This is a genomic window from Pseudomonas sp. GW456-12-10-14-LB2, from assembly GCF_002884345.1.
Lineage (GTDB): Bacteria > Pseudomonadota > Gammaproteobacteria > Pseudomonadales > Pseudomonadaceae > Aquipseudomonas > Aquipseudomonas paraglycinae.
In genome coordinates this window covers 1-114,746 of the sequence record NZ_POHV01000007.1, presented here as the reverse complement: position 1 = coordinate 114,746, position 114,746 = coordinate 1, and the positions used below count along the sequence as shown (strand labels likewise).

Genomic DNA, 114,746 nt, shown 5'->3' with positions numbered 1-114,746 from the left:
TGCCTGAGCATTGCCCTGATGCTTGCGGATCAGGTCGACGCCGAGCTGGGCCATGGTCAGGTTGGCTTCACGATCGCTTTCATGAATCGCAATGGCTTCGGCTTCCAGCGCCGCCAGCGGATCGGCGTTTTCCTTCAAGCGGTCCAGCCGGTCGTGCATGCGGTTCAACGCCCAGAACAGGTTGACCGCTGTCGGACGGGAATCGGCCAGCAACATGAAATCCTCTTCCAGCGCCGCATACCAGTCGCCACCTTCGGCAATCCGGGCACGGGCCGCCAGCACGATGCCGTAGGCGGCACTGATGCCGATAGCCGGCGCACCGCGCACCACCATCGAACGAATTGCCTCGGCCACGCCGGCGGCGCTGGTGTAGGCGATCCAGTTTTCCTCGAACGGCAAAACGCGCTGATCCAGCAGGTGGAGCGCGCCATCACGCCAATCGATGGCCTTTACTTTCTCCGCAGCCAACAGTCGATCGCGCATCCCTCACCCCGCACTCATGAACAAAAGCCGCCGATTATAGCGATCCCCCCGCGAAGACGCTCGGGTATACTTCGCCATCCTTTACAAAAGCACTGGAACCGACCCTCGATGCCGAAACCTGCCATTGCGCTCGACTTATTATTGCTGCCGACCTGGCTGGTACCCGTCGAACCTGCAGGCGTTGTGCTCAAGGAGCATGGCCTGGGCATCCGCGACGGTCGCATCGTGTTTATCGGCCCGCGTGCCGAAGCGCTGAAGTGTAACGCCGCCGAAGTCCGCGAACTGCCGGACGTTTTGCTCAGCCCCGGCCTGATCAACGCCCACGGCCACGCCGCGATGACGCTGTTCCGTGGGCTGGCCGACGATCTGCCGCTGATGACCTGGCTGGAAAACCACATCTGGCCGGCCGAAGGCAAATGGGTCGATGAAGATTTTGTGCGTGACGGCACCGACCTGGCCATCGCCGAGCAGATAAAAGGTGGCATCACCTGTTTCTCGGACATGTACTTCTTCCCGAAGGTTGCCAGCGAGCGCGTGCACAACAGCGGAATCCGCGCGCAGATCGCGATTCCGATCCTCGACTTCCCGATTCCGGGTGCCGCCAGCGCCGATGAAGCCATTCGTCAGGGCGTCGAACTGTTCGGCGACCTGAAGCATCACGAGCGCATCAAGATCACCTTCGGCCCTCATGCACCCTACACCGTGGGCGACGAGAACCTGGAAAAAATCCGCGTGATCGCCGAAGAGCTGGACGCCTCGATACACATGCACGTCCACGAAACCGCGTTCGAAGTGCAGCAAGCGGTCGAACAGCGCGGCGAACGCCCGCTGGCCCGCCTTGGCCGACTGGGCTTGCTCGGCCCGCGCTTCCAGGCCGTGCACATGACCCAGATCAGCGATGACGACCTGGCGTTGCTGGTAGAAAGCAACACCAGCGTGATCCACTGCCCGGAGTCGAACCTGAAACTGGCCAGCGGCTTCTGCCCGGTGGAGCGCCTGTGGCAGGCCGGAGTCAACGTGGCGGTCGGCACCGATGGCGCCGCGAGCAACAATGACCTGGACCTGCTGGGTGAAACCCGCACTGCCGCTCTGTTGGCCAAAGCCGTCGCCGGCTCGGCCACCGCGCTGGACGCCCACCGGGCGCTGCGCATGGCCACGCTGAACGGCGCGCGAGCCTTGGGGATCGAAGCCGAGACCGGCTCGCTGGAGCTCGGCAAGGCGGCCGACATCGTCGCCTTCGACCTGTCCGGCCTGGCGCAACAACCGGTCTATGACCCGGTCTCGCAGCTTATATACGCCACCGGTCGCGACTGCGTGAAACACCTGTGGGTTGCCGGCAAGCAGTTGCTCGACGACCGGCGCCTGACCCGACTGGACGAACAACAGCTCGGCGAAACCGCCCGGGCCTGGGGCCGACGCATCAGCGGCCACACCGAATCGTAAACACCCCGGGGCAAACTCCGGGGCTACAGCCCTTTTCAAGTTTTAGAGGATTGAAATCATGAGCAACGTCGACCACGCCGAAATCGCCAAATTCGAAGCCCTGGCCCATCGTTGGTGGGACCGCGAGAGCGAGTTCAAACCGCTGCACGACATCAACCCGCTGCGGGTCAACTGGATTGACGAACGCGTCAATCTGGCCGGCAAGAAGGTCCTCGACGTCGGTTGCGGCGGCGGCATCCTCAGCGAAGCCATGGCCCAGCGCGGCGCGACCGTGACCGGCATCGACATGGGCGAAGCGCCACTGGCGGTCGCGCAACTGCATCAGCTGGAATCCGGCGTGAACGTCGAATACCGGCAGATCACCGCCGAAGCCCTGGCCGAAGAAATGCCCGAGCAGTTCGACGTCGTCACCTGCCTGGAAATGCTCGAGCACGTTCCGGACCCGTCCTCGGTGATCCGCGCCTGCTTCCGCATGGTCAAGCCCGGCGGCCAGGTGTTCTTCTCCACCATCAACCGCAACCCGAAGGCGTACCTGTTCGCCATCGTCGGCGCCGAATACATCATGAAGCTGCTGCCGCGCGGCACCCACGACTTCAAGAAATTCATCCGCCCGTCCGAGCTGGGCGCCTGGAGCCGCATGGCCGGCCTGACCGTCAAGGACATCATCGGCCTGACCTACAACCCGCTGACCAAGCACTACAAGCTGGCGGCGGACGTTGACGTCAACTACATGATCCAGACCCTGCGCGAGGAGTAAGCCGATGGCCATCAGAGCAGTCCTTTTCGACATGGACGGCACTCTGCTCGACACCGCGCCGGACTTCATCGCCATCTGCCAGGCGATGCGCGCGGATCGTGGCTTGCCGCCGATGAACGACAAACACATCCGCGATGAAATCTCCGGCGGCGCCAAGGCCATGGTCGCGGTGACGTTCTCGATGGATCCGGAGTCGCCGGGCTTCGAGGAGTTGCGTCTGGAGTTCCTCGAGCGTTACCTCGTCGGTTGCGCCGTACACAGCAAGCTGTTCGACGGCATGGGCGAATTGCTGGCCGACATCGAGAAAGCCCATCTGGTCTGGGGCGTGGTCACCAACAAGCCGCTGCGCTTCGCCGAGCCGATCATGCAGCAACTAGGGCTGGCCGAGCGCTCGGCCCTGCTGATCTGCCCGGATCACGTGAAGAACAGCAAGCCGGATCCCGAGATGCTGACCCTGGCCTGCAAGATGCTTGATCTGGATCCGTCGACCGTTCTGTTTATCGGCGATGATCTGCGCGATATCGAATCCGGCCGTGACGCCGGCACCAAAACCGCTGCCGTGACCTATGGCTACATCCACCCCGACGACAACCCTCGGCACTGGGGCGCGGACGTGGTGGTGGATCATCCGCTGGAGTTGCGCAAGGTGCTCGACAACGCGCTCTGCAGTTGCTGAGTGGTGCGGCAAAGCGACCATCGCTGAATTCCCGCGCATGACGCGGGAACGATCAGAAGTTAATGGATTAGAGGTTTCTTATGTTTGATTACTCCGCTCGCCCCGAATTGCTCAAGGATCGGGTCATTCTGGTCACCGGTGCCGGTCGTGGCATCGGCGCGGCTGCCGCCAAGGCCTACGCCGCCCACGGTGCAACCGTGCTGCTATTGGGCAAGACCGAAGCCAACCTGACCCAGGTCTACGACGAGATCGAAGCAGCCGGGCATCCGCAGCCGGCCGTGATCCCGTTCAACCTCGAAACCGCCCTGCCCCATCAATACGATGAGCTGGCGGCGATGATCGAGACCGAGTTCGGCCACCTCGACGGCCTGCTGCATAACGCCTCGATCATCGGCCCGCGCACGCCGATCGAGCAGTTGTCCGGTGAAAACTTCATGCGCGTCATGCAGGTCAACGTCAACGCGATGTTCATGCTGACCAGCACGCTGCTGCCGCTGCTCAAACTGTCGCAGGACGCCTCGGTGGTCTTCACCTCCAGCAGCGTCGGGCGCAAGGGCCGTGCTTACTGGGGCGCCTATGGCGTGTCGAAGTTCGCCACCGAAGGCCTGATGCAAACCCTGGCCGACGAAGTCGAAAACGTCGCCCCGGTACGCTCCAACAGCATCAACCCGGGCGCCACTCGCACCAGCATGCGCGCTCAGGCTTACCCGGGAGAAAACCCGCTGAACAACCCGACTCCAGAAGAGATCATGCCGGTCTATCTGTACCTGATGGGCCCGGACAGCACCGGTATCAATGGCCAGGCCTTCAACGCCCAGTAATGCCATACGTCGCATTTGTTGCCGTGGCGGAATACCGTCGCGGCATGCAATTGCCGCTTTGAACGCGGCAGCTTCAGTCAAATAACCACCACCCCTTCTTCCGCAAAAATCTCAAGCCATTGATCCACAACGGTTTTAATAAAATATGAACCGTATGGCACGACTTTCGCTCTACATTTCCTCAAAGCACGCCGAGTGAAGGCAGTCGGGCAAGGCCTGATTCGATAGCTGACTAATCGTCATCGGGCAGACTAAACTTACGCCAAATGTCCTACGGGACTGATGGATCAGTATGACGCGCAGCCCATAGCCGCTCTCACCCAGCCTGTAAGACAGACTTACTGCTTAGGGGCTCACGCCATATGAAATCACCCTCCCAGACCACTGCAATTGACTTCGACAATGCCAAATTGCAACGCCTGGGCTTTGGTCAGCAGCCACCTCTTCTGGCGCGACCTGCCAGCCTGGCACAATTGCGCCAGCAAATGAGCCTGCAACTGCAAACCAGCCTTGAGCCTCAACGCATCCTCGGTCTGTTTTTCCGCGAGGTTCAGCGCCTGGTGCCGCTGGACGCCTTGACCTACGTGCACAATGGCAGTGACCTGCGACTGGAGTTCGGTGCCCGCGGTCACCACTCGGCCAGCTACAGCCTCAGCCACGAAGGCGAGCACATGGGTGAGCTGGTGTTCCGCCGCAACCAGCGCTTCAGCGAACAGGAACTGGGCAATCTCGAATCGTTGCTGTCTGCGCTGCTGTATCCGATGCGCAATGCCCTGCTGTACCGCGCCGCCACGCAAAGCGCCCTGCGTGATCCGCTGACCGGTGCCGGCAACCGCATTGCCATGGAGCAGACGCTGCACCGCGAAATCGAGATGTCCCGCCGGCACCTGCAACCGCTGTCGTTGCTGATGCTGGACATCGACCACTTCAAGCAGGTCAACGACCTCCATGGTCACAGCGCCGGCGACGACGTGCTCAAAGCCGTGGCCGCATCGATCAAGGGCCAGTTGCGCAACGTCGACATGGTGTTCCGTTATGGCGGGGAAGAGTTTCTGATCCTGTTGTCCAACACCGGTCGCGACGCGGCCGCCATGGTCGGTGAGCGCCTGCGTCAGGCAGCCCAGGCCCAGGATTACTACGCCAATAACCAATTGATCGAACTGACCGTGAGCCTCGGCTGCTCGACTCTGTTGCCGGGCGAATCCGCCGACAGCCTGCTGCGCCGCGCCGACAGCGCGCTGTATGTCGCCAAGCGCGAGGGCCGCAATCGCCTGACCATGGCGGGCTGATTATTCGCCGCCAACAAAAAACGGGAGCCAAGGCTCCCGTTTTTTTATGGATGTCGCCGAAATCAGCTCTCGACCAGCGCCCGACGTTCACGCCCGACTAACACCCGCTCCGACAGTTCGAGCTGCATGCAGCGCTCGAGGAACAGGTACATGTAGTCGTAGCTCTTGCAGATGGCCTGTCGCAGCTCAGCCTGCAGGGCTTTGCTCGGATTCAACCCGGCCAGGGTGCAGATGATCTCCAGCGCTTCCCACGGGTGGGCATCATCGTACTGGGCGTGCATCTTCAGCCATTTCATGGCCCGCTTTCGATCTTCCTCAGGGAAGGCCGCGGCGTAGACACCCGTCGAACAGACCAGCGCCGACCACTCCCCGGTCGCGCCTTCGATGGCGTAGTTGGTGGCCGCGATGGCCACGATCAGTGAATCCGCCGAACTGGTGTGCCAGCACCAGTGGCTCAGGGCGTGCAATTCCGGTGGCACTTGCTGCGCCTGCAGGTCTTCCAGGCTCACCCCATGGGCCCGGCTCCAGTGCAGCCAGTAATCGGCGTGGTTGAGTTCGACGCGAATGTTGCGCATCAACCAGCGCCGCGCCATGTCTTCACCCGGATGACGGGCGAATTTGGTCTTGGTGAGGTTCTGCGCCATGTACAACGCGAATTGCTCAACGACGGGCCAGCCCCCGATCAGGTACTGGCGCATGGTTTTGGCGCTGAGCTTGTTATCACGCATGCGCAGATAAAGTTCATGTTCGACAACCCGGCGTTTGCTCTCGCTGCAATCCTGGATCAACTGTTGCGCCCAGGCGGGATAACTTGCAGCTTCCATGAGTGGTCCGGTTCGGTTGAATGTGTCGATCACTGTTCGGCTCCTTTTGATTTGTGATTGTACGGATCGGCAAGAGACTTCAACGGAACGTGCCAGGCGCCTTGAATAACAACGGCTGCGGTCTGGCGGGCCGACTTTGCAAACTGTCACAGGTAAACAACTGCGGGCGTTCGATGACATAACCCTGAGCGTAATCCACGCCGATTTCAAGCAATGCCTGCTCGATCTGCGCTGTTTCGACAAACTCGGCAATTGTCTGCTTACCCATGACATGCCCGATGTGATTGATCACTTCGACCATTGCACGGTTAATCGGGTCGTCCAGCATATCCTTTACGAAACTCCCGTCGATCTTCAGGAAGTCTACAGGCAAATGTTTCAGATAAGCGAATGAAGACATTCCGGCACAAAAGTCATCGAGTGAGAAATAACAACCCAAGCCTTTGAGTTCATTAATAAATCTGATTGCACTCCCGAGATTTGCAATGGCACTGGTTTCTGTAATTTCAAAACAAATCATTTCAGGCGGTACGCCGTAGTTATCAAACTGCTCGCGTAGAAAGTGCAAGAACGCGTCATCTCCGATAGTAATGCCTGAAAGATTAATCGCACACATTGCCAGAGGGCCTTCGCACTCTTCGTTAATACATTGAGCAATAACCTTAAATACATTCTGCACAACCCAGCGATCCAGCGACGTCATCAAACCGTAACGTTCCGCCGCGGGTATGAAACTGTCCGGCAGGATCATCCGGCCTGCCTCATCGTGCAGACGCAACAGGATTTCGATGTGCCCGCGGGTGCCACCGGCAACCGAACCCAGTGGTGCGATTTCCTGGGCGTAGAGACAGAAGCGGTTTTCCTCCAAAGCCATATGCAGGCGTTGCACCCAAGCCATCTCGCCAAAACGCAGGGACAGTTCCGAGTCGTCGGCGTGGTAGACCTGCACCCGGTTGCGGCCCTTTTCCTTGGCCATGTAGCAAGCCATGTCGGCGGCCCGCAACGAGGCCTCGAGGGTGGTCGGGTTCTGTGCGACGTGCACCAGACCAATGCTGACGGTGGTCAGGAACGGCCGCCCCTTCCAGACGAAATGCAGGTTTTGCACGGTCTGACGCAGGCTCTCGGCGATCTTCTCGGCCGCCTCCGGTGCGCAGTTCTCCAGCAGGATGCCGAACTCGTCGCCGCCCAGCCGCGCCAGCGTGTCGCCCTCACGCAAGCCCGATTGCAGCAACGCGCAGATATGGCGCAGCAACTCATCGCCTGCCGCGTGCCCGCAGGTGTCGTTGACCAGCTTGAACTGATCCAGATCGAGGAACATCAGCGCATGTCGCCCGGCCTGCCGCGTCAGGTTGTGCAGGGCCTGTTCGAGCCGGTATTCGAACTCGCGACGGTTGGCCAGGCCGGTCAGCGCATCGTGGGTGGCCTGCCACGACAGATTGGCGATGTATTGCCGCTCCTGAGTCATGTCATGCAGCACCAGCACCGTACCGCTGACCTTGCCGGCATTGCGGATCGGCGCACCGACCAGCGTCACCGACACGGTGCTGCCGTCCAGCCGCTGGATCAGCTTCGAATGCTCGCTGCCGCCGGTGAGCTGGCCACTGAGAATGTGCTCGATCAGGGTCAAGCCCTCGCTCTGGGCATTGTCATCCAGCAGGTTGAACAGCGCCGCCAAGGGCAGACCGGCAGCCTGCTCGGCCTTCCAGTGAGTCAACGCCTCGGCGGCCGGGTTCATGTAATCGATCGCCCCGCTGACGTCGGTGGTGATCACCCCGTCGCCGATCGAGTGCAGGGTCACATGGGCCCGGTCCTTTTCCAGTTGCAGCGCTTCGGCGAAGGCATGTCGCTGCTTGAGCAGTTTGCGGGTGCGCAGCAGCGCCAGCACGATCAGGCCCAGCGCAGTGGCGAGGTTGGTGAACAGCAGCAGGCGCAGGATCATCCGCGAACCTTCACCCAAGGCATCGCTGAACGCCTTGGCGGCCGGGGTCACGCCGTCATTGATCGCAAAGATCCGGTCTTTCCAGCGGCGGATATCGGCTTCGGTGGCGGCATTGGCGGTGATGCGCTGATGCATCTCCTGCGCCACGCCGTCGAGTTCCACCAGATAGGCGTCGCCCAGCGTCCAGCGGTCGATGGCGGTTTCCAGATAACTGAAGTGACGAAAGTTCAGGTACAGCCAGATCAGACTGGAAACGTCGTCCGGATGGTTACCGCCCTTGAGAATGCCCTCACGCGCCGCTTGAAGGTCGGGCGGTTGCTTGTCCAGCGCCAGGCGCAACTGGTGACCGCCCTGAGGCACGGCAATGGCGTTCTGGTACTTGAGATAAATCGCTTCGTCGCGACTGTCAGCGTACAGGTTGAGGTAATAGATCGCGTCTTTCTGGCCCTTGGACCAAAGGCTTTCACCAGCGACATAACCGCGAACGGCCGACAGGACGTAAAGACTCACGCCCCCCAACAAGGCTTGAAACAACACGACGGCGATAAATGGCCAGACGATGCCCAGCAACCGAGGCGTTCCGAGAGTCCGCTTTTGCTTCATGGAGTTCCTTGCGTGGTCACTGCCTGATTGTCCGTCTCTATCAGACCAACCCCCAAAGACTAGGAGGCGTTCGGGGTTCCGGCAAGCGGCGGATCCGCCTCAGTTCAGGACAAACGCCGGATAGACATATGTACAGCCACGGTCGCTGGCGGCATCGATCTACTGGGCACTTCAGGCATCCAACCCTCTGTAACGGGAATGCCTTCACAAGGAGTGTGATATGCCCTCGACGTTTTCAGCTTCAACCGACTTATCGACAACCGCAGAAACCAGCGCCATCGAGGCGCTTGGACTGGATACCGGCCCGGATATCGAATCCCTGATTCCCCAACCGACCGGCCGGGACCGCAAAAGGTTCAAGGCAGCCCAAGTCGCAACACCGGCTATTGCACCCGCCATGACCCTCGAACAGTACATGGCACAACGCATCAATGGACGAATGCTCGACACGGTCAAAACCTTTTTGATCGGCAAACCTTCGCTGATCCGTCATTTGAGTGGCGATATCCTGCGGCTCGCCGACACGGACGAACTGCGCGCGACCCCTTCGGTTTTCCTCCAGCGAGTACTGAATTCCCCCGAATCACTGGACCTGACAGAAAGGCTGCTGAAAAGGCTCAAATGGTTCGGTGCATCCCCCGGCGAACAGACGCCGCCGTCCGTGCGCTATCAGTTGTCATGCAAAGCCATCTGCCTGCATTTGCATGCGCCGTCTCCCGACGAGTCCCAGGAGCTCGCCGGATTCCACTGGCAAGACCCTGCTCACTGGGGCAAAAGCTACCAGACCCTGCGCCGCGATTTCGAACAGCATTTGCTGCGTACCCGACGAGTTGCCACTACCAAAGAGGCGATCCTGCTGGCCCAGATGTTTCAACATCGCCTGTCGAAAGACTTTGCCGTGCGCGATATCCCGCCCGAGCTTCGTTACAAGACGTCGATCGTGTGGGTGAACTTCATGCACGGCGTGCTGCTGGCCGAGGTGCTTGGCCTGGATCAGTCGCAACCCTTGTCTTTCCAGCAACTGGTCAGTTTGCCTCTGGAACGCAGTACTGGCGCCTCCCCCGCAGAGCTGGAAACAATTGCACGACTGCGAATAGGCCCCGCCCTTGAATGGGCGATGTGCACTGGCGTCATCCCGGCGCGAGCGGCATCCGGTCACGATCATGAAGACATCAAGCGAGCGCTGACTGCGCTGGAAGAACAAAGCGAAAACCTGAACAAGGCCGTGATGACGCTGGATTCAACCCCGCCTGACCGGATACAGATGGCTAGGGAGGTGCTGGCTGACCGGTTCAGTGGTTTTACATTCAACAAGGACGGACGCAAGTTGATGTCTGCCGATCCGAGCCATAGTCATTCAAGAGCACCACTGGACCAGAAGAATCAGCAGGGCCACGACTTTCTGGATGTCTATGCAGACGGCCAACTCGATGGCGAAAAGCGATGGATTGTCTCCATGCCCGACGGCAAAACGCGATCCACCACAGCACTCCGGCTGGATGAGCAGCGCGTCCTCTACGCCGAGCGTGAAAACTCGCGGGGTGGTTATGAACGGGTAAATGCAGATGACTACAGCTGGGCCGGCAAATCCTTGCCGGATATCAATGCGCAGTTTGAAAGCGCCTTCAACCAATATCTGGCGACGATCAGGCCGCCCTATCAGACCTTGATCGCCAGCTTGCTGACTTCACTGCCAGCGAGCGAACGTCAGGCATTGGCAATGGGTGAAATCGAGTTGTTGGGGATGCGTCGAAAATCAGTACCCAACGAACCGCCGGATCTGACCCGGGCCAGGAAGGGCTTCGTTATAAAAGTGACCCACCAGGGAAATATTGCCTACTACGAGCTGATCCCGAGTGCCGGCGTCATTCGCCTTCGACCCACCTTGAGGTTTTCAACCGTCAATGGCGTTCGGACCGAGTTTGCCTTGCACGCCACCATCCCCGGGCAAACCTATTCACCCGAGCGTGACATCAGTACTTCGTTGCTGCTCGACTGGTCGGCCCATCTCCACGGCAGGACACCTGCCGCCCGGGGGGCCTACATCGGCTACCTCGACACCGTGGGCACTATAGCCGCAGCCTCCATGGGTACCGGGACCGATGCTGCGACGCTGACATCACGACTGGACGCACTGGCCAACTACATCGCGACAAACTACCTCTACGTCGATGAAGAACACCTGCGCCAGCAAGCCCGAGGCATGACAATCTTCGACAGCCACAGGGCGAAGATCGAGAAACGGCTGGAAGTATTCGTGACGATCGTCAAAGGGTTCGTTCCTTTCTGGGGCAGCATCGAGGACCTGCTCTCCGACGATGTCAAAAGCAAAGCCCTGGGCGGGATCGGACTCCTGTTCGACCTGGCTTCGTTCCTTTGCCCGATCGGCAAATTCATCTCGGGTTCGGTGCGCCTGCTCCGCGCCGCTGCCGGCACCACTCGCATGGTCGTCAATGCAACGCTGCCGCCGTTTTCGACAGTGGCCCGCCAACTCCTCACCCGCTCACTGGCAAACCTCAACCCACTGGACGGTATTCCCTCGCTGCTCAAGGGTCTGGGAAGCGGTGCCGGAAAAGGGCTGCTCTTCATCGGCGGAGTGAGCGTTGTCGGCATCAGAAAACTGACGGGAAAGGCCGATGGCTTCCGCCTGGTCCAGAATCTGCCACAAGCCATCGATCCCGGGGACTGGAAGCCGCTGACGAACGGTGATCAGCTCGCGACGGTCAACGGTATTGATGATGTACTCCTGCGCCATACAGATTCTTCGGGACTGGAACGCTTTCATCTGGTCGACCCGATGACCTCCCTGCCCTACGGCCCGCGCCTGCGCAACAACGGCAAAAATCTCACGCAAGGTCGATCCGGCTTCAAGACATTGCCCCCGAGCGAAACCCACGTCGTTGCGCAAGTTCCAGAACACGCCCATGTTCGTGAAGTGCTTGAGGTCGATGGTCGAACCACGCTGCTGATTGATGACATCCCTTATCGACCGGACGGCAACCAACTGCGCCGCGCCGACCTGATCGATGATCAGTCGCTACTCAAAGCCCTGCCCTGCAGAGTGCGGCGCATGCCGGGGTCGGACGCCTGTAAAACGAGCTATGTCACCCGCAATCCGGCCCCCACGCCAGCCAACGGCACTTACGACACGGATAAAGGCTGGGCACCCTGGTTCGGAGACAGCATTTACACCCCGGCCACAGCGGGTCGAGCGATGCTGCTCGAGTTCCTGAAAAAGAAAAGCAGACACCCGGCGGTGATAGCGTTTCAAAAAGGGATTTACGGGAGGATCAAAGTGGATATCCCCTTCGGCACCCGGAATCAGTTCGACACCTTCGAGGCCGGCGCCATCATCGTCCCCGCTATCGACGACTCAAGGCACTATGTGTTCACCCGACTGGACGCCGGATCCTTCTACATCGCCGAACTGCCCAAAGGTCAGAGCCTCACCACTCCGTTGACGCTGCGCAAGACCAATACCCTGCCTGCCAATCTGAAGGGTGAGCTGATGACGGTGTACACCGGGTCTCTCAATGCCAACAACATGGCGAGAATCTACGGTATTCCAGCCGTAGAACGCGCCCTCGAAACCATGGAGAAAATTGCCATTCGCATTGGTGGTCATGCGAACCCGCCCGACACGCTCAAACTGCTTAAAGTCGACACCAGCCCCGGTGAAGCGGTTTTGTTCGATCATTCCACACGCATGATCGTCAACCGGCTGCCGGACGGTGCAGCATCCTGGTCACGTAGCAGGGATGCTTCAGACAGCTTTCGCCAACGAACCGCCGATATCTTCGATACGCTGTTTTGCGAGAAAACCATCAATATCCAACAAAGCGCCGACCTGAAAATCAATCGGACAATGGACAAGTTGCAGGCGCTGCTCCCGTCTCGTTTACAGGGACAGAATCCGAGAAACATCGCCTACGCCGACATCCTGACTTCGACAGACAAGCGCGAGGTGTATGTCAGCGTTTCCGGAGCGCAAGGACTGACCGGGGAACTGCCTTTGTTCAAGCCTCCATTCGCGCCGGACAAAGTGATCATCGGCGACACCACCTACTTCAATATCGACTTCGACCAGACCTTCAACAGAACCTCACTGGAAGTCTCGAGCAAAGGGCAATTGGTGGCGATTCCCCATACGATAAAGGACATCGACACCTACACGCCTGCGCTGACCCGTCGGCCGACCTCTCTGGACAGCGAGGCCAAACTGATCAGTGTGCTTCGCAAGAAATACCCCGAAAACCACATGATCGCTTCGGTCGACGTGGCTACAACCATGCCTCCATGCACCAGTTGTTCAGTGATCGTCAAAGAGTTTGGCTACGACGGCACGGCCAACGCACTGGAGGTGCTATGGAAATGATCTACAACCTCTGCAAATGCCCATAAAGCTTGGCGTACAACCCGCCATCGGCAATCAGTTGCTGGTGGTCGCCGTCTTCGGCCACTTGCCCGCCGTCGAACACCAGCACCCGATCCGCCTGCTTCACCGCTGACAGGCGGTGGGCGATGATCAGCGTGGTGCGGCCATGGAGAAAGCGCGCCATGGCCTGGTGCAGGTTGTATTCGGTGGCGGCGTCGAGGGCTGACGTCGCTTCGTCGAGGATCACCACTTTGGGTTCGGCGAGGATCATCCGCGCGATGGCCAGACGCTGGCGCTGACCGCCGGACAGACGCACGCCGGCGCGGCCGACGATGCTGTCCAGCCCGTCCGGCAAGGCGCGGATGGTGGGTTCGAGCTGGGCGATTTCCAGTGCCTGCCAGCAGGCTTCATCGCTGCGGGTGCGGCCCATGGTCAGGTTGGCGCGTACGGTGTCGTTGAACAGCGCCGGATGTTGCAACACCACAGCCACGTTTTCCCGAACCGTCTCCAGGCCGATTTCCTGCTGGGTCGATCCACCGAAACGGATCGTCCCGGCCAGCGGTGTGTACAGGCCCAGCAGCAATTGAACGAGGGTACTTTTGCCGCCGCCACTGGCGCCGACAATCGCCACTTTCTCGCCCGGCGCGATGGACAGGTTCAACTGATCCAGCACCAGTTCGTCGCCGTAACCGAAGCTCAGACCCTGCACCTGAATCCCGACCGTATCGCGGCCCTTGAACGGGTCGACGCCGCCGGGGTATTGCGGCTCGTCGGCGCGGGCCAGCAGTTCGTTGATCCGCGACAGCGCACCGCCCGCCGCGTAATAGGCGTACTGCAGGTTCAGCAGTTGTTCGACCGGGCCGATCATGAACCACAGGTAGCTGAACACCGCGAGCATCTGGCCGATCGACAGGTCGGAGAACAACACCGTCAACATGGCCGCCGCGCGGAAAATATCGATGCCGAACTGGAACAGCAGACCACTGGCGCGGTTCGACGCATCGGTCTTCCACTGCGAGTTAACCGCGTAGTTGCGCACTTCCTGCGCACGCAGACCCAACCGTCCGAGGAAGAAGCCCTGCCGGTTGCCGGCGCGCACTTCCTGGATCGCATCGAGGGTTTCGCTCAGCGCCTGGGTGAAGCGCGAGGTGCTGTCGTTCTCCAGTTTCTTCAGGTGCTTGACCCGTTTGCCCAACTGCACGGTGGCGTAGATCACCAGCGGGTTGAACAGCAGGATCAGCAGCGCCAGCTTCCAGTGCATCCACATCAGGATGCTGGCGGTACCGACCAGCGTCAGCATCGCCACCAGGAAACGGCTGAGGGTTTCGCCGACAAACTTGTCGAGGGTATCGAGATCGGTGACCAGGTGCGTGGTGACCGTGCCGCTACCGAGGCTTTCGTATTCGCCGAGGGAGATCCGTTTGAGTCGTTCAATCAAACGCACGCGAATGCGATAAACGATGTCCTTGGCCAGCCGCGCAAACAACCGCGCCTGCAACACGCCAAAACACAGGGCGCTGCAACGCAAGGTCAGCGTCACCACCAGCATCAGGCCGATGTAGCCCGCCGCCTGCTGCCACATCGAAGGCAGCACGTGGTTCATGACTTTCAGCGCGGCATCGCCGTGGCCGAGCAGGACTTCGTCCACCAGCAACGGCAACAGCAACGGAATCGGCACGCTGCACAGCGTCGCCAGTACGGCCACGCCGTTGGCGATCCACAGGGATTTTTTGTGATGAAGTGCCAGTCGCCGGACTTCAGCCCAGCTCAGCCGGTCGACACGCTTGACGGCTGGCGTGTCATCGGCCGGGTCAGACACAGGCCGCGCGCTCCAGCCATCGACCGAGCAACGGCGACAGTTCACTGAGCGGCTGGTAGCCGTTGGTCAGCAACGCCAGTTGGCCGTTGCGCTCGGCGAGCAGGGTCGGGAATCCGGCGATGCCCAGATCCTGCACCCAACTGAAATCGGCCTGGGTCGCCTTGTGCTGATCGGCATGATCGAACAGGGCAGCAAATTCGATGCGCGGGACGCCGGCCTGCTCTGCCAGCTCCACCAGAACGCTGGCCTGGGTGACATCGCGACCTTCGGCGTAGAAAGCGTGCTGGATCAACCCGACCAGTTTCCACGCGCAATCCGGTGCCAGGCTGCGCGCGGTGACGATGGCCCGGCAGGCAGGTTCGGTGTCGTAGACAAAGCCGTCCGGCAACGCGCCTTCCAGCTTGAACGGCTGGCCGGTGGCCTCGGTGACCGCCTGCCAGTGTTCGAGAATGTAGCGCCGGGTGGTGGGTTCAAGTGCTGCACCGCTGCCGGTGCGCAACCCGCCGACCACCAGGTGCAGTTCCACCCCGGCTGCCTGCGCCTGCTCCACCAATGCCTTGGCGACCGGGGCAAATCCCCAGCACCACGAACACATCGGATCCATCACATAGAGCAGGCGTGCAGACATGATTAAGCCTCGGTGGATGCTTGCTTATAGTTGTAGCCGATCGGGTGCGGCATGTTGCGCGCTTTTGCCAGTTCGATCTGTTTCTGGCGGTCGATCGCACTGCGGCGAGTCTTCTCGCTCAGGGTGTCCCAGCAGTGCGGGCAGCTGATGCCGGCCACGTAATGCTCGGAGGCGCGATCTTCAACGCTGACCGGGGTGCGGCAGGCATGGCACTGATCGTAGTCGCCTTCGCTCAGGTCATGGCGCACGGTCACGCGGTTGTCGAAGACGAAGCAGTCGCCCTGCCATTTGGTTTCTTCCTGCGGCACCTCTTCGAGGTACTTCAGGATACCGCCCTTAAGGTGGTAAACCTCTTCGAAGCCTTCGCCAAGCATGTAGCTCGAAGCTTTTTCGCAGCGAATGCCGCCGGTGCAGAACATCGCGACCTTCTTGTGCACGGCCGGATCGAAGTGTTCTTTGATGTAGTCGGGGAATTCGCGAAAACTGGTGGTTTTCGGATCGATGGCGCCTTCGAAAGTGCCGATCGAGACTTCGTAATCGTTGCGGGTGTCGATCAGCAGCACTTCCGGGTCGCTGATCAGCGCGTTCCAGTCCCGCGGTTCGACGTAGGTGCCGACCTTCTTGTTCGGGTCGACGCCTTCGACGCCCAGGGTCACGATCTCTTTCTTGAGCTTGACCTTGGTGCGATAGAACGGCTGCTCGTCGCAGTACGATTCCTTGTGATCGATATCGACCATGCGCGGATCGTTGCGCAGCCAGGCCAGCAGGCCGTCGATGCCTTCGCGGCTGCCGGAAACCGTGCCGTTGATGCCTTCTTCGGCGATCAGCAGGGTGCCTTTGATGCCGTTGTCGACCATCGCTTGCAGCAGAGGCTCGCGCAGGTTGACGTAATCTTCGAGGGTGACGAACTTGTACAGTGCCGCCACGACAATCGGTTGTGTCATGGGTATTTCTCCAGGTGGCTACCCTCGTAAAGGGTGAACCGGATGCGAAAAAAAACGCGCCGGGTGAGCGGCGCGTTGCGGATTCTAGCAAAAAACCTCAGTTCATTGCTGCAAGGCTCAATGCTTGCTGCCGCCGGCACAGGTCGGCGACGCCGGAGCGACGCCTGTCTCTGCCCATTCCTGCGGGGTGTAGGTGTGCAGCGCCAACGCATGGAACTCGCCCATCAGCTCGCCGAGCGTGCCGTAGACTTTCTGGTGGCGCTTGACCCGGTTCAGGCCTTCGAACTGCGCACTGACCACCACTGCCTTGAAGTGGGTCTGCAACCCGCGACTGTGCATGTGGCTTTCGTCCAGCACCTGCAGATGCTCAGGCTGAAGCAGCGCCAGCGTCGATTCGATGCGTTGTTGCATGGTCATCACGAACTCCGCTTACTTCTTCTTGGCCGGCGCTGCGCCTTTCGGTGCCAGCTCGTTGGTCATGTCGTCCAGCAACTTGTTGACCACCGGTACGGCGCTTTCCAGTTTGGCCTGGGTCATCTGGGCCGATTGCTGGGTCAGCTGCGGCATTTTTTCCAGGACTTTCTTGCCCAGTGGCGACTGGTAGAACGCGACCAGGTCTTTGAGCTCGGATTCGCTGAAGTTGCTGGTGTAGAGCTTGACCATGTCCGGTTTCAGCTTGTTCCAGCCAATGGCCTGATCCAGAGCGGCGTTGGCCTTGGCCTGGTAGGTATCCAGAACGGCTTTCTTGGATTCCGGCGCCTTGGTCTGTTCAAAACGCTGGGCGAACATTTGCTGAACCTGCATGTACACCGGAGTGCCCAGCTTGTCAGCGTGCGCCAGGGTCAGGAAAGCTTCGGCACTGGCGTTGTGGCTGGCGGTATCGGCAAGCACCTGGCCGCTGGCGCAAACCAGGGCAACCGCGGTGCAGATGGCACGAAGACGAGTCATCGAGTTTCCTTTTCAGCTAGGCGAGGTAAAACCCCAAGGGCGACCATTCTGCGCCTGAATAACGCTGCGGCTCAACCCCCGGGCCTTGCCGCGCTTGATTGGCGGGGATTTGCCGGTCAACAATCGGCCGCAGGGAACCACCCGGGCCGGCACCGGCCTAAACTGCGCAAACAGACCAACAGGAGTGTGCACGATGAGCCGTATCGAAACCGACAGCCTGGGCCAGATCGAGGTCCCGGACGACGCTTACTGGGGCGCTCAGACGCAACGCTCGCTGATCAACTTCGCCATCGGCCAGGAACGCATGCCCTTGCCGGTACTGCACGCCCTGGCCCTGATCAAGAAAGCCGCGGCCCGGGTCAACGACCGCAACGGCGATCTGCCTGCCGACATCGCCCGCCTGATCGAACAGGCCGCCGACGAAGTGCTCGACGGCCAGCATGACGACCAGTTCCCGCTGGTGGTCTGGCAGACCGGCAGCGGCACCCAAAGCAACATGAACGCCAACGAAGTGATTGCCGGCCGTGCCAACGAACTGGCCGGCAACCCGCGCGGCGGCAAGACGCCGGTGCACCCCAACGATCACGTCAACCGCTCGCAGAGCTCCAACGACTGCTTCCCCACCGCCATGAGCATCGCCACTGCGCAAGCGGTGCAGACCCAACTGTTGCCGGCGATCGCCGAGCTGTCGGGCGGCCTGGCCGAACTGTCGGCGCGACACATGAAACTGGTGAAAACCGGTCGCACCCACATGATGGACGCCACGCCGATCACCTTCGGCCAGGAGATTTCCGGTTTCATAGCGCAGCTGGATTACGCCGAACGGGCGATTCGCGCGGCGTTGCCGGCAGTCTGCGAGCTGGCGCAGGGCGGCACCGCGGTCGGCACCGGGCTCAACTCGCCGCACGGTTTCGGCGAAGCGATTGCCGCTGAACTGGCGGCGTTGTCCGGTCTGCCATTCGTCACCGCACCGAACAAGTTCGCCGCCCTCGCCGGCCATGAGCCACTGACTACGCTGTCCGGTGCCCTGAAAACCCTCGCCGTGGCGCTGATGAAAATCGCCAACGACCTGCGCCTGCTGGGTTCCGGTCCGCGTGCCGGTTTTGCCGAAGTGCGCCTGCCGGCCAACGAACCGGGCAGTTCGATCATGCCCGGCAAGGTCAACCCGACCCAGTGCGAGGCGTTGTCGATGCTCGCCTGTCAGGTGCTGGGCAACGATGTGGCGATCGGCATCGCCGCCAGTCAGGGTCACCTGCAACTGAACGTGTTCAAACCGGTGATCATCCACAACCTGCTGCAATCGATCCGCCTGCTGGCCGATGGCTGCAGCAATTTCCAGCAGCATTGCATCGCCGGGCTTGAGCCGGACGCCGAAGTCATGGCGAAACATCTGGAACGCGGCCTGATGCTGGTAACGGCGCTGAACCCGCACATCGGCTACGACAAGTCGGCGGAAATCGCCAAGAAGGCCTACAGCGAAGGCAAGACTCTGCGTGAAGCGGCGCTGGAGCTGGGTTATCTGACCGATGAAGAGTTCGATGCCTGGGTGCGGCCGGAGAACATGATCGAGGCCGGGGCCAAGGGCTGAGTCATCCCGATCCTTCCCGTGCCCGGCACGGGAAGGTCATCCGACCAACAGTTTCGCCCGCCGGGCCTTGAGCCCGGCAATCAGCGAAGGCCCGAGCGCCACCAGCGCCGAACCCAGCACCACCAGCACCGCCCCGCCATACCCCAGCAGATTGATCTGCTCGGCATGCACATACTCCGGCCACACCCCCGCCGCCACTGCCACCGCACCGAACGTCACCAACGGCGTGATCGCCAGCGTCGCGCTGACCCGCGAAGCTTCCCAATGCGCCAGCGCCTCGGCAAATGCGCCGTAGGCGATCAGGGTGTTCATGCAGCACGCCAGCAGCAGCCAACCCTGCAACGGGTTCAGCGACAGCGCTTCGAGCGGATGCACCCAAGGTGTCAGCAACAGGGCGCAGAACAGGTAGATCACCATCATCACCTGCAGCGAATTCCATACTGTCAGCAGTTGCTTCTGCCCCAGTGCGTAAAAGGTCCAGACCGTCGACGCCAGCAGCACCAACAACACACCGGCGGTGTAGTCAGACAAAGAGGTGAGCAATTCCGCCAGACGCTGATTGAAGAACAGCGTAAACCCGATCAACAGCACCGCCAGGCCAATGCCCTGACCGATACTGAAGCGTTCCTTGAACACGAACAGACTGGCGATCAGCAACATGATCGGCCCCATCTGCACCACGAGTTGCGCAGTGCCGGGGCTGAGCAGGTTCAAGCCCATCAGGTACAGCACGTAGTTACCCACCAGCCCGAGCACCGCCATCAGCACCAGCCAGCCGCCCTTCGGCCCGAGCACTTTGCGACTCGGCAACCTTTTGGTCGCCGCCAGATAAAGGAACAGACAGCCGCCGGACACCAGCAGGCGAAACCAGGTCACCGTGACCGGGTCCATCACCACCAGCACCTGCTTGAGCTTGATCGGCAGGATTCCCCACAGAAACGCCGTCAACAACGCCAGGAACATGCCGTACACCCAACGACCCGATGAAACGTGCATGAGAACCCCAAGCGCCAGAGACAGGAGCGCTCATTCTAGGCGCACAGTCCCTGCCCGACACAGGGACAGTTGCGCTCCAGCCGCAAATGAAACTGTGCAGGTCGCAGCAGAAAATTGACGATGGGCCGTTGATCGGCCGGCCGGGCAAGGTAAGTGGTTCAGGCATAAGCTTCTTGGATCCAGCCCGGGACATCACTCACCAAGGAGACCCCGTCATGTTAGGCATGCGCGCCCAGGACACCGCCCCCGCCACGCACTTTCGCAGCGACCGCGTGTGCCGGGTCAACGGCGAACTGTATTTCAGCACCCGGGAAAACACCCTCGAAGGGCCGTTCGACAGCCACGAGAAAGCCGAGCAGGAAATCCGCGCGTACATCGCGCGGATGCAGTTGATGGATTCTGGCAGGTCGAACTAGCGTACGGCCTCAAACAACCCGGTCGCGCCCATCCCGCCGCCCACGCACATGGTCACGATCCCGTAACGCAGATTGCGCCGCTGCAACTCGCGCACCAGATGCCCGACCTGCCGTGATCCGGTCATGCCGAACGGGTGGCCGATGGAAATCGAGCCGCCGTTGACGTTGTACTTCTCGTTGTCGATTTCCAGCCTGTCACGGGCGTACAGGCACTGCGAGGCGAACGCTTCGTTCAATTCCCACAGATCGATATCCGCCACCTGCAAGCCTTTGGCCTTGAGCAGCTTCGGCACCGAGAACACCGGGCCGATGCCCATTTCATCCGGCTCGCAACCGGCCACGGTGAACCCACGGAAAAACGCCTTAGGCTTGAGCCCCAGTTGCAGGGCCTTTTCCAGGCTCATCACCAGCGTCATCGAGGCGCCGTCGGACAACTGCGACGAGTTGCCGGCAGTCACCGAACCGTCCTCGGCGAACACCGGTTTCAACCCGGCGAGGCTTTCATAGGTGGTGTCCGGGCGATTGCAGTCGTCGCGATCGACGAGGCCGTCGAGGATCTGCACCACCCCACTGTTCTTGTCTTCAACACGGTACTTCACCGCCATCGGCACGATTTCATCGTTGAACAGGCCGGCAGCCTGCGCCTGGGCGGTACGGATCTGACTTTGCAGCGAGTAGCGATCCTGCGCCTCGCGACTGACGCCATAACGGCGCGCCACCACTTCGGCGGTCTGGCCCATGGTGTAGTAGATGCCCGGCGTCTGTTGCTTGAGCAGCGGGTTGATCAGGTGATCGGTGTTGACACTTTTCAGCGTCAGGCTGATCGACTCGACGCCGCCGGCGACGATGATGTCGCTGCAACCCGACGCGATCTGGTTGGCGGCAATCGCAATCGCCTGCAAGCCTGAGGAACAAAAACGGTTGAGGGTCATGCCCGCGGTGCCGGTGCCCAATTGCGAGAGCACCGCCACGTTGCGGCCAATGTTGTAGCCCTGGGCGCCTTCGTTGGAACCGGCGCCGACGATGCAATCCTCGACGCTGGCCGGGTCGATGTCGTTGCGCGAGAGCAACGCATTGACGCAATGGGCCGCCATGTCATCGGGACGGGTCTGGTTGAACTTGCCGCGAAAGGACTTGGCCAGGCCGGTCCGTACGCTGTCGACGATCACCACTTCACGCATGGCATACCTCATTGTTGCAGTCGGTTGAGAGTGGACCGAGCATAAGTCCACCCAATCGCCGACCGCGACAATCATTCACCTCGCGTATGCGGGCCCATCGGTTCAGTCCTTGTGCTTCTTGGCTCGCTTGTCGGACTTCTCGAACGCTTCTTCCAGCGCCCGGTTGATCGTGCGCAGCACCTTGACCCGGGCCCAGCGCTTGTCGTTGGCCTCGACCAGGGTCCACGGCGCAATTTCGGTGCTGGTGCGGTCGACCATGTCGCCCACGGCGGCGCGATAGGCGTCCCACTTGTCGCGGTTGCGCCAGTCGTCTTCGGTGATCTTGAAGCGCTTGAACGGGATTTCTTCGCGCTCCTGGAAGCGTTCCATCTGCGTGTCCTTGTCGATGGCCAGCCAGAACTTGACCACGATCACCCCGGCGTCGGCCAGTTGCTCTTCGAAATCATTGATTTCGCCATAGGCACGCATCCAGTCGGCGGTACTGCAAAAGCCTTCGACCCGCTCCACCAGCACCCGGCCGTACCACGAGCGATCAAATACGGTGAATTTGCCCCGCGCCGGAATGTGCCGCCAGAACCGCCACAGATACGGCTGCGCCCGCTCCTCTTCGGTGGGCGCGGCAATCGGCACGATGTTGTACTGACGCGGATCGAGCGCCGCCGCGACCCGGCGAATCGAACCGCCCTTGCCCGCCGCATCGTTGCCTTCGAACACCGCCACCAGCGCGTGACGACGCATGCGTTTGTCACGCATCAGCCCCGACAGTCGCGCCTGCTCGGTGATCAGTTGTTCTTCGTAGTCTTTTTTGTCCAGACGCTGGGTCAGGTCGAGGCTGTCGAGCAGGTTCAACTGATCGACGGAAGTCCCCAACGGTGCAGCGTTGACCTCATGGGGATGCACATCGGGACGCTTCAAGGCGTTTTGCAGCCCTTCGAGCAGAATCTTGCCGACCGTCAGGCTGCGGTAGTACGGGTCGACACCCTCGATGACATGCCATGGCGCGTAATCGCGACTGGTACGGCGCAACACGCGCTCGCCGTATTTGACGAACTTGTCGTAGGTCTGCGATTGCTGCCAGTCCAGCGGGCTGATGCGCCAACTGTGCAGCGGGTCATCGGCCAGGGCCTTGAGCCGCGCCTTCATCTGTTTCTTGGACAGGTGGAACCAGAACTTGAAGATCAGCGCGCCTTCATCGCAGAACATCTTTTCCATGCGCTCGGCGCCGGCAATCGCCTGATCCAGACGTGGATCCTTGAACAAGCCGTGGACCCGGCCCTGCAGCATCTGGCTGTACCAGTTGCCGAAGAAAATCCCCATCCGCCCCTTGGCCGGCAGCATCCGCCAGTAACGCCAGGCCGGTGGCCGCGCCAGCTCTTCGTCGGTCTGCTGGTCGAAGGTGCGCACTTCGATCAGGCGCGGATCCATCCATTCGTTGAGCAGCTTCACCGTCTCGCCCTTGCCGGCGCCTTCGATGCCGTTGATCAAAATGATCACCGGGAAACGCTTCTGCTGCTGCAACTCGAACTGGGCTTCGAGCAAGGCTTCACGCAGGGCGGGCACGGCGGCTTCGTAGGTGTCTTTGTCGATGGCGTGACCGATTTCAGCGGATTCGAACATAGGGACGGCTCCTTCCAGGATTCAGCAAGACTAGCGGATTGGGCTCTGGCGCGGCACAGAAATTCCCGCCGGCGGCGGATTGTCCTTGAGTGATCGTCAGCAAGGCTTGCCATGGATCAAGCGCCGCGTGCGTGATCGGCTAGAATGGCCGCCTTGTCGTTGCCGAGCCTGCCATGAAACCTGTAATGCCCCACGCCCAACTCGACTGGGATGACCAGGGACGCCCGCGTTCGCGAGTGTTCGACGATGTGTATTTTTCCGACCAGTCGGGGCTCGATGAAACCCGCTACGTGTTCCTTGAACAGAACCGTCTGGCCGAGCGTTTTGCCGCGCTGTCGGCGGGTGGGCGACTGGTGATCGGTGAAACCGGCTTCGGTACCGGGCTGAATTTTCTCTGCGCCTGGCAGTTGTTCGAACAGCAGGCGGTGGCCGGTGCGCGGCTGCATTTTGTCAGCGTCGAAAAGTTTCCGTTGAGCCCTGCCGACCTGCAACGGGCGCTGGCGTTGTGGCCTGACCTGAAGCCATTCTCCGATCAGTTGCTCAAGCATTACGTGGCAATTCATCAAGGTTTCCAGCGCATTGTTCTGGATAACGGTCGTGTGACCCTGACGCTGTTGATTGGCGATGCACTGGAGCAGTTGCCGCAACTGGATGGCCAGATCGACGCGTGGTTTCTCGACGGTTTCGCCCCGGCGAAAAACCCGGAAATGTGGACCGCCGAACTGTTCGCCGAACTGGCGCGATTGGCGGCGCCGGGCTCGACCATCAGCACGTTTACCAGCACCGGTTGGGTGCGGCGCTTGCTCAACGCCGCCGGCTTCAAGATGAAACGCACGCCGGGCATCGGCCACAAATGGGAAATCCTGCGCGGCGAATTTCTCGGCTGGCCCGAGGGTGTTGCGCCACCTGCGGCGGCAAAACCGTGGTTCGCCCGCCCAACAGCGTTGACAGGTGACCGTCGAGCCCTGGTGATCGGCGCCGGTCTGGCCGGTTGTGCCACGGCAGCCAGCCTTGCAGCACGGGGCTGGCAGGTCAATCTGCTGGAACGGCATGACGCGGTGGCCCAGGAAGCTTCGGGTAACCCGCAAGGCGTTCTGTATCTGAAACTGTCCGCCCACGGCACCGCACTGTCGCAGTTGATTGTCAGCGGTTTCGGCTACACCCGTCGCCTGCTGGAAACCCTGCAACGCGGTACCGACTGGGATGACTGCGGCGTGCTGCAACTGGCGTTCAATGAAAAGGAACGCGAGCGTCAGGCGCAACTGGCGGCGGCGTTTCCCGAAGACCTTCTGCAATGGCTCGATCAACCCGACGCTCAGGCCCGCGCCGGGATCGGTCTGGCCCATGGCGGTTTGTATTATCCCGAAGGCGGCTGGGTGCATCCGCCCGCATTGTGTCAGGCGCAAGCCGCACAACCGGGCGTCACGCTGCTCACCCATCAGGAAGCCATTGAGCTGCGCAAGCTTGACGGTCAGTGGCAGGCATTCGACGGTGAACGACTGATCGCAACAGCCCCCGTCGTGGTGCTGGCCGGTGCTGCCGAAATCAAGCGTTTTGCCCAGAGCGCCGACCTGCCCCTCAAGCGCATTCGCGGGCAGATCACTTGCTTGGCGCAGACCACACAAAGTCAGGCACTGAGCACGGTGGTCTGCGCCGAAGGTTACGTAGCACCGGCACGCTTGGGCGAACACACCCTCGGCGCCAGCTTCGATTTCAATAACGACGACCTGACCCCGACCACCGCCGAACACCTGGGCAATCTGGCGATGCTCGAAGAGATCTCCACGGATCTGGTGGCGCGCCTGCACATCGGCGAACCCGACGCCGACAGCCTTCAGGGTCGCGCAGCGTTCCGTTGCACCAGCCCCGACTACCTGCCGATTGTCGGCCCGCTCTCCGATCGCGAGGCCTTCACCGCGGCCTATCGCGCCTTGAGCAAGGATGCCCGGCAAGTGCCGGACACTCCGTGCCCGTGGCTGGACGGTCTGTACGTCAACAGTGGCCACGGCTCACGCGGGTTGATCACTGCACCACTGTCTGGCGAATTGCTGGCGGCGTGGCTGGACAAGGAACCGCTGCCGCTGCCAAGAGCGGTGGCCGAAGCGTGTCATCCCAACCGTTTTGCCTTGCGTGAACTGATTCGCGGGAAGGCCTGAGGGACGCCGGCCTGCACTCTGCAGGTTCGGCAAATCCCGTGATGACTGACCGCTGTTCGAGCAGCCCTACCCAAGCAGCACAACACCCTCCAACTCCTCCCTTCTGCGCCTCGCTCCCTTGCCTGCCATCGGTCGGCACATCGCGCCTTATAACTCATTGTTCTAAAACTCCGGCGTCCGCGCCGGGGTCAGTCTCTGAGTACCCACCCTTTTTGGCGGGTCCCGATTGCCCCTCCCCAACGGAAAAACCGGTAAGGACTTTATGTGCGGATTAGCTGGCGAGTTACGTTTTGATCAACAACCTGCAAACCTTGCAGCCATTGAGCGAATCACCCATCACCTGGCCCCTCGCGGCCCCGACGCGTGGGGCTTCCATGCCCAGGGGCCGATTGCCCTGGGCCATCGACGCCTGAAAATCATGGACCTGTCGGACGGCTCGGCGCAGCCGATGATCGACAGCCAACTGGGCCTGTCCCTGGCCTTCAACGGCGCGATCTACAACTTCCCGGAACTGCGTGCAGAACTCGAAGCGCTCGGTTATGCGTTCTACTCCGGCGGCGACACTGAGGTGCTGCTCAAGGGTTACCACGCTTGGGGCGAAGCGCTGCTGCCGAAACTCAACGGCATGTTCGCCTTCGCCATCTGGGAGCGCGATGCCCAGCGCCTGTTCATCGCCCGCGACCGTCTCGGTGTGAAGCCGCTGTACCTGTCGCGCACCGGCCAGCGCCTGCGTTTTGCCTCGGCTCTGCCGGCGCTGCTCAAGGGCGGTGACATCAACCCGATCCTCGACCCGGTGGCGCTCAATCATTACCTGAATTTCCACGCCGTGGTGCCTGCGCCGCGCACCTTGCTGGCCGGCATCGAAAAGCTGCCGCCAGCGAGCTGGATGCGCATTGAAGCGGACGGCAGCACCGAGCAGAAAACCTGGTGGACCCTGCCCTACGGCCCACACGACGACGAGAAAAACCTGACCCTGGAAGACTGGCGCGACCGCGTGCTCGACAGCACCCGCGAAGCCGTGGCAATCCGCCAACGGGCGGCAGTGGATGTCGGCGTGCTGCTTTCCGGCGGCGTCGATTCGAGCATGCTCGTCGGCCTGCTGCGCGAAGTCGGCGTAGAGAACCTTTCGACCTTTTCCATCGGTTTCCAGGATGCCGGTGGCGAACGCGGTGACGAGTTTCAGTATTCCGATCTGATCGCCAAGCACTACGGCACTCAGCACCATCAATTGCGCATCGACGAAAGGGAAATTATCGAACAACTGCCCGCTGCGTTCCGCGCCATGAGCGAGCCGATGGTGAGCCACGACTGCATCGCCTTCTATCTGCTGTCCCGCGAAGTGGCCAAGCACTGCAAGGTTGTACAGAGCGGCCAGGGCGCCGACGAGTTGTTCGCCGGTTATCACTGGTACCCGCAAGTCGACGGCGCGGCCGATCCGTATGCGGCCTATCGCGAAGCGTTTTTCGACCGCAGCTACGACGATTACGCCGCCACGGTGCAGCCGAAATGGCTGACCGCCAATGACGCTGCCGGTGACTTCGTGAAGGAACATTTCGCACAGCCGGGCGCCGATGCGGCGGTCGACAAGGCCCTGCGCCTGGACAGCACGGTGATGCTGGTGGACGACCCGGTCAAACGCGTCGACAACATGACCATGGCCTGGGGACTGGAAGCGCGTACGCCGTTTCTCGACTATCGACTGGTGGAATTGTCGGCCCGTGTTCCGGGCAAATTCAAACTGCCGGACGGCGGCAAGCAAGTGTTGAAAGAAGCCGCGCGACTGGTCATCCCGAGCGAAGTGATCGACCGCAAGAAAGGTTACTTCCCGGTGCCCGGCCTCAAACACTTGCAGGGCGATACCCTCAACTGGGTGCGCGAACTGCTGCTCGATCCGAGTCAGGATCGCGGCCTGTTCAACCCCGCCATGCTCGACAAACTGCTGACCGATCCACAAGGCCAGTTGACCCCGTTGCGCGGCTCCAAGCTGTGGCAACTGGCGGCTTTGAACCTGTGGCTCAGCGAACAAGGAATCTGATCGATGAAACCTCACGCCACGGCTTACAGCCAACGGCTACTACGCGGTCAGACACCGTCCTACGAACGCTTGCAGGCGCGTCTGGCCGAGGACGGCAGCGAGCCGGCCGCCGAGCCGATTGCGGTGCATTGCGGCTGGGGCCGGTTGCTGATCGGCCACACTTTTCCCGATCCGGCCAGCCTTGCCCGGGAACTGCTCAACGAACAACCGGGCGAACGCGACATTGCCTTGTACGTCGCGGCGCCGCAGCAGATTCTCGGCCTTGAGCCGACCCAACTGTTTCTCGACCCGTCCGACACCCTGCGCTTGTGGTTCAGCGATTATCGTCAGGCGACCAGGGTGTTTCGCGGCTTCCGTATTCGTCGCGCGCAAAGTGACGCGGACTGGCAGGCGATCAATCAGCTGTATCAGGCGCGCGGCATGTTGCCGATCGATGCCACCCTGCTCACCCCGCACCATCAGGGCGGCCCGGTGTACTGGCTGGCGGAAGACGACGACAGCGGCGCGGTGATCGGCAGCGTCATGGGCCTCAATCACCAGAAGGCCTACAACGACCCGGAAAACGGCAGCAGCCTGTGGTGCCTGGCGGTCGACCCGCAGTGCTCGCGTCCCGGTGTCGGTGAAGTATTGGTGCGCCATCTGATCGAGCATTTCATGAGTCGCGGTCTGAGCTACCTCGATCTGTCGGTGCTGCATGACAACCGGCAGGCGAAAAATCTCTACGCCAAACTCGGTTTTCGCAACCTGCCGACGTTCGCCATCAAGCGCAAGAACGGCATCAACCAGCCGCTGTTCCTCGGTCCGGGGCCGGAGGCGCAGTTCAACCCTTACGCGCGAATCATCGTCGAGGAAGCCCATCGACGCGGCATCGATGTGCAGGTGGATGACGCCGACTCCGGACTGTTCACCCTCAGTCATGGTGGGCGCCGGGTGCGTTGCCGTGAATCCCTGAGCGACCTGACCAGCGCCATCAGCATGAACCTGTGCCAGGACAAAAGCCTGACCCACAAAGTATTGAAAGCCGCCGGACTGAATGTGCCGTCGCAGCAGTTGGCGGGAAATGCGGACGACAATCTGGCGTTTCTCGATGAGCACCAGCGAGTGGTGGTCAAACCGCTGGATGGCGAACAGGGCCGAGGCGTGGCGGTGGATCTGCAGACCATCGAGGACGTGCAGAAGGCCATCGAAGCGGCCAGGCAGTTCGACACTCGCGTGCTGCTGGAAAGCTTTCACGAAGGCTTCGACCTGCGGATTCTGGTGATCGGTTTCGAGGTGGTTGCAGCGGCGATCCGCAGGCCGGCGGAAGTGGTCGGCGACGGTCATCATTCCATCGGCGCGTTGATTGAAGCGCAGAGCCGACGCAGACAAGCAGCCACCAGCGGCGAAAGCAAAATCCCGCTGGACCACGAAACCCAGCGAACCCTGCATGCGGCCGGTTACGACTACAGCAGCATCCTGCCGGCCGGTGAGCATCTGTTCGTGCGGCGCACGGCGAACCTGCATACCGGCGGCACGCTGGAAGACGTCACGGCGATTCTGCACCCGACCCTGGCCGAGGCTGCCGTGCGCGCGGCTCGGGCGCTGGAGATCCCGATGGTCGGCCTCGACCTGATGGTGCCGGCGGCGGATCAACCGACGTACGTGTTCATCGAAGCCAACGAACGGGCAGGGCTCGCCAACCATGAGCCGCAGCCGACGGCGGAGCGGTTTGTCGATCTGCTGTTTCCGCACAGTCAGCCGGCCGTTTGATCTCTCTTCAGCGTCATTCCCGCGTTCAACGCGCGAATGACGCCCCGCAACAGGAGTCTCCATGACCACCCAAATTCCCGAACCGGATCTGAACTACCTGCAGAAAGTCCTGCTGGAAATGCTCGCCATCCCGAGCCCGACCGGGTTCACCGACACCATCGTGCGCTACGTCGCCGAGCGTCTGGAAGAACTCGGCATTCCCTTCGAGATGACCCGTCGCGGCACGATCCGCGCCACCCTTAAAGGCAAGAAAAACAGCCCCGACCGTGCGGTCTCGGCGCACCTGGACACCATCGGCGCCGCCGTGCGCGCGGTGAAGGACAACGGGCGTCTGACCCTGGCGCCGGTGGGTTGCTGGTCGAGCCGGTTCGCCGAGGGCAGTCGCGTCAGCCTGTTCACCGACAACGGCGTGATTCGCGGCAGCGTGTTGCCGTTGATGGCGTCCGGGCATGCCTTCAATACGGCCGTGGATGAGATGCCGATCAGCTGGGATCACGTCGAGCTGCGTCTGGACGCCTACTGCGCGACCCGCGCCGATTGCGATTCGCTGGGCATCAGCGTCGGCGATGTGGTGGCCTTTGACCCACTGCCGGAGTTCACCGAAAGCGGTCACATCAGCGCCCGACATCTGGACGACAAAGCCGGTGTCGCCGCGCTGCTGGCAGCACTGAAAGCCATCGTCGACAGCGGTCAGGAACTGATGATCGACTGTCATCCGCTGTTCACCATCACCGAGGAAACCGGCAGCGGCGCAGCAGCAGCGTTGCCGTGGGACGTCAGCGAATTCGTCGGCATCGACATCGCCCCGGTCGCGCCGGGCCAACACTCCAGCGAACACGCGGTGAGCGTGGCGATGCAGGATTCCGGCGGGCCGTACGACTATCACCTGTCGCGGCACCTGTTGCGTCTGGCCGGCGAGCACGAACTGCCGGTGCGCCGCGACCTGTTCCGCTATTACTTCAGCGACGCCCATTCGGCGGTCACTGCCGGTCACGACATCCGCACCGCCCTGCTCGCCTTCGGCTGCGACGCAACCCACGGCTACGAACGCACACACATCGACAGCCTGGCGGCGCTCAGTCGCCTGCTGGGGGCGTACATTTTGAGTCCACCGGTGTTCGCCAGCGATGCGCAACCGGCCACCGGGTCACTGGATCGCTTCAGTCACCAAATCGAGCACGAAACGCAGATGGAGAGCGACACCCGTGTGCCGTCGGTGGACAGCCTGGTGGGGCAACGCTCGGACGGTTGAGTCTGGCCCTCGGCGATCATTCGCCGTAGCATCCCGACATTGATTTAGCCGAGGTGCCCATGCTGATTCCCCACGACGCGCTCGAAGTCGACACCCTCACCCGCCTGATCGAGGATTTCGTCACCCGCGACGGTACCGACAACGGTGACGACACGCCGCTGGAAACCCGCGTATTGCGGGTTCGCCAGGCGCTGACCAAAGGCCAGGCGTTGATTGTTTTCGATCCGGAAAGCGAGCAATGCCAGTTGATGCTCAAGCACGACGTGCCCAAGCACCTGTTCGACTGAAAACGGTCAGCGGCCCTTGCCGCTGGCCTGTTTGCGCTGGATCCGTTCGTAGACCTCGGCGCGATGCACGCCGATCTGCTCCGGCGCTTCGACGCCGAACCGCACGCTGGAGCCGTTGACCGCCAGAACGCGCAGAGTGATGTTGTCGCCGATGGAAATCAGTTCACCGACAACACGGCTGAGTACAAGCATGGGGGTTGTCCTTCAAGGTTTGCGAGCCTCGAAGATGCGCGGGTTTCGACCGCCCTACAATGCACGCCGGGCAATTCAGTCATTCCCTACGCATCAGGTCGCGCAAGCCTTCAGACGTTTCCTTCAGGGCTGAAAGATTCAGCTCGCGGAAAACCGTGGCCCGAACAGGATCACACTCGCCCCGATCACACACAAAGCCACACCGATCCAGTCCGAACCCAGCGGCCGGATACGTTCGACCACCGCCAGCCAGCCAATCGAAGCAATGATGTAGATGCCGCCATACGCGGCGTAGGCGCGACCGGCGTAAGTCGCTTCGACGCGCGTCAACAGCAGCGCGAACAGGGTCAGGCTGATCAGCGCCGGGATCACCCACAAGGCGCTCTTGCCCTGGCGCAGCCACATCCAGAACGCGAAACAGCCGGCGATTTCGAACAGCGCGGCGAGGAAGAACCACAGGTAGTTGAGCATGCAAGACATCTCGTCAGGGTGACTGTTGCGGCCACCCTAACGATGCGGCGAACCCCGGGCAAGTTCAGCCGTTGTTCTGTTTGGCCTTGGCGCGCATCTTTTCGGCCATCGCGGTCATTTCGTTGTACAGCAGCTGCGGATTCTTCTGTTTGAGCGCCCAGGCCATACGCCCTTGTTCGTGAGGCAGGATCATGAACTCGCCGGCCGCGACTTGCTTGTAGATGTAGTCGGCAATATCGCTGGCGGTGATGGGCGAACTTTCCAGCAACTTGCCGACCTGGGCTTTCATCGCCGGCGTCGGGCCACGGAAGGAATCCAGCAGATTGGTCTGGAAGAATGACGGGCAGACCACATGAACCCCGACTTCCTGTTGGGCCAGTTCGATCAACAGACTTTCCGACAGCGCCACTACCCCGGCCTTCGCCACGTTGTAGTTGCTCATCGCCGGCCCCTGCATCAGCGCGGCCATCGAGGCGATGTTGATGATCTTGCCCTTGCTCAGTTCCAGCAGCGGCAGGAACGCCTTGCAGCCCTTGACCACGCCCATCAGGTTGATCGCGATCTGCCAGTCCCAGTCCTCCAGCGACAGTTCGCTGAAGAAACCGCCCGAGGCCACACCGGCGTTGTTGACGATGATGTCGATGCCGCCAAGTTTCACTTCGCAGGCCTGGGCGAACGCCGTTAGCTGGCTGTAATCGCGCACGTCGCAGCGCTGGATGAAGCCGTCGCCGCCAGCCTCGCGAACCAGTTTCAGGGTCTCTTGCAAACCGGGTTCGCTGACGTCGGACAAGGCCAGTTGCCAGCCTTCACGCGCCCAGCGCAGCGCGATTTCGCGACCCAGGCCTGAGCCCGCGCCAGTGATCATCATGCGATTTTGCATAGCAGACAGCCTTGTTGTTCCGGGGAAGATGCGCGGAGTGTAGCGAAGGATCCGCAGCGACCCACGCTCCATCAGATTGCTGAATGGCGAGGGCAAACCGCAACAACAAACGAAATAAGCAGGCGAGCCAAATACCTTAAAAAAACATTGAATTTTCTTTCATGTGCACCAGTCGGAATTAACAAGCCGGCTGGATTTAATTCAACTTCCAGCCGCCCTTGAACACCAAGACTTAACAGACACTATCAACAAGGAAATAGACATGGGCACAATTTTAATCATTATCCTGATCCTGTTGCTGATCGGTGGTCTGCCGGTCTTCCCGCACTCCAGAAGTTGGGGTTATGGCCCATCGGGCATTATCGGCGTAGTGCTGGTAGTCCTGTTGGTGCTGTTGTTACTCGGTCGGATATGACTGTTTGACCGACAAAAAAAGAGGCCCTTCAAGGGCCTCTTTTTTATGGTGCCGACTGATCAGTCCGGCTTGCCGTTAATCACACCGGCGGTGTTGTCCATCAGGCTCTTGGTCGCCGTTTGCAGGAACGCTTCGAGCTTGAGTTTCAGCTCGGCTGTGCGCGGAGCATCCGGTACCACTTCAGCGTGCGGGTTGGCACCCAGCTCGTACTGATAGATCTTCGGTGCCATTTCCTTCTCTTTCGGCAGCACCAGGATCTGGTCGGCGGTGACGATGGCGGTGGTCTGCTCGCTGCCCGACGGCTTGATCACACCGAAACCGGTGTCACCCTGCGGCAGGTTCAGCAGATCGCGGCCCCAGCACTGATGGCGCACTTCGCCACCGAGGCGACCCATGATGGTCGGCACGATGTCGATCTGAGTGCCCACGGTGTGGTCACGGGTACCGAATTTTTCCTGGATGCCCGGTGCGATCATCAGCATCGGCACGTTGAAGCGGCCCAGGTCCATTTCGGTGATCTGACGCTCGTTGCCGAAGCCGTGGTCGCCGACGATGACGAACAGGGTTTCCTTGAAGTACGGCTCCTTGCGGGCTTTCTCGAAGAACTGGCCCAGCGCCCAGTCCGCGTAACGCATGGCGGTCAAGTGCTCGTTGAGCGTGCCACGATCCGTCACGCGCTCGACCGGCAGCGGCGTCGGCAAGGCGTACGGCGTGTGGTTGGACAGGGTCTGCAGCAGCGCGTAGAACGGCTTGCCGTTTTCCCGTGCCTTGAGCTCCACCAGACCGCGGTCGAACATGTCCTGGTCGGACACGCCCCAAGTCGGATCGGAGAACACCGGGTTCACGAAGTCGTTGCGGCCGACGAAGTTGGTCATGCCCTGGTTGCTGAAGAAACCGGACTGGTTATCCCAGGCAAAATCACCGTTGTAGACGTAGACATCGTCATAGTCACGAGCGCTGAGCAACTGCGGCAGGCCGGACAGCTTGTGGCTGCCTTCCGGGGTCTGCATCAGGTATTCGAAACCCGGCAGGTTCGGGAAACATGCCATGGTGGCGAACATGCCCTGGTGGGTGTGGGTGCCGTTGGAGAAGAAACGGTCGAACAGCAGGCCTTCCTTCGACAGCTTGTCGAGGTACGGCGTGATGTTGCCCGGCGCGCCCAGAGCACCGACCGAGTGACCGGCCATGCTTTCCATGAGGATCACGACGACGTTCTTGATCGGCAGGGTCTTGTCGGCAGGCGGCGTGTATTCACGACGCACGGCGGCGATATCGGCATCCACCAGTTTGTCGTCCGGCATCACCAGCATCTCGCGGACCACTTTCTGCGCCTGATCCTGCGGCAGCGTGGCTTTCCAGATGTTGTCGCGATCCTCGCCCATCCGGTCCTTGGCCGCCGCGATCAGCGACAGCGTGCCGTTGAGGCCGAGCTGGTTGGCGAAGTTCGATTCGGTGGTATACACGTCCCCCCAACGCAGCGGCGGGCCTTGACGCAGGGTGCCACGAGCGGCCACCACACAGACCAGCAGACATACTACGAAGACAACCAGACGCGCATACCATGGCGCCACTTGACGGGTGCCGACGTTGCCACCGCTGAACGGGCCACGCGGACGGGTCAGACGGTCGGCACCCTTGAACGCCAGGGTCAGGATCAGCGTGCCCACGGCCCAGGCCAGCAGATAACGCACCACCGGGAAACCGTACCAGAGCATGCTCATCACGGTTTTCGGGTCTTCCTTCACGTACTGGAACACCAGGCCGTTGAGGCGCTGGTGGAACTCGCGATAGAAGTCCATCTCCATCAGACCGAGGAACAGTGCAATGCTCGAAGCAACGGTCAGCCACAGACGGAAGAAACCGCGGGCCGCCATGGCCCGGGCACTGAACAGCGCCAGCACCAGCGGAATGCACAGGTACACCACCAGACGCACATCGAAGCGCAGGCCGTTGGCGAAGGCTTCGAGGAAGGTCGAGGCCGGGGTGTCGAGGATCATCTCGCGGTTGTAGACCAGCAGCGCGAGGCGCAGCACGGAAAACATCACCATCATGACCAGCGCGCACAGGAGCGTGTAGGCCAGATGCGATTTGACGGTCGGTTGCAGCAGGCGACTGGAAGATCGCTGCTGACTCAGGGCGTCCGGGTTTGCCATGTCGTTTTAGGACCCATTGGAAGTTGAAGTTGCAAAAATTCAGCTGCGCCCTGCCCTCTGTTGGCCATTCCAGGCCCCGGGGCTTGCGCGGAGCGCAAATGTTGCACGATCACCGGCGGCATTGCCATTGATTAGTGCCCGTTGCCGGACGCTTTCATTCAAGGCACGGCGCACCGGGACAGGTGCAGACAGCGCGGGCGAATTGTCTTGGAGACTTTGTGAAAATTTCGTCCAACGCATATCTGGAAACACAATAAACCCGGAAAACAAAACGCCCCGAGTTCTTCGGGGCGTTTACAGATGAACGCGACAGTTACTTCTCGGCGCGTTCTTTCAAGGCTTTGAGGGTGTTGAACGGTGCATCGACCACAAACTTGTTGGCGATCATCGACGGCACGCTGCCGCCCGGCTCGGTGTGAACCTGATAGGTCACTTCAACCTGGTCGCCTTTTGGTACGAACTTCCAGAAGCCTTTGACTTGAGCAACCCGCACAAAGCCCTTTTCTTCAGGCAGGTACTTCGGCACGCCTTCCAGATTACGGGTAAGGCTGCCATCGGCGCCTTCAACAGTGGTGACATGCAGAATCGAATCGCGCGGAGTCACCGGCCATGGCGTGTTGAACTGAGTGTAGGTCCAGCTCTGGTCGCCTTCGTGCTTGAGCAGTTTCTGGGTCTTGCATTCGTGAATCCAGGCGCAGGCACCGGAAACGTCTTCCTGCAAGGCGCGCAGTTTGGCGATGGTGGTCTTCATCACGGTCACGCCCTGATAAGACTTGTAGTCCGAACCCGGCACTTCGCTCAGGGAGACCTTGATGCCGTCCTCATTCTTGGCGACTTTCCAGTCTTCAGCCTGGGCGGCCGAGGTGGCCAGCACGGCCGTCAAACCACACAACACAGCGATACGATGCAGCGAACCCATAGTCTTATTCCTTATTGTTGAAGTTCCGTTCGTTTGACACATCACGCCGCCGTCATCTGCTCCCACCAGCCGAGCAGTCTGATCGCGTCGTCCTGGCTGCTGCCGCAGACTTCGGGATCGGCCTTGAATCCTGAACAGACCGCTGGACGTTCCGGTCGGCCGAAAATGTTGCACAGGTTATCGACCGACAACTGAACGCAGCGTTCACCGGCAGGTTTGCCATCGGGCATGCCTGGAATCGGCGAACTGATGGAAGGGGCAATGCAGCAGGCGCCACAGCCTTCACGGCATTTCATGACGACGCATTCCTCGCAGCGGGCAATGTGTTAAAGGGACGCGGAACAGGGTAACCGCTTAAACGGCTGTTTTAAATTGCCTGAACCGGCGTTTTTACGCAGAAACGAAAGTGACTGACCAGTCTCCGACAAAGCGTCTGGTCTGCGGGTCACCAATGGGGACGATTTATTGCTTGAACTCGAAATCCAGCGCCGCGCCTTCGACTTCCCGACGCTCCTCATTGCGCAGTTGCAGCTGCATTTCGTTGCTGAGCAGACGGCCGTTGAGCTGAAACCCGTTGTTCTTGTCACCGAACATTTGCGGCAGAATCGGTTCGCGTTTGGGCAGCGTCACGGAGCCAGGTGGTTTCAATTCCTGAACCATATCTTTGGGCAGGCTCAAATCGAGTTTCGCGGACGGCAACGGCGTCTTGGCCACTTCTTTTGCCGACTTCGACTTGGAAGCGACCGGTGCGCGCTTCTTGGCTGGAGCAGCCTTTTTCTGCGGTGTTTTTTTCGCTGGAACGGTTTTCTTGGCCGTGACCGGTTTTTTCGCGGTAGCGGTGGCCGGCGTCTTTTCCTGCGCCGCAGCCGCCAAAGCGCCGGGCACATGCCCCATCAACAGCAAGCAGAACACGACCCAGGCGGCAGAAAATTTCGCTTTCATGAACCCAACGAAGCTAACGGCAGATAGCCATATGCTCGCCTGTTGGACGTCACATGACAAGCGCCCTCAATGTTTCAAAACCCGCCGGCCATCTCCTGGCAGAGCTGGGTCGCCAGCATCCCGAGGGTCATCAGCGCCCGTTCCGCCTCGCGATTCCACGGGATGCCGCAGTTCAACCGGATGCAGTGGTTGAACTGTTCGGTGTTGCTGAAGATCAGGCCTGGCGCAATGCTGATGCCCTGTTGCAGCGCTCGCACGTGCAATTCCTGGGTGTTGACCCGCCCTGGCAGACTGACCCATAGAATGAATCCACCGGTCGGCCGGGTCATCTGAGTGCCTTCCGGAAAATACTGCTGAACCGCCAGCTGGAATGCGCTGAGATTTTTTCGGTATTCCTGGCGGATGTACCTTAAATGCCGGTCATAGCCGCCGTTTTCCAGGTACGCCGCGATGGCCATTTGCGTGACGCTGCACGCCGAATGGGTGCTGAAAGTCTGCAAGCGCTGGATTTCCTGCTGGTACTTGCCGGCGATCATCCAGCCGATGCGCACACCGGGCGATAATGTCTTGGAAAAACTCGAGCAGTAGATCACCCGATCGAGCCGGTCGTAGGCTTTGAGTGATTTTGTGCGACCCTGTTCGAACATCAACTCGCCATAGATGTCGTCTTCGACGATCTGGATATCGAAGTCCGAGGCCAGTCTCAGCAATTGCTTCTGCCGTTCTTCCGGCATGGTGCCGCCGAGTGGATTGCTCAGACGGGTGGTCAGCACCAGCGCCTTGATCGACCATTGGTTGGCCGCCAGTTGCAGGGCTTCGAGGCTCATGCCGGTGGCAGGATCGCTGGGAATCTCGATGACTTTCAGGCCCAGCAGGTCAGCCAGTTGCAGCAACCCGTAATACGTCGGTGATTCGGCGGCGATCAGGTCACCGGGGCGAGTCAGCACCCGCAACGACATCTGCAAGGCGTCGACGCAACCGTGGGTGATCACCACTTCCGAAGGGTCGACGACAACGCCTGCATCACGCATGCGAATCGCCACCTGGCGGCGCAGCGGCTCGAAACCCGGGCTGAACATGTAGCTGAACGCCCGAGGGCTGTGAAAGCGGGTGACCTTGGCCAGCTGCTGATGCAAGGCGCGCACCGGCAGGTAATCGACACTCGGCACCGCCGCACCCAGCGGGAACACGCCTTCACGACGGGATTCGACCAGCACTTGCTGAATGATGCTGCTGCGGGTGACCAGGCCTGGCCGTTCGACCCGGGCAATGTCCGGCGTGGGCGCCGTCAGTGCGGGAGTCTGGTGCACGTAGTAACCGGACTGCGGCCGCGCGCGGATCAGGCCCTGATCCTCGAGATTGGCGTAAGCCTGCAACACCGTGGCATGGCTGACGTTGAGCTGCGAACTCATCTTGCGCACCGAAGGCACGCGCTCGCCCGGTTGATAGACGCCACGGCGGATATCTTCGGCCAGCTGTTGAGCAATACGTTGGTAGAGCAAGAGATTGGTCATGACGCAGCACTCGATTTCACGGGCGTTTTATTCTTGTGTGAAACAATACCGGAACAGTTTGGAAGTGTACTGGGACAGTTGCCATATTAGTCAACCATACAGTGCTGTGTCGGTTAAATCTGTACTGCTTTGTGAGGTAATCGACAGACGTAAAAAAGCCCGGTGCTGCCTGACAGCCCGGGCTTTCCAGTAACGCCACCCTCAGCGGGTGGCGCCGAGCTGGCCTTTTTCGTCGGAGAACACGATTTCCACCCGACGGTTCTGCGCACGCCCACGCTCGGAAGCGTTTGCGTCCACCGGGTATTCGTCGCCGTAGCCTTCGACCTGAATGCGTTTTTCGTCGATGCCCAGATCCGTCAGCACGTCCGCTACCGACTGCGCGCGATCGCGGGACAGCTTGAGATTTTCCTGCTTGCCGCCGGTGCTATCGGTGTAGCCCTCGATGCGCACGACGCGTTTCGGGTTGAGTTGCAGAAATTGCACGATCTTCAGCACCACGCGGTTGGCCGAATTTTTCAGTTCGGCTTCGCCGGTATCGAACAGCACGTCACCCAGGGTCATTACCAGGCCACGGTCGGTCTGGGTGGTGGCCAGCGCAACGATCTGCTCTTCCAGCCATTTGCCCTGCTGTTGCACGCTCAGCAGTTTCGACTCGCGCAGGGCCAGTTGCAGGCGCTGGCGTTCAAGTTCCAGTTTCGCTGCGCGTTCTTCGTTGAGCACCTGATTGGTGTGCTCACGGGCGATTTCGCTGTAGCGCTGACTCAGGTAGGCGTAATGCACCACGTCCGAGCCGCTGCCCCAGTACGTCGACAGACGATCGGCACGGGCCAGGGACTCACCGGCGCGAATCACGTCTTTCGGCGCGATACGCAGCACGTTGGAATCTTCCTTGACCTTCTGGAAGTCGGTGCTGGCCTGCTGCAATGCGGATTCACTGTGCTGACCGGCGCAGCCGTACAGGCTGGCGCAACCGGTGAGGATCAGAGCGCCGAGGGTTTTGGACTTCAGGCTCATTGGGCATCCCCCAGTTGCTTGCGCAGTCGGACGATGCGGGTGTTGAGCACATTCACTTGCTCTTCGCTCTTCTGGGTCAACACTTTGGCTTCCGCCAGACGGGCGTCGAGTTCGGCCTGTTCGAGGCGCATCCGCGCATTCTTGTACGATTCGCCGGCCATGCTGCCCTTGGCCCGGTTGAACTTGTCTTCTGCCAGTTTCATTTCCGGCACGTCTTCAGCGGTGGCGCCCACGGCTTTGGCTTGCTCAAGGGCCTGCTCGGTCAGGCGCATTTGTTCGTTGGGTGCCGGATCGCTGGCGCAACCGGCCAGGGCCAGAACGGCCATGGCCGCGAAAAGAAGTCGATTACTCACTAAGAATCCCTACTGTTTTGGGGCGCTGACAGGTGGTTGCGGCGGCTGTTGCTGCTGCGCCTTCCAGCGCTCGATGTTGCGTTGCAGCGCGGCTTCCGTCAGGCCGGACGCGGGCAATTCTGTCATCTTTTTGGCCAGCTGTCCGCGCAACCACGGATCGTTGCAGGCCGAGTTGTGCGAAACCGCGAGGAACAGACCGGGGCGGTCGATGGGTTGTTCAAAAGCCAGCAGATCATTGGCCATGCCCAGTGCCTGCGCGGCTGCCATGCCCGAGTAGCGACCGGCGAGTACATATTCCACCTCGCCCAGCAGAAGTTTCTGAAACGCCTGGGTCAGGTTTGCCGTACGGGTCAGGGTCAATTGCTGCTCGGCGAAAGTGCCGAATGCCGGGGTCATTCGAGACTTTTCCGACAAGCCTCCTTGATGGTCCTGGAGATCCTTCGCTTCGCTGTAGACCAGAGTCGACCCCTTGCGGGTCCAAACTAGATAGTCGTTTTCCAGCAACGGCGGGTGAATGTAGTCGAGGTTTTCCAGCTCGTTGAAGGTCAGCGGCGCGTCAGCCAGCATGTCCATGCGCCCGCTGCGCACCTCGTCGAGGGCCTGGGAACGCTTGCCGGCGTACAGCAGATCGACTTTGATCCCCAGCTCTTTCGCCACCTGTTGCAACAGGTCAGCACTGGCACCGATCAGTTGTTTGGGGTTCTGCGGATCCTGCCAGAGATACGGCGGTGCATCCGGGCTGCCGGTGACGACCAGCCGCTCGCACTTGCCCGCCGCCAACGACAGGCCCGGCAACAATGCCAGCCCCAGTAACCACGAGCAGTCCAACCGACGATGCAGATCCATGGCGAAACGCTCCCACTCAAATCCGAGACAAAAAAAAGCCCGACCAAAAGGTCGGGCTCTTTATAAGTGAAGCGGCCGGATTAGACCAGCTTCTCCAACTCAGGTACGGCTTCGAACAGATCCGCCACCAGGCCGTAATCGGCCACCTGGAAGATCGGCGCTTCTTCGTCCTTGTTGATCGCAACGATCACTTTGGAGTCTTTCATACCGGCCAGGTGTTGGATCGCGCCAGAGATACCGACGGCGATGTACAGCTGTGGCGCAACGATCTTGCCGGTCTGACCGACCTGCATGTCGTTCGGTACGAAACCTGCGTCGACCGCGGCGCGGGAAGCACCAACGGCAGCGCCCAGCTTGTCGGCCAGAGCGTACAGGTGTTTGAAGTTGTCGCCGTTCTGCATGCCGCGCCCGCCGGAAACGACGATCTTGGCAGCGGTCAGTTCAGGACGATCGGACTTGGCCAGCTCTTCGCTGACGAAGCTGGAAGTGCCGGCGTTGTGAGCAGCAGCAACGGATTCAACCGAAGCGGAACCGCCTTCAGCGGCAACCGGATCGAAACCGGTGGCACGCACGGTGATCACTTTGATCGCTGCGGTCGATTGCACGGTAGCGATGGCGTTACCGGCGTAGATCGGACGCTTGAAGGTGTCAGCGCTTTCTACCGAGATGATCTCGGAGATCTGGTCAACGTCCAGCTGGGCGGCAACGCGCGGCAGGATGTTTTTGCCGTTGGAAGTAGCGGCAGCCAGGATGTGGCTGTAGCCAGCGCCCAGTTCGGCTACCAGCGGAGCAACGTTTTCCGGCAGCTGATGCGCGTAGGCAGCATTGTCAGCGTTCAGGACTTTGCTCACACCCGCGATTTTCGCGGCGGCTTCAGCCACGGCGCCAGCGCCCTGGCCTGCAACCAGAACGTGAATGTCGCCGCCGATTTTGGCAGCGGCAGCCACGGTGTTCAGGGTGGCCGGAGCCAGCACCTTGTTGTCGTGTTCGGCGATTACCAAGATAGTCATGATCAGATTACCTTCGCTTCGTTTTTCAGTTTCTCGACCAGTTCAGCCACCGACTTGACCTTGATGCCCGCGCTGCGTGCAGCCGGCGCTTCGACTTTCAGGGTCTTGTTGGTGGAGGCGGTGGAAACGCCCAAAGCGTCCGGAGTCAGCACTTCGAGAGGCTTCTTCTTGGCTTTCATGATGTTTGGAAGGGACGCGTAGCGCGGCTCGTTCAAACGCAGGTCGGTGGTGACGATCGCTGGCAGTTTCAGGGAAACGGTCTGCGCGCCGCCGTCGATTTCGCGGGTCACGGCAACGCTGTCGCCGGAAACTTCGACTTTCGAGGCAAAAGTGCCCTGACCGTAGCCGCTCAGTGCAGCGAGCATCTGGCCGGTCTGGTTGTTGTCGCTGTCGATGGCCTGTTTGCCCAGGATCACCAGCTGAGGCTGTTCCTTGTCGACCACGGCCTTGAGCAGCTTGGCCACGGCCAGGGAAGTCAGGTCTTCAGCGGATTCGACGAGGATGGCGCGGTCGGCACCCAGAGCCAGTGCGGTACGCAGCTGTTCCTGAGCGGTGGACGGGCCGATGGAGACGACGACGATTTCAGTCGCAACGCCTTTTTCTTTCAGGCGTACGGCTTCTTCCACTGCGATTTCGCAGAACGGGTTCATCGACATCTTGACGTTGGCGAGGTCTACGCCGGAATTGTCCGCCTTGACGCGAACCTTGACGTTGTAATCCACAACGCGTTTGACAGCTACAAGAACCTTCATGGATTCCTCGTTACTCTCCGGTGAAAAGAAAGTCGCCTAGGCGAACCTGGCGGTTGATGCTCATCGGGCACAAGGGCACCTCTAAAAACGCCGGCTGAGCGGGATGACCGTTCGTCAGTCGTGACCGACGAGTCATGCCGCTTCGCGGTGTGTAAACTGCGCGCCGAACCTGCGCTGCGCATCACCGGTTACCGCCTACGCCCTGTCTTTAGAGGTGCTCTTGAAACCACCATTCAGCCTACGGCGAGCGCAAAACCGCCCGTATCTTGACCGGAACGCCCATTCTGGTCAATACGCCAAAATGCCCTGTCATAAGCCGCGCTTCTTTGATTTCTCTGGGCTGGAGCCGATTCAAACAAACGTTTGTATTGGACGCTAAGAGTGGTGTAGATATAATGCGCCGCCTAGAGAGAAAGGTGGTTTGCCCATTATTACCCTTGACGTTAACGTAAAGGCAATAACGGATACGACACCGAACCTCCAAATTAGAAAAAAAACTGTTGAGCCTTGAGTAGGAGATAGCCTGTGGAACGCGAATACATGGAATTCGACGTGGTCATCGTCGGTGCCGGCCCCGCTGGCCTGTCCGCCGCCTGCCGTCTGAAGCAGAAGGCCGCCGAAGCCGGTAAGGAAATCAGCGTCTGCGTGGTCGAAAAAGGCTCCGAAGTCGGCGCGCACATCCTGTCCGGTGCCGTATTCGAACCACGGGCCCTGAACGAACTGTTCCCGGACTGGAAAGAACTCGGCGCTCCGCTGAACACGCAAGTCACCCGCGATGACATCTTCGTGCTGAAAAACGCCGAAAGCGCGCAAAAAATTCCTGACTTCTTTGTGCCCAAGACCATGCACAACGAAGGCAACTACATTATCTCCCTCGGCAACCTGTGCCGCTGGCTCGCTCAGCAGGCCGAGAACCTGGGCGTGGAAATCTACCCGGGCTTCGCCGCTCAGGAAGCGCTGATCGATGAAAACGGCGTGGTGCGCGGAATCATTACCGGCGACCTCGGCGTCGACCGCGAAGGCCATCCGAAAGAAGGCCTGTACACCCCGGGCATGGAACTGCGTGGCAAGTACACGCTGTTCGCCGAAGGCTGCCGTGGCCACATCGGCAAGCAACTGATCAAGCGTTACAACCTCGACAGCGATGCCGACGCCCAGCACTACGGCATCGGCCTGAAGGAAATCTGGGAAATCGACCCGGCCAAACACCAGCCAGGCCTGGTGGTGCACACCGCCGGTTGGCCGATGGACATCATGGGCACCGAGAACACCGGCGGCTCCTTCCTCTATCACCTGGAAAACAACCAGGTGGTGGTCGGTCTGATCGTCGATCTGTCCTACAGCAACACCTACCTGTCGCCGTTCGACGAATTCCAGCGCCTCAAGCATCACCCGGTGCTCAAGCAATATCTGGAAGGCGGCAAGCGCATCAGCTACGGCGCTCGCGCAATCTGCAAGGGTGGCCTGAACTCGCTGCCGAAAATGGTCTTCAAGGGCGGCGCGCTGATCGGTTGCGATCTCGGCACCCTGAACTTCGCCAAGATCAAGGGCAGCCACACCGCGATGAAGTCCGGCATGCTCGCCGCCGAGTCCGTGGCCGACGCGCTGTTCGCTGAAAAGGACGGCACCGAAGAGCTGACCACCTACGTCGACGCGTTCAAGAAGAGCTGGCTCTACGAAGAACTGTTCGCCAGCCGCAACTTCGGCCCGGCGATCCACAAGTTCGGCGCTATCGTCGGCGGCGGTTTCAACTGGCTGGATCAGAACATCTTCGGCGGCAAACTGCCGTTCACCCTGCACGACACCAAGCCGGACTACGCCTGCCTCAAGCTCGCGGCCGACTGCAAGAAGATCGACTACCCGAAACCCGACGGCAAGATCAGCTTCGACAAGCTGAGCTCGGTGTTCATCTCCGGTACCAACCATGAAGAAGAACAGCCGTGCCACCTGAAACTGACCGACCCGACCATCCCGCTGAGCAAGAACCTGCCGCTGTATGACGAGCCGGCACAGCGCTATTGCCCGGCCGGCGTGTATGAAGTGATCACCAAGGAAGACGGCGAGAAACGCTTCCAGATCAACGCCCAGAACTGCGTGCACTGCAAGACCTGTGACATCAAGGATCCTTCGCAGAACATCACCTGGGTGACGCCGGAAGGCGCCGGCGGCCCGACCTACCCGAACATGTAAGTCGAATTGCTGAACATCAAGGCTCCCGAAACGGGGGCCTTTTTGTTGCCCGCGATTCAGTGCATCACATCAATACTTGTGGCAGTTCAGGCAGCGCGCTCATCCCCCGGACTGCGCTCGAAATAGCGTTTGTACTCGCGACTGAACTGCGACGTGCTCTGATACCCCACCCGATGCGCCACCTGCGCCACTCCCAGTCCCTCGGCGATCAGCAACGTTTGCGCCTTCAACAAACGTAAACGCTTCAGATACTGCACCGGCGACAGCAACGTGCTGCGTTTGAAATGCTCATGAAAGGTCGACACGCTCATGTTCGCGCAGCTGGCCAGCGTCTCGACGTTCAACGGCTCGGTGTAGTGCGAATGCAAATGGCTGATAGAAGCCGCGACCCGCGCGAACTGCCCCTGCTGCTCGACCAGCGCCCGCAACACATCAGCCTGAGGTCCGCGCAACGCGACGAACAACAACTCCCGCACCCGCGCTGGTCCGAGAATCTGGCACTCCAGCGGATCGTGCAGACAGCGCAGCAAGCGTTCGACGCAACCGCGCATGTCATCGTCGAGCACCACCGAGGTCATCGACTCCGGGGTCTGCGCCGGAATATGCCGCCCCGGCGCCAACCCCATGGCCAGCACCAGTTCACCGAGCAGCACCCGGTCGATCGCCACCGACACACCCAGCAACGGCGCATCCGGCAACGCGTAGGTCTCGCACTCGAACGGCACCGGCAACGCCTGGATCAGATAATGCCCGGCGCCGTACTCCATGGTGCGCGGCCCCAGATACGCCAGTTTGCTGCCCTGGGCGATGATCATCAGGCTCGGCTCATAAATGTGCGGGCCACGGGCGACGTCGCAACTGGCGCGCAACACCTGCACGCCCGGCAGCCCGGTCTGGCTGTAACCATCGCGCAGTGCCAGCGGTTCGATCAGCGAAACCAGGGTGGCGTTGGCATCAAGGTGACGGGTTAATTGCATCGGGTGGCTCTTCAGAAAAAATCACGGAAAAAGGGATAAAAGCATCATCGCAGATCCTTTTGCCAATGCGACCGATCAACCCCGCATGCCGGAGGATTAGGCATGACACCCGGAGGAATCGCCATGGCCGGACGACCGGACGGCGCCCAGAATGCGCCGCCTCACCTGTCACTGCTTTTGCGAGGTTTCACATGTACACCGCCATCGGCTATGCCGCTCAAACGGCCACCACTCCCCTCGCCCCGATGAAGTTCGAACGCCGCAGCCCACGGGCCGACGACGTCGCCATCGAAATCCTGTACTGCGGCGTCTGCCACTCCGACATCCACCAGGCGCGCAACGAATGGGGCATCGCCGTTTACCCGTTGATGCCCGGCCACGAGATCGTCGGAAAAGTCACCGCCGTCGGTGCGAATGTCACTAAACACAAGGTAGGCGATCTGGTTGGCGTCGGTTGCATGGTCGACTCCTGCCGCACCTGCGAAGCCTGCCAGTCGAACCTCGAGCAATACTGCCTCGAAGGCCCGACCATGACCTATGCCACCCCGGACCGGGTCGATGGCAGCAACACCATGGGCGGTTATTCGGACAGCATTGTGGTCAGCGAACACTTCGTGGTGCGCATCCCCGAGAAGCTGGATCTGGCGGCTGCCGCACCGATTCTCTGCGCCGGCATCACCACCTACTCGCCGCTCAAACACTACGGTGTAAAGGCCGGCGACAAGGTCGGGATTCTCGGCATGGGCGGCCTCGGTCACATGGGCATCAAGTTCGCCAAGGCCATGGGCGCTGAAGTGACGCTGTTCACCCGTTCGGCAAGCAAGGCCGAGGAAGGTCGTCGTCAGGGCGCCGATCATGTGATCGTCTCCACCGACGAAGAGCAGATGAAAGCCGCGGCCGGTCGTTTCGATTTCCTGCTGGACACCATTCCGGTCCAGCACGATCTGAACCCGTACCTCGACACCCTGCGCTTCGACGGCGTGCACATTCTGGTGGGTCTGATCGAACCGATCGATCCGCCGGTACACGCCGGCAAACTGGTGATGAGCCGTCGCGTGTTGGCCGGCTCGCTGATCGGCGGCGTCGCCGAAACCCAGGAAGTGCTGGATTTCTGCGCCGAACACAACATCAGCTGCGACATCGAAATGCTCGACATCCGCCAGATCAACGAGGCCTACGCGCGGATGATCGCCGGTGATGTGAAGTATCGCTTCGTCATCGACATGGCGACTCTGAAGCTCTGATTCCTCAGACCTTCAAGCCAAGCTCCGCCGAGAGCCGGGCCGTGACCCCTTTGATCAGGGGAATCAGCTCGGCCATTTTTTCCAGCGGCATGTACGGCACGGTGCTGGCGATGCTGATCGCCGCGACGATGCGCTTGCTCGCGTCGCGGATCGGCGCCGCCACGCAGCGGATCGACGGCTCGTTGTCTTCCAGATCGAACGCGTAGCCGCCGGCCACGTACTCGGTCATCCGTTGCTCCAGCTGCTCCCACGACTGCTGGGGATGCTGCGGCCAGAACTGACTTTTCCCACCCGCCGGCAGACTGATGTCGTACAGACGCTGCCAGTCCTGCGGCGCGTCATCCAGCATCAAGGCTTTGCCGATCCCGGTCCGCGCCAACGGCATGCGATGGCCGACCCGCGAGCGCATTTCCGGGCCGTTGCGCCCCGGATTCTTCAACAGGTACAGCACCTCGTCGCCTTCTCGAATGCCCAGGTGAACGGTGTCGCCGGTCAGCGCCGACAACTCGTCCAGATAAGGCCCGGCCAGGGTCACCAGCGGCAATTCTTCACGCGCCTGGAAACCCAGTTCGATCAGCTTCGGCCCCAGCAGATAACCGACTTGCGGCACGACCCGCAGGTAGCGCTCGTCCACCAGACAACTGGCCAGACGATGGGTGGTGCTGCGCGTGGTGCCGATCAGGCGGGCAATCTCTTTGAGATCGCGGGCGCCACTGGCGACGGCCTGCACCACACCCAACCCGCGAAGCAGGGTCTGGGTGCCGGTTGGCGCGGCGTCCTTGGCGGTTTTTGGGGCGTCTTCCTGCATATCCAGCCTTTAGCGTTGAGCGAGGGAACGGGCGGCATTATGGTCGCCCGACATAGCCGACTACAACTCGATGCGCTCGACCTTGCCCACCAGCAGCACGTAGGACAAAGCACCGATCAATGCCAGAACCGCGATGTAGGTGATCGCCGGGGCGAACGAATCGCCGCTGGCCAGGAAGCCGATGACAATCGGCGTGGCAATCGCCGACAGGTTGCCGATGAAGTTGAACACCCCGCCAGTCAAGCCCAGCAACCGCGCTGGCGCCAGCGTCGAGACCAGCGACCAGGTGATCGATGCCAAGCCGTTACCGAAAAACGCCAGCGCCAGGAAGGCAATCACCAGCGGCGTCGATTCAACGAAGTTGGCGCCGATGATCGAGGTGGAAATCAGCAGCCCGCCAATGATCGGCAACTTGCGTGCAAACCCGACGGTGCAGCCGCGGCGAATCAGGAAGTCGGAAAAGAACCCGGAGCACAGCACGCCGATAAACGCGGCGAGAAACGGCAGCGACGCCAGCAGACCGGACTTGATGAAGTCCATGCCGCGATATTTCACCAGGTAGGTCGGGAACCACGTCAGGAAAAACCACAGCGTCGAGTTCAGGCAGAACTGGCCGAGGTAGATCCCCCACAACTTGCGTTTGCTGAGGACGATGCCGAGATCGGTCCAGCTGAATTTCGCCTTCACTTTGGCGGTTTCGGCGGCGATATCCACCAACCCGCCGCCCTCGCGAATCAGGTCGATTTCGCCTTGGTTGGCGCCTTTGAAATCACGTGGTTCGCGATACACCGCGTACCAGATCGCCGCCCACACGATGCCCACAGCGCCGGTCACGACAAACACCATATGCCAGCCAAATTCATGTTGCAGCCACGCCAGCACCGGGGTCAGAAACGCCAGCCCGACAAACTGCCCGGAGGTATAGAAGCCGATGGCCGTGGCCCGTTCACGCTCGGGGAACCAGGTCGTCACCACACGGCTGTTGATCGGATACGCCGGTGCTTCCAGCGCACCGACCGCCATGCGCAGCACGAACAGGGCGATAAAACTGGCCGCGAAACCGAGCATCACCGTGGCCAGCGACCACAACAGCAGCGCGACGCTATAAAGAATGCGCGGCGGCACCCGATCCACCAGCCAGCCGCCGGGGATCTGCATGGCGGCGTAGGTCCAGCCGAACGCCGAGAAGATCAGCCCGACGTGCACCGGGTCGATGCCCAGATCCGTCGTCAACGCCGGGGCGGCAATCGACAGGTTGCTGCGGTCGAGGTAGTTGATGACCACGGTGATGAACAGCAACACCATGATGAAAAATCGCTTGCGGCTGGGCGTGACTAACGTCGCTTGCCCGGTGAGGGTTTGCGGTTGCATGGGGAGCGCCTCTTCTTATGTTTATTGAGGTCGGATTTAGCAGGCGAGATCGTTCCCACGCTCTGCGTGGGAATGCCTCTATGGACGCTCTGCGTCCGCTCTTGGGACGCAGAGCGTCCCGGGCTGCATTCCCACGCGGAGCGTGGGAACGATCTCGTAGTTCTCGTCGAGCTCACGGCAGAGAATCAGCGAATCACCACTCGGCAAAACTGCCATCGGCATGGCGCCAGATCGGGTTGCGCCAGCGGTGGCCGACCGCCGCGCGTTCGATCACGTATTCCTCGTTGATCTCGATTCCCAGGCCCGGGCCGTTGGGGATTTTCACGAAGCCCTTGTCATAGTCGAACACCCGTGGATCCTTCACATAGTCGAGCAGGTCATTGCTCTCGTTGTAATGGATGCCCAGGCTCTGCTCCTGGATAAACGCGTTGTAACAAGCGGCGTCCAGTTGCAGACACGCCGCCAGCGCAATCGGCCCCAGGGGGCAGTGCAATGCCAGCGCCACGTCGTAGGCTTCAGCCATGTTGGCGATCTTGCGGGTCTCGGTGATGCCACCGGCGTGGGACGCATCCGGCTGGATGATGTCGACGTAACCTTCGCTCAACACACGTTTAAAGTCCCACCGCGAAAACAGTCGCTCGCCAAGTGCGATCGGGGTACTGGTCAGCGGTGCCAGCTCTTTCAGCGCTTCGTAGTTTTCGCTGAGCACCGGCTCCTCGATGAACATCAGTTTGTACGGGTCGAGTTCCTTCATCAGTACCTTGGCCATGGGTTTGTGCACCCGTCCATGGAAGTCGACGCCGATGCCGACGTGCGGCCCCACCGCATCACGCACGGCGGCAACGTTGGCCAGGGCCAGATCGACCTTTTCGAAGGTATCGAGGAATTGCAGCTCTTCGGTGCCGTTCATTTTCACCGCAGTGAAACCACGACCCACCGCCTCTTTAGCGGCCCGCGCGGTGTCCGCCGGACGGTCACCGCCGATCCACGAATACACGCGGATCTTGTCCCGCACCTGACCACCGAGCAGGTCGCTGACCGATACGCCCAGCGCCTTGCCCTTGATGTCCCACAGCGCCTGATCGATGCCGGCCAGTGCGCTCATGTGAATTGCGCCGCCCCGGTAGAAGCCGCCGCGATACAGCACGGTCCAGATGTCTTCAATGTTGCGTGGGTCTTTGCCGATCAGGTAGTCGGACAATTCCTCGACCGCTGCAGCAACCGTGTGGGCCCGGCCCTCGACCACGGGCTCGCCCCAACCGGTCACGCCCTCGTCGGTTTCGACTTTCAGGAAGCACCAGCGCGGCGGGACGATAAAGGTGGTGAGTTTGGTGATTTTCATCTGTTTGTCTCTCTTGTTAGATGCAGCGCACGCAGCGCCGAAAAGTCTTAGCGAAGGGCTTTCCAGGCCGCCACGTAGGCCTTGGCATTGGCCGCCACTTGCTCAGTCGTCATGCCCGGTTTGAACAGCCCGGAACCGAGGCCGAAGCCTTTGACGCCGGCGTCGATGAAGGCCTGCATGTTGTCCGGCGTGATGCCGCCGACCGGCGCCAGAATCGTCCCGACCGGCAACACCGCCAGCCAGGCTTTCACCACTGCCGGCCCCATCTGTTCGGCCGGGAACAGCTTGAGAATGTCCGCGCCCTCCTCCAGCGCCGCAAAGGCTTCGGTCGGTGTGGCAACGCCCGGCGACAGATACAGCCCGGCTGCTTTCGCTGCCCGCAACACCTTGGCATCGCTGTGAGGCATGACGATCACCTGGCCGCCGGCCTCCTTCACCCGTTCGACCTGTTCCGGAGTAAGAACCGTGCCGGCACCGATCAGGCAATCGGCGGGCAGTGTCTTACGCAGGATGCGAATGCTTTCGTACGGCGCAGGGGAATTGAGCGGTACTTCGATGACGCGAAATCCGGCCGCATACAGGACTTCTCCGACAGCAGCGGCTTCCTGCGGATGCAGGCCGCGCAGGATCGCGATCAGACCGTTTTGCGCCAGTGCTTGCTTGAGCATGTCAGGCCTCCAGTCAGGGTTAACGGGATGAGGAATCGATCAGTCCGGCGGCGAGCGCCAGTTGCCACAGACCACGCTCGGTGGCTTGCTCGGCCAGGGTCACCCGGGCAAAACCGCAGGCGTCGAGGGCCCGGCTGTAGCGGGCGCACAACTGCGCGTTGCCGATGAGGATGATCGAAGGAAGATGTGTGCTGTTGCGTCGGCGCCGTTGCACGGCGGCCAGCGCCGTCAGTTCATGGCCGATCAGCAGGCCGGACAGATAGTCCGGTTGAGCGGTGGCGCTGAGTTCACCGGTCAGGCCCAGGCTGCGGGCGCTGAACAGGGTCGACAGCACGCCGATTTCGCCTTCTGCCGACAACGCCACCTGCACGCCGCGATCAAACGCCTCGGCGTCGAATGCCGCGCTGTACTGTTGGGTACGGCCGAGAATGCTGTGTTCACTGAGCACGGCGAACACTTCGCCGGTCATGAAGGTATCGAAACGGGTGATGCAGCCATCGGCCACTTCCACCCATTTCGAATGACTGCCCGGCAGGCCGATCAGCAGATCGTTGCCCGCCTCGACCGGCAGATTCTGCAAGACGCCGAGGACCTGGGTTTCCTCGCCGCGCATCACGTTCGGCAGCGTCGAGCGCTGAATCACACCCGGCACGATGTGCACATCGACACCGCGAAGACTGCGAACGGTTTGCAGGGATTTTCCGAGATCGGCGACGTTGGCCGGCGTATCGCGGTAGGACGCTTCGCGCCAGCCCTGAGCGCTGCCGACCATGCCACAAGCGATCACCGGCAAGCCGGGTTGCGCGTCGAGCCAGTCGCCGCACGCCTCGTCGAACGCCAGTTCAAAACCGTCGGCGCATTCACGACCGTTGATGACCCGCGGCGTCTTCGGCAACTGCATGATCCCGAACGACAGCGAACGCTGCGCCAGCACCTGTCCGCCCGCCGCGAGTTTGTAAGCACGTAGTGAGGTCGTCCCCCAATCGAGCGCGATCAATTGCGCCAGCATCGCTTCACCTGTTTTGTTATTGGCAGTGAGTGAGCTGGACTATAGACCTCCCAGATGGAAAATCTCAATATGTAATTTTGCATCCCATATTTTGGGATTCGAATTCCTAAAAAATCGGACAGCTAGCTGAGCAGCAATCGCAGCCCGTTTAAAACTTATCGATCTCTCTTAACAGATCTGCCGTTGGAACCTTCATGTCCTCCGACAAATATATTTTATAGGAGTAGGAATTAATTCTGACCTTACAGACAATAGACTCTCGGCCCACTAATAAAGACCTCAACGCCTCACCTTCAATGATTTTTTCACTGGTATCGTTTTTTCTTTCGAAAAATAAAACATCCGCCCTGAAAACCGGCCCGGCACTTGAAATTTCAGGCTCGATAAAACCCTCTCCATATCTACCCGCAGAGTGAGTTGCCGAAAAATCAAAATCGCCCTCAAAAGAACACATCAGCGTCTGGCTTATTTTTGATTTGAAAAGATTGACAACATCAACATCGGACGAGAAACGCACCTGATAAATGGCCCTATCCAAATAACGTTCAACACCAACGTATTGTAAATGAGCAATGGGCTTGCCATGATTTATCGCACAGGAAGTGCAAAGCAAGAAAGCCATGCATAAAATTATATTACGCACATTTCCGTCCTTTAAAATGAGTAACAACAACCTGCATCAAAGCGTCTCTGGCCGAGATGCCACTTTGCAGGACTGATGTGTAGATAACCCAGGCATCGGCGTGATTCACATTCACTCGCCCGTTCATATTGGGCCCACTTTTCATATCCCATTGCTCTCCAAAATCGGCTACGAGATCGGAAAAATTCCAGTCTTTGGCATCGGCTCTGACGTTAACCCAATATTCCGCCTTCGGCTTCGGTTCCTGACGGTAGATGCTAGAAACCCCCCACACGATTTTTCCTTCGCCAACCGGATCGAGTGTAACCAGACACGGAATTCGATACCCCTTATCAGTCAATACAGCTGACATGTGCGCACCATTCCAACCGCCCAAGCTATGCCCAATGATATATACAGGCGTGGTCACATCAGCAATCTTCTCCAGCACATTCTTTTTCAGATCATCATCACTAATAAAATAGTTATAACCAATATGGTGGGCATCATAATTATCAGAACAAATACCCTCAGCCTCCATATCCCTGACAAACACCTTCATGACGTCAGCAACGTTATTATTGGGGCCTGTGCCGTAATAACTTTCTTTATCACCCGCACCACCCACAAAAAACAGAACAATCTTTTTGGGAGTGATCGTGGCCTGCTTGACTGTTCCGTCCGTTTTGCAGGTCAGGTCGTGGGTCACGACCAGTCTTTTACACCCTTTCAGAGCAGGATTTTCAGCTGTCATACGTTTCCTACTCCACGAACAGCTTGATCGACTCAGGCAAATGCGAACTCACCGTATGGGTGAAGCCCGCGTCATTGGTTACGCCGTGCTCCACGCTCCCATCAGCGCGTTGAATCGCGTAAGGGTGATTTGGCATGGGCTCACCAGTAATTTCGTTAATCACCTGCATCCGATCATTGAAATGCACCGGCATCGGCAACAACCCACTAAACGCCGCCCCTCCCCCGCTCTGTCCAATAATCACCGTCCCCGACCCACCGACTACGACATTGCCATGCCCGCCGGTGCTGTCGAGCATCGCGGCATTCAGGCCGTTGATGAAGACCGTGGCGGAAACACCGCCGGTGATCGGGCTGCCGCACGCCGATTTATCGGTCATTCGCGCAGCGGGGAGTCCGTCGAAGAACACGTCCGGCGAACCGGAGACGATCGGGTTGTTGCCGTGGCCCGGCAGTGGGCAGGCGGTTGGGTCGGTGACGCGTGCAGCGGGTTTGCCACTCAATTCAAAGCTCCTTGCTTCAGAGGTTCCGGGTGAGGCTGATAGAGATCGACGTCGGTCGCGGCGAAACGCCAGCGGTTGTCGACGGAATCAAACAGCGCGTGACAATGCTCGCGGCTGTTCGGAGGTGTAAGGGTTTGCAGTTGTTGCCAGGCTTCATCGGCAAACCAGTTCAACTCGGCGGATGTAGCGTCGTCGAGTTGGTTGAGCCAGGTGTTGTAGCCGGTCAGTCGATGCTGGTCGTAGGTGGTTTGCAGCAGCTCGGCCATCTGCGGGCCGAGTTCCAGATAACGCTCGGCTGTCCAGCGGCCGGTTTGCGAGTAGACATACCAGCCCATCGGCGACAGCACGCTTTGGTGGAAAATCGATTGTCCCGCAGGCGCGACAAAACCGCAGCACACGTGCAGGGTCAGCCAGCCTTGATGTGCATCGATGAATCCGTTCGGATCGAACGTGCGCAGCGGTATCACGCGGTAGTCGTCGAAGCCCGCACTGCGTGACATCAGCTCGGCATCGAGGCGCGAGACAAACGCACGGATGGCCTTGCCCCCCAGGCGGTTGAGGGTGCAGAGGATGTCCACCGGTTGGCGGTTCGGGTTGTCGCTTGAGCCGAGGTTTTTGACCAGGCCGTACAGACGGATCGACGCCCGTAGTCCGCTCATCGCCGGTCACTCGTTGACGCAGCGAAGGCTCCACGGGCGTGGAGAAAGAGTGCCAGAGGCATTGCAGGTGTCGTCCGTGAGCGCGCAAAAATGGCGCGTAGAATGCCGGACCAGAGCGGTTTGGACAATCGAATCAGCAATCAGATTGCCACTATTTGTTCAGCCCTCGGCAAATTCGCGCAATACCTTGCCATCCATGCGATAACGCACCCACTCTTCCTGCGGCTGGGCGCCGAGGGATTTGTAGAATTCGATGGCCGGGGTGTTCCAGTCCAGCACGCTCCATTCGAACCGGCCACAGTCGTTGGCGCAGGCGATTTTCGCGAGGTGGCGCAGCAGGGTTTTGCCGGCGCCGCCGCCCCGTTGTTCCGGAGTGATGTACAGGTCTTCGAGGTACAGGCAGTTGCTGCCCAGCCAGGTCGAATAGCTGAAGAAGAACACCGCAAAACCGATCGGTACGCCGTCGCGCAGGCAGATCAGACCGTGGGCCGTGGCGCCTTCGCTGAACAGGCTGCGCTCGATGTCGGCGACGCTGGCGATGACTTCGTGACGGGCCTTTTCGAAGTCTGCCAATTCGGTGATGAACGCGAGGATTTGCGGTGCATCGCTGGGGGTCGCCGGGCGGATTTCGATCGTCATGGACGGGCCTTGTCGGAAAAAGGAAAACGCCATACTAAGGCGGTGCGCGGCGCTCGTCACATGGCAATCCACGGATTAGGCTAGCGCGGCCGATGACTCGCAAGGACTCCCATGAACAATCTCGTTTTTTCACCTCTCACGGAGCTCGCCGCCGAACTGCTGCCCCACGCGCTGGAACCGTCGGAAGACGGCGCTCATGACCTGTCGCATCTGCAACGGGTCTGGCACAACGCGCGCACCTTGCAGGCCGACGAAGGCGGCGACCTTGAAGTCCTTCTGGCAGCGGTGTTGCTGCACGATTGCGTCGCGGTGGAAAAGAACTCGCCGCTGCGCTCACAGGCATCGCGTCTGGCTGCGGAAAAAGCTTCGAAGGTGCTGGCGAACATGCATTGGCCCGACGCCAAAATCGACGCTGTCACCCACGCCATCGAAGCCCACAGCTTTTCCGCCAACATCACACCGCTCACCCTCGAGGCGCGACTGATGCAGGACGCCGACCGTCTCGACTCCCTCGGCATGCTCGGCGTCGCCCGCACCTTTTACACGGCCGGACGCATGGGCAGCGCGTTGTATGACCCGCACGATCCCGAGGCCCGGGATAGGGACTACGACGACAAGCGATTCTGCCTCGATCATTTCCAGACCAAACTGCTGCACCTCGCAGACGGATTCCAGACCGTTGCCGGCCAACGTCTGGCACAGCTACGCCATCGACGCTTGAAAGATTTTATGGAGCAATTCAAGGAAGAGATCGGCCTCGAAAGCACTCAGCCCTTCTGAACCGTTCGTCGATCATCAGGCACCAATCTTTCACGACGGCAGACCAAAAGAAGGTAAGGATTTCAATCACTGGAGACACTCTATGATCTCGTCAAGGTTGACTGCGCTCGTATTCGCTACCCTCCTCAGCCCGGCGGTATTCGCCGCCTCGACTACCGCTGCCGGTACCGGGCCGACCGATCCGGTTACCCAGCCAAGAGCCCCCGCCATCAACAGCGCCCCCGGTATGAATACCGACGGCTCGGGTGTTCCGCTGATCAATCAGCCACCCGCGACGGGAACCGATCCTCGCACCCAGGGCAGCGATCCCGGTCGTCAGGGCGGGATGAACACCCCCGACGCTCCGGCCGCCCCCGACAACGCAGGTCCCGGCGTCGGCTCGAAAACCACCACGGGTGGTTCGGGCTCTGAAGGCGCAGGTCAGTGATCCGTGCTGCATCCACGCAACGTGTCTTATCCACTTCCCTGAAGAGGTAACCATGAACGTCGATAAAAACCTGGAAAAAGAAGTCCTCACCCGCCTGTTGCATGCTCACCCGAGCGGCCTCGGCAAAGAGGTGCTGGACAATTATCGCGGCGAGAAAGTCGTGGCCAGTGCCCTCGCTGCCCTGCAGGAGCGTGGACTGATTCACCACGGACACATCACTTGCAACGAAGCGGGAGAACATTCGCTGAATCTGCCGATCAAGCTCAGCGCTGCAGGTGTGGAAGCGGCCCGTAAACTCGATACCTGACGCATGCGGTCACTGGCGCATGCAGTGTTCGAATGCATTGCCTGCGCCGGTTCATACCGAGATTCATCCAGCCACCAGGAGACTCGCCATGCCTCGTGGAAGCAAAGCCAAATACACTGAAGAACAGAAGCGCAAAGCCGAACACATTGAAGACAGCTATCAGAACAAAGGGATGTCCAAGGACGAAGCTGAAGCCCGCGCCTGGGCGACTGTGAACAAACAGTCCGGCGGCGGCGAGAAGGCCGGAGGTTCCGGGCGCCGGAAACCTGCCAGCGCCAAAGCTTCAGATCGCAAGGAGTCGGCGCGGCGCGCGACAGTAAGCCGTGAGGGACATTCGCGCGACAGCAAGGCTTCACGCGAAGTGCAGACGGTCGACAGCCTGCGCAAGGAGGCCCGGGAGCGGAAAATCCCCGGGCGTTCGTCGATGCGAAAGGATGAGTTGATTGCGGCGTTGCGCAGAGCCGGCTAGGTCCAGACTGGATGTAACGGCTGAAGGCCTTATCGCTGGCAAGCCAGCGATTGCGATCGTTCAGTCAGTGCATTTTTTGCTGATCAGCACATCAACCTCGGCAGTGCCAGGAGCGGTCGCCGGGCCCCAGCGAGTGACCGCTAACGCAGCCGCAGCGTTGGCGCGCCTTGCGGCTTCGTGAGCTGCAAGCCCTTGCGCCAGCCCGGCAACAAATACCCCGGCGTGCGCATCGCCCGCACCATTGCTGTCCACCGCCTGCACCTTGAAACCTGGCACATGCTGACGTTCACCGCGCTGATGAATCCAGCAACCCTGCGGGCCGTCGCGCACTACCATCAGCACATTTCGTGGCAGGTGCACGGTCAATCGGTCCAGCGCGGTTTCGATGTCCGTCGCGTCAGTAAAGCGCAACGCCTCGACGCTGTTGCTGGTCCACACATCGATGCGCGGCAGCAGCGCCTGCATCATCGGTGAGTCCGGCGATTCCACTAGCGGGCCAGGATCGAACACCACGTTGATCGTCTTCGGCAGCGCCAACGTCCAGTCCAGCAACGCCTGGGCCTTGCCGCTGTGTAGCAGGCTGTAGCCGCTGACGTAGACGTAGTCCCCCGTCTCGGCGGCGACGCTGTTCAGCTCCGCCGTCGTGACCTCGCCTTCGGCGCCGATGTAGGAAATGAAACTGCGCTCGGCCGACGCATCGGTCAGCGCCACGCAGATCCCGGTGTCACGTTCTGCAGGTTGTTCGATGCCGATGCGGATGCCTTCGGCGTTCATCGCCTGCCGTGCCAGATCACCGAAACGCCCATTGCCATGACGGCCGAGATAGACCACCGGCAAGCCGTTGCGCGCAGCGGCAGCCATCACATTGAAGCCGCCGCCGGCTTCGAAACTGGCGGACTGCGCCAGCACGTCACCGCCGATTTGCGGCAGCGCCTCCACGGCCATGACCAGGTCGATGATGACCTGGCCGGTGTGCAACATCTTAGGCATGAGCATTCTCGGATTGCGCAGCGCGGCGATCTCTCGCCCCGCCGAGTACGAAGTAAATGCCGCCGGCGACCACGAACGTCACGATCCAGCCGAGGCCGTTGTGGCCCAGCCACGAGTCGGACAGGAAGCCCTTGAACCAGACATTTTCAGCCGTGGTGCCGATGGTGGTGAAACTGAAGCCCAGCACGATCGCGATCGCCCATGCGCCGAACGCGCGCCACTCGATGCCGCCGCTGTACCAGTAGGCGCTGCTCGGGCTGACGTCGAGCAGGTCTTTGGGGCTGTAGTAGTGACGGTGAATCAGGTCGACCACGAAGATCCCGACCCACGCAGTGATCGGCACTGCCAGCAGGGAAATGAAGGTAATGAACGGGCCATAGAAGCTGTCGGCGATCAGCATGAAGTAGATCGAACCGGCGAAGATCGCAACGATGTCGACCACCACCGCGTACACGCGTTTGACCTTCAGGCCGAGGGTCAGCGTGGTCAGACCGGCGGAGTACACCGACAGGTTGTTCGACAGCAGCAGGCCTCCGAATGCGGTGATCAGGTACGGCACGGCCATCCACGTTGGCAGCATGTCGCGGATCGCCACGATCGGGTCAGTGGCCGAAGCGAGGTCGTTGTTGCCCACGGACAGCAGACCGCCGAGGGTGATCAGCAGCACAAGCGGAATCCCCGCGCCGAACGCCGCCGAAGCCACCAGGCGCACGGCTTTGACGCTGCGATGCTGATAGCGCGACATGTCGGCGCCGGCATTCGCCCAGCCGATTCCGGTACCGGCGGCCATGGTGCCAATGCCGATGATCATCGCGCTCATCGGCGCCGGCGTGGCGTTGAACACCGCGCTCCAGTCGATGGTCGCGCAGAGGAAGCCGCCGACCAGAATGTTCAGCGCGCCGAACACGTAGGTCGCCCACTTCTGGATCACCAGCAAGGTGGCGTGGCCGAGGCCGGACACCGACAGGGTCAGCAGCACGAAAATCGCGATAAAGATCAGGGTCAGCACCGGCGCGCTTTTGGCTTCCACCGGCGAGCCGAACAGGATCGAGCACAACGACAGCAGCACGAACGCGGCGGTGGTGGTGTTGACGGTTTCCCAACCCAGACGCGACATCAGCGACACCAGCGTCGGGCCGATATTGCCGCGCACACCGAAGATCGCCCGCGAAAGGGTCAGGCTCGGCGCACGACCGCGACGACCGGCAATCGAGATGATCCCCACCACCGCGAACGAACCGGCAGCGCCTAGAATCGCGACGATGATCGCCTGCCAGATCGCCAGGCCGCGAAACGCAACCAGCGTGGCGCCCAGCGGCAGGCCGAGGATGGAAATGTTGGCAGCGAACCAGACCCAGAACAGTTGCAGCGGATGGCCGTTGCACTCGCCTTCCGGCACCGGTTCGATGCCCCGGGTTTCCAGTTGCCCGGCGCTTTGCCCGGCGGTCGATGAACTCATGAAAAATGCTCCTGTTTGCCTTTATTGTGGTTGTGGCAATGACGCAGAACGACAAGACATCCCGCCCCTTCCTGGGCCTGTCTGCGCGATCCATTGCGGGTGAATATTCAGGATTTGCGGCGCGGCCATCGCTGGCAAGCCAGCTCCCACAGGTTCGAAGTGAACCTTGAGGTTTGCACGGTCCCTGTGGGAGCTGGCTTGCCAGCGATGGCGTCAGTTCAATCAGCGCAAGGCCAAAAGTCCCTGCACCAACGGTTCAAGCTCCAGACCATTGACGGCCTTCACCGTCTCGATCATCGGCGCCGGCCAGCTCTGCAGGCCCAGGCAGGCCCCGAGCATGGCGCCGAGAATCGCGGCGATGGTGTCGGTGTCGCCACCCAGGCTCGCGGCCATGCACAGCGCATCGAACGGCGTCATTTCACCGATCGCGACTTGCTGCGCGAGGGCGAACGACACCACCACCGATTCCTGCGACGCCACCGAGGTTCCAATCACGTCGTACAGCAGATCCGCGAGCAACACCGGGTCGCTCTCGACACTGATGCTGCGCGCCCAACTGATCCGCGACGCAATGCGCCCGCCGGCCACCCAGTGCCCGTGAGACTCCGCTTGCTGGGCGATCTGTTGGCCGAGGTTCAGCGCCTCACCCAGATCCAGACCGTTGATGCCGGCCGAGACCACCGCCGCCACCGCCGCCGCGCTGGATATCCCCAGGGTAGTGTTGTGAGTGACCTGACAGGCCTGCACCACCGCCGCAATGAAGCGCTCGGGGTCGGCGACATCCGCCGCGATGCCCACCGGGGTAATGCGCATCGCGGCGCCGTTGGTGGTGCCGTAGCGCCCGGCCTCTTCCGGCGAGTGGCCGGCGAGGATCATTTCGATTGCGCGTTTGGTCGAGGGGCCGAGCAAGTCCTGCGAGCCCTTGGCCTGCATCTCGGCTTCCCATTCGATCAGCCGTTGCGCGAGCACTGCCGGTTCGATCCGGCCCTTGCCTTCGACCAGCAACTCGCCGACCAGAATCGCCTGTTCGGTGTCATCGGTGATCGAGCCCTTGGGCATGTTCGCGGCAATCGGCTGCAAGGGCCCGGCGTCCTGTAGATCGGTGATCTGGCCGAAGCGCTGCTTGATGGTTTCGCGGTTCAGGGATTGGGTCGGCATGCCCAGCGCGTCACCCAGGGCAAGGCCATAAAACGCGCCCAAGGCACGGTCGAGGGCGGTCATTTCGATTCTCCAAATTGCAGGTGCAGACGGAAATGCACCGGGTCGAGCAGGCTTTCGACCTGCTCCATGAAGCGGTTTTGCCGGTCGTAGGTGGTGCGCAATGCCTTGAGGAACACCGTGCCTTCGGGGCGGCCGAGCAGTTCGGCGTCCTCGGCGTTGAGCGGTTCGGCGCCGATCCATTGATCGCCGCGCTCGCCGATGTAACCGTAGGCGGCCAGGGTGATGGTCAGGGAGTTGTCGATCAGGCCGACCCGCGGCAGGCTTTCCAGGCCTCCGCTGGCGGGCATCAGAGAGCGTTCAAGGGACACCGCCGTGCCATCGTTGGAACGGCGGCGACGTTCGAGAAGAATGAATTGATCGGAGCCGAAACGCGCAAGCAGATCCGCACGAGTCACGGCCTCCAGACGCAGCACGTCGGTATTGATCATCGCCCCGCTGTCGGCCAGGGCCTGGGCCCAGCCGCTGCGCTGGTCGAGCACCACACCGTCAAACGTGACGATGGAGCCGACCCCGCTTTGCGTGGCGATGTAATTGCGCCGCTTCAGTTCGGCCAGCGCTTCGCGCAACGTGCCACGGCTGACGTTGAATTCCTGAGCCAACTGGTGCTCGCCGGGCAACAGAAAGCCGTCCTCCATGAGGCCGCTTTCGATGCGTCGGACGAGCTCGTCGACCACCCGTTGTTTCTTGTCAAATCGTACCTGTCTAATCATGTACAAAGTGATAACCGAAACGGGTTGAGACGGGCAAGGGAAATTTTGGGTGGGGTGACGGAAGGCGGGAAGATCAAGAGCGCCCTCATCGGAACGCCGCCCGCCTAGCCCTCTCCCGGAGGGAGAGGGAACTGAATGGGGGATATTCGGGAGGTACGTCGACCTGAAAAGGCTTTGCCGAATCCATAATCGATTGGATTCTTCAGGTCAATGTAGAGCGCAAGACACCCCGGTCGGCTCCCTCTCCCTCCGGGAGAGGGCTGGGGTGAGGGAGCTTTTGATTTCAGCGCTGTTTCAGACGGTCAATGACAACAGCCAACAGCAGAATCGACCCACGAATCACATACTGATAAAACGTGTCGATATTCTTCAGGTTCATCGCATTCTCGATAATCGCCAGAATCAAGACCCCGGCAATCACATGCCGGATCATCCCGATCCCGCCACTCAGCGACACCCCGCCCAGCACGCAGGCCGAAATCACCGTCAACTCAAACCCCTGCCCGATCATCGGCTGACCCGAAGTCATCCGCGAAGCCAGAATCACACCCGCCAGCGCACCAATCACCCCATGCACCGCGAAGATGATGATCTTCGTGCGATCAACATTCACCCCTGCCAGCAGCGCCGCTTCCTGGTTGCCACCAATGGCCATGGTGTTGCGCCCGTAGGTTGTGTAATTCAGCAGCCAGCCGAAAAACAGGAAGCAGACGATGGTGATCAGGATCGGCACCGGCACGCCGAACAACTGGCCGTTGCCGAACACGAAGAACGATTCCTGGGACACGCCCACCGCTTTGCCGTTGGCAAAAATGTAAGCCAGGCCACGGACGATCTGCATGGTCGCCAGCGTCGTGATCAGCGCATTGACCCGCAACTTGGCGATCACGATGCCGTTGATCAAGCCGACGATCAGACCCATCACCAGCGCCGCGCTGACGCCGAGAAATACGCTGTTGGTGTCGCGCATCACCACCGCCGCCACCACACCGGCGCAGGCAATCACCGAACCCACCGACAAGTCGAAATGTCCCGATGCCAGGCAATACAACATGGTGCACGCGGCGATCCCGGTGGTGGAAATCGCCAGACCCAGGCCACGCATGTTCAGCGGCGAGAGGAAGTTGTCGATCAGCAAGGTGCAGGCGACAAAAATACCCACCGCCGCCAGCAGCATCACCCAGTCGTCGAGGAAGCGCCGCATATCCAGAGGTTTGCGCTCGGTCGGCAGGGTTTCGTTTTGGGTTGTCATCATAGTCACCTCTCAGTTCGCCACGCCGTCAGCGCGGTGGCGCGGCAAAGCCAGTTGCAGCAGGTTGGATTCGTTGGCCTGGTCGCGGCTGACTTCGCCACGCAGGGCGCCCTCGCACAGCACCAGAATGCGGTCGGAAATGCCTATCACTTCCATCAGATCGCTGGACACCACGATCACCGAAATGCCGTCCGCGGCCAGGTTATGGATGATCTGGTAGATCTCGGCCTTGGCGCCGATGTCGATGCCCCGGGTCGGTTCGTCGAGCAGCAGGACTTTCATCGGCATCGACAGCCAGCGGCCGAGAATCGCCTTCTGCTGATTGCCGCCGGACAGGAACTTGATCTGTTGCCCGGCATGGGGCGTTTTCACTTTCAGGGCCTTGATCTGTTTCTCGGCATTGCCCTTTTCCCAGATCCCGCGCAGCAGGCAACCGAGCCCGGAATTCGCGCCGCGCGCACTGATGTTGATGTTCTCGGCAACGCTGGCGAGCGGGATGATGCCTTCCTTCTTGCGATCCTCCGGGCACAGCAGAATCCCGGCGGCGATCGCATCGCGCGGCGAACGCAGTTTCAGTTCATGGCCGCGCAATTCCAGACGTCCAGCGGTGTTGCGCTCAAGACCGCTGAGCAGCCGGAACAACTCGGTGCGCCCTGCCCCGACCAGTCCGAACAGCCCCAGAATCTCGCCTTTGTGCGCATCGAAACTGATCGGCTCGCGCAGGCCCGGGCCGAGCAATCCATCGACTCTCAGCGCCACGGCACCGCGCGGGCGACCGCGATAATCGTAGATGTCCTGAATGTCGCGCCCGACCATGCAGGTCACCAGTTGATCATGGGTCAACTGGCTCATGTCGTCGAAGGTGCGCACGTAGCGGCCGTCCTTGAACACCGTCACCGCGTCGCAGATGCGGAACACTTCTTCCATGCGATGGGAGACATAGAGCACGACTTTGCCTTCGTCGCGCAGTCGGCCGATGATCGCCATCAACCGGTCGATTTCCCGCGCCGAAAGGCTGCTGGTCGGTTCGTCAAAGGCAATCACATGCGCGCCACGGGACAGCGCCTTGGCGATTTCAACCAGTTGCCGCTGACCGAGGGACAGGCGTCCGACCTTGGTCTGCGGGTCGATTTCATCGGCCAGGCCTTTGAGGCAAGCCAAGGCTTGCTGGCGCAGCGCGCCGCGATTGATCAGGCCGAAACTGGCCGGCAGGTGACCGAGAAACAGGTTCTCGGCCACGGTCATTTCCGGCACCAGATGCAACTCCTGGTGAATCACCGCCACGCCGCTGCCGATGCTGTCGGCGGTGGACTTGAACGCCATCGTCCGCTCGCCGATCTGCAGCTCGCCGCTGCTCGGAACGTAGGCACCGCCGAGGATCTTCAGCAGGGTCGATTTGCCGGCGCCGTTCTCGCCCATCAAGGCGTGAACCTGCCCGGGGTGAGCGACGAAACTGATGCCGTCCAGCGCCTTCACGCCCGGGAAGGTCTTGCCGATCCCGTTGAAACGCAGGCTGCCGCTGGCGCTGTGTTCTTGTGTCTGTACTTGCGCGTGCATTTAAGCCACCTCATCACACCGTTCAAGCGGCCCGGCTGCCCGGGCCGCCGCTGCCGTCAGTTCCACAGGCCGATCTTCTCCAGCTCCTGCTTGAAGTTGTCGCGGGTGATCAGGGTGACGTCGTCCATCGCGGTGTACTTCGGTGGTTCTTTGCCGGTGGTGACCCACTCGTGCATCATCTCGGCGGTCTTGTAGCCTTCGATGTGCGGGCTCGGCAGCATTGAACCGTAGAAGCCGCTGTTGGGCTTTTTCAGTTCGCCGATGGCGTCGGTGCCGTTGATGCCGATGCCGATCACATTGGCCGCGGCAAACCCGGCGGCTTCAGTGGCGCGCACTCCTCCGAGGACGGTGTTGTCGTTCATGCCGCCGATGATCAGGTTCTTCGCCGCACTCGGCAGCTTGACCAGCGCCGAGTTGGTGGCATCCATGCTGCCCGGTACGTCGAGGGTTTTCAGGGCGGCGGTCAGAATGTGATCTTTCGGCATGCCCGCGTCTTCGAGGGCCTTCATCGAGCCGTCGGTGCGCTTCTTGCCGGTGTCGAGTTCGTTGTAGGTGTTGACCACCGCGTAGGTGTCTTTCCAGTCCCAGTTACGCTTTTTCGCCTCGGCGGCCATGGCGGCGCCCTGCTTCTGGCCGACTTCGAAGGCGGCCATGCCGAGGTACGGCACGTCCTCCATGAACTTGCCATTGGCGTCGACGAAACGGTCGTCGACGGCGATCACTTTCAGGTCATTGAGTTTGGCCTTGGCCATGATCGCCGGGCCGAGGGACACATCCGGCGGGCAGATGACGAAGCCCTTGGCGCCGTTGGCCGCGAGGCTGTCGATGGCCGAGAGGGTTTTCTCGCCGTCCGGCACGGCGATCTTGATCAGCTCGAAGCCTTTGTCCTTGGCAGCTTTCTCGGCGAAGGCCCATTCAGTCTGGAACCACGGCTCTTCGGCCTGTTTGACCAGGAAGCCGATCTTCACCGGATCGGCGGCCAGCAGCGAACTGCTCAGGCTGAACGCAGTGACCGCCAGCGCGGTACTGCACAGGGTACGAATCCCGAAACGACGTTTCATAAGCAGACTCCTTGTTATTTTTCTTGAGCGTTATTTGAAAAACGTTAAAGCGGTCGAAGCGTTTCCTGCTAATCATGACGACAATAGTCATATCGTATGATGATTGGATTTCAGGCGGACCTTTCCACCTGGAAACCGCTTTTGTCAGTCGTGGTACATCACCGAGCGACCACCATCGATGGTGATGCACGAGGCATTGATGAACGGCGCTTCATCGCTGGCCAGAAACACGGCGGTCATCGCCACTTCAATCGGCTGACCGATGCGTTTGGGTGGATGCAGATCGAAAGCGCGCTGACGTTCGGCGTGCGGGTCGGCGAAGCCGTTCCAGTAATCGACGTTGAGCTGGGTTTCGATGTAACCAGGGGCGATGGCGTTAACGCGAATGCCCTTCGGCGCGTACTCGATGCCCAGCGCGCGGGTCAGCCCGAGCAGGCCATGCTTGGCCACCGGGTACGGGAAGCAGCCGGGAATGATGTTTGTGGAATGGGTCGAGGCAATGTTGATGATGCTGCCGATGCCCTGCTCGATCATCTGCGGCAATACGGCTTTGCAGCCATACCAGGCGCCGTCGAGGTCGATGGCGAAGCAGCGTTTCCAGTCTTCTTCGGTCATTTCCAGCGGATCACGGAACACGTTGACCCCGGCGCAATTCACCAGCACGTCGATGCGACCGTGCAGCTCGATGGCCAGTTTGGCCATGGCGTGCAGATCCTGCTGACGCGAGACGTCGGCCTTGATCGCCTGCACATCGGCGCCCTGCTCGCGCCAATGCGCAGCGACTTTCTCGACCTTTTCAGCCTGGATATCGCTGATCACCAGTTTGGCCTGCTGCGAGGCGAAGGTCGCGACGATTGCTTCGCCGATGCCTTGAGCGGCACCGGTCAGCAGCACGACCTTGTTTTTCAGGCGCTCACCTTTCGGTGGCTCGGGCACCGGTGGCAGGGACAGAGGTTCAGCCATGAATCAGGACTCCTGTTCGAAAGCATAAAAAAACCGGGGATCTGACGATGTCCGGTCTGGAAGGCTTCTGGAACAAAACAGGCGAGCGCACGCCACGGTGCCGAAACGGCCCGAAGCGCTGACTCCGCTGTGGAGTGCGATGGAAATTCGCTGCATCACTTCACCTGTTTTGTTCTTTTTAAGTGTGAGTGCGTGTTACTGCTGGAGCCGACTATAAACCCGACCGCCAAATAATCTCAATATATAATTTTGCATCCCATATTTTGGGATTTATCCTGCGAAACGCGTACAGAGCTTTCCGGCGACATCAACCCGCAGCGACAGCACGGCGCCATCCAGCGGATGGTTCAGCGGACTTTTAGCGCTGGTGATGTACAGGGTTTTCAGGTCGGCGCCGCCGAATACGCAACTGGTCGGACGGCTGATGGGCAGATCGATCTTGCGGTCGATCTGGCCATCCGGTGTCAGGCGCAGCAGACAGCTGCCGTCCCAGCGAGCGTTCCACACGTAGCCTTCGGCGTCCATCGCCGAACCGTCCGGACCGCCGGGCTGATCGGAGCTGTACCAGGGCTGGGCGGGGTCGAGGTTGCCGTCGGTGTGGATGAAGTAGCGGTACAAAGTGCTGTCGAGGCTGTCGCCGAACAGCAACGTGGTGCCGTCGTCGCTCCACAGCAGCGTGTTGGGAATGCCCAGGCCGCGCAGCAATGGCGTGACGCGTTTATCCGGATCAACCCGGAACAGACCGCCGGACCGACGCGTGATCGGCAGATCCTCGCCCTGCTCGCCGATGTTGTTTTGCATGGTGCCGAGCCACAAGCGGCCCTGGCCATCGCAACGTGCCTCGTTGGCGCGGTTGCCCGGTTGCGGATCGGCTATGCAGAACAGCGTCAGTCGCGGCTCAAGTCCGGGGGAATCGAGATCGAGCCGGTAGACGCCGCTGCTCAGGGTCACCAGCGCGTCGCCGCTGGCGCAGGGAATGAACGCCGAGACGTGCTCCGGCATCTGCCAGATCTGCACGTTCTGCCCGATCAGCCGCAGCGCCTGCTGGCCAGCGATGTCCACCCAGTACAGCGCTTGGGTGGGCGCATCCCAGAACGGGCCCTCGCCCAGTTGCGCCCGATGCTCTGTCACCGCAGTCCACGTCATGCAACCTCCTGTCTTGTTGTTTTTGTCAGCTGGCTTTCTTGTCTGCCATCACCTGCGGGTAGAACCGCTTGATGGCCAGGTCGGCATTGTCGATCAGGGTCATGCAGGCCCACACCCCGCGCGCGGCATCGCGGGCGGCGATGGCGTCGGCCATGTCTTTGTGGATGGGCAGTGTGCGGCGCAATTCGTCGGGGTCGGCCGCGGACACTTCGAAGGACACGGCAAGCAGCGCGCCGAGGGCCGGCACCATTTGCTCGATGAATTGATTGTGGCTGGCGGCGAGAATGCATTCGTGGAAGAACTGGTCGGCGCGGTTGTAATCGATGCCGCTGTCGACCGCCCGTTCCAGCGCGTTGTAGGCCTGCCGCACGGCTTGCACCTGTTCGACGGTCGCCCGCTCGCAGGCCCAGCGCACCGCCATCGGTTCGATGGTGCGGCGCAGGTCGAGCAGGTCATCGACGAAGTTTTCCGGCAGACCGCTGCGCGACAGCCAGCCCACTACTTGCGGATCGAACAGGTTCCAGCGCTTGATCGGCAGCACTCGCGTGCCGACTTTCGGCCCGACTTCGAGCATGCCTTTGGCGACGAGGGTCTTGATGGCTTCGCGGATCACCGTGCGGCTGACACCGAGCTGCTCGCCCAGATCGGCCTCGACCTTGATCGCCTGTCCCGGCTTTACCTGGCCGGCGGCGATCCAGGCGCCCAGCCAGTCAACCGTTGATGCGTGAAAACTGCTCGACATGGACACCCCGAAGCCGTTCGCTGTGGGTGCCTACGCTAATCATCATACGATTGAGAGTCAACGACAAAAAACCGCAGCCTGCTTTCACAGACTGCGGTTTGTCTTAAGGTTCGAGGCCGATGCGGAAGAACTCGCCGCCACTCCAGACGCCCAGCCAACGCTGCCCATCGATTTCACGGCTGACTGCCAGCTCCACCAATTGGTAGAACACGTTGCGGTGGATCAGCGCTTCGAGATTGGTGCGCACATGCACATAGGGCGCGGGTTCTTGCGTTGTCGGATCGATCTCGACGCGGATCGGATGCTCCGCGCCGGCCTCGGTGATTTCATCGACATTGGTGGTAAAGCGCAGCAACTGCGCCTCTCCCTCGCCTTCCACCTCGACGGCAATTGCCACAAATGGCGCGTCATCGACCTTGATTCCGACTTTCTCCACTGGAGTAATCAGGAAATAATCATCGCCGTCGCGGCGGATGATGGTGGAGAACAGCTTGACCATTGGCTTGCGCCCGATCGGCGTGCCCAGGTAGTACCAGGTGCCGTCACGGGCGATGCGCATGTCGATGTCGCCGCAGAAATCCGGATTCCACAAGTGCACCGGCGGCAAGCCTTTGGTTTTGGGGATTTGCCCCAGCAGGTCATTGGCTTTTTGCGGGCCACTCATGGCGTACTCCTTGAATTACTGGTCCCCGACGCCCAGCAGGCTGCGCGCGTACTGCGCAAGCGGTGGGCCGATCAGGTCTTCGGGCTTGTTGTCGTGGAACGTCAGTAAACCGCCACGACTCTTGATCCGTGCAGTATCAATCAAATACTGGGTGCTGGTCTCGATCAACATGATCTGAATCACGCCGCCGTCGATACCGAGGCGATCCACGGCTTCCTGATCCAGCCACTCATCGGAGTTGCCGATGCGGTCGTCGGCCTTGGCGAAACGGGTGTACAGCAGGTAGTGGGCACCGGCGTCGCGGGCTTCGCCCATCGCCTGATCGAGGCCTTCCGGCGCACGGGCGCGGCGGACCATCGGGAAGTACTCGACGAAGCCTTTGAAGGCCTCTTCAGCCACTACGTTGGGCCGCGGGTAAGAACCACCCGGCGGCGCGAACGAGCCTTGCGCAATGTAGATGAACGAATCCGGCTGAATGCGGAAATTGTTTACGCGACGGCTGTCGCTGTGATCCAGCAGCCCAGCGTCGCTCATCTGGTAGCGAGTCCCTTCGGCCATGTCACTGACAGTCATACAGCCGCCCAGCGCCAAAACGGCCAGCAGCAAAACCAGGCTACGCATCCTAATCCTCCAGAAGCCGGTGACGGAAAACCGGCGAATGGCCGTAGGATGCAGCTTTTGCGCCAGTCCTTGGAAATGTGCAGGTATCCGCTTTGAAATAAGACTTCGTGGCTAAACCGGGTTCAGCCGCCGATGATCTTCATGACGGTGGCGCCCCCGGAGAACGCGACTTCCTGCTTGTCGCCCAACGCCTTGACCAGCAGTCGCTGCAACGCCGGCAGCGCCTCGTGACGTGGTTTGTCGAGCAGGTCACCGACGTAGTGACGGTTGCTCGACGACAGGCAGCCATGCAGCCATCCGGTGGACGACAGACGCAGGCGCGAGCAGGTTCGGCAGAACGGCACACTTTCGTTGGCGATAACGCCGAAGTTGCCCCTACCAGGAATCGCATAGCGAACCGCCGTGGCGTCCACCGGCGCGTCGGTTTGCGCGTACTCGTAATGTTCGCCGATCAGGCTAAGCAGCTGTTGCAGGCTGACGAACTGTTGCAGGAAGGCGTTGGAATCAGTGGCCAGGTGGCCCATGCGCATCAGCTCGATGAAACGCAGCTCGAAGCCGCGCTCGAGGCAGTAATCGAGCAGCGGCATCACCTGGTCGAGGTTTTGCCCGCGCAACGGCACCATGTTGACCTTGATCTTCATCCCCGCCGCTGCCGCCTGATCCATGCCATCCAGCACGGTGGCCAGATCGCCGCCACGGGCAATGCTGCGGAACGCGCCGGCGTCCAGGGTATCGAGGGAAACGTTGAGGCGTCGCAGGCCGGCATCGACCAGCAGCGGAAGTTTTTTCGCCAGAAGTTGACCGTTGGTGGTCAGGCTGATGTCTTCCAGGCCCATCCTGCCGACGGCGCTCATGAACGATTCGAGTTTGGGGCTGACCAGCGGCTCGCCACCAGTGATGCGCAGGCGCTCGATACCCGCGGCTTCGATCAGATAAGCCACGCCGCGTGCCATGGCCTCGGCCGACAATTCATCCTGCGCAGCCACCAGCCGCTTGCCGTTGGGCACGCAGTAGGTACAGGCGTAATTGCAGGCTGAAGTCAGACTGATCCGCAAATTGCGAAAACGCCTGCCTTGACGGTCAACGATCATGAAGCACTCCGGCGATGGAAAATCGAGCGGCTAAAACTTGACTCACAATTCAAGTTTTAGCAAGCCCTATGCCTGAGTATATTCCTGCGGTACTGCGCCATGTAGCGAAAAACACGGCGCATAAGGCAACTGAATGATTCAGCTGCTTGGCGTTTCAGGGTCGCGCTTGCGCTTGTTGCCCATGCGCACACCGATGTCCATCAGGAACTGGAAGAAACCTTCCTGATCTTCCAGCACATTGCTCCAGAACGGCGAGTGATACAGCGCCACCGCGCCGTGCACCAGCGCCCAGGATGCGCAGTAGTGGAAGTACGGCGGGACGTCTTCGAGCTTGCCTTCGCTGATGCGGCCCTTGATGAGCAGCGTCAGGCGTTCGAAGTTCGAGGCACGGATCTTGTGCAGCTCCTCGACCATCTCGGGCACCTGATTGCCCTTGACCACCTTCTCTTCCAGGCGATCGAACAGGCGATAGCGCTGCGGGTCGCGCATGCGGAATTCAAAGTAGGCACGGGACAGCGCTTCCTTGTCCTTGTCGACATCGGCCGAGTGCAACAGCTCGTTCAAGTCGCGCTCGTAATCGAGCATCAGGCGCAGATAGATTTCGGCCTTGGACTTGAAGTGCTTGTAGATCGTGCCTTTGCCGATACCCACGGCATCAGCAATCATCTCGACGGTGACACTGTCTTCACCTTGTTCGAGGAACAGCTTGAGCGCGGTATCGAGAATTTCTTGCTCGCGGCGACGAAACTCACGGACCTTACGAGGTTCTTTGTGCATAAGAAAAGGTCTGTAGGGGTCAAAATTCGAAGCCGCGTATTATGCCTAACTTGCGCAAAAATGCACGGATCATCCGACCATATCTGTGTTTCTTGTTCATTTCACGAACGTTTCGGGGGGAATGAGAACATAACCGAAGCGAACGTATTCCAAATTTGTTTAAAAACCCCGGCCGGCCAACTGGACTCGGCGCCAGACTGATCAATACTTGAACTGTCGGGCGACATCTCCCCCAAGTGTCGCGCCGGTAAAGGTACCAAGGGACCGCGTGCCTTTGTTTTACTCCTAATGGTCTTAACCCGGATTCACCCCCCAGAACCCGGGTTTTTTTTGCCTGCGATTCAGGCTTTTACATGCGCCAGCGGAAACAGTCGCTTGAAGTTCTCGGTGGTCTGCTCGGCAAAGCGCTCGTAGTTCTCGCCGCGCAGCATCGCCAGAAACTCTGCCACTTCCCGCACGTATTGCGGCAGGTTCGGTTTGCCGCGATACGGGATCGGCGCCAGATACGGCGAATCGGTTTCCACCAGCAGGCGATCGGCCGGAACCTTGCTCGCCACATCGCGCAGCGCATCGGCATTGCGGAAGGTGACGATGCCCGACAGGGAAATGTAATAACCCATGTCCAGCGCCGCCTTGGCCATGTCCCAGTCTTCGGTGAAGCAATGCAACACACCGGCCTGGGGCAGCGCGGCTTCGCGCAGCAGCTCGAGCGTATCGGCACGGGCGCCACGGGTGTGGATGATCACCGGTTTGCCAGTCTGCTGTGCTGCTTGCAGGTGCAGACGGAACGATTCCTGCTGCAGTTCGGCGGCTTCCGGCTCGTAGTGGTAGTCCAGACCGGTTTCGCCGATCGCCACCACTTTCGGGTGATTGAGCTCGTGCACCAGCCAGTCCAGCGCCGGCGCCGCGCCCGGCTGCACATCCAGCGGATGCACGCCAACCGAGCAATCGACATCGTCGTAACGCTCAGCGAGGGCTTTGACGTCGGCCGCGTTGTCGGCGCTAACGCCGATGCACAGGAAGTGTCCGACCCCGCGCTGACGGGCCGCATCCAGCGCGGCATCCAGGGAACCGTCGTGAGCGGCGAGGTCGAGGCGATCAAGGTGACAATGGGAATCTACGAGCATAAAAAGGACTGCAACTTACATCGTATGAGTGGGACGGTCGGACTTCAGGGCTCCGGCCAGATGAGTTTCGATGCGACTGCGCGCGGTGTTGTCGCCATCGTTGAATTGCACGCCGACGCCGGCTGCGCGGTTACCCTGGGCGCCTTTGGGGGTGATCCAGGCCACTTTGCCGGCCACCGGAATCTTCTCCGCCTCGTCCATCAGGTTCAGCAGCATGAACACCTCGTCGCCCAACTTGTAGCTCTTGTTGGTCGGGATGAACAGGCCACCGTTCTTGATGAACGGCATGTAGGCGGCGTAAAGGACCGACTTGTCCTTGATGGTCAGGGACAAGATGCCGTTACGCGGCCCCGGGCTGACAGGTTCATTCATGTTGACCTCCACTGCTGATGTTCAGAGTCTAGGTACACATTCTTATCTTTGACCAGGCAAGCTCGCCCATTGCACCAGCAACGCTTCCAGCAGCAACGCCGCATTGAGGTTGGCCTTGCTCAGGACTTTCTGACGCTGGGCGAGGATCCAGTCCTGAATATCCAGCACTTTAGGCTGAGCACTTTTCTGCGCCAGGTACTGCACGACCTTGCGCATATCGGTCAGGCCAAGGCCTGCTTCATCCTGGGTCAATTGATAGCGCAGGATCAGGCTCGACCAGTCGCAGAACCAGTCGAACAGCCGCAGCATCGGAATGTTTTTCCACTCCTCGGCCAGTTGCGTCGGCGATTGCTGCTGCTTGAGCAGCTTCTTCACGCCTTCGACAACCTGCGAACGCTGTTCACGCACGCCCTGCCCCTGCAACGTGACGGCAGCCAACGGCGAGCCGGCGGCCAGGGTCAACAGTTCGACCCGTTCGTCTTCGGAACATTCCGGCAATGCCTGAGCCAGCCATTGCAGGCTCATGGATTCGCTCGGCAGCGGACAGGCCTGCTGCACGCAGCGGCTCTTGATGGTCGGCAACAACCGGCTCGGCTGGTGGCTGACCAGCAGCAGCACGGTATCGCCGGACGGCTCCTCAAGGCTCTTGAGCAAGGCGTTGGCGGCGTTGATGTTCATCGACTCCACCGGTTCGATCAGCACCACCTTGCGCCCGCCCAGTTGTGCGGTCTGCACCACGAAACTGACCAGATCACGCACCTGGTCGACCTTGATCGCCTTGTCCGCTTCCTCCGGTTCGAGGATGTAATTGTCCGGGTGGCTGCCGGCCTTGAGCAGCAGACAGGATTTGCACTCGCCGCAGGCTTCAGGCGTCGGACGCTGGCACAGCAGGCTGGCCATCAGTCGCTCGGCCAGCGCGCGCTTGCCGATCCCGGCCGGCCCGTGCAGCAGATACGCGTGGGCATGCTGAGTGCGACCGGCCAGTTGCTGCCAGAGGCTGTCCTGCCACGGATAGGCCTCAGCCACGGCTCAGCTCCAGCAAATTCGGAATCAGGGTATCCAGCGATTGTTGAACCTTGGCCAACGGCTGACCGGCGTCGATCCGCACGTAACGCGCCGGATCGGCTTCGGCGCGCTTGAGGAAAGCACTGCGTACGGCCTCGAAAAACTCACGGCCTTCCAGCTCGAAACGATCCAGACGTCCACGAGCACTGGCGCGGGCCAAACCGATTTCCACCGGCAGATCGAAAATCAGCGTCAGGTCGGGACGCAAGTCGCCCTGCACGAAAGTCTCCAGCGCCGCGATGCGCTCCAGCGACAAGCCACGACCGCCACCCTGATAGGCGTAAGTCGAATCGGTGAAACGGTCACACAGCACGACCGCACCACGGGCCAGTGCCGGTCGAATGACTTCAGCCAGATGCTGGGCACGGGCGGCGAACACCAGCAACAGCTCGGTGTCCGGATTCATCACTTCGTCGACCGGGGCCAGCAACACCTCACGAATGCGCTCGGCCAGCGGCGTACCGCCGGGCTCGCGGGTCAGCACCACTTCAATACCGGCGGCGCGCAGGCGCTCGGCGAGGTATTCGCGGTTGGTGCTTTTGCCGGCGCCTTCCGGGCCTTCCAGGGTAATAAACAAGCCAGTCACAGGCAGTCCTTAATCAAAGTCATTGCGTGTTTTGGGGAGCGGAGGCTTCCGGTTCCGGCGTCGGCGCAGGCTCTTGAGCAGGCGGCTGCGGCAACGACTCCGGTGCAGTGTCGGGAGAGGCGGCAGGTATCGCCTCCTCGGCTGCCGGAGCGGTTTCGGGCGCAGTCGTCGGCGCCGGGCTCGAGCGGTAATCCGCGCGCCGCTTGAGCTGGTACTCGCGCACCGCATTGTTGTGCGCGTCCAGATCATCGGAGAACACGTGACTGCCATCGCCACGGGCAACAAAGTAGAGGCTGGTGCCATCCACCGGGTTGAGTGCGGCGTGAATGGCTTCACGTCCGACCATGGCGATCGGCGTCGGCGGCAGGCCGGGAATCATGTACGTGTTGTACGGCGTGGCTTCCTTGAGATGCGCACGAGTCAGCTTGCCGTTGTAGCGGTCACCCAGGCCGTAGATCACCGTCGGATCGGTCTGCAGCTGCATGCCCAGCGCCATGCGACGTACAAAGACGCCGGCAATCTGGCCACGTTCCTGAGGCACGCCGGTTTCCTTCTCCACCAGCGACGCCATGATCAGCGCCTGATAGGGCTCGGTGTAAGGCACGTCGGCGGAGCGTTTTTCCCACTCCTTGGCCAGCACTTCGTCGAGACGGTCGAAAGCCTTTTTCAGCAGTTCGGTATCGGTCACGCCGCGCACGAAGCGGTAGGTATCGGGGAAGAAGCGGCCTTCAGGGAACAGGCCCTTGTGACCGATTTTGGCCATCACATCACTGTCGCTCAGGCCGTTGAGGGTCTGCTCGATCTTTTCATCTTTGGCCAGCGCGGCGCGCACTTGATGGAAATTCCAGCCTTCGACCAGGGTCAGGCTGTACTGAACCACATCGCCGCGCTTCCACAGGTCGATCAGGCCGTTGACGGTCATGCCCGGCTGCATGCGGTATTCACCGCTGTGAATCGGCGTGCCGGCGAGGTTGAAACGCCAATAGACCCGCAGCCAGAACGCGTCCTTGATGACGCCATCGGCTTCGAGTCCAAGAAAAGTACGGGTCGGGGTTGATCCCTTTGGCACATCCAGCAGTTCTTCCTGCGTGATGTTCAGGGGCTGTTCCAGTGCCGAATGAATCTTCCAGGCGCTGGCGCCCAACAGCAGCCCTGCCAGAACCAGTCCGGTTTCCAGCAGCAGCAAAAGTTTACGTCTCACGAATCAGGCATCCAGTAGCGCGCGGGCAATGGTTTGCAGTTTACGGGTGAGCGGGCCAACCGGCCAGCTCAGAGCAGCACAGGCGCGTACCGGCCAGACGCCATACACGCTGTTGCAGACAAAGACTTCATCGGCCCATTGCAGCTGTTCGAGGGGGATGTCGGTGATTTGCACGGGGATGCCCAGGGACTCTGCCTGAAACAATATTTCTGCGCGCATCACCCCGGCCACGCCGCAGCGTTTCAGGTCCGCCGTGATCAGCACACCGTCACGCACCAGGAACAGATTGCTGAACACGCCTTCGATCACCCGACCGGCCTGATCGAGCATCAAACCTTCGGCGTGTTCACTGTCATGCCATTCGGCGCGGGCAATGACCTGTTCCAGTCGATTGAGGTGTTTGAGCCCGGCGAGCAACGGCTGCCTGGACAGGCGCGTGCTGCACGGAAACAGGCGAACGCCCTGCTCGGCGTGAGCCGCTGGATAAGCCGCGGGAGGATTGCCTTGCAGAATGCGTCGCCCCTGCGCTGAAGGATCCGGCGCATAACCGCGCAATCCGTCGCCACGGGTGAGGATGAGTTTGAGCACGCCCTCGCCCATCGCGGCGGCATAGGATTGCAGCTCATGGCGAACCCGCTCGATGTCGGCTGCGATGGCCAGACGCGCACAGCCGTCGGCCAGACGCGTCAGATGCCGATCCAGCAGCAACGGTTGACCGCTACGCACGGCGATGGTCTCGAACAGGCCGTCGCCGTAAGCCAGGCCGCGATCTTTCAGCGACAGAGCGTCAGCCGGCAGACCGTCGACCCAGCAGTCCATCAGCCGGCGAACCGACGGAACGCCAACGTGCCGTTGGTGCCGCCGAACCCGAACGAATTGGACAGCACGACATCGATATCCATGTTGCGCGCGGTGTGCGGCACGAAATCGAGGTCGCAGCCTTCGTCCGGCTCATCGAGGTTGATGGTTGGTGGCGCCACCTGGCTGTTGATCGCCAGCACGCTGAAGATCGCCTCGACCGCGCCCGCCGCACCCAGCAGGTGACCGGTCATGGACTTGGTGGAGCTGACTGCCAGCTTGTAGGCGTGATCACCGAACACCGACTTGATCGCGTTGGCTTCAGCGAGGTCACCGGCCGGGGTCGAAGTGCCGTGGGCGTTGATGTATTGCACTTGATCGACGTTGATCTTCGCATCGCGCAGCGCGTTGGTGATGCAGCGCGCGGCACCAGCGCCGTCGGCGGGTGGCGAAGTCATGTGGAAGGCGTCGCCACTGGTGCCGAAACCGATCAGCTCGGCGTAGATGGTCGCGCCACGGGCCTTGGCGTGCTCGAGCTCTTCAAGCACCAGGGCGCCGGCGCCGTCGGACAGCACGAAGCCGTCACGGCCCTTGTCCCACGGACGGCTGGCGCGGGTCGGCTCGTCGTTGCGGGTCGACAGCGCACGGGAAGCACCAAAGCCACCCATGCCCAGACCGCACGCGGCCATTTCGGCACCGCCGGCAATCATCACGTCGGCTTCGTCGTACATGATGTTGCGCGCCGCCATGCCGATGCAGTGCGTACCGGTGGTACACGCTGTGGCGATGGCGTAGTTAGGCCCCTGTGCACCCAGGTGGATGGACAGGAAACCGGAAATCATATTGATGATCGAGCCAGGCACAAAGAACGGAGAAATCCGGCGCGGGCCAGTCTCGTGCAGCGTGCGGCTGGTTTCTTCGATGTTGGTCAGACCGCCGATACCCGAACCCATGGCCACGCCAATGCGTTCACGGTTGGCATCGGTGACTTCCAGACCGGCATTGCGTACGGCTTGAAAGCCGGCCGCCAGACCGTACTGAATGAACAGGTCGAGCTTGCGCGCTTCCTTGACCGACAGGTATTCCTCGACATTGAAGCCCTTTACCGAGCCGCCAAAGCGGGTGGAATAGGCAGAAAGGTCGGTGTGTTCGATCAGACCAATGCCACTGCGGCCAGCCAGAATGCCCTGCCAACTGCTCGGCACATCCGTGCCCAGTGGCGACAACATACCCATACCGGTGACTACGACGCGTCTACGCGACACAGCACTCTCCTTTTTCAAATGACGACTTTGCATCAGGCCTAAAGAAAAAACCGCACGCCATGATGGCAGTGCGGTTTTTCCATGACAGCAAGCAACGATTACAAACTATTACGCCTGGTGGCTAGTAACGTAGTCGATTGCAGCTTGTACAGTAGTGATCTTCTCAGCTTCTTCGTCAGGGATTTCGGTCTCGAATTCCTCTTCCAGAGCCATCACCAGCTCAACGGTGTCAAGGGAGTCGGCACCCAGGTCTTCTACGAAGGAAGCGGTGTTGACCACTTCTTCTTCTTTAACACCCAGTTGCTCGGCAACGATTTTCTTGACGCGCTCTTCGATGGTGCTCATACCTTGTTTTCACTCCTAATGGACAAATTCAGGCAGCTGGCCAGTGGGTAAGTGTATAGAAAGACTTTTCAGCTTTTCAACTGAAAGCTTCACTCCTCAAACCCTGCGGCCCTCTGCCTATAAATAGATTGCAGCTTTATAACGGATTTTAGACAGCTCGTATGACATTTTTTTGAAGCAATCCGTCACATTTGAATTACATGTACATCCCGCCGTTAACCGGGATTGTAGCCCCGGTCACGTATGCCGCACCGTCGGATGCAAGAAAAGCGACCACGGACGCGATCTCTTGAGCTTGTCCCAGACGGCCCAGCGGAATCTGCGTCTGCAAGGCTTCACGCTGTGCTTCAGGCAGCTCGCGAGTCATATCGGTGTCGATGAACCCTGGGGTTACCGAGTTGACCGTAATCGAACGCGAACCGACTTCACGCGCCATGGCACGGCTGAAACCTTCCAGACCGGCCTTGGCGGCTGCATAGTTTACTTGGCCAGCGTTGCCCATGGCACCCACCACCGAGCCAATACTGATAATTCGGCCCCAACGCGCCTTGGTCATGCCGCGCAGAACGCCCTTGGACAGGCGATACAGACTGTTCAGGTTGGTATCGATCACGTCGTACCACTCGTCGTCTTTCATGCGCATCATCAGGTTATCGCGGGTGATGCCGGCATTGTTGACCAGAATCGCCACCGGCGCACCGAACTGCTCCTGGATGCTCGCCAACACTTTGGTGACCGATTCGTCGCTGGTGACGTTCAGTTCGAAACCTGCGCCCTGGATGCCGTTTTCCTTCAGGGTCGCAGCAATACGCTCGGCGCCCGAAGCGGAAGTCGCGGTGCCAACAACGATGGCGCCCTGACGACCCAGTTCCAGTGCGATAGCCTGGCCGATGCCACGGCTTGCGCCGGTGACCAGTGCAACTTTACCTTGCAGACTCATGCAAGCTTCTCCTGATTCAGACAGCCACTGCGCGAGCAGCAGCAAAAGCGTCTGGGGTATTGAGGTTGGAAGTCGAAACGCCTTCGGCGCAACGTTTGTTCAGACCGGCCAGCACCTTGCCAGGGCCGCACTCGACCAGATTGGTCGCACCTTTGGCGGCCAGGGTCTGTACGGACTCGACCCAGCGGACCGGCTTGTAGAGTTGCTCCAGCAGATCACGCTTGAGGGTTTCCAGATCCGCCGGCACCTGAGCGCTGACGTTCTGTACCACAGGGATCTGCGGTGCCTGCCAGTCGATGGCAGCGATGGACTCGGCGAAGCGCTCGGCAGCCGGACGCATCAGCTCGCAGTGCGAAGGCACGCTGACCGGCAGCGGCATGGCGCGCTTGGCGCCACGGGTCTTGCAGCCTTCAATGGCGCGCTCAACGGCAGCCTTGGCACCGGCGATCACCACCTGACCCGGGGAGTTGAAGTTCACCGCGCTGACCACTTCGCCTTGCGCCGCTTCGGCACAGGCTGCCAGCACGTCAGCATCTTCCAGACCGAGGATGGCAGCCATGCCGCCCTGCCCGGCCGGAACAGCTTCCTGCATCAGCTGGCCACGGCGCTCAACGAGTTTTACCGCATCGGCAAGGCTCAGGCTGCCGGCAGCGACCAGCGCGCTGTATTCACCCAGGCTGTGACCGGCAACGAAGGCCGGACGCGCACCACCTTCCGCCAGCCACAGACGCCACAGGGCGATCGAAGCGGTCAGAATGGCCGGTTGGGTTTTATCGGTTTGATTGAGCAGCTCTTCCGGGCCCTGCTGGGTCAGCGCCCACAGGTCGTAGCCCAGAGCATCGGATGCTTCTTTGAAAGTTTCGAGGATCAGTGGATGTTGCGCGCCCAGCTCGGCCAGCATGCCGAGGGACTGCGAACCCTGTCCTGGAAAGACGAATGCGAGGGAAGCAGACATGTAACAAGCCCCTAATGATCTTGTCGTCGGAAAAATGGCATCCCGCTAGAGGGACGCAAGAAACTGACAGTTGGATGGCCCTTTGAACCGGGCGGTCACATTTAAGCATTGTCCGACGAAAACGCCTAAGACAACAAATCCTCCAGACGGCCGTGCAGGCGTTCGGGAAGATTCTCCTGAATCTCGATCAGCGCTCGCTGAATGGCACTCTGAAATCCCTGAACCCCGGCCGAACCGTGACTTTTCACGACAATGCCCTGCAAACCGAGGAAGCTTGCGCCGTTATGTCGCGCCGGTGCCAGATCAGCCTGCAGACGCTTCATCAATGGCAACGCCAGAGCGCCGACAGCGCGGGAGGCGAGGTTTTTCTTGAACAAAGCCTCGATGCGCGCAGCGATCATGGTCGCCAGGCCTTCGCTGGACTTGAGCAGAATATTGCCGACAAAACCATCGCAAACCACCACGTCCGCCTCGCCGCGATACAAACCGTCACCTTCGATGAAGCCGATGTAATTGATGCCCCGGGCAGCCTGCAGCAACGTCGCAGCAAGCTTGACCTGCTGATTGCCCTTGATGTCTTCGGTGCCGATATTCAGCAGCGCGACACGCGGGCGAGCGATACCCAGCGTTTGCGCCGCCACGGAACCCATCACGGCGAACTGCAACAGATGCTCGGCACTGCAATCGACGTTGGCGCCCAGATCAAGCAACTGGCAATAGCCCTTCTGAGTAGGGATCGCGGCGACCATGGCCGGACGATCAATCCCCGGCAGGGTCTTGAGCACAAATCGCGACAGCGCCATCAAGGCACCGGTATTGCCGGCACTGACACAGGCCTGAACCTTGCCGTCACGCAGCAATTCGAGAGCGACACGCATCGACGAGTCCGGCTTGCCACGCAGGGCCTGAGCAGGTTTTTCGTCCATGGTGATGACTTCGGACGCCGGAACAATCGTCAGGCGCGCGCGATCGGCAGCCGATTGGCCGGTGATCAGTTCTTCAAGAAGGGAGGGTTGACCGACGAGGGTCAGGTGCAGCGAGGGCGTAGCAGAAAGGCAAGCAAGGCTGGCCTGAACAATGCTGCGGGGACCGAAGTCCCCGCCCATTGCGTCAATCGCGATGACTTGAGCGGACAAGTGATTACTCGTCAGCGCCCTTGTCGATCACTTTACGGCCACGGTATACGCCTTCTGGCGATACGTGGTGACGCAGGTGAACTTCACCAGTGGTTTTTTCTACAGACAGGGTGCTAGCCTCGAGAGCGTCGTGCGAACGGCGCATGTCACGGGCAGAGCGGGATTTTTTGTTCTGCTGAACAGCCATAATTGATTAACTCCTAAACGTTTGGGTCACGCTTTAACTGCGCCAATACACTGAACGGGTTGGACCGCGTTACCTCGTCCTCGCTCGGTTCGGGCTCATCTGCTCCCGCCGGCTGCTGGCATTCTTCCGGATGATGAGCAGGCACAATGGGCAAGGCGAGCAGAAGCTCCTCCTCGATCAGTGACTGCAGATCCAATGGATCTTCGCCCAGTTCCAGCACGTCATAACCTTTCGGTAACGACTGGGTATTCGCACCCTCCTTCACAACAGCGTAACTGCATTCGCTGTGGATCGGCAGGGTGACCAGCTCAAGACAACGCTGGCAAACCATTTTGACTTCAGTGTCGATAAAGCTGTGGATCACCACAGATTTACGTTCATCTCGTTCAAAAACGAATTTTGCCTGCACCGTACCGACATCGTCGGAAAGCGGGTCGCAGAGTCTCTTCAAATCGGCCAGCAGCAGTTCACCTTGAAGGGTGGTGCCACGGTCAGCCAATTTGCGCGGGTCAACGTGAGGTGGAATCGGGTCATTCAACATAGGCGCAGCATTATAGGGATGCACCCACCCATGTCAAAGGAAATTGTGCCCTGTCCGTCACTTGCGCGCCTCCGCTAGAATCTGTCGCCTGCCTCTGGAGATGCGAATGCTGCCTTTATTACTCGCTTCAAGCTCGACCTATCGTCGGGAATTGCTCAGCCGCCTGCGCCTGCCGTTCGTCTGCAGCTCACCGGATATCGATGAAAGCCATCGCCCGGACGAGTCGGCAATCGAGCTGGTCAAACGCCTCGCCGAACAGAAAGCCCGCGCCCTGGCCGACAGCCACCCCGCTCACTTGATCATCGGCTCCGATCAGGTTGCGGTACTCGGCGAGCGCATCATCGGCAAGCCGCACACCTTCGAAAACGCCCGCGAACAACTGATGGCCGCCAGCGGCGCCAGCGTGACCTTCCTCACCGGCCTGGCCCTGCTCAACAGCCAGACGGGCCACTGCCAAGTCGACTGCGTGCCTTTCACCGTGCACATGCGCGTACTGGATCAGGCCCGCGTCGAGCGCTATCTGCGCGCCGAGCAGCCCTACGACTGCGCCGGCAGCTTCAAGGCCGAGGGACTGGGCGTGAGCCTGTTTCAATCCACCGAAGGCCCGGACGCTACTAGCCTGATCGGCCTGCCACTGATTCGCCTGATCGACATGCTGTTGACGGAAGGCGTAGAGATTCCCTGACCCACAAAAAACCGGCCCTCAGGCCGGTTTTTCTTGCAGCATTCGATCAGCGCAACGACGGGCCGTTGAAACCCATCCACATTGCCAGTTTCTCGGCAACGCTGGCGCCGAGCTTCTTCGAGAAGCGATCGAACGGCGATTCCTGAACGGTGAAGTCCACCAGTTCTTTTTCGCCAATCACGTCACGCGCCACCGAGCTGGCATTGCCCAGACCATCGATCAACCCCAGCGGCAGGGCCTGCTCGCCAGACCAGACCAGCCCGGAGAACAGCTCCGGATGCTCCTTGTCCTTCAGGCGATCACCACGCCCCTGCTTGACGCTGTTGATGAACTGCTTGTGCGTGGTATCCAGCACACTTTGCCAAAACGCGGTCTCTTCCGGCTTTTGCGGCTGGAACGGATCGAGGAACGCCTTGTGCTCGCCAGAAGTGTAAGTGCGACGCTCGACGCCAAGCTTCTCCATCGTGCCGACAAACCCGTAACCGGCCGCCGTCACACCAATGGAACCCACCAGACTGGCCTTGTCGGCGTAGATCTGATCCGCCGCACTGGCGATGTAATAGGCACCGGAAGCGCCCAGGTCCGAAATCACCGCGTACAGCTTGGTGTCGGGGTGCAGGCCACGCAGGCGCTTGATTTCGTCATACACATAACCCGACTGCACCGGACTGCCGCCCGGGCTGTTGATGCGCAGGATTACGCCTTTGACCTTCTTATCTTCGAACGCTGCACGCAGGCTGCCGACGATGTTGTCGGCGCTGGCAGGCTCTTTGTCGGCGATCATGCCGGTGACGTCGATCAACGCGGTGTAGTTGGAGCTGCGCGTAGCGCTTTTCTCCATATCCATCAACGGCGTGAACAGAATCAGCGCAACAAACAGATAAACAAAGGTCAGCAACTTGAAGAAGATGCCCCAGCGCCGCGAACGACGCTGCTCCTGCACGCCGGCCAGCAGAGTCTTTTCCAGCAGCTTCCAGCTTTTCGCATCACCGTCGTCGGCAGTTGCCTTGGCCGGTGCTTTCCATTCGTCGGTCATGCCATCCACCCCAGCAAAAACGTATTAAGCCTGCTGCCCCAGCCAGGCGTGCAATTCGGAAAAATGGTCGATCGACAGTCGCGGCTCGAACTGCTGCAGTGATTCGATCGATTGCGCGCCATAACTGACCGCCACCGAATCCATCCCCGCATTGCGCGCCATCAGCAGGTCGAAGGACGAATCGCCGACCATCAACGCCTGTTCGGCACGCACACCGCAGTGAGCGAGTATCTGCTCCAGCATCAGAGGGTGCGGCTTGCTCGCAGTTTCATCGGCAGCGCGGGTGATATCGAAATAATCTTCCCAGCCATTGGCCTTGAGCACCCGATCCAGACCGCGACGATTCTTGCCGGTCGCGACAGCCAGGTGATAGCCCTGCTCGCGAAAGGACGCCATCGACTCGACTACGCCTTCGAACAACGGCGAAGGCACGGCTTCTGCAGCGATGTAGTGATCGGCGTAATACTCGCGAAACAAGGTCATTTCGGCATCGCTGATTTCGGGATACAGCGTACGGATCGCCTCGGGCAAGCCCAAACCGATAATGCCTTTGACGGCAAAGTCATCACGCAGCTCGAAACCGGAGCGCCCGGACGCCGAGTGCATCGCCTCGACAATCCGATGTATGGAGTCGGCCAGCGTGCCGTCCCAATCGAAAATCAGCAGCTTGTAATCAGATGGGCGCACTCAATCGCTCCACAGTCTTGGCCCACATTTCATCGACCGGTGCCTGCAACTTGAGCTCACCGCCATCGGGCAGCGGCACGGTCAGCATGTACGCGTGCAGGAACAGGCGCTTGCCGCCCAGATCACGGATTTCCTTACTGAAACCATCATCGCCGTACTTGGTGTCACCGGCAATGCAGTGCCCTGCGTGCAACGTATGGACGCGGATCTGGTGCGTGCGACCGGTGATCGGCTTGGCTTCGATCAAAGTGGCAAAATCGCCAAAGCGACGCAGGACCTTGAACACGGTCACAGACTCCTTGCCCTCCTCCTCGTCGACCTCGACCATGCGCTCCCCGGAGCGCAGATTGCTCTTGCCGAGCGCCGCACGGACTTGCTTGATCGAGGTCGCCCAATTGCCGCGAACCAGTGCCATGTAACGCTTGTCGACACCGTCACCGCGCAACGCGGCATGCAAGTGGCGCAACATGCTGCGCTTCTTGGCGATCATCAGCAGGCCGGAGGTGTCGCGATCGAGACGGTGAACCAGTTCCAGCTCCTTGGCATCGGGGCGCAACTGACGAAAGGCTTCGATAACGCCGTAATTCAGGCCGCTGCCACCGTGAACCGCAATGCCGGCGGGCTTGTTGATCACGATCAGGGCCTTGTCTTCGTAGACAATCGAGGCTTCCAAGCGCTGCAACAGGCCTTGGGCCAAAGGCACCGGCTCGTCACGCTCAGGCACACGAACAGGCGGCACGCGCACGATGTCGCCGGCCTGCAGCTTGTATTCGGGCTTGATCCGACCTTTGTTCACACGCACTTCGCCTTTGCGCAAAATGCGGTAAATCAAGGTCTTGGGCACGCCTTTGAGCCGGGCGAGGAGGAAATTGTCGATTCGTTGGCCGGCATATTCCGGCGAGACCTCAAGCAATTGAACGCCTGGAGTCGAAGGGGCAGTAGTCGTCATGGCGCCGATGATAACAATTTTTATGGAATTGAAGCACTTAATCATTGCTGCTATAGTCGCGAACGCCGCCAAAAGCGGCCTGGACAGCGGAACCACGGTCAAAAACCGGCCCTGACCAACGCAATTCACCAGGACGCGAGGCCGTCCTACGGGGCTTTTGCTACGTAACGGTGGAGTTTGCAGCTGTAACAAGCGCAGGTGACATGAGGCCTGAATCACGCCGCAAAGCAGAGTTTTGACTCGCCACGCGAGCCATATTCACGGCCAGTTCACAAAGTGCAGTCAGCCGCGGATGACCCCGAGCGAAGACTCCGGAAACACCGCCTGAATTAGCCATGATGCGTGACCTCCCCTTTCGGAGCTCACGGTAAATGCCAACCCGCTGCGGATTCTGCGCGCGGCAGCACCCGAATTATCAGGGATACGTGTAGGGTGGAGATGCACAACCGCTGGACTGTGTAGCAACAGGTTTTATCAAGACGCTTCATCTCGTCCACAGCCACCGGTTGATTCCTCCTCCTGACTGAGTGCTTAAGTAGCCACAGCAAGCAGGACGCGTACGTCGCGATAACGGCCCAATTGGCCGGACATCGCTGGACACGGGAATGGCCAACCACTCCCGACGCACCTGACACCGACCGTGAGAAGTCGTGTGTGCCGAACGCCGTTTCCGGCAGCCCGGAAACCGACGGTACTACATGAAAAGAATGCTGATTAACGCAACTCAACCCGAAGAGTTGCGTGTTGCACTGGTAGATGGCCAGCGCCTCTACGACCTGGACATCGAATCCGGTGCACGCGAGCAGAAAAAGGCCAACATCTATAAAGGCCGCATCACTCGCATCGAACCAAGCCTTGAGGCTGCCTTTGTCGATTTCGGCTCCGAGCGCCACGGCTTCCTGCCCCTCAAAGAAATCTCCCGCGAATACTTCAAGAAAGCCCCTGAAGGCCGCGTCAACATCAAGGACGTCCTGAGCGAAGGCCAGGAAGTCATCGTTCAGGTCGAAAAAGAAGAACGTGGCAACAAGGGCGCAGCCCTGACCACCTTCATCAGCCTGGCCGGTCGTTACCTCGTTCTGATGCCGAACAACCCGCGTGCCGGCGGCATCTCCCGTCGCATCGAAGGCGAAGAGCGCAACGAACTGCGTGAAGCGCTGAACGGTCTGGTCGCTCCGGCCGACATGGGTCTGATCGTGCGCACTGCAGGCCTGGGCCGCAGCAGCGAAGAAATGCAGTGGGACCTCGATTACCTGCTGCAACTCTGGACCGCCATCAAAGAAGCCTCGCTGGATCGTTCCGCGCCGTTCCTGATCTACCAGGAAAGCAACGTCATCATCCGCGCCATCCGCGATTACCTGCGCCAGGACATCGGCGAAGTGCTGATCGACAGCGTTGAAGCCCAGGACGAAGCCCTGACCTTCATTCGCCAGGTGATGCCGCAGTACGCCAGCAAGATCAAGCTTTACGAAGACAGCGTTCCGCTGTTCAACCGTTTCCAGATCGAAAGCCAGATCGAGACCGCTTTCCAGCGCGTCGTTGAACTGCCGTCCGGCGGCTCCATCGTCATCGATCCGACCGAAGCCCTGGTGTCCATCGACATCAACTCGGCGCGCGCCACCAAAGGCAGCGACATCGAAGAAACCGCCCTGCAGACCAACCTTGAAGCGGCTGAAGAAATCGCCCGTCAGTTGCGCCTGCGCGACATCGGCGGCCTGATCGTCATCGACTTCATCGACATGACCCCTGCCAAGAACCAGCGCGCCGTGGAAGAGAAAGTCCGCGAATGCCTGGAAGCCGACCGCGCCCGCGTGCAGATCGGTCGCATCTCGCGCTTCGGCCTGCTGGAAATGTCCCGTCAGCGCCTGCGTCCTTCGCTCGGCGAAAGCAGCGGCATCGTCTGCCCGCGTTGCAGCGGCACCGGCATCATCCGTGACGTCGAATCGCTGTCCCTGGCGATCCTGCGCCTGATCGAAGAAGAAGCCCTGAAAGACCGCACCGCCGAAGTTCGCGCTCAAGTGCCGATCCCGGTGGCCGCGTTCCTGCTCAACGAAAAACGCAACTCGATCACCAAGATCGAACTGCGCACCCGCGCCCGCATCGTCATCCTGCCGAACGATCACCTCGAAACCCCGCATTTCGAAGTTCAGCGTCTGCGTGACGACAGCCCGGAAGCCGCGACCAACCAGTCCAGCTACGAAATCGCTGCCGCTGCCGCCGACGTCGAAGACGTCCAGCCAGCCGCCGCGACCCGCACCCTGGTGCGCCAGGAAGCCGCCGTCAAGACCGCTCCGGCCCGCGCCAACGCTCCGGTTCCGACCGAAGTCGCCGCTCCGGCCCCGGCACCTGCTCCGGTTGCCGCGCCAGAGCCAAGCCTGTTCAAAGGCCTGGTGAAGTCGCTGGTCAGCCTGTTCGCCACCAAGGAAGAACCTGTAGCTCCGGTTGTGGTTGAAAAACCAGCCACCGAGCGTCCGGCCCGCAACGAAGAGCGTCGCAACGGTCGTCAGCAGAGCCGCAACCGTAACGGTCGCCGCGATGAAGAACGCAAGCCGCGCGAAGAACGTGCACCGCGTGAAGAGCGCGCCCCACGTGAGCCGCGTGAAGAGCGTCAGCCGCGCGAACCACGTGAAGTCCGCGAGCCGCGCGAATCCCGTGACGAAGCACCGGTAGCCCGCGAAGAACGCGCACCACGCGCCCCTCGTGAAGAACGTGCACCACGTGCTCCACGTGAAGATCGCAAGCCGCGTGGCGAGCGTGAAGAACGCGTACGTGAACTGCGCGAACCTCTGGATGCCGCTCCGGCCGTTGCTGCCGCCGCCACCGCTGAAGAGCGTCCGGCCCGTCAGCCGCGTGAAGAACGTGCGCCACGTCCTCCGCGTGAAGAGCGTCAACCGCGTGCCGAACAGGCCGCTGCTGCCGTCGCTGAAGAAGAAATCACCACCAACGAAGAGCAACTGCAGGAAGACGGTTCGGAGAACGCCGAAGGCGATCGTCCACGCCGCCGCTCCCGTGGTCAGCGTCGTCGCAGCAACCGTCGCGAGCGTCAGCGTGATGCCAATGGCAACGTGATCGAAGGTTCGGAAGAATCCGAGTCCGGCGAAAACACCCAGGCGCCAAGCACTGCCGATCTGGCTGCTGGTCTGGCTGTGACCGCTGCGGTTGCCAGCACCGCGATCAGCGCTCCGGCTGAAGCTCAGGCCCACGAGCAAGCTGAACGCGCTACCGCTGCAACACTGGAAACTGCTCCAGTAGAAGCGCCGGTTGTTGAAGCAACCACTCCGGTAGAAGTAGCTGCCGCTCCGGAAGTCGAAGTGGCTCCGGCTCGCGAAGCTCAGCCTCAAGCTGAAGTGGCTGCCGAACCAGCGGTGACCTTCCAAGCACCAGCCGTAGTTGAAGAGTCGGTTGTCGAAACCGTCGCAGAAACCGTGACCGAAACCGTGCGTGAAGTTCGCGAAGAACAGACCGCATTCAACTGGGTCGCCGAGCCAGCTGTCGCAGAAACACCAGCGCCAGTGGTTGAAGCACCTGTTGTTGAAGAAGCCAAGACTGCCGAGCCAGTAGTGGTTGCCGAACCGGCACCGGTCGTTGAAGCCCCTGTGGTTGAAGCGCCAGTTGTCGCCGAAGCACCTGCCCCGGTAGTTGAAGCGTCTCCAGTTGTCGCGCCGGTCAGCGCCCTGACCCCAAGCGGCCGCGCACCAAACGACCCGCGTGAAGTGCGTCGTCGCAAGCGTGAAGAAGAGCGTCTGCAGAAGGAAGCCGAACTGGCTGCCGCTGCTGCTCCAGTCGCTGCCGAGCCAGTGGTTGCCGAAGTGGTTGAGGCAGCTCCTGCCCCGGTCGCTGAAGAAGCTGCCGTTGAAGCCGTGATTGCCGAAGCACCACGCTCCGTTCAGGAAGCGGTCGAGCAACACGAAGAGGCCCAGGAAAAAGAACACGAGCCTAAACCTCTCGTCTGATTCCAAAAGCCAATAAAAAGCCCCGCCTGGTGATCCAGGCGGGGCTTTTTTATGCCTCAAGGTTTTATCAGGATGGCGGGAAAACCAGCGCATCCGGCACGTCGATATCCCACAACACACCCGGATCATCCACCGCGACTTCAATCACTCGTCCTTGGGCAAACAGCGGTCTGGCGCCGCGGTCACCGGACAAAGACATCAGTCCCGCTGCGAAAGATCGACCAAACCCGACCGGATGCCCATAGTCACCGTTCAACGTCGGTACGCTGACCGCATCCTCGGCAATCGCCGCCACGACCCGTTCCATGCTCGACGGCAGGATGAACGGCATGTCGCCCAGCACAATCAGCCAGCCATCGGCATCCGGGCAAGCCGCCACACCCGCCGCGATGCTGTCGCCCATTCCCGTGGATTCGATCGAGACAATGTCACACCCATAAGCCTGCGCCATGCGCATTGCCTGCGGGCGCGCCTCGGTCGTCACCAGCACTCGCTGGTCGAGGCTCGCCGGCAGGCTCACCAGCACCTGCTCGATCACCGAACGCACCGCGCCATCACGCCCGGTGCAATCGGCCAGCAGCTTGTCCTTGTTGACACCCGCCACTTCGCGAAAGCGGCTGCCCTCGCCCGCCGCCAGAACAATCACTCCGATGGATCGGCTCATACACTCTCCACTGTTTTCTTCTGCTTGAGCTCGACACCATTCTTGATCGCGACGATTTCGGCCAACAGCGACAAGGCGATTTCCGCCGGGGAATGGCTGCCAATATGCAAACCGATCGGCCCGTGCAAACGGGCGATGGCCGCTTCCGACAAGCCTAGCTCAGCCAGATTTTCCCGACGTTTGCGGCTATTGACCCGCGAGCCGAGCGCACCGACATAGAACGCTTTGGAATCGAGCGCCGTGAGCAGCGCCATGTCGTCCAGCCGTGGATCATGAGTCAGCGCGACAATCGCCGTGCGTTCATCGGTCTGGATGTTCAGCACCGCTTCATCCGGCATACCGGGCACAAACCTCCCATGCTGCTCTTCCCAGCCATAGACGAACTCGGTGCGCGGATCACAGATCAGCACTTCGAAATCCAGCAGCCGCGCCATCTCGGCCACATACCGCGACAACTGCCCGGCGCCGATCAACAGCAGGCGCCAGCGTGGGCCATAGATGGCGCGCAGGGTCTGGCCGTCGAAACTCAATGCGTCGGTCTTGCCGGCCGGTCGCAGCACCACCTCGCCAGTGCCGATGTTCAGCTCGCGAGCGACGATTTCGTGGGCTTCGCAGCGATCCAGCAACTCGGCGACCCACGCCGGATCGCCGACTCGCTCCTCGGTCAGGCGCAGAGTGCCGCCGCACGGCAGGCCGAAACGCGCCGCCTCTTCCTGCGTCACGCCGTAGGTGATCAACTGCACCGGCGGCCCGTCGGCGGGAATCCGTCCGTCGTGCAGCCGGGCGATCAGATCGTCCTCGACGCAACCGCCGGACACCGAACCGATCACCACGCCATCTTCGCGCAACGCGAGCATTGCGCCGGGCGCCCGGGGCGCGGTGCCCCAGGTCTGCACCACGCTGAACAACATCACCCGCTGCCCGGCGCGACGCCATTCGAGCACACTGCGCAGGACATTCAGATCGGCGCTGTCCATCACCCTTGCGCCTTCTGCCAGCCCTGCAACTGGTAGCGCACCGGCAGGTTGCGAATGCGCTGACCGGTGGCGGCGAAGATCGCGTTGCACAGCGCCGGCGCAATCGGCGGCACGCCCGGCTCACCGACACCGCCCAATGGCACCTCACCCGGCGGCGTCACCAGATGCACCGCGACTTCCTTCGGCGCCAGCGACATGCGTGCCACTTCATACATATGGAAGTTGTCCTGTTGCACCTTGCCGTCCTTGAAGCTGATTTCGCCCCACACCGCGTTGCCCAAGCCCATCACGCAGGCGCCTTCGAACTGCGAACGGATGCGCTCCGGGTTGATCTGCGGGCCGCAATCCACGGCGATATCGGCCTTGTGCACGATCAGCGTGCCGTCGTCCTTGACCTCGACTTCGATCACCGCCGCCACGTAGGTGACGAAGCTGTAATGCACCGCCAATCCGAGACCACGACCCTTGGGCAGTTGACGACCCCAACCCGCCGCCTTGGCCGCCGTTTCCAGCACGGTGCGCATGCGCCCGGTGTCGATCGGATAACGCTCTGGGGATTCGCCGTAGTTCCATTCTTCACTGAGCGTACGCGGGTCGATCTGCCGATCCGGGCCGAGCAACTTGATCTGATACTTGAGCGGATCTTCCTTGGCCTTGTGCGCCAGTTCGTCGACGAAGCTCTGAATTGCGAAGCCATGGGGAATGTTCGACACCGAGCGATACCACCCAACCCGCGTATGCACCGTGGCTTCAGGGTTTTCCAGGCGCACGTTGGGAATTGCGTAGGCCATGTTGGTAAAGCCCATGCCCAGCTCGAACGCAGCTTCGTGATTCATGCCCGGCGCAAACAGCGCGGTAATGCTCGGCGCTACCGTGCGGTGCAGCCAGGCGGACGGCAAGCCGTCCTTGCCGACGCCGGCCTTGAGGTATTCGGCGGACACAGTGTGGAAATACGAGTTGTGGATGTCGTCTTCCCGGGTCCATTGCACGCGCACTGCCTTGCCAGGAAATTCCTTGGCGAGCACGGCAGCCTCAACGACGAAGTCCGGTTTGGACTTGCGGCCGAAACCACCGCCGAGCAGTGTCACGTTAAAGGTGACGTTATCGAATGGCAGCCCCAGGCGTTCGGCGATCCGTTCGCGGGTGACCTGCGGCGCTTGGCTCGGCGCCCACGCCTCGCAGGTGCCATCCTTGTAACGGGCGATGGCGACCATCGGCTCCATCGGCGCCTGAGCGAGATGCGGCAAGTAATAAGAGGCCTCCAGGGTGCTGGCGGCGCTGCCAATGGCCTTGTCGATGTCGCCAGTGTTGCGCACCACTTTGCCCGGTTTCAGCGAAGCGGCTTCGATCTCCTTGCGATAGGCGACCGAGTCATAAGTGGCGTTCGGGCCGTCGTCCCACTCGATTTTCAGCGCTTCTCGGCCCTTCAATGCCGCCCAGGTGTTGCTGGCCACCACGGCCACACCACCCAACGGCTGGAATTCCGAAGGCAATGGTCGGGGTTCGATCTGGATGACTTTGAGCACGCCCGGCACTTTCAGCGCGGCGCTGTCGTCGACCGACTTGACCTTGCCGCCGTACACCGCCGGACGCGCAATGACCGCGAACAGCATGCCGTCGAAATGCACGTCGGCCCCGTAAACCGCCCTACCATTGACGATGTCGGCACCGTCGATGGCTTTGGTGCCTTCCTTGCCGATGTAGCGGAATTCCGACGGCTGCTTGAGCCGCAGGCTGTCACGGGCCGGCACTGTCAGCGCACTCGCCGCAGCGGCCAGCTCACCGTAACCCAGCTCGCGCCCGGACGGCGTGTGAATGACTTTATGCAGTTGTGCGCGGCATTCGCCGACCGGCACCTTCCACTGCGCGGCGGCGGCCTGCTCCAGCATGGTCCGCGCGGCCGCGCCGCAACGGCGCATCGGTTCGTACCAGTGACGCATGCTGCGCGAGCCGTCGGTGTCCTGGTTGCCGAAGCGCACTTCATCACCCGGCGCCTGCTGAACCTTGACGTGGGCCCAGTCGGCTTCCAGCTCATCGGCGACCACCATGGTCAGGCTGGTGCGCACGCCCTGACCCATTTCCGAACGGTTGCAGACCACGGTCACCGTGCCGTCGGCGGCAATGCTGACGTAGACCTTCGGATCATCGATCCAGCCGTTCGGCATACCGTCGGCGCCAAACTGCTTTGGCTTGTCTTCGGCCAGCGCATCCTGCCAGCCCCAGCTCGCCGCCAGCACCAGCGCACCCGTGGCGCCGACGCCCTTGAGGAAGCCCCGGCGACTCAGGTTGCTCAGGGCGAAATCGTTCGGTAGACGGCTCATGCCTTGGCCTCCTTCAGGTGAGTGGATGCCTGTCGGATCGCGGTCTTGATCCGGTTGTAGGTGCCGCAACGACAAATGTTGCCGACCATCGCTTCTTCGATCTGCTCATCGCTCGGGTTCGGGTTGGTCTTGAGCAACGCGGTGGCGGACATGATCTGCCCGCCCTGGCAGTAACCGCATTGGGCCACAGCCGTGTCGAGCCAGGCTTGCTGGACGATCTGACCGACCGGATCGGCGTGCAGGTTGTCGATGGTGGTCACGTTCTGCCCGACCACCGAACCGATCGGGGTGATGCAACTGCGTGCCGGCGCGCCGTCGATATGAATGGTGCACGCACCACACAGGCCCATGCCGCAGCCGAACTTGGTGCCGTTGTAACCGGCGACGTCACGGATCGCCCACAACAGTGGCATGTCCTCGGTGACATCGAGTGGATGATCTTGACCATTGAGTTTCAGGGTAATCATGGGCACGCCCGCATATTCATGGAGGTTATGGGGTCGAGCCATCTGCCACCGCAGGGACGGTGGTGGTTCGCGCAGATCGGCTCAGGCTAATCAGGCTCTCTTGTACGGACGGGAACGTCTGCACCGGGCCTTTGGTGGAGCAAATGACTGGTATCGTTAGCTGGCTACGTTAACCCGCGATTAACAAAAAAGCCCTGCACTTTTTAAATAAGTGCAGGGCTTTGGGTTCAGCCTTGAAAGCGTAGCCTCAATACCTGTTGGGCTCCATTTCCAGCTCGACATTGAAACGTTCTGAAATGTCTTTCTGGATGCGCTGCGCCAGATCGAGCAATTGCAGCCCGGTCGCCGCGCCGTAGTTGACCAGCACCAGCGCCTGCAATTTATGCACGCCGGCATCGGCCTCGCGGAAACCTTTCCAGCCGGCACGCTCGATCAACCAGCCGGCCGCCAGCTTCATCTGCCCGTCCGGTTGCGCGTAGGCCACCAGATCCGGATGCTGCGCCTTGATCTGTGCAACCAAAGCCGCCGACACCAGCGGGTTCTTGAAGAAGCTGCCGGCATTGCCGAGCACCGCCGGGTCCGGCAGTTTTTCGCTGCGGATGCTGCAGATCGCGCGGCTGACATCCGTCGGCGTCGGTTGCTCGATGCCCTGCTCGGTCAGGCGCTGACGCACCGGGCCGTATTCCAGGTGCAGATGGGCGACTCGATCCAATACGAAGCGCACCCGCAGGATCAGCCAACGACCCGGCTGCTGCTTGAACACGCTGTCACGGTAGGCGAAGTTGCACTCTTCCAGACTGAAGTCGCGCAGCTCGCCGGTCTGGCGATCCAGCGCCGTCAGGCCGGCGAACACATCCTTGATCTCGACACCGTAGGCACCGATGTTCTGCATCGGCGCGGCGCCGACAGTGCCGGGGATCAGACTGAGGTTTTCCAGCCCGGAAAAACCCTGCGCCAGCGTGTGCTGCACGAACGGGTGCCATGGCTCCCCAGCTTCGGCTTCGATCACCACGCGGTTGCCGTCGTCGCTGATGACGCGGATGCCACGAGTGGCCATGCGCAGCACCAGCGCCGGGATGTCCGCCGTGAGCAACAGATTGCTGCCGCCGCCGATCACCAGCAACGGCACGTCGTGGGAAGTCGCGTAAGCCAGGGCTTCGCGCACATCGGCGTCACTGTGGGCTTCGGCAAACAGCTGCGCGCGAACGTCGACGCCGAAGGTGTTGAAGGGTTTCAGGGAAACCTGCGGCTGTACCTGCAAACTCATAACCGCCCCTTCACTTCGATCAACAGCTGATCGCAGGCACGCTCGATCAGATCCAGCACCTGCTCGAAACCCTGATCGCCGTCGTAATACGGATCCGGCACCTCATCGACCACGCCTGCATAGCGGCGCAGGAACAGATCCAGCTCAGCCTTGCCAGTGGACGGTTGCAAGGCCTTAAGATTGCGCAGGTTGCTGTTGTCCATGGCGAGGATCAGGTCGTAGCTGGCGAAATCGGCGCGGCTGACCTGTTGAGCGCGTTGCGCCGACAGGTCATAACCCCGCAGTTTGGCCGCAGCCTGGCTGCGTTTGTCCGGCGGATTGCCGACGTGCCAGTCGCCGGTGCCGGCGGAGGCCACTTCGACCTGATCCGCCAGCCCCGCTTCACGCAACTTGTGGCGCAACACACCTTCGGCGGTGGGCGAACGGCAGATATTGCCCAGGCACACGAACAGAACGCGCATCAGGCCTCCAGCAGGCGACGGACGCGCTCGAGATCTTCGGCGGTGTCGACCCCGGTCGGCGGCGCGATCAACGCGTCAGCCACGTGAATCCGCACGCCGTGCCACAGGGCACGCAGTTGTTCGAGGGATTCGGTGTTTTCCAGCCAGCACGGCCCCCAGCTCACGAAATCCTGAAGGAAGCCTGCGCGGTAGGCATAAATGCCGATGTGGCGACGATACGGCACGCCTTCCGGCAGCACGTCGCGGCTCTTGGCGAACGCATCGCGGGCCCATGGCAGGGTCGCTCGACTGAAGGTCAGCGCCAGACCGTTGAGGTCGCTGACGACCTTGACCACGTTCGGGTTGAACAGGGTTTCGACGTCCTCGATCGGCTCGGCCAGGGTGGCCATGCGCGCTTCGGTGTGGGCCGCGAGGTTGTCGGCGACCTGATCGATCACGCTCGGCGGGATCAGCGGTTCGTCACCCTGCACGTTGACCACGATGGCATCCGGCTCCAGACCCAGCTTCGCGGCCACTTCAGCCAGACGGTCAGTACCGGAGTTGTGATCTTCACGGGTCAGCACCACTTCGGCGCCGAAGGCCTTGCAGGCCTCGACAATGCGCGCATCGTCGGTGGCCACGACCACACGGCTGGCGCTGCTTTTGCTGGCCTGTTCCCAGACGTGCTGGATCATCGGCTTGCCGGCGATATCCAGCAGCGGCTTGCCCGGCAAGCGAGTCGAGGCATATCGCGACGGGATGACAACGGTGAAGGCGGTGGTCATTTATCCAGACGCTCGTCGGTGGTCAGGGTGCGGGCTTCGCTTTCCAGCATGACCGGGATGCCGTCGCGGATCGGGTACGCCAGGCCGGCGCCCTTGCTGATCAGTTCGGTCTTGTCGGCGCTGAGCTTGAGCGGGCCTTTGCAGATCGGGCAGGCGAGGATGTCGAGCAGTTTGGTGTCCATGAACATTCCCTGGATAAAAACGGATTAAGGCAAAAGACGATCCGGCAACAGGCGCATCAGTTGCGTGTCGAACCAGGCCACGAAGGCCGGCGACGGCACGGCATCGACCGCCAGGTACCACCAGTCATCGGCGGCGAAGGCACGGCACTTCACCGCGTCCTTTTCAGTCATCACCACTGGCAATGACGGCGTGAAACTCAAGGCCTGCACGCTGTATTCGGCGTGATCGGCAAACGCGTGGGGCACAGGCCGCCAGTCTAGCGCTTCGAGGGTATTGAAGAAACGTTGCGGGTTGCCGATCCCGGCCACCGCGTGCACGGCCTGACCGGGCGGGAAATGATCGAGCGACCGGCGTTCGCCGCTGCGCAGATTGACCAGCGCCGACGGTTTGAGACGGAAAGCGAATCCGCCGTCGCGATCCTCAAGGGCGCCATTGAATAGCACACCGTCAACGCTTTGCAGGCGCTCGGCCGGCTCGCGCAGGGGGCCGGCGGGCAGGCAGCGCTGGTTGCCAAGGCCACGAGCGGCGTCGATCAGCACCAGTTCCAGATCCCGCGCGAGGCGGTAATGCTGCATGCCGTCATCGGACAGGATCAGGTCCAGCGGCTCGCTGTCCAGCAGGGCTCTGACGGCGGCGCTGCGATCGGGGTCGATCATCAGCGGCACGCCGGTGCGCTGCACGATCAGCAAAGGTTCGTCGCCGGCGATGTCGGCAGTCTGGTCAGCTTCGACCCGCCATGGCAGTTGCGCCGGTTTGGCGCCGTAACCGCGACTGACCACGCCGACCCGCAGCCCGTGGCGTCGGCAATGCTCGATCAGCCACAGGATCATCGGCGTCTTGCCGGTGCCGCCGACGGTGATGTTGCCGACCACGATCACCGGCACCGGGGATTGATAGATCTCACCCTCGCCGTCGAGAAAACGCTGACGCTTCCCGGCCACGACGCGGCGGTACAGCCACTCCAGCGGCCGCAACAGCGTCAGGGCCGGGTGCCCCTCGTACCATGCGGCGAGCAGACGATCGGACATGGCCATCAGGATTTGGGCGCCGCCTCGACCGTGGTCATGCGCAGATGGCTGAAACCGAGCTTGCCGGCCGCGTCCATGGCGGTGATCACGGATTGGTGCTGAGTCTTGCCGTCAGCACTGATCGACAACGGCATGTTGGTGTCGCCGTTGGCTTCTTTCTGCATGGCTTCCATCAGGGTCGCCAGATCGTTTTTCGGCAGAATCTTGTTGTTCACCGAGAACACGCCTTCGGCGCTGATGGCCACGTCCAGTTGCTTGACCTGCTGGTCCTCGGCCGGCGAGCCGCTGACCGCTTCCGGCAGATCGACACGCAGCTGGGTTTCGCGGGTGAAGGTGGTGGTCACGACGAAAAACAGCAACAGGATGAACACCACGTCGATCAGCGACGCGAGGTTGATGTCGATGGTTTCCCGGGGTTTGCGACGGAATTTCACGCTTTTTCCCCGGCCAGATCGACGTCACGGTCGCCCTGCACCACTTCCACCAGTTTGATCGCTTCCTGTTCCATGCCCACCACCAGTTCATCGATGCGGCGTTGCAGGAAACGGTGGAAGAACACTGCCGGAATACCGACCATCAGGCCCGCAGCGGTGGTGATCAGCGCCTTGGAAATACCGCCGGCCAGCACCGCAGCATTGGTGGTCATTCCCGAGCCGGTGAAGGCGCTGAAAATATCGATCATGCCCAGCACCGTGCCCAGCAGACCGAGCAGCGGCGACATGGCGGCGATGGTGCCCAGCGCGTTGACGTAGCGTTCCAGCTCGTGGATGACCCGGGCGGCCGCTTCTTCAATGCACTCCTTCATGATCTCGCGACCATGCTTGGAGTTGGCCAGGCCCGCGGCGAGGATTTCCCCCAGCGGCGAGTTGGCACGCAATTCCTTGAGTTTTTCCTTGTTGAGCTGCTTGTCCTTGATCCAGACCCAGACCTGACCCAGCAGATGCTCAGGGGTGACGCGACTGGCGCGCAGGGTCCACAGGCGCTCGGCGACGATCGCCATGGCGGCGATGGAACTCAGAATGATCGGCAACATCATCCAGCCGCCGGATTTGACCAATTCCCACACAGTGACAGCCCCCTCGAAAAAGTGCGCCACTTTACCATACCGGTTCGCGATAAAGACCCGTCGCCCCGACGACCGTGCTCAACGGTACTCCGCCCCCGGCAACGGCGGGTCGCGCCAGAAGCGGCGTTGTTGACGCATCGACCGGGCCGGCTGAAACCGCCCCAGTTGCAGATGAATGGCGCCCTGCTCGGCGCTGTCATGGATGTGTATGCCCTGTTTGCGGTAGCGGGCAATGACCGTCGGGTGCGGGTGGCCGAACGAATTGCCCTGCCCTCGGGAAATCAGCACGGCCTGTGGCTGCAAAGCCTTGAGCAAGGCCATCGATGAGGAACTGCGGCTGCCATGGTGCGGGGCTTGCAGCCACTGGGTTTGAACTGCCAGCGCGCTGTTGAGCAGGTCCCGTTCGGCGGCGCTGTCGATGTCGCCGGTCAGCAGCAACCGCTCACCGTTGGCCTCGATCTGCAACACGCAGGAACGCTGATTACTGTCGTGGGCGTCGGCCCATTGCCATAGATGAAAGGCAACGCCGTCCCACTGCCATTGCCGACCACTTTCACAGACCTCGGCATTCAGCGCTTCGGCCAGCCCCGGCGGATCGCCGCTGATGACCCGGCTGACCGGCAATCCTTTCGCTACGGCGAGTGCGCCACCCGCGTGATCGGCATCGGCATGGCTGAGCAGCATCAGGTCGAGGTGTTCCACCCCCAGTTTGCGCAAGGCCGGCAGCACCACTCGCTCGCCGAGGTCGAAGTCGCCGAAACGCGGGCCGCTGTCGTACAGCAAGGTGTGATGCCGGGTGCGGATCAGAATCGCCAGGCCCTGGCCGACATCCAGTTGCCAGACATCGGCCACGCCTTCGGCCAGACGCTCCCGGGGCGGAAATGCCAGTACCAGCAGCAATGGCCAGCCCAAAGGACGCAAGGGAACGCCTCGGGGGAGCAATAACAACAAAGCACCAAGACCTCCCAGCGCCCAGACCCACCACTCCATCGTCGTCGGCACCCACGCTGGCCAACGCCCGGCAATCAGGGCCAGTGCCCGGAACAACCCGTCGATCAGTCCGCCGGCCAGCCACAGCAGACCTTCCCCGACATAAGGAATCGGCAGCAGCAATGTGCCCAGCAACGCCGGCGGCAGCACCGCGAAACTGACCCACGGCACCGCGAGCAGATTGGCCAGTGGTCCGCTTAGGCTGATCGGCAGGCTCAGCGCCACCAGCACCGGGCACAAGCCGATCGCGATCAGCCACTGCGCGCGCGTCCAGGTCTGCCACCAGCGCCACGGCCCCAGACGACCGCCGAAGGTGAAGATCAGCACGGCGACCGCGATAAAGGACAGCCACAACCCCGGACGCAGACTGGCCAGCGGATCCATCAACAACACGCCGTTGAAGGCCAGTAGCAACGGCCACCACGCACCGAGGTGGCGAAATCGCAATCGCCACAGCAGCACCAGCGCAACCATTACGCAGGCGCGCCGCACCGGTACATCGAACCCGGCCAGCAGGCCGTAACCCAGCGCCGCCGCGAACGCCAGACCGCACGCCCAAGGCAGCCAGGGCCAACGCAACGGCCAGATCCCGACCCGCGCCAACCCGGCGACCAGCGCATACATCAACGCCGCCAACAGCCCGATATGCTGGCCGGAAATCACCAGCAGGTGCACGGTGCCGGTGTCCTGCAAAGTCTGCCAATCCTCGCGACTGAGTCCCGAACCATCACCGAGCACCAGCGCAGCCAAGGCTCCGTTACGTCCCTGGGCATCCACTGCAAGCAGGCGCTGGCGAATGCTGTCACGCCAGGCCCACTGCGCCGGCGCCAGGCGCTCGCCATCCTTCACCGTCCCGGTGGCGCCGATGCGCTGCGCCAGCAGCCAGGCTTCGTAATCAAACGCATCCGGATTGAGCAGGCCACCGGGGCGCTTGAGCTTGACTGCCAGTCGCCAGCGTTCGCCACTTTTGACCTCAGGCCCGGCGTACCACGCCAGACGCATCAGCGACGGCAGTTTCTCGTGACGCGAGCGCGCATCGGCCAGTTCGAAGCGCACGACGCCCTCGGCATTCTGCGGCAAGCCGACGACCCGCCCTTCCACCCAGCGCGTTTCGCCATCCAGCCGGGAAGGCAGTCGATCATTCAGCGCCATCTGCGCGCTGAAACCCGCCCATGTGAATCCAAGCAGCAAAAACGCCAGTGCATAGCTGCGAAACGGCAGCAGCATCAGCGCCACCCACGGCAACACCAGCAATAACCCGACCGGCGGCAAGGCCGTCAAAAAAACCGGAGCCAGCAGACCGACCGCCAGCGCCATCATCCCTGTGCGCATAAGCCCGTCCTTGAGAGTCCCACCTTCAGGCATAGCGGCTGCGGGGCACGCGCGTCGTTATCAATTGTCACAAAGTCTGAATGGGCGGTTCATAGAATCCAGACATACTTGCCGCCTTAACCGACCGAGAAGCCTTATGCCCCGGCGCTTATTCAAACGTTACATGCCCGACCCGACGAGCATCAGGGAACACAAATCCTTACGCTTTCTCGGAACGTTGCTGCATGACCCGAACCTCTGGCACCTCAACCGACACTCGGTGGCCCGGGCCATGGCCGTTGGCCTGTTCGCCGCGTTCCTGCCGATTCCCGCACAGATGCTGGTGGCCGCCGTCCTCGCGATCATGGTGCGCGGCAACATGCCGATTGCCGTCAGTCTGGTCTGGCTGACCAATCCGATCACCATGCCGGCGGTATTCTTCTGCACGTATCAGGCCGGGGCCTGGCTGATGGATGTGCCCGCCCGCACGCTCCCCGACGAATTGACCTGGGAATGGATCAGCGGCGAGCTTTCGACCCTGTGGCAACCGTTCTTGCTGGGTTCGGTGGTGGTCGGGCTGGCACTGGGCGCCCTCGCCTATTGCTTGGTGATGATGTACTGGCGCTGGTGGGTGTCCCGGCAATGGGCGCGGCGCAAGAAAAGTCGTCAGTCCTGAACGCAAAACGGCCTCCACTTTGGGAGGCCGTTTTTCATTGCAGCATTGAAGGGATCAGGTGCGCATGCCGCGCCCGCTCACCAGCAACCGCGAACAACCGATATACAGCACCACCGTCGCCACCAGCATGAAGGTGATCGCGATGCCGATGCGAATGTCCGACACACCGAGGATGCCGTAACGGAAGGCGTTGACCATGTGCAGCACCGGGTTGGCCAGCGACACGGTCTGCCAGAACGGCGGCAGCAAGGTGATCGAATAGAACACGCCGCCCAGGTAGGTCAGCGGGGTCAGCACAAAGGTCGGGATGATCGAGATGTCATCGAAGTTGCGCGCAAACACCGCGTTGATGAAGCCCAGCAGCGAGAAGATCGTCGCCGTCAGCACCACCACCAGCACCGTCACGCCAAGATGGTGTACCTGCAAATGGGTGAAGAACAGCGACAGGATCGTCACAATTACACCCACCATCAGGCCGCGCAGGACGCCACCAATGGTGTAACCGATCAGGATCGTGTGCGGCGACACCGGCGACACCATCAGCTCTTCGATGGAGCGCTGGAACTTGCTGCCGAAGAAGCTCGACACCACGTTGCCGTAAGAGTTGGTGATCACCGACATCATGATCAGCCCCGGCACGATGTACTCCATGTAGGTGAAGCCACCCATGTCGCCGATCTGCCGGCCAATCAGGTTACCGAAGATCACGAAGTACAGAACCATGGTGATCGCCGGTGGCAGCAGGGTCTGCGGCCAGATCCGGGTGAAGCGTCTGACTTCGCGGTAAACGATGGTGTTGAGGGCAACGAGGTTGGGGCGCAGCTCGGAACTCATACCGCCACCTTCGACAGATTTTTCTCCACCAGGGACACGAACAGCTCCTCGAGGCGATTGGTTTTATTGCGCAGGCTCAGCACTTCGATGTTCTGCAGGGCCAGTTGGCCGAACAGCGCAGTGATGCCCATGGACTTGTCGACCTGGACTTCCAGCGTATGAGCGTCTACCAGCCGGGCCGGATAGCCGACCAGTTGCGGCGCAACCGCCAGATCACTCTTCAGGTCGAGCAGGAAAGTCTCCACATGCAGTTGGCCGAGCAGCTGACGCATGCTGGTGTTCTCGACGATGGTGCCGTGGTCGATGATCCCGATGTTGCGGCACAGCTGCTCAGCCTCTTCCAGGTAGTGGGTGGTGAGGATGATAGTGATGCCTTTCTGGTTCAGTTCGGTGAGGAACGTCCACATCGAACGGCGCAGCTCGATATCCACCCCGGCGGTCGGTTCATCGAGGATCAGCAGACGCGGTTCATGCACCAGCGCCCGGGCGATCATCAAGCGACGCTTCATGCCGCCGGACAGCGAACGCGACGGCACATCGCGCTTGTCCCACAGGCCGAGCTGGGTCAGGTACTGCTCGGCGCGTTCCTTGGCGATCTTCGCCGGAATGCCGTAGTAACCGGCCTGGGTCACGACGATGTCGAAGGTCTTTTCGAACTGGTTGAAGTTGAATTCCTGGGGCACCACGCCGATGGAACGCTTGAGCGCCGCCGGGTTCTTGTCCAGGTCGTGGCCAAAAATATTCACCGTGCCGCTGGTCTTGTTGACCAGGGTCGAGAGAATGCCGATGGTCGTGGATTTGCCGGCGCCGTTGGGGCCGAGCAAGGCGAAGAAGTCACCTTCGGCGACGTCCAGATCGATACCACTCAAGGCCTGGAACCCGTTGCCGTAGGTTTTGGTTAGCTGCCGGATGGACAGAGCGGAACTCATATCGGATTTACGCACCCAGTAAAGAAAAAAGGACTGATAAAAGGCCGGCGGCGAGGAAGACAACCGCAGCGCTCGAGCGCAATGGTGCTTGCCGTCGCCGCACAAGTACAGTCAAGTGTGTCGATAGTAGGTATTAAGTCAACGCGGTCATGACAGCTTTCTGATACGCCGGACGCTGCTTCAGCCGCGCATACCAGGCTTCAAGATTCGGCTGTGACGCGCGCTCGATCGGCATCTCGAACCAGGCATAAATGAAACTGCCGAGCGGGATATCGCCCATGCCGATTTCGTTGCCGGACAGATACGGCTGATCCTTCAGCGCCTGATCGGCCATCGCCAGCAAGCCGTCACATTCCTTGATCGCCGCATGGATTGCCGGCCAGTCCTGCTTGTCTGCCGGGGTACGCAGAACGCCCCAGAACACCGTGCGAAACGGTCCTGCAAAACTGGAAGTCGTCCAGTCCATCCATTTGTCAGCGGTGGCGCGGGTCTGTGGATCCGCCGGGTACCACGAAGTATCGGCTGCATGCTTTGCCAGCAGATAACGCACAATGGCATTGGATTCCCACAGCACAAAACCGTCGTCCTGAATCACCGGCACCCGCCCGTTCGGGTTCATTGCCCGGTACTCCGGCGTGTCGACCACCCCAAACGCGCCACCGGCATCAATGGCCTCGTAGGCCAGCCCGAGCTCTTCGGCAGCCCACAACGGCTTTCTGACATTCGACGAATTCTTGCGACCCCAGATCTTCAGCATGACCGCCTCTTTTCCAGTAAATGGGCAGGCAGCATACGCCGGATCAGAGGCGGCCGACATCACCGCGCATGTCACCGGACAGTGGCGTCTGCTGATCGTTGAACAGGTGCGGATAACATTTCTGCAGATGTTCGAAGAAAAAAGATTCCGGTACATCGGCGAACTGGCCGTGATCGACCAGGTACTCCATCAGCAGCGCACCATCGCTGTTGTACGGGTGGAAAACGCTGTCGTTTACGCCATCGAATTCCAGCGGCGCAACGTTGAACATTTCGCAGAGTTTCTGGTTGAACGCGGGTGTGGCTTTCACCCAGCGATCATTGAGAAACAGCTCGGTATAACCATGCATGGCGAACACTTCGCTTCTCAGCAGTGCAAGCAGACGCGGCGTCGACAGATGATTTTTCACATCCGCAAGACCAATGCGTGCGGGGATCCCGCAATGGCGCGCGCAACCGGCGAGCAACGTGGCCTTGGGCACGCAATAACTCTCACCCGCCGCCAGCGCGTAGCTGCCGCGCAAGGTCTGCGGGTCGCGGCTGAAGGTGTACATGTTGTAGCGCACCGCCTCGCGCACGGCGTAATAAAGACTGATCGCCTGCGCGAGCGGATCGCGGCTGGCACCACGGTGCTGCTCGGCGAACTCCACCACCGAGGGGTGGTCACTATCGATGAAGCGGCCGGGGCTCAGATACTCGTGCATGACGACATTCTCCTGATTGAGCCCCGAGTCTAGCGAGAGGTTCAGCACAGAGATAACGACGTTTCGGCCAAACATGCACGCAAAGACGCGGAAGCGGCGAACGATTTCCCACGCGTGTTGCCCACCGAACCTACAAAAGACATCCGGGGTTTCCCACGATTTCAATCACCTTGCTCTGACCGCCCCGTTTTGCAGATGCCGTCTAAGCTCTGGAGGGTCGGTTCGCCCTGGTTCACGGAGGATTAAATATGCTGTTGTTGTGGATACTGGTTCTGATCGTCGGCGTGGCGTATCTGGCACACCGGCGCATCGCCCCGCTGCCGGCACTGGGCATCGTTGCCGCTTACCTGTTGGCGATGGGAATTTTCAGCCACGCACCGGGCTGGTTGCTGCTGATTTTCTGGGTCGTGCTGGCCCTGGTGGCCGCCCCGCTGCTGTTGCCTGACCTGCGCCGCAAACACTTCACCGCGCCGCTGTTCAGCTGGTTCCAGAAAACCCTGCCTCCGATGTCGCAGACCGAACGCGACGCGATCGACGCCGGCACGGTGTGGTGGGACGGCGAACTGTTCAGCGGCCGTCCGGACTGGGACAAACTGCTGTCCTATCCCAAGGTGCAACTGAGCGAAGAAGAACAGGCATTCATCGACGGCCCGACCGAAGAACTCTGCGCGATGGTCACCGACTGGCAGATCGGTCAGTCGATGGATCTGCCGCCCGAAGCCTGGACTCACATCAAGGAACACGGTTTCTTCGCCCTGATCATTCCCAAGGAGTTCGGCGGCAAGGGTTTCTCCGCCTACGCCCACTCCCAGGTGGCGATGAAACTGGCGACCCGCAGCGGCGACCTCGCCTCTACCGTGATGGTGCCCAACTCCCTCGGCCCGGCCGAACTGCTGCTGCATTACGGCACCGACGAACAACGCAATCATTACCTGCCACGGCTGGCCCGGGGCGACGACATTCCTTGCTTTGCGCTGACTGGCCCGCTCGCGGGTTCAGACGCGGGTGCGATGCCCGACACCGGGATCATCTGCAAAGGCGAATGGGAAGGTCAGGAAACTCTCGGCCTGCGCCTGAACTGGGAAAAACGCTACATCACCCTCGGCCCGGTCGCGACCTTGCTCGGCCTGGCCTTCAAGGCCTATGACCCGGATCACCTGCTCGGCGACAAGGAAGACCTGGGCATCAGCCTCGCGCTGATCCCGACCGACACCCCCGGCGTGGAAATCGGTCGCCGCCACTTGCCGCTGGGCGCTGCGTTCATGAACGGCCCGAACTCCGGCAAGGACGTATTCATCCCGCTGGACTTCCTCATCGGCGGCCAGGACATGCTCGGCAAAGGCTGGATGATGCTGATGAACTGCCTGTCGGTCGGGCGCTCGATCTCGCTGCCGGCAGTGGGCACCGGCGCGGCCAAGTTCACCAGCCTGGTGACCGGGCAATACGCGCAGATCCGCGAGCAGTTCAACGTGCCGCTGTCTGCCTTCGAAGGCATTCAGGAAGCCATGGCGCGGATCGGCGGCAACGCCTGGATGATGGACGCTGCACGGATGCTGACCGCCAATGCGGTGGATCTGGGCGAGAAACCTTCGGTGCTGTCGGCGATCCTCAAATATCACCTCACCGAGCGCGGTCGCGAGTGCATCAGCCACGCGATGGACGTGCACGGCGGCAAGGCGATCATCATGGGCCCGAACAACTACCTGGGCCGCAGCTGGAACGGCGCGCCGATCTTCATCACCGTGGAAGGCGCGAACATTCTTTCGCGCAACCTGATGATCTTCGGCCAGGGCGCGATCCGCTGCCATCCGTTCGTCCTCAAGGAAATGGCCCTCGCCGGACGCGAGGACAAGGACCAGGCGCTCAAGGAATTCGATGGCCTGCTGCTCAAGCACATCGGATTTGCCGTGAGCAACGCCGCCAGCACGCTGGTGCTGAACCTCGGCTTCGGCCATTTCGAACATACACCGGGAGACAAGCTCAGCCAGGGTTATTTCCGCGCCCTCAACCGTCAGGCTGCCGCGTTTGCCATGCTCGCCGACCTGAGCATGATGCTGCTGGGCGGCGAACTGAAACGCCGCGAGCGTCTGTCGGCGCGTCTGGGTGATGTGCTGAGCAACCTGTATCTGGCCTCGGCGGCGCTCAAGCGTTATCACGACCTCGATTCCCCGGCGTACATGGAACCGCTGTTCAGATGGGCCATGGAAGAAAGCCTCGGCCAGTCGGAAAAGGCGCTGGATGAACTGCTGACCAACTTCCCGAACCGAGTCTTTGGCTGCCTGTTGCGCGTGATCGTGTTCCCGTTCGGCCGCCGTCACAAAGGCCCGTCGGACAGACTCGGTGCCGAAGTGGCTGCGGTCATCGGCCGCGCCAAGGGCGATCCGGCGCTGGAAGAACTGCTTGCGGGCTGCTATCGCCCGCAATCGGCCGACGATGCGGTCGGTGCGCTGCAGCACGCCTGCGATCAGTTGAACGCTGCGCAACCGCTGCACAAAAAACTGCACACGTCGCTCAAGAGCGGTCAGGTCAAACCGGTCGCCGGCGAACACGCCATCGATGCGGCGCTGGAGGCCGGGGTATTGCAGGCCGTGGAAGCCCAGACCCTGCGTGATGCCGAAGCGGCTCGACGCAAGGTGATCGATGTCGATGATTTCGACAAGGAGCAACTGAAACCGGCGGACGGCAAAATCCGCTGATCCCTTCAATCAGTGAAAAACGGGCGCAGGGGCTTTATACTCCCGCGCCCGTTTTGCTCTTGAGGACTTATCTCGTGTCCAACGTCGTTGCCGATCATCTGGTTTTGCTCGACCACCTGCGCAGTATCCTGGTCGCCGTAGGTGAGGCCGATCAGGTTCCCGAAGAAAGCCATGCCCTGTTCCTGGAGCGTTTCGACGAACTGCTGGCATCCCTGCCGATCGAGCCGATCGAAAGCCAATACCTGGGCCAGGACATCCTGACTCAAGTGATTACCCGTTACCCGCAAATTGCCCACCTGATCCCGCGGGATCTGCTGTGGTTCTTCGCCGGCGACTGCCTGCATTACCTGTCCGACGAAGAAATCGACATGTACCAGGCGCTGGAAGAACGCCGCTACGAAGCCGAACAGAACGATGAACCGTTCGACTGGAACCAGGAAAAACAGCTGCTGGCGATGTCCGCCCAGGACAGCAAGCACTGATTTTCATCCAATAAAAAAGGCTCGCATGGTGATCCATGCGGGCCTTTTTTTTATCGGGTCAGAGCAAACCTTCACTCTCGGGCAATTCGTACTCCGCCAACGGTTTTGCACCGCCGGATTTTGCCGGCTTGCTCAGGGTCGGCTCTTTCTCCAGGCACTCCACCAGATAGTCGATGAACACCCGCAGCTTCGGCGGCAGATAACGCGTCGGCGAGTGCAGCAACCACAACCCGCCGTGGTACGACGCCAGGAACGTCCAGTCCGGCAGCACCTGCACGATCAGCCCCTGCTCCAGGGCATAACGCGCGGTGAAATACGGCAGGCTGCCAATGCCGATGTGCTGCAACACGGCGCCCAGACGCACGCCGGTGTGATTGGCGGCATACCGCCCGCGCACGCCGACAGTGACGGCTTTCGTGCCTTTCTTGAATTTCCAGCGCGCATCGCTCGGGGTTTCACCCAGGTAAATGCAACTGTGGTTAAGCAAGTCATGGGGATGAGTCGGCGTCCCGTGTTCGGCCAGATACTGCGGCGTCGCGCAGAGCAAATGGTCGATGGTCAACAGTTGTCGTCCCACCAGTCCAGCCGGTGGACGGTCCGTGATGCGAATGGCCAGGTCGACATGGTCGTCGATAAGATCGACCTGGCGGTCCTCCAGCAACAGCTCCACATCGACCTTCGGGTAGCGCCGCAGAAACTCCGGCATGTGCGGATGAATCACGAAGCGCCCCACTGCTTTCGGCACGCTGACCCGCACCAGACCTTCGGCTTCGTGAGTGAACTGGCCGCTGATCTCCATCACCGACTTCGCTGCGCTGACCATTTCCTGGCAGCGCTTGAACACTTCTTCTCCGCCATCGCTCAAGCGCAGTTTGCGCGTGGTGCGTTGCAGCAGCCGCGTGGCCAGCGCCTTCTCCAGCCGGGAAATGCTGCGGCTGACTGCCGACGGCGATGAGCCTAATTGGCGAGCGGCTTCGGAGAAGCTGCCGGTCTCGACGACCTTGACGAAAATCGCCATTTCACCGAGCAGCGGCAGTGGGAGATTTATGCTCACAGCGCAACAGTCCTTTGATGTTTGAACGGATTATCACGTTATTGCACGATTCATATAATTAAAAAAGAAACTTTAATAAGGGCATGGAATATGACGCTTCGCCTCTTTTTCCATAGTGATGACCTCAAGGCCAATGTGGAAGTCCTCGACTGCACGCCCCACGAGAACGAATTCGCCGTTGTTTTGCGCGCCACACTTTTTCATCCCCAGGGCGGTGGCCAACCCTGTGATACCGGCTGGATTGGCGACAGCCAGGTGCTGCGGGTCGTTCAGGAACCGGACCGGATCATTCATTTCGTCGATCAACCGGTGCCACTGGGCATGACCCAGATTCGCGTCGACGAAGAACGCCGCCGCTTCAACACCCGCATGCACTCTGCCGGGCATTTGATCGGCCACTTTGTCCAGGCCATGGGCTGGATGCCGATCAAGGCCCATCACTGGCCGGACGAGGGCCGGGTGCAATTCAAGCCCGGAGATTCGGCCCAGGAAGTCGATGCACAAGTCGTTCAATACGGCATCGGGCAATGGATCGAACACGATCTGCCACGCCTGACGTCCCTGCGCGAAGGCGCACGGGAAATCGGTTTCGGTGAACTGCCAGCCTATGGCTGCGGTGGCACCCATGTACGCAGCCTGAAGGATCTGGGCACAGTCACGATCGCGTCCCTTTCGCAGAAGAAAGGCACGTTGTCCGTCCACTACAGCGTGGATTGAGGATTTCGGGCGCTGCCAGATGCAGCGTCCGACGCCGGGGGAACCGCGTTCGCCGGTTCCGTTGACTATTCGATAGATGGACCTGAAACCATGATGCTTGACGTCGAGCGTCTCGATGAGACGTGCATAAAAAAACTGGCCAACGAAGAAGTCCTCGCCATCCGCGTCAAGGGCTTTCTGCCCCAGGCGCAGGCGATCCAGATTGGCGACAAGATCCTCGCGCCCGGCTTCGAGGGCTACATCAACGCGCCCAGCATCGGTCGCATCGGCATGGCGTTCTACGAGGCGGAAAACCAGCCGCTGCTGATCGAAGATTACTTCGAGCGCGCCACCCGCAACATCGCCGAGCTGCGTAACCGTTGCGCGCCCTATTCGTCACCGGTCGACACCCTGCGCTGCATGCTCGACGAATCCTGGCCGGCGGGTGCCCACCTGGAAAACCTCTACGGTCGCAAGATGTACGTCGGCCTGTCCCGGGTAGTGAAACCGGGGGTGTGCTTCCTGGCCCATCACGACATCTTCGCCAAGGACGCCCCGGAAAGTTTTCAGGCCCGCAGCCTCGAGGCGCAGTTCGCCTGCAACGTCTACCTCAACATGCCAACCGAAGGCGGCGCATTGCAGATGTGGGAAGACGATATTTCCCCGGACCGCTTCGATGAAATGCGCGGCGACAGCTACGGCATCGACCCGGCGCTGCTTGGCCCGCCCGCCCTCGAAGTACGCCCGGAACCGGGGGATTTCATCATGTTCAATTCGCGTCGCATGCACTCGGTAACGCCGGGCGTGGCGGATCCGCGCTTGAGCCTTTCATTTTTTGTCGGCTATCGCGGCAATGCTTCACCCCTGACTTTCTGGAGCTGAAATGACATCGAATTACCTGGGCGAGTTTCTGGCATTGGCCACCATCCACTTTCTGGCCGTGGTCGCTCCCGGCCCGGACTTCGCCGTGACCATCCGCCAGAGTGTGCGTTTCGGTCGACTGGTCGGCATCTGCACGGCATTGGGCATCGGCGCGGGAATTTCCGTGCACGTGCTGTACACCCTGCTGGGCGTCGGCGCCTTGATGCACACCACGCCTTGGCTGCTGACCGTCGCCAAAGTGGTCGGTGGTGCTTACATCCTTTACCTCGGCGTCAGCCTGATACGCAGCAAACCCAAGACGACAATGGAAGGCGAAAAGACCAGCGACGAACCGTTGATTGAACAATCGCTGTTCAAGGCGTTTTCCACCGGTTTCCTGACCAACGCCACCAACCCCAAGGCCACGCTGTTTTTCCTGGCGATCTTCACCACGATCATCAGCGCCAGCACACCTCTGCAAATCCAGGCCCTGTACGGGTTGTGGATGTGCGGGGTGAATGCGTTGTGGTTCGTGATCGTCGCGCTGTTCTTTTCCAGCAGCAAAGTGCGCGTGCTATTCATGCGCATGGGCCACTGGTTCGAGCGCAGCATGGGGGTGATTCTGATCCTGTTTGCCGGGCGTCTGGTGTTGTCGATGTAATCTGCGCCCATAAAAGAGGCTCGCACAGTCAAGCTGGCGAGCCTCTTTTGCTTTCGGGATCCGTTGTAAGTCCTGCCCTAGAGGCCTCAATCCTATTTTTTCGATTCAGTGTCATTTTTGCGACGCGTCTCACTTCGGGGGCTCCCCTATCACTCGCTGGTGGTGTTAGTTTGCGAAACCGTCTGACGCTTCGATCAGATACCTCCTACTCACTGCCTGCAAAGGAATGCCCTTAGCAATGGACTTTTCACTCAAGCAACTGGCCGCCTCGACGTTGATTCTGGCCAGCCTTTCGTCCGTCACACTGCCAGCCCACGCCAACCTGACCGAGCAGCAGAGCGCGACCATCCTCAAGACATTCAACGAGGCAAAGGTCAGTGATTTCAGAGCGTTTCTCGGTGATCTGGCCAAGAAAGACCTGAGCAAGACCGACGATCTGCGTCCAGCCATCAGCGCCTTCCTCGATAACAAGACGCTGACCGCCGAACAGCAAAACGAGATCCATCGCTTGCTCGGCCTCTACACCCGCGTGAAGTACGGCAAAGCCGCGCTGGAAACCCTGCGCGAACTGGTGGAAATCCCGACCTACCGCAAGGACGGTGTCGATCAGCACGACAACCCCGAGTTCATCAAGATCGCGGGCAAGATCAAAGCTCTAGCCGAGTCTTTCGGCCTGAACTACCGCAACATCGACAACCGCGTTTACGAAATCTCCCTCGACGGCAGCGGCAAGGACGTCGTCGGCATTCACGCTCACGCCGACGTGGTGCCGGTAACGCCGGAAAACTGGGTACTGAAGGACGGCACCAAACTTGATTCGTTCAAAGTCACACTGATCGGCGACCGCATGTACGGCCGTGGCACCGAGGACGACAAGAACGGCATCGTCGTAACGCTTTACGCCATGAAGGTGATCAAGGAAGAGAAGCTGCCGCTGGCACGCAATTTCAAACTGCTGGTGGACACCACCGAAGAAACCACCGGCGACGCGATTCCTTACTACTTCGAACGCAACCCGACGCCGGAGTACAACCTGGCGCTGGATGGCGGCTACCCGGTGGTGATTGCCGAGAAAGGCTACGGCACGGTCATGGCCAAGTTCGCCAAACGCAAGGCTGAGGGCAAAGGCGCGGAAATCACCTCGATGACAGGTGGCCTGGCGACCAACCAGATTCCATCGGTTTCGGTCGTCACCCTGGTGACTGACAAACCTGCCGACCTGGCGGCCAGCCTGCAAAAGGCCGGCGCTGAATACGCCAAGCGCAATGGCGGCGATTTCGAAGTGAACGCCAAGGTCGATGGCAAAGACGTCAAACTCACCGTCACCGGTGTTTCCGCGCACTCGTCCGAGCCTGAATCCGGCGTCAACCCGGTTGCCCGCATGCTCGACTTCATCCACAGCGTGGACGGCAAGATCGCCTTCAAGCACAACCATATCACCGACGCTGCGCACTACGCCGCCGACAACTGGGGCCTGGACTACAAGGGCGGCAAGCTGGGCGTCGGTTTCGCCGATGACATCATGGGCCCGCTGACCACTTCCCTGACCTACGTCGGCATGGACGACAAAACCTTCAAACTCGCGGTCAACCTGCGCGTGCCGAAGGGCAAATCGCCGGAAGTGCTCAAGAGCGAAATCGCCGACAAACTGGCAGCCTGGAGCAAGAAGAACCATGTCGCGGTGAACTTCGACTATTCGATCGCCGAACCGATGTACCGCAACCCTGAAGGCGAATGGGTCAAGGCGCTGCTGGCGGTGTCCACCGAAAACCTCGGTATGAAACACGAATTCGGCACCTCGGCCGGCGCCACCTCGGTGCATGAACTGCCGAACGGTGTGCAATTCGGCCTGGCACGACCGGAGGTCAAATACACCGGTCACACCGATGGCGAGTTCAAGACCGTTGACCAGTTCTTGCTGGACCTGCAGATCGTTACCGAAATGATGGGGCGAATCGGACAACTGCCTAAGCTGTGATCTCTGTTTCGCAGCCACGATGAACAAAAGGCCCGTCGGTTTCCACCGACGGGCCTTTTCATATCAGTTGGCAGCCGACGTATCGATCCGACTGCGCAGGAAAAACCGCACGCCCATCAACACCATTGCCAAGGTCAACGCGCTGATCAACCCCAACCAGATACCTTGCAGCCCCCACTCCAGCCCGAACGCCATCAGGCAACCCAGCGGCAAACCGACACCCCAGTAACAGAAAATCGCCAGCCACATGGGCACACGAGTGTCCTGCAAACCGCGCAAGGCGCCGGCGGACAGCATTTGCAACCCATCGGGAAACTGTAACGCTGCGGCGTACAGCAAAAGCGTCGAGGCGAGCGCGGTGACCGCTACATCCGCGCTGTACCAACCCGCTATCGTTTCATTGCCCATCAGCATGATCAGTACCGAAACGCTTTGCGCAACCAGGACGATGACGCAGCCCGCCCCGGCAGCCTGCCGGACGCCTTTGAAATCCCCCCGCCCCAACGCATGACCGACCCGAACGGTCGTGGCTTCAGCTACGGCCACCGGGATCATGAAACACAGCTGAGCCAGATTCACCGCGATCTGATGGGCCGCCAGAAAAGTCGAGCCGAGGCGGCCAATCAGTAGCGAGGTGACAATGAACAGACTGCCCTGGGTCAAAATCGCGATGCCGATCGGTATTCCAACCCTCAACAAATCAACGATGCCGGCAAGACGCGGCGGATCGAAGCGGGCAAACAGCTGCAAATGCGCCAGCCGCTTGCCTCGCCAGAGGTGCGCAGCGAACAGCAACGCTTGCAGCCACATCATCAAGGCCGACGCGATGCCCAGTCCTTCAGCCCCCATCTCCACGAAACCCAACTTGCCATTGGTCAGCACATAACCCACTGGCGCCAGAAACAAGAGACCACCAAAACCGAAGACCATGGTCGGACGCATCCAGTGCATTCCTTCGCACAGATAGCGCATGCAGAAAAACAGGGTCAACGCCGGACTTCCCCAACGCACAGCCTGCAGAAAGGCCTGTGCCCCCGGAATAATTTCCGGTGCAATCCCCGCGGGTGCGAGCAGATGAGGCACAAGGCTCAGGAAAGCGAACATCAGCCCTCCCATGAACAGCGCCAACCACATGGCCTGGCGAAAGATCGGCCCAATCTCGTCTGTTCGCTCCGCGCCGTGTAAACGGGCGACTGAAGCGGTCAGCGCAATCAATGTTCCGATTGGCACCAGCATCGGCAGCCACAACAACGCCGTGCCGAGCGTGACGGCAGCCAAGGTATCGGTGCCGTGATTGCCCGCGATGAGGTTATCCACGAAAGCAATCAGCCCTGCGCACAGGTGCCCTATGACCAACGGAAGCGACAGCCATGCGGTTGCTCGAATCTCGTGCAGATGGCCGGGAGGTCTGATCGTTTGTGACATTAAGTGAGATCCTCGAATTCGATCACCCCCGCTTCAACCATCAAGGCTGACGGGGCGGTCGTTATCTCAGAATCGGTCGAGGGCTGGCTGTCAGACGCTTCCGCAAATCACGGATTCACCGTAGGAAAGTTGTAACAGAGCGCAGCACGCACAAGAAACGCGCATACAAAAACGCCGCTCATCACTGAGCGGCGTTTTTGTGAATATGGAGCGGGAAACGAGACTCGAACTCGCGACCCCGACCTTGGCAAGGTCGTGCTCTACCAACTGAGCTATTCCCGCAATGGCGTCCCCTAGGGGACTCGAACCCCTGTTACCGCCGTGAAAGGGCGGTGTCCTAGGCCACTAGACGAAGGGGACA

Annotated in this window: 112 protein-coding genes and 2 tRNA genes (1 of these 114 running past the window's edge); 29 read left to right on the top strand and 85 right to left on the bottom strand. The window is 60.8% G+C overall.

Annotation, left to right across the window (positions count from 1 at the left end):
- Positions 1–483: the beginning of an S-methyl-5-thioribose-1-phosphate isomerase gene (mtnA, locus tag C1X29_RS06650; RefSeq protein ID WP_011335374.1), read on the bottom strand. 594 nt of this gene lie to the left of the window's left edge; the window shows 483 of its 1,077 coding nt (coding positions 1–483); the start codon lies at positions 481–483; the stop codon falls past the left edge of the window.
- Between the two features lie 108 nt (positions 484–591).
- Here mtnA and C1X29_RS06645 point away from each other — a divergent pair, with 108 nt between their 5' ends.
- The 5 genes from C1X29_RS06645 (at position 592) to C1X29_RS06625 (ending at position 5,469) form a co-directional block, all read left to right on the top strand.
- Entirely contained in the window at positions 592–1,926 is a 1,335-nt protein-coding gene (locus C1X29_RS06645; RefSeq protein ID WP_007950908.1) for a TRZ/ATZ family hydrolase, read from the top strand.
- Positions 1,927–1,984: 58 nt separating this feature from the next.
- On the top strand, positions 1,985–2,683 hold the full coding sequence (gene ubiG / locus C1X29_RS06640) for a bifunctional 2-polyprenyl-6-hydroxyphenol methylase/3-demethylubiquinol 3-O-methyltransferase UbiG (RefSeq protein ID WP_007950906.1): 699 nt from the start codon (positions 1,985–1,987) through the stop codon (positions 2,681–2,683).
- A gap of 4 nt (positions 2,684–2,687) precedes the next feature.
- Positions 2,688–3,359 (top strand): N-acetylmuramic acid 6-phosphate phosphatase MupP, encoded by a 672-nt coding sequence (mupP, locus tag C1X29_RS06635; RefSeq protein ID WP_085745014.1) that lies wholly within the window; start codon positions 2,688–2,690, stop codon positions 3,357–3,359.
- 80 nt (positions 3,360–3,439) lie between these two features.
- Entirely contained in the window at positions 3,440–4,180 is a 741-nt protein-coding gene (locus C1X29_RS06630) for a YciK family oxidoreductase (RefSeq protein ID WP_085745015.1), read from the top strand.
- A 362-nt stretch (positions 4,181–4,542) separates the two neighbouring features.
- Complete coding sequence (locus C1X29_RS06625; protein ID WP_102717096.1) at positions 4,543–5,469, top strand: GGDEF domain-containing protein; 927 nt, start codon at positions 4,543–4,545, stop codon at positions 5,467–5,469.
- A gap of 62 nt (positions 5,470–5,531) precedes the next feature.
- Here the strand turns inward: C1X29_RS06625 and C1X29_RS06620 are convergent, their stop codons facing one another.
- Both C1X29_RS06620 and C1X29_RS06615 read right to left on the bottom strand, forming a co-directional pair.
- Positions 5,532–6,326 (bottom strand): TenA family transcriptional regulator, encoded by a 795-nt coding sequence (locus tag C1X29_RS06620; RefSeq protein WP_007950902.1) that lies wholly within the window; start codon positions 6,324–6,326, stop codon positions 5,532–5,534.
- 46 nt (positions 6,327–6,372) lie between these two features.
- A complete protein-coding gene (locus C1X29_RS06615) occupies positions 6,373–8,835 on the bottom strand; it encodes an EAL domain-containing protein (RefSeq protein WP_085745018.1) in 2,463 nt (820 codons plus the stop codon).
- Positions 8,836–9,055: 220 nt separating this feature from the next.
- Here C1X29_RS06615 and C1X29_RS06610 point away from each other — a divergent pair, with 220 nt between their 5' ends.
- Complete coding sequence (locus C1X29_RS06610; RefSeq protein ID WP_102717095.1) at positions 9,056–13,210, top strand: hypothetical protein; 4,155 nt, start codon at positions 9,056–9,058, stop codon at positions 13,208–13,210.
- Position 13,211: 1 nt separating this feature from the next.
- Here the strand turns inward: C1X29_RS06610 and C1X29_RS06605 are convergent, their stop codons facing one another.
- From C1X29_RS06605 to C1X29_RS06585, 5 genes are all read right to left on the bottom strand, one after another.
- On the bottom strand, positions 13,212–15,029 hold the full coding sequence (locus tag C1X29_RS06605; protein WP_102717094.1) for an ABC transporter ATP-binding protein: 1,818 nt from the start codon (positions 15,027–15,029) through the stop codon (positions 13,212–13,214).
- Positions 15,022–15,624 (bottom strand): DsbA family protein, encoded by a 603-nt coding sequence (locus tag C1X29_RS06600; protein WP_170929396.1) that lies wholly within the window; start codon positions 15,622–15,624, stop codon positions 15,022–15,024. The genes C1X29_RS06605 and C1X29_RS06600 overlap by 8 nt, the downstream gene beginning before the upstream one ends.
- A 35-nt stretch (positions 15,625–15,659) precedes the next feature.
- The gene (locus tag C1X29_RS06595) at positions 15,660–16,601 is read right to left on the bottom strand and encodes a rhodanese-related sulfurtransferase (protein WP_102717093.1); all 942 of its coding nucleotides are present in this window, start codon (positions 16,599–16,601) and stop codon (positions 15,660–15,662) included.
- A 117-nt stretch (positions 16,602–16,718) separates the two neighbouring features.
- Entirely contained in the window at positions 16,719–17,018 is a 300-nt protein-coding gene (locus C1X29_RS06590) for a BolA family transcriptional regulator (RefSeq protein WP_007950896.1), read from the bottom strand.
- A gap of 12 nt (positions 17,019–17,030) precedes the next feature.
- Positions 17,031–17,549 carry a DUF2059 domain-containing protein gene (locus C1X29_RS06585; protein WP_007950895.1) on the bottom strand — a complete coding sequence of 173 codons (519 nt, stop codon included), beginning with the start codon at positions 17,547–17,549 and terminating at the stop codon, positions 17,031–17,033.
- A 193-nt stretch (positions 17,550–17,742) separates the two neighbouring features.
- On the opposite strand from C1X29_RS06585, the gene C1X29_RS06580 reads away from it, so the two are divergent.
- A complete protein-coding gene (locus C1X29_RS06580) occupies positions 17,743–19,137 on the top strand; it encodes a class II fumarate hydratase (RefSeq protein ID WP_039770582.1) in 1,395 nt (464 codons plus the stop codon).
- 36 nt (positions 19,138–19,173) lie between these two features.
- Here the strand turns inward: C1X29_RS06580 and C1X29_RS06575 are convergent, their stop codons facing one another.
- Positions 19,174–20,133: a DMT family transporter gene (locus C1X29_RS06575; protein ID WP_085745021.1), complete on the bottom strand. Its 960-nt coding sequence runs from the start codon at positions 20,131–20,133 to the stop codon at positions 19,174–19,176.
- A 215-nt stretch (positions 20,134–20,348) separates the two neighbouring features.
- On the opposite strand from C1X29_RS06575, the gene C1X29_RS06570 reads away from it, so the two are divergent.
- On the top strand, positions 20,349–20,549 hold the full coding sequence (locus C1X29_RS06570; protein WP_085745022.1) for a DUF6316 family protein: 201 nt from the start codon (positions 20,349–20,351) through the stop codon (positions 20,547–20,549).
- Here the strand turns inward: C1X29_RS06570 and C1X29_RS06565 are convergent.
- Entirely contained in the window at positions 20,546–21,730 is a 1,185-nt protein-coding gene (locus C1X29_RS06565) for a thiolase family protein (RefSeq protein WP_085745023.1), read from the bottom strand. The genes C1X29_RS06570 and C1X29_RS06565 overlap by 4 nt on opposite strands.
- Before the next feature lie 102 nt (positions 21,731–21,832).
- On the bottom strand, positions 21,833–23,347 hold the full coding sequence (pap, locus tag C1X29_RS06560) for a polyphosphate:AMP phosphotransferase (protein WP_102686489.1): 1,515 nt from the start codon (positions 23,345–23,347) through the stop codon (positions 21,833–21,835).
- A 173-nt stretch (positions 23,348–23,520) separates the two neighbouring features.
- On the opposite strand from pap, the gene mnmC reads away from it, so the two are divergent.
- The 5 genes from mnmC (at position 23,521) to C1X29_RS06535 (ending at position 30,826) form a co-directional block, all read left to right on the top strand.
- The gene (gene mnmC / locus C1X29_RS06555; RefSeq protein WP_102717092.1) at positions 23,521–25,503 is read left to right on the top strand and encodes a bifunctional tRNA (5-methylaminomethyl-2-thiouridine)(34)-methyltransferase MnmD/FAD-dependent 5-carboxymethylaminomethyl-2-thiouridine(34) oxidoreductase MnmC; all 1,983 of its coding nucleotides are present in this window, start codon (positions 23,521–23,523) and stop codon (positions 25,501–25,503) included.
- 262 nt (positions 25,504–25,765) lie between these two features.
- Positions 25,766–27,538, top strand: coding sequence for an N-acetylglutaminylglutamine amidotransferase (locus tag C1X29_RS06550; protein ID WP_102717091.1), 1,773 nt, complete (start codon positions 25,766–25,768; stop codon positions 27,536–27,538).
- A 3-nt stretch (positions 27,539–27,541) separates the two neighbouring features.
- Positions 27,542–29,287, top strand: a complete 1,746-nt coding sequence (ngg, locus tag C1X29_RS06545) for an N-acetylglutaminylglutamine synthetase (RefSeq protein ID WP_102686492.1) — start codon at positions 27,542–27,544, stop codon at positions 29,285–29,287.
- 61 nt (positions 29,288–29,348) lie between these two features.
- On the top strand, positions 29,349–30,539 hold the full coding sequence (locus tag C1X29_RS06540) for an osmoprotectant NAGGN system M42 family peptidase (RefSeq protein ID WP_085745028.1): 1,191 nt from the start codon (positions 29,349–29,351) through the stop codon (positions 30,537–30,539).
- A gap of 59 nt (positions 30,540–30,598) precedes the next feature.
- Positions 30,599–30,826: a YheU family protein gene (locus tag C1X29_RS06535; protein ID WP_003172962.1), complete on the top strand. Its 228-nt coding sequence runs from the start codon at positions 30,599–30,601 to the stop codon at positions 30,824–30,826.
- Between the two features lie 6 nt (positions 30,827–30,832).
- Here the strand turns inward: C1X29_RS06535 and csrA are convergent, their stop codons facing one another.
- The 3 genes from csrA to C1X29_RS06520 all read right to left on the bottom strand — a co-directional run bounded on the left by csrA (position 30,833) and on the right by C1X29_RS06520 (position 32,369).
- Positions 30,833–31,018 (bottom strand): carbon storage regulator CsrA, encoded by a 186-nt coding sequence (gene csrA, locus C1X29_RS06530; RefSeq protein ID WP_039770603.1) that lies wholly within the window; start codon positions 31,016–31,018, stop codon positions 30,833–30,835.
- A 138-nt stretch (positions 31,019–31,156) separates the two neighbouring features.
- Positions 31,157–31,489, bottom strand: a complete 333-nt coding sequence (locus C1X29_RS06525) for a YnfA family protein (RefSeq protein ID WP_007950874.1) — start codon at positions 31,487–31,489, stop codon at positions 31,157–31,159.
- A gap of 64 nt (positions 31,490–31,553) precedes the next feature.
- On the bottom strand, positions 31,554–32,369 hold the full coding sequence (locus tag C1X29_RS06520) for an SDR family oxidoreductase (protein ID WP_102717090.1): 816 nt from the start codon (positions 32,367–32,369) through the stop codon (positions 31,554–31,556).
- 256 nt (positions 32,370–32,625) lie between these two features.
- On the opposite strand from C1X29_RS06520, the gene C1X29_RS06515 reads away from it, so the two are divergent.
- Positions 32,626–32,784, top strand: coding sequence for a DUF3309 family protein (locus C1X29_RS06515; RefSeq protein WP_169432680.1), 159 nt, complete (start codon positions 32,626–32,628; stop codon positions 32,782–32,784).
- Between the two features lie 59 nt (positions 32,785–32,843).
- On the opposite strand, the gene C1X29_RS06510 is transcribed toward C1X29_RS06515, so the two are convergent.
- The 10 genes from C1X29_RS06510 to C1X29_RS06465 all read right to left on the bottom strand — a co-directional run bounded on the left by C1X29_RS06510 (position 32,844) and on the right by C1X29_RS06465 (position 42,287).
- The gene (locus tag C1X29_RS06510) at positions 32,844–34,937 is read right to left on the bottom strand and encodes an LTA synthase family protein (protein ID WP_085745030.1); all 2,094 of its coding nucleotides are present in this window, start codon (positions 34,935–34,937) and stop codon (positions 32,844–32,846) included.
- A gap of 313 nt (positions 34,938–35,250) precedes the next feature.
- Positions 35,251–35,856: an START domain-containing protein gene (locus C1X29_RS06505; RefSeq protein WP_007950871.1), complete on the bottom strand. Its 606-nt coding sequence runs from the start codon at positions 35,854–35,856 to the stop codon at positions 35,251–35,253.
- Between the two features lie 41 nt (positions 35,857–35,897).
- Positions 35,898–36,152 (bottom strand): YkgJ family cysteine cluster protein, encoded by a 255-nt coding sequence (locus tag C1X29_RS06500; RefSeq protein WP_085745031.1) that lies wholly within the window; start codon positions 36,150–36,152, stop codon positions 35,898–35,900.
- Between the two features lie 166 nt (positions 36,153–36,318).
- A complete protein-coding gene (locus C1X29_RS06495) occupies positions 36,319–36,798 on the bottom strand; it encodes a translation initiation factor 2 (protein ID WP_085745032.1) in 480 nt (159 codons plus the stop codon).
- A 74-nt stretch (positions 36,799–36,872) separates the two neighbouring features.
- The gene (locus C1X29_RS06490; protein WP_007950868.1) at positions 36,873–38,312 is read right to left on the bottom strand and encodes a PLP-dependent aminotransferase family protein; all 1,440 of its coding nucleotides are present in this window, start codon (positions 38,310–38,312) and stop codon (positions 36,873–36,875) included.
- A 201-nt stretch (positions 38,313–38,513) separates the two neighbouring features.
- Positions 38,514–39,326, bottom strand: a complete 813-nt coding sequence (locus C1X29_RS06485) for an OmpA family protein (RefSeq protein WP_085745033.1) — start codon at positions 39,324–39,326, stop codon at positions 38,514–38,516.
- Positions 39,323–39,679 (bottom strand): DUF4398 domain-containing protein, encoded by a 357-nt coding sequence (locus C1X29_RS06480; protein WP_173892743.1) that lies wholly within the window; start codon positions 39,677–39,679, stop codon positions 39,323–39,325. The genes C1X29_RS06485 and C1X29_RS06480 overlap by 4 nt, the downstream gene beginning before the upstream one ends.
- A 9-nt stretch (positions 39,680–39,688) precedes the next feature.
- Positions 39,689–40,525, bottom strand: a complete 837-nt coding sequence (locus tag C1X29_RS06475) for an ABC transporter substrate-binding protein (RefSeq protein WP_102686493.1) — start codon at positions 40,523–40,525, stop codon at positions 39,689–39,691.
- 80 nt (positions 40,526–40,605) lie between these two features.
- Positions 40,606–41,535: an electron transfer flavoprotein subunit alpha/FixB family protein gene (locus C1X29_RS06470; protein WP_085647477.1), complete on the bottom strand. Its 930-nt coding sequence runs from the start codon at positions 41,533–41,535 to the stop codon at positions 40,606–40,608.
- 2 nt (positions 41,536–41,537) lie between these two features.
- Entirely contained in the window at positions 41,538–42,287 is a 750-nt protein-coding gene (locus C1X29_RS06465; protein WP_003226982.1) for an electron transfer flavoprotein subunit beta/FixA family protein, read from the bottom strand.
- 525 nt (positions 42,288–42,812) lie between these two features.
- Between C1X29_RS06465 and C1X29_RS06460 the strand changes: the two genes are divergently transcribed.
- Positions 42,813–44,477 (top strand): electron transfer flavoprotein-ubiquinone oxidoreductase, encoded by a 1,665-nt coding sequence (locus C1X29_RS06460; protein ID WP_102717089.1) that lies wholly within the window; start codon positions 42,813–42,815, stop codon positions 44,475–44,477.
- Between the two features lie 86 nt (positions 44,478–44,563).
- On the opposite strand, the gene C1X29_RS06455 is transcribed toward C1X29_RS06460, so the two are convergent.
- Entirely contained in the window at positions 44,564–45,454 is an 891-nt protein-coding gene (locus C1X29_RS06455; protein ID WP_007950856.1) for an AraC family transcriptional regulator, read from the bottom strand.
- A gap of 191 nt (positions 45,455–45,645) precedes the next feature.
- Between C1X29_RS06455 and C1X29_RS06450 the strand changes: the two genes are divergently transcribed.
- Entirely contained in the window at positions 45,646–46,698 is a 1,053-nt protein-coding gene (locus C1X29_RS06450; protein WP_102717088.1) for an NAD(P)-dependent alcohol dehydrogenase, read from the top strand.
- Positions 46,699–46,702: 4 nt separating this feature from the next.
- On the opposite strand, the gene C1X29_RS06445 is transcribed toward C1X29_RS06450, so the two are convergent.
- The 10 genes from C1X29_RS06445 to C1X29_RS06395 form a co-directional block, all read right to left on the bottom strand.
- Positions 46,703–47,506, bottom strand: a complete 804-nt coding sequence (locus C1X29_RS06445) for an IclR family transcriptional regulator (RefSeq protein WP_007950852.1) — start codon at positions 47,504–47,506, stop codon at positions 46,703–46,705.
- Positions 47,507–47,566: 60 nt separating this feature from the next.
- Entirely contained in the window at positions 47,567–48,877 is a 1,311-nt protein-coding gene (locus C1X29_RS06440) for an MFS transporter (RefSeq protein ID WP_085696968.1), read from the bottom strand.
- Positions 48,878–49,070: 193 nt separating this feature from the next.
- Positions 49,071–50,219: a galactonate dehydratase gene (gene dgoD, locus C1X29_RS06430; protein WP_102717086.1), complete on the bottom strand. Its 1,149-nt coding sequence runs from the start codon at positions 50,217–50,219 to the stop codon at positions 49,071–49,073.
- 47 nt (positions 50,220–50,266) lie between these two features.
- Positions 50,267–50,887 (bottom strand): 2-dehydro-3-deoxy-6-phosphogalactonate aldolase, encoded by a 621-nt coding sequence (locus C1X29_RS06425; protein WP_085745040.1) that lies wholly within the window; start codon positions 50,885–50,887, stop codon positions 50,267–50,269.
- A 19-nt stretch (positions 50,888–50,906) separates the two neighbouring features.
- Entirely contained in the window at positions 50,907–51,896 is a 990-nt protein-coding gene (locus C1X29_RS06420; protein WP_102717085.1) for a 2-dehydro-3-deoxygalactonokinase, read from the bottom strand.
- A gap of 148 nt (positions 51,897–52,044) precedes the next feature.
- Positions 52,045–52,539, bottom strand: a complete 495-nt coding sequence (locus C1X29_RS06415) for a hypothetical protein (RefSeq protein ID WP_129972527.1) — start codon at positions 52,537–52,539, stop codon at positions 52,045–52,047.
- Positions 52,532–53,272 (bottom strand): alpha/beta fold hydrolase, encoded by a 741-nt coding sequence (locus C1X29_RS06410; protein WP_102686498.1) that lies wholly within the window; start codon positions 53,270–53,272, stop codon positions 52,532–52,534. Before C1X29_RS06410 ends, C1X29_RS06415 begins: the two co-directional genes overlap by 8 nt.
- Positions 53,273–53,279: 7 nt before the next feature.
- Positions 53,280–53,774, bottom strand: a complete 495-nt coding sequence (locus C1X29_RS06405) for a PAAR domain-containing protein (RefSeq protein ID WP_074688083.1) — start codon at positions 53,772–53,774, stop codon at positions 53,280–53,282.
- Entirely contained in the window at positions 53,771–54,433 is a 663-nt protein-coding gene (locus tag C1X29_RS06400; protein WP_085745044.1) for a hypothetical protein, read from the bottom strand. The genes C1X29_RS06405 and C1X29_RS06400 overlap by 4 nt, the downstream gene beginning before the upstream one ends.
- Before the next feature lie 159 nt (positions 54,434–54,592).
- A complete protein-coding gene (locus C1X29_RS06395; protein ID WP_085607298.1) occupies positions 54,593–55,072 on the bottom strand; it encodes a GNAT family N-acetyltransferase in 480 nt (159 codons plus the stop codon).
- A 111-nt stretch (positions 55,073–55,183) separates the two neighbouring features.
- Here C1X29_RS06395 and C1X29_RS06390 point away from each other — a divergent pair, with 111 nt between their 5' ends.
- From C1X29_RS06390 to C1X29_RS06375, 4 genes are all read left to right on the top strand, one after another.
- Positions 55,184–55,852, top strand: a complete 669-nt coding sequence (locus C1X29_RS06390) for an HD domain-containing protein (RefSeq protein WP_102686499.1) — start codon at positions 55,184–55,186, stop codon at positions 55,850–55,852.
- An 82-nt stretch (positions 55,853–55,934) separates the two neighbouring features.
- Positions 55,935–56,279: a hypothetical protein gene (locus C1X29_RS06385; RefSeq protein ID WP_039770633.1), complete on the top strand. Its 345-nt coding sequence runs from the start codon at positions 55,935–55,937 to the stop codon at positions 56,277–56,279.
- Between the two features lie 52 nt (positions 56,280–56,331).
- Positions 56,332–56,586: a hypothetical protein gene (locus C1X29_RS06380; protein WP_011335416.1), complete on the top strand. Its 255-nt coding sequence runs from the start codon at positions 56,332–56,334 to the stop codon at positions 56,584–56,586.
- Positions 56,587–56,674: 88 nt separating this feature from the next.
- Positions 56,675–57,055 carry a Rho termination factor N-terminal domain-containing protein gene (locus C1X29_RS06375; protein ID WP_064383457.1) on the top strand — a complete coding sequence of 127 codons (381 nt, stop codon included), beginning with the start codon at positions 56,675–56,677 and terminating at the stop codon, positions 57,053–57,055.
- 60 nt (positions 57,056–57,115) lie between these two features.
- Here C1X29_RS06375 and C1X29_RS06370 read toward each other — a convergent pair whose 3' ends face one another.
- From C1X29_RS06370 to C1X29_RS06240, 27 genes are all read right to left on the bottom strand, one after another.
- Positions 57,116–58,045 (bottom strand): PfkB family carbohydrate kinase, encoded by a 930-nt coding sequence (locus C1X29_RS06370; RefSeq protein WP_102686500.1) that lies wholly within the window; start codon positions 58,043–58,045, stop codon positions 57,116–57,118.
- The gene (locus C1X29_RS06365) at positions 58,038–59,504 is read right to left on the bottom strand and encodes a cytosine permease (RefSeq protein ID WP_085647459.1); all 1,467 of its coding nucleotides are present in this window, start codon (positions 59,502–59,504) and stop codon (positions 58,038–58,040) included. The genes C1X29_RS06370 and C1X29_RS06365 overlap by 8 nt, the downstream gene beginning before the upstream one ends.
- Positions 59,505–59,726: 222 nt before the next feature.
- Entirely contained in the window at positions 59,727–60,725 is a 999-nt protein-coding gene (locus tag C1X29_RS06360; RefSeq protein ID WP_102686501.1) for an ADP-ribosylglycohydrolase family protein, read from the bottom strand.
- A complete protein-coding gene (locus C1X29_RS06355) occupies positions 60,722–61,435 on the bottom strand; it encodes a GntR family transcriptional regulator (protein ID WP_102686502.1) in 714 nt (237 codons plus the stop codon). Before C1X29_RS06355 ends, C1X29_RS06360 begins: the two co-directional genes overlap by 4 nt.
- A gap of 283 nt (positions 61,436–61,718) precedes the next feature.
- Positions 61,719–62,687, bottom strand: coding sequence for an L-arabinose ABC transporter permease AraH (gene araH / locus C1X29_RS06350; RefSeq protein ID WP_011335422.1), 969 nt, complete (start codon positions 62,685–62,687; stop codon positions 61,719–61,721).
- Positions 62,688–62,699: 12 nt separating this feature from the next.
- Positions 62,700–64,244: an L-arabinose ABC transporter ATP-binding protein AraG gene (gene araG / locus C1X29_RS06345; RefSeq protein ID WP_102717084.1), complete on the bottom strand. Its 1,545-nt coding sequence runs from the start codon at positions 64,242–64,244 to the stop codon at positions 62,700–62,702.
- Between the two features lie 56 nt (positions 64,245–64,300).
- Positions 64,301–65,305, bottom strand: a complete 1,005-nt coding sequence (locus tag C1X29_RS06340) for a substrate-binding domain-containing protein (RefSeq protein ID WP_085745050.1) — start codon at positions 65,303–65,305, stop codon at positions 64,301–64,303.
- A gap of 144 nt (positions 65,306–65,449) precedes the next feature.
- Complete coding sequence (locus tag C1X29_RS06335; protein ID WP_011335425.1) at positions 65,450–66,268, bottom strand: SDR family oxidoreductase; 819 nt, start codon at positions 66,266–66,268, stop codon at positions 65,450–65,452.
- Between the two features lie 270 nt (positions 66,269–66,538).
- Positions 66,539–67,414 carry an SMP-30/gluconolactonase/LRE family protein gene (locus tag C1X29_RS06330; RefSeq protein ID WP_102717083.1) on the bottom strand — a complete coding sequence of 292 codons (876 nt, stop codon included), beginning with the start codon at positions 67,412–67,414 and terminating at the stop codon, positions 66,539–66,541.
- 25 nt (positions 67,415–67,439) lie between these two features.
- A complete protein-coding gene (locus C1X29_RS06325) occupies positions 67,440–68,156 on the bottom strand; it encodes a FadR/GntR family transcriptional regulator (RefSeq protein ID WP_064383471.1) in 717 nt (238 codons plus the stop codon).
- 103 nt (positions 68,157–68,259) lie between these two features.
- On the bottom strand, positions 68,260–68,820 hold the full coding sequence (locus C1X29_RS06320) for a DUF1285 domain-containing protein (RefSeq protein WP_102717082.1): 561 nt from the start codon (positions 68,818–68,820) through the stop codon (positions 68,260–68,262).
- Between the two features lie 15 nt (positions 68,821–68,835).
- Entirely contained in the window at positions 68,836–69,441 is a 606-nt protein-coding gene (locus C1X29_RS06315; RefSeq protein ID WP_007950810.1) for a DUF4823 domain-containing protein, read from the bottom strand.
- A 122-nt stretch (positions 69,442–69,563) separates the two neighbouring features.
- Entirely contained in the window at positions 69,564–70,532 is a 969-nt protein-coding gene (locus C1X29_RS06310; RefSeq protein ID WP_102717081.1) for a GTP 3',8-cyclase MoaA, read from the bottom strand.
- A gap of 138 nt (positions 70,533–70,670) precedes the next feature.
- Positions 70,671–71,309 (bottom strand): TetR/AcrR family transcriptional regulator, encoded by a 639-nt coding sequence (locus C1X29_RS06305; RefSeq protein ID WP_007950805.1) that lies wholly within the window; start codon positions 71,307–71,309, stop codon positions 70,671–70,673.
- 341 nt (positions 71,310–71,650) lie between these two features.
- A complete protein-coding gene (locus C1X29_RS06300; RefSeq protein ID WP_102717080.1) occupies positions 71,651–72,436 on the bottom strand; it encodes a TatD family hydrolase in 786 nt (261 codons plus the stop codon).
- Between the two features lie 15 nt (positions 72,437–72,451).
- Positions 72,452–72,808 carry a PilZ domain-containing protein gene (locus C1X29_RS06295; RefSeq protein WP_007950801.1) on the bottom strand — a complete coding sequence of 119 codons (357 nt, stop codon included), beginning with the start codon at positions 72,806–72,808 and terminating at the stop codon, positions 72,452–72,454.
- Positions 72,809–72,850: 42 nt separating this feature from the next.
- Positions 72,851–73,834: a DNA polymerase III subunit delta' gene (locus C1X29_RS06290; protein WP_085745056.1), complete on the bottom strand. Its 984-nt coding sequence runs from the start codon at positions 73,832–73,834 to the stop codon at positions 72,851–72,853.
- Complete coding sequence (gene tmk / locus C1X29_RS06285; RefSeq protein ID WP_007950797.1) at positions 73,827–74,459, bottom strand: dTMP kinase; 633 nt, start codon at positions 74,457–74,459, stop codon at positions 73,827–73,829. The genes C1X29_RS06290 and tmk overlap by 8 nt, the downstream gene beginning before the upstream one ends.
- Positions 74,460–74,478: 19 nt before the next feature.
- Positions 74,479–75,660 carry an endolytic transglycosylase MltG gene (gene mltG, locus C1X29_RS06280; protein ID WP_064383483.1) on the bottom strand — a complete coding sequence of 394 codons (1,182 nt, stop codon included), beginning with the start codon at positions 75,658–75,660 and terminating at the stop codon, positions 74,479–74,481.
- 3 nt (positions 75,661–75,663) lie between these two features.
- On the bottom strand, positions 75,664–76,479 hold the full coding sequence (pabC, locus tag C1X29_RS06275) for an aminodeoxychorismate lyase (protein ID WP_102717079.1): 816 nt from the start codon (positions 76,477–76,479) through the stop codon (positions 75,664–75,666).
- Complete coding sequence (gene fabF, locus C1X29_RS06270; RefSeq protein ID WP_007908259.1) at positions 76,479–77,723, bottom strand: beta-ketoacyl-ACP synthase II; 1,245 nt, start codon at positions 77,721–77,723, stop codon at positions 76,479–76,481. Before fabF ends, pabC begins: the two co-directional genes overlap by 1 nt.
- A 108-nt stretch (positions 77,724–77,831) precedes the next feature.
- A complete protein-coding gene (acpP, locus tag C1X29_RS06265) occupies positions 77,832–78,068 on the bottom strand; it encodes an acyl carrier protein (RefSeq protein WP_003175607.1) in 237 nt (78 codons plus the stop codon).
- 196 nt (positions 78,069–78,264) lie between these two features.
- Positions 78,265–79,008, bottom strand: coding sequence for a 3-oxoacyl-ACP reductase FabG (gene fabG / locus C1X29_RS06260; RefSeq protein ID WP_007950790.1), 744 nt, complete (start codon positions 79,006–79,008; stop codon positions 78,265–78,267).
- A gap of 16 nt (positions 79,009–79,024) precedes the next feature.
- Positions 79,025–79,963, bottom strand: coding sequence for an ACP S-malonyltransferase (fabD, locus tag C1X29_RS06255; protein ID WP_102717078.1), 939 nt, complete (start codon positions 79,961–79,963; stop codon positions 79,025–79,027).
- Positions 79,964–80,088: 125 nt separating this feature from the next.
- Complete coding sequence (gene plsX, locus C1X29_RS06250; protein ID WP_074688106.1) at positions 80,089–81,099, bottom strand: phosphate acyltransferase PlsX; 1,011 nt, start codon at positions 81,097–81,099, stop codon at positions 80,089–80,091.
- 4 nt (positions 81,100–81,103) lie between these two features.
- Positions 81,104–81,286 (bottom strand): 50S ribosomal protein L32, encoded by a 183-nt coding sequence (gene rpmF, locus C1X29_RS06245; protein WP_003179396.1) that lies wholly within the window; start codon positions 81,284–81,286, stop codon positions 81,104–81,106.
- A gap of 13 nt (positions 81,287–81,299) precedes the next feature.
- Positions 81,300–81,827 carry a YceD family protein gene (locus tag C1X29_RS06240; RefSeq protein WP_003204262.1) on the bottom strand — a complete coding sequence of 176 codons (528 nt, stop codon included), beginning with the start codon at positions 81,825–81,827 and terminating at the stop codon, positions 81,300–81,302.
- Positions 81,828–81,933: 106 nt separating this feature from the next.
- On the opposite strand from C1X29_RS06240, the gene C1X29_RS06235 reads away from it, so the two are divergent.
- On the top strand, positions 81,934–82,512 hold the full coding sequence (locus C1X29_RS06235; protein ID WP_102717077.1) for a nucleoside triphosphate pyrophosphatase: 579 nt from the start codon (positions 81,934–81,936) through the stop codon (positions 82,510–82,512).
- Positions 82,513–82,558: 46 nt separating this feature from the next.
- Here the strand turns inward: C1X29_RS06235 and sppA are convergent, their stop codons facing one another.
- From sppA to rluC, 3 genes are read right to left on the bottom strand one after another with little or no spacing between them, the layout of a single operon-like run.
- A complete protein-coding gene (sppA, locus tag C1X29_RS06230; RefSeq protein WP_102686510.1) occupies positions 82,559–83,548 on the bottom strand; it encodes a signal peptide peptidase SppA in 990 nt (329 codons plus the stop codon).
- A 24-nt stretch (positions 83,549–83,572) separates the two neighbouring features.
- On the bottom strand, positions 83,573–84,235 hold the full coding sequence (locus C1X29_RS06225; RefSeq protein WP_085607333.1) for an HAD-IA family hydrolase: 663 nt from the start codon (positions 84,233–84,235) through the stop codon (positions 83,573–83,575).
- Positions 84,222–85,184, bottom strand: coding sequence for a 23S rRNA pseudouridine(955/2504/2580) synthase RluC (gene rluC, locus C1X29_RS06220; RefSeq protein ID WP_007950779.1), 963 nt, complete (start codon positions 85,182–85,184; stop codon positions 84,222–84,224). Before rluC ends, C1X29_RS06225 begins: the two co-directional genes overlap by 14 nt.
- Positions 85,185–85,882: 698 nt before the next feature.
- On the opposite strand from rluC, the gene rne reads away from it, so the two are divergent.
- On the top strand, positions 85,883–89,134 hold the full coding sequence (gene rne / locus C1X29_RS06215) for a ribonuclease E (protein ID WP_102717076.1): 3,252 nt from the start codon (positions 85,883–85,885) through the stop codon (positions 89,132–89,134).
- A 67-nt stretch (positions 89,135–89,201) separates the two neighbouring features.
- Here the strand turns inward: rne and C1X29_RS06210 are convergent, their stop codons facing one another.
- The 12 genes from C1X29_RS06210 to C1X29_RS06155 form a co-directional block, all read right to left on the bottom strand.
- Complete coding sequence (locus C1X29_RS06210) at positions 89,202–89,798, bottom strand: nucleotidyltransferase family protein (protein WP_102717075.1); 597 nt, start codon at positions 89,796–89,798, stop codon at positions 89,202–89,204.
- Entirely contained in the window at positions 89,795–90,775 is a 981-nt protein-coding gene (locus C1X29_RS06205) for an XdhC family protein (protein WP_102686512.1), read from the bottom strand. Before C1X29_RS06205 ends, C1X29_RS06210 begins: the two co-directional genes overlap by 4 nt.
- On the bottom strand, positions 90,775–93,096 hold the full coding sequence (locus C1X29_RS06200) for a xanthine dehydrogenase family protein molybdopterin-binding subunit (RefSeq protein WP_102717074.1): 2,322 nt from the start codon (positions 93,094–93,096) through the stop codon (positions 90,775–90,777). Before C1X29_RS06200 ends, C1X29_RS06205 begins: the two co-directional genes overlap by 1 nt.
- Positions 93,093–93,563 carry a (2Fe-2S)-binding protein gene (locus tag C1X29_RS06195; protein ID WP_039770687.1) on the bottom strand — a complete coding sequence of 157 codons (471 nt, stop codon included), beginning with the start codon at positions 93,561–93,563 and terminating at the stop codon, positions 93,093–93,095. The genes C1X29_RS06200 and C1X29_RS06195 overlap by 4 nt, the downstream gene beginning before the upstream one ends.
- A gap of 247 nt (positions 93,564–93,810) precedes the next feature.
- Positions 93,811–94,830, bottom strand: a complete 1,020-nt coding sequence (murB, locus tag C1X29_RS06190) for a UDP-N-acetylmuramate dehydrogenase (protein ID WP_102717073.1) — start codon at positions 94,828–94,830, stop codon at positions 93,811–93,813.
- Entirely contained in the window at positions 94,827–95,291 is a 465-nt protein-coding gene (locus tag C1X29_RS06185; RefSeq protein ID WP_007950772.1) for a low molecular weight protein-tyrosine-phosphatase, read from the bottom strand. The genes murB and C1X29_RS06185 overlap by 4 nt, the downstream gene beginning before the upstream one ends.
- A complete protein-coding gene (gene kdsB / locus C1X29_RS06180) occupies positions 95,291–96,055 on the bottom strand; it encodes a 3-deoxy-manno-octulosonate cytidylyltransferase (protein WP_102717072.1) in 765 nt (254 codons plus the stop codon). The genes C1X29_RS06185 and kdsB overlap by 1 nt, the downstream gene beginning before the upstream one ends.
- Positions 96,052–96,237 carry a Trm112 family protein gene (locus C1X29_RS06175; protein ID WP_003174668.1) on the bottom strand — a complete coding sequence of 62 codons (186 nt, stop codon included), beginning with the start codon at positions 96,235–96,237 and terminating at the stop codon, positions 96,052–96,054. The genes kdsB and C1X29_RS06175 overlap by 4 nt, the downstream gene beginning before the upstream one ends.
- Positions 96,238–96,261: 24 nt before the next feature.
- Positions 96,262–97,272: a tetraacyldisaccharide 4'-kinase gene (gene lpxK / locus C1X29_RS06170; RefSeq protein ID WP_085745065.1), complete on the bottom strand. Its 1,011-nt coding sequence runs from the start codon at positions 97,270–97,272 to the stop codon at positions 96,262–96,264.
- Complete coding sequence (locus tag C1X29_RS06165; protein WP_007950767.1) at positions 97,272–97,700, bottom strand: biopolymer transporter ExbD; 429 nt, start codon at positions 97,698–97,700, stop codon at positions 97,272–97,274. The genes lpxK and C1X29_RS06165 overlap by 1 nt, the downstream gene beginning before the upstream one ends.
- Positions 97,697–98,332: a MotA/TolQ/ExbB proton channel family protein gene (locus C1X29_RS06160; protein WP_165369563.1), complete on the bottom strand. Its 636-nt coding sequence runs from the start codon at positions 98,330–98,332 to the stop codon at positions 97,697–97,699. Before C1X29_RS06160 ends, C1X29_RS06165 begins: the two co-directional genes overlap by 4 nt.
- A 78-nt stretch (positions 98,333–98,410) precedes the next feature.
- Entirely contained in the window at positions 98,411–100,654 is a 2,244-nt protein-coding gene (locus tag C1X29_RS06155) for a DNA internalization-related competence protein ComEC/Rec2 (RefSeq protein ID WP_102717070.1), read from the bottom strand.
- A gap of 136 nt (positions 100,655–100,790) precedes the next feature.
- Here C1X29_RS06155 and C1X29_RS06150 point away from each other — a divergent pair, with 136 nt between their 5' ends.
- Positions 100,791–101,309, top strand: coding sequence for a DUF2062 domain-containing protein (locus tag C1X29_RS06150; protein WP_085745068.1), 519 nt, complete (start codon positions 100,791–100,793; stop codon positions 101,307–101,309).
- A gap of 54 nt (positions 101,310–101,363) precedes the next feature.
- On the opposite strand, the gene C1X29_RS06145 is transcribed toward C1X29_RS06150, so the two are convergent.
- The 4 genes from C1X29_RS06145 to C1X29_RS06130 all read right to left on the bottom strand — a co-directional run bounded on the left by C1X29_RS06145 (position 101,364) and on the right by C1X29_RS06130 (position 104,532).
- Positions 101,364–102,143, bottom strand: coding sequence for an ABC transporter permease (locus tag C1X29_RS06145; protein WP_007950763.1), 780 nt, complete (start codon positions 102,141–102,143; stop codon positions 101,364–101,366).
- Positions 102,140–103,072 (bottom strand): ABC transporter ATP-binding protein, encoded by a 933-nt coding sequence (locus C1X29_RS06140; RefSeq protein WP_085612257.1) that lies wholly within the window; start codon positions 103,070–103,072, stop codon positions 102,140–102,142. The genes C1X29_RS06145 and C1X29_RS06140 overlap by 4 nt, the downstream gene beginning before the upstream one ends.
- A gap of 133 nt (positions 103,073–103,205) precedes the next feature.
- Entirely contained in the window at positions 103,206–103,829 is a 624-nt protein-coding gene (locus tag C1X29_RS06135; RefSeq protein ID WP_102686518.1) for a glutathione S-transferase family protein, read from the bottom strand.
- Positions 103,830–103,872: 43 nt separating this feature from the next.
- Positions 103,873–104,532, bottom strand: a complete 660-nt coding sequence (locus C1X29_RS06130; RefSeq protein ID WP_102717069.1) for a transglutaminase family protein — start codon at positions 104,530–104,532, stop codon at positions 103,873–103,875.
- A 248-nt stretch (positions 104,533–104,780) separates the two neighbouring features.
- Here C1X29_RS06130 and C1X29_RS06125 point away from each other — a divergent pair, with 248 nt between their 5' ends.
- Both C1X29_RS06125 and C1X29_RS06120 read left to right on the top strand, forming a co-directional pair.
- Entirely contained in the window at positions 104,781–107,228 is a 2,448-nt protein-coding gene (locus tag C1X29_RS06125; protein WP_102717068.1) for an acyl-CoA dehydrogenase, read from the top strand.
- 74 nt (positions 107,229–107,302) lie between these two features.
- Entirely contained in the window at positions 107,303–107,710 is a 408-nt protein-coding gene (locus tag C1X29_RS06120; RefSeq protein WP_007950758.1) for a PA2817 family protein, read from the top strand.
- Between the two features lie 58 nt (positions 107,711–107,768).
- On the opposite strand, the gene C1X29_RS06115 is transcribed toward C1X29_RS06120, so the two are convergent.
- Complete coding sequence (locus C1X29_RS06115) at positions 107,769–108,764, bottom strand: LysR family transcriptional regulator (RefSeq protein WP_102717067.1); 996 nt, start codon at positions 108,762–108,764, stop codon at positions 107,769–107,771.
- Between the two features lie 90 nt (positions 108,765–108,854).
- On the opposite strand from C1X29_RS06115, the gene C1X29_RS06110 reads away from it, so the two are divergent.
- From C1X29_RS06110 to C1X29_RS06095, 4 genes are all read left to right on the top strand, one after another.
- Positions 108,855–109,481, top strand: a complete 627-nt coding sequence (locus C1X29_RS06110) for a hypothetical protein (protein ID WP_085745073.1) — start codon at positions 108,855–108,857, stop codon at positions 109,479–109,481.
- Between the two features lie 90 nt (positions 109,482–109,571).
- Entirely contained in the window at positions 109,572–110,342 is a 771-nt protein-coding gene (locus C1X29_RS06105) for a 2OG-Fe(II) oxygenase (protein ID WP_085745074.1), read from the top strand.
- A 1-nt stretch (position 110,343) separates the two neighbouring features.
- Positions 110,344–110,982 (top strand): LysE family translocator, encoded by a 639-nt coding sequence (locus tag C1X29_RS06100; protein ID WP_085745075.1) that lies wholly within the window; start codon positions 110,344–110,346, stop codon positions 110,980–110,982.
- A 238-nt stretch (positions 110,983–111,220) separates the two neighbouring features.
- The gene (locus C1X29_RS06095) at positions 111,221–112,960 is read left to right on the top strand and encodes a dipeptidase (protein ID WP_102717066.1); all 1,740 of its coding nucleotides are present in this window, start codon (positions 111,221–111,223) and stop codon (positions 112,958–112,960) included.
- 63 nt (positions 112,961–113,023) lie between these two features.
- On the opposite strand, the gene C1X29_RS06090 is transcribed toward C1X29_RS06095, so the two are convergent.
- The 3 genes from C1X29_RS06090 to C1X29_RS06080 form a co-directional block, all read right to left on the bottom strand.
- Positions 113,024–114,385: an MATE family efflux transporter gene (locus C1X29_RS06090; protein WP_102717065.1), complete on the bottom strand. Its 1,362-nt coding sequence runs from the start codon at positions 114,383–114,385 to the stop codon at positions 113,024–113,026.
- 206 nt (positions 114,386–114,591) lie between these two features.
- Positions 114,592–114,667 (bottom strand) — tRNA-Gly (locus C1X29_RS06085).
- A gap of 2 nt (positions 114,668–114,669) precedes the next feature.
- Positions 114,670–114,745 (bottom strand) — tRNA-Glu (locus C1X29_RS06080).
- Position 114,746: the final 1 nt, after the last annotated feature.

Bases quoted from the DNA above. Each gene is read 5' to 3' on its own strand.
- sppA (WP_102686510.1), bottom strand. From the start codon at position 83,548: ATGACCGACGAATGGAAAGCACCGGCCAAGGCAACTGCCGACGACGGT.
- C1X29_RS06445 (WP_007950852.1), bottom strand. From the start codon at position 47,506: ATGCAGGAAGACGCCCCAAAAACCGCCAAGGACGCCGCGCCAACCGGC.
- C1X29_RS06375 (WP_064383457.1), top strand. From the start codon at position 56,675: ATGCCTCGTGGAAGCAAAGCCAAATACACTGAAGAACAGAAGCGCAAA.
- C1X29_RS06355 (WP_102686502.1), bottom strand. From the start codon at position 61,435: ATGATTAGACAGGTACGATTTGACAAGAAACAACGGGTGGTCGACGAG.
- C1X29_RS06100 (WP_085745075.1), top strand. From the start codon at position 110,344: ATGACATCGAATTACCTGGGCGAGTTTCTGGCATTGGCCACCATCCAC.
- C1X29_RS06360 (WP_102686501.1), bottom strand. From the start codon at position 60,725: ATGACCGCCCTCGACCGTGCCTTGGGCGCGTTTTATGGCCTTGCCCTG.
- C1X29_RS06410 (WP_102686498.1), bottom strand. From the start codon at position 53,272: ATGACAGCTGAAAATCCTGCTCTGAAAGGGTGTAAAAGACTGGTCGTG.
- C1X29_RS06625 (WP_102717096.1), top strand. From the start codon at position 4,543: ATGAAATCACCCTCCCAGACCACTGCAATTGACTTCGACAATGCCAAA.
- C1X29_RS06095 (WP_102717066.1), top strand. From the start codon at position 111,221: ATGGACTTTTCACTCAAGCAACTGGCCGCCTCGACGTTGATTCTGGCC.
- C1X29_RS06185 (WP_007950772.1), bottom strand. From the start codon at position 95,291: ATGCGCGTTCTGTTCGTGTGCCTGGGCAATATCTGCCGTTCGCCCACC.
- C1X29_RS06500 (WP_085745031.1), bottom strand. From the start codon at position 36,152: ATGAAATGCCGTGAAGGCTGTGGCGCCTGCTGCATTGCCCCTTCCATC.
- C1X29_RS06205 (WP_102686512.1), bottom strand. From the start codon at position 90,775: ATGGACAGCGCCGATCTGAATGTCCTGCGCAGTGTGCTCGAATGGCGT.
- C1X29_RS06610 (WP_102717095.1), top strand. From the start codon at position 9,056: ATGCCCTCGACGTTTTCAGCTTCAACCGACTTATCGACAACCGCAGAA.
- C1X29_RS06615 (WP_085745018.1), bottom strand. From the start codon at position 8,835: ATGAAGCAAAAGCGGACTCTCGGAACGCCTCGGTTGCTGGGCATCGTC.
- mnmC (WP_102717092.1), top strand. From the start codon at position 23,521: ATGAAACCTGTAATGCCCCACGCCCAACTCGACTGGGATGACCAGGGA.
- C1X29_RS06135 (WP_102686518.1), bottom strand. From the start codon at position 103,829: ATGCTGAAGATCTGGGGTCGCAAGAATTCGTCGAATGTCAGAAAGCCG.
- C1X29_RS06540 (WP_085745028.1), top strand. From the start codon at position 29,349: ATGACCACCCAAATTCCCGAACCGGATCTGAACTACCTGCAGAAAGTC.
- fabG (WP_007950790.1), bottom strand. From the start codon at position 79,008: ATGAGTCTGCAAGGTAAAGTTGCACTGGTCACCGGCGCAAGCCGTGGC.
- C1X29_RS06505 (WP_007950871.1), bottom strand. From the start codon at position 35,856: ATGGGTTCGCTGCATCGTATCGCTGTGTTGTGTGGTTTGACGGCCGTG.
- C1X29_RS06470 (WP_085647477.1), bottom strand. From the start codon at position 41,535: ATGACTATCTTGGTAATCGCCGAACACGACAACAAGGTGCTGGCTCCG.
- C1X29_RS06370 (WP_102686500.1), bottom strand. From the start codon at position 58,045: ATGCCTAAGATGTTGCACACCGGCCAGGTCATCATCGACCTGGTCATG.
- C1X29_RS06575 (WP_085745021.1), bottom strand. From the start codon at position 20,133: ATGCACGTTTCATCGGGTCGTTGGGTGTACGGCATGTTCCTGGCGTTG.
- C1X29_RS06510 (WP_085745030.1), bottom strand. From the start codon at position 34,937: ATGGCAAACCCGGACGCCCTGAGTCAGCAGCGATCTTCCAGTCGCCTG.
- mupP (WP_085745014.1), top strand. From the start codon at position 2,688: ATGGCCATCAGAGCAGTCCTTTTCGACATGGACGGCACTCTGCTCGAC.
- C1X29_RS06105 (WP_085745074.1), top strand. From the start codon at position 109,572: ATGATGCTTGACGTCGAGCGTCTCGATGAGACGTGCATAAAAAAACTG.
- C1X29_RS06090 (WP_102717065.1), bottom strand. From the start codon at position 114,385: ATGTCACAAACGATCAGACCTCCCGGCCATCTGCACGAGATTCGAGCA.
- C1X29_RS06425 (WP_085745040.1), bottom strand. From the start codon at position 50,887: ATGCTCAAGCAAGCACTGGCGCAAAACGGTCTGATCGCGATCCTGCGC.
- C1X29_RS06420 (WP_102717085.1), bottom strand. From the start codon at position 51,896: ATGCTGGCGCAATTGATCGCGCTCGATTGGGGGACGACCTCACTACGT.
- C1X29_RS06395 (WP_085607298.1), bottom strand. From the start codon at position 55,072: ATGACGATCGAAATCCGCCCGGCGACCCCCAGCGATGCACCGCAAATC.
- dgoD (WP_102717086.1), bottom strand. From the start codon at position 50,219: ATGAAAATCACCAAACTCACCACCTTTATCGTCCCGCCGCGCTGGTGC.
- C1X29_RS06305 (WP_007950805.1), bottom strand. From the start codon at position 71,309: ATGCACAAAGAACCTCGTAAGGTCCGTGAGTTTCGTCGCCGCGAGCAA.
- murB (WP_102717073.1), bottom strand. From the start codon at position 94,830: ATGAGTTTGCAGGTACAGCCGCAGGTTTCCCTGAAACCCTTCAACACC.
- C1X29_RS06475 (WP_102686493.1), bottom strand. From the start codon at position 40,525: ATGGATCTGCATCGTCGGTTGGACTGCTCGTGGTTACTGGGGCTGGCA.
- C1X29_RS06565 (WP_085745023.1), bottom strand. From the start codon at position 21,730: ATGCGTGAAGTGGTGATCGTCGACAGCGTACGGACCGGCCTGGCCAAG.
- C1X29_RS06520 (WP_102717090.1), bottom strand. From the start codon at position 32,369: ATGCAAAATCGCATGATGATCACTGGCGCGGGCTCAGGCCTGGGTCGC.
- C1X29_RS06570 (WP_085745022.1), top strand. From the start codon at position 20,349: ATGTTAGGCATGCGCGCCCAGGACACCGCCCCCGCCACGCACTTTCGC.
- C1X29_RS06200 (WP_102717074.1), bottom strand. From the start codon at position 93,096: ATGAGCCGTCTACCGAACGATTTCGCCCTGAGCAACCTGAGTCGCCGG.
- kdsB (WP_102717072.1), bottom strand. From the start codon at position 96,055: ATGACCACCGCCTTCACCGTTGTCATCCCGTCGCGATATGCCTCGACT.
- C1X29_RS06380 (WP_011335416.1), top strand. From the start codon at position 56,332: ATGAACGTCGATAAAAACCTGGAAAAAGAAGTCCTCACCCGCCTGTTG.
- csrA (WP_039770603.1), bottom strand. From the start codon at position 31,018: ATGCTTGTACTCAGCCGTGTTGTCGGTGAACTGATTTCCATCGGCGAC.
- C1X29_RS06390 (WP_102686499.1), top strand. From the start codon at position 55,184: ATGAACAATCTCGTTTTTTCACCTCTCACGGAGCTCGCCGCCGAACTG.
- acpP (WP_003175607.1), bottom strand. From the start codon at position 78,068: ATGAGCACCATCGAAGAGCGCGTCAAGAAAATCGTTGCCGAGCAACTG.
- C1X29_RS06240 (WP_003204262.1), bottom strand. From the start codon at position 81,827: ATGTTGAATGACCCGATTCCACCTCACGTTGACCCGCGCAAATTGGCT.
- C1X29_RS06235 (WP_102717077.1), top strand. From the start codon at position 81,934: ATGCTGCCTTTATTACTCGCTTCAAGCTCGACCTATCGTCGGGAATTG.
- C1X29_RS06365 (WP_085647459.1), bottom strand. From the start codon at position 59,504: ATGAGTTCATCGACCGCCGGGCAAAGCGCCGGGCAACTGGAAACCCGG.
- C1X29_RS06295 (WP_007950801.1), bottom strand. From the start codon at position 72,808: ATGAATGAACCTGTCAGCCCGGGGCCGCGTAACGGCATCTTGTCCCTG.
- pabC (WP_102717079.1), bottom strand. From the start codon at position 76,479: ATGGACTGCTGGGTCGACGGTCTGCCGGCTGACGCTCTGTCGCTGAAA.
- C1X29_RS06495 (WP_085745032.1), bottom strand. From the start codon at position 36,798: ATGAAAGCGAAATTTTCTGCCGCCTGGGTCGTGTTCTGCTTGCTGTTG.
- C1X29_RS06330 (WP_102717083.1), bottom strand. From the start codon at position 67,414: ATGACGTGGACTGCGGTGACAGAGCATCGGGCGCAACTGGGCGAGGGC.
- C1X29_RS06465 (WP_003226982.1), bottom strand. From the start codon at position 42,287: ATGAAGGTTCTTGTAGCTGTCAAACGCGTTGTGGATTACAACGTCAAG.
- rne (WP_102717076.1), top strand. From the start codon at position 85,883: ATGAAAAGAATGCTGATTAACGCAACTCAACCCGAAGAGTTGCGTGTT.
- C1X29_RS06150 (WP_085745068.1), top strand. From the start codon at position 100,791: ATGCCCCGGCGCTTATTCAAACGTTACATGCCCGACCCGACGAGCATC.
- fabD (WP_102717078.1), bottom strand. From the start codon at position 79,963: ATGTCTGCTTCCCTCGCATTCGTCTTTCCAGGACAGGGTTCGCAGTCC.
- C1X29_RS06175 (WP_003174668.1), bottom strand. From the start codon at position 96,237: ATGGACACCAAACTGCTCGACATCCTCGCCTGCCCGATCTGCAAAGGC.
- C1X29_RS06490 (WP_007950868.1), bottom strand. From the start codon at position 38,312: ATGACCAATCTCTTGCTCTACCAACGTATTGCTCAACAGCTGGCCGAA.
- C1X29_RS06320 (WP_102717082.1), bottom strand. From the start codon at position 68,820: ATGAGTGGCCCGCAAAAAGCCAATGACCTGCTGGGGCAAATCCCCAAA.
- C1X29_RS06440 (WP_085696968.1), bottom strand. From the start codon at position 48,877: ATGCAACCGCAAACCCTCACCGGGCAAGCGACGTTAGTCACGCCCAGC.
- C1X29_RS06400 (WP_085745044.1), bottom strand. From the start codon at position 54,433: ATGAGCGGACTACGGGCGTCGATCCGTCTGTACGGCCTGGTCAAAAAC.
- C1X29_RS06455 (WP_007950856.1), bottom strand. From the start codon at position 45,454: ATGCAATTAACCCGTCACCTTGATGCCAACGCCACCCTGGTTTCGCTG.
- C1X29_RS06585 (WP_007950895.1), bottom strand. From the start codon at position 17,549: ATGACTCGTCTTCGTGCCATCTGCACCGCGGTTGCCCTGGTTTGCGCC.
- C1X29_RS06595 (WP_102717093.1), bottom strand. From the start codon at position 16,601: ATGACACAACCGATTGTCGTGGCGGCACTGTACAAGTTCGTCACCCTC.
- C1X29_RS06315 (WP_007950810.1), bottom strand. From the start codon at position 69,441: ATGCGTAGCCTGGTTTTGCTGCTGGCCGTTTTGGCGCTGGGCGGCTGT.
- C1X29_RS06145 (WP_007950763.1), bottom strand. From the start codon at position 102,143: ATGAGTTCCGAGCTGCGCCCCAACCTCGTTGCCCTCAACACCATCGTT.
- C1X29_RS06645 (WP_007950908.1), top strand. From the start codon at position 592: ATGCCGAAACCTGCCATTGCGCTCGACTTATTATTGCTGCCGACCTGG.
- ubiG (WP_007950906.1), top strand. From the start codon at position 1,985: ATGAGCAACGTCGACCACGCCGAAATCGCCAAATTCGAAGCCCTGGCC.
- C1X29_RS06125 (WP_102717068.1), top strand. From the start codon at position 104,781: ATGCTGTTGTTGTGGATACTGGTTCTGATCGTCGGCGTGGCGTATCTG.
- araG (WP_102717084.1), bottom strand. From the start codon at position 64,244: ATGCACGCGCAAGTACAGACACAAGAACACAGCGCCAGCGGCAGCCTG.
- C1X29_RS06210 (WP_102717075.1), bottom strand. From the start codon at position 89,798: ATGAGCCGATCCATCGGAGTGATTGTTCTGGCGGCGGGCGAGGGCAGC.
- rluC (WP_007950779.1), bottom strand. From the start codon at position 85,184: ATGACGACTACTGCCCCTTCGACTCCAGGCGTTCAATTGCTTGAGGTC.
- C1X29_RS06340 (WP_085745050.1), bottom strand. From the start codon at position 65,305: ATGAAACGTCGTTTCGGGATTCGTACCCTGTGCAGTACCGCGCTGGCG.
- C1X29_RS06110 (WP_085745073.1), top strand. From the start codon at position 108,855: ATGACGCTTCGCCTCTTTTTCCATAGTGATGACCTCAAGGCCAATGTG.
- C1X29_RS06630 (WP_085745015.1), top strand. From the start codon at position 3,440: ATGTTTGATTACTCCGCTCGCCCCGAATTGCTCAAGGATCGGGTCATT.
- C1X29_RS06600 (WP_170929396.1), bottom strand. From the start codon at position 15,624: ATGTGTTCGTGGTGCTGGGGATTTGCCCCGGTCGCCAAGGCATTGGTG.
- C1X29_RS06130 (WP_102717069.1), bottom strand. From the start codon at position 104,532: ATGCACGAGTATCTGAGCCCCGGCCGCTTCATCGATAGTGACCACCCC.
- rpmF (WP_003179396.1), bottom strand. From the start codon at position 81,286: ATGGCTGTTCAGCAGAACAAAAAATCCCGCTCTGCCCGTGACATGCGC.
- C1X29_RS06590 (WP_007950896.1), bottom strand. From the start codon at position 17,018: ATGACCATGCAACAACGCATCGAATCGACGCTGGCGCTGCTTCAGCCT.
- C1X29_RS06550 (WP_102717091.1), top strand. From the start codon at position 25,766: ATGTGCGGATTAGCTGGCGAGTTACGTTTTGATCAACAACCTGCAAAC.
- C1X29_RS06580 (WP_039770582.1), top strand. From the start codon at position 17,743: ATGAGCCGTATCGAAACCGACAGCCTGGGCCAGATCGAGGTCCCGGAC.
- C1X29_RS06525 (WP_007950874.1), bottom strand. From the start codon at position 31,489: ATGCTCAACTACCTGTGGTTCTTCCTCGCCGCGCTGTTCGAAATCGCC.
- araH (WP_011335422.1), bottom strand. From the start codon at position 62,687: ATGACAACCCAAAACGAAACCCTGCCGACCGAGCGCAAACCTCTGGAT.
- C1X29_RS06140 (WP_085612257.1), bottom strand. From the start codon at position 103,072: ATGAGTTCCGCTCTGTCCATCCGGCAGCTAACCAAAACCTACGGCAAC.
- C1X29_RS06155 (WP_102717070.1), bottom strand. From the start codon at position 100,654: ATGCGCACAGGGATGATGGCGCTGGCGGTCGGTCTGCTGGCTCCGGTT.
- C1X29_RS06450 (WP_102717088.1), top strand. From the start codon at position 45,646: ATGTACACCGCCATCGGCTATGCCGCTCAAACGGCCACCACTCCCCTC.
- C1X29_RS06335 (WP_011335425.1), bottom strand. From the start codon at position 66,268: ATGGCTGAACCTCTGTCCCTGCCACCGGTGCCCGAGCCACCGAAAGGT.
- C1X29_RS06385 (WP_039770633.1), top strand. From the start codon at position 55,935: ATGATCTCGTCAAGGTTGACTGCGCTCGTATTCGCTACCCTCCTCAGC.
- C1X29_RS06300 (WP_102717080.1), bottom strand. From the start codon at position 72,436: ATGCTCGTAGATTCCCATTGTCACCTTGATCGCCTCGACCTCGCCGCT.
- C1X29_RS06325 (WP_064383471.1), bottom strand. From the start codon at position 68,156: ATGTCGAGCAGTTTTCACGCATCAACGGTTGACTGGCTGGGCGCCTGG.
- C1X29_RS06535 (WP_003172962.1), top strand. From the start codon at position 30,599: ATGCTGATTCCCCACGACGCGCTCGAAGTCGACACCCTCACCCGCCTG.
- lpxK (WP_085745065.1), bottom strand. From the start codon at position 97,272: ATGGCCATGTCCGATCGTCTGCTCGCCGCATGGTACGAGGGGCACCCG.
- C1X29_RS06310 (WP_102717081.1), bottom strand. From the start codon at position 70,532: ATGATCGTTGACCGTCAAGGCAGGCGTTTTCGCAATTTGCGGATCAGT.
- C1X29_RS06195 (WP_039770687.1), bottom strand. From the start codon at position 93,563: ATGATTACCCTGAAACTCAATGGTCAAGATCATCCACTCGATGTCACC.
- pap (WP_102686489.1), bottom strand. From the start codon at position 23,347: ATGTTCGAATCCGCTGAAATCGGTCACGCCATCGACAAAGACACCTAC.
- ngg (WP_102686492.1), top strand. From the start codon at position 27,542: ATGAAACCTCACGCCACGGCTTACAGCCAACGGCTACTACGCGGTCAG.
- C1X29_RS06485 (WP_085745033.1), bottom strand. From the start codon at position 39,326: ATGAGCCTGAAGTCCAAAACCCTCGGCGCTCTGATCCTCACCGGTTGC.